The organism is Arsenicicoccus sp. UBA7492, assembly GCF_002479615.1.
In the GTDB taxonomy this organism is placed as follows: Bacteria; Actinomycetota; Actinomycetes; order Actinomycetales; family Dermatophilaceae; genus Arsenicicoccus; species Arsenicicoccus bolidensis.
In genome coordinates this window covers 76,752-162,391 of sequence record NZ_DLOE01000006.1, presented here as the reverse complement: position 1 = coordinate 162,391, position 85,640 = coordinate 76,752, and the positions used below count along the sequence as shown (strand labels likewise).

Genomic DNA, 85,640 nt, shown 5'->3' with positions numbered 1-85,640 from the left:
TCATCCGACCCTGCCGGTGGGGTGATCGACGATGGGTGTCTTCCCCGACTTCGACGGGCTCGGCGGCATCGGCGACCTCCGCGCCGTGGTCGGTGCGCTCCTGACGTTCGTCCTCATCGTCGCCGTCCTCATGCTGAGTCTGTCCGCGATCGTGTGGGCCATCGCGACGGCTCACGGCAACTACGCGGCCGCCAGCAAGGGCCGAACGGGCGTCCTTGTCGCACTCGGTGCCGCAGCGCTCGCCGGAGGTGGCGTGGCCTGGATGAACTGGCTACTCACAGTTGGATCGAGCTTGTAGCTGCAAGGTTGGCGTCATTGGTCCGAATCCTCCACGTCGGCGCTCTCTGTCTCGCACCGATCAAGCAACCGCGCGAAGTAGCTATAAGCCCCGAGGCGCTCCATTGCCTCTTGCTCAGACAGCTCGGTGCGCGTGTGCGTCGTCACGTTGCGGACCGTGAGGTTCAGACCAGTGGCCAGCGCGTTGAGGGCCTTTCCAAGCGGTTCGAGGCCACCGCGCATGCTCTTCACCGTCTTGTCGTCCGACGCTCCCGGCCAGGTGAGCTTCGGCTTGCCCGGTTCGGGTGCACCTGGTGAGAGCGTCTGCTGCCAGAAGACCGTGTCATCGACATCGTTCCGTCCGAGCCGCTCCTTCCAGTGGACCGTGAGGCCTTCGGCCGCCTCGCGCACTGCCACTCGGTACTGATGCGTCGTCCAATGTGCGGACGCACCAGCCCAGACCTCCGGGTGAAACTGCGCGGGCGCGAAGGTCGGAAGGTCAGAGTCCGTGCGCGACTCTGCATCGACGATCATTGCGTCCAGCCTGCCCTTGACATTGGCGGTCGTCGTACGAATGTCCCGAGGCGCGATCGGAGCCTTGGGAGCAGCCATGAACGACCAGTTGGAGATCGGGTCGATCGCTCCGATACCCGCAATCGCAATATAGGCACCGGTTACCGACACTGCGCTCGCTGCCAAGCCGGCTGCCTCCGCGACACCGAGTTCGAGACGTTGGACCTCGTCCTGATCCTGGCCTTCCTTAGTCCACACAGTCGGAAAGAGGCCGCGCGCCGACATGTGATCTGACTCGACCTGAGTGCTCATCCAGGCGTTGAACGCTCCCTCGAACTTCTCGACGGCGGCGCGCAATCGCTGGAGGTAGTCCACCCCGTACTGACTCACGTTCCTGGCACCTCTCGATCCGGCAAACCCGTGCGGACGAGCGACGCGCACAGACACCTCAAGGCTACGGGCGACCACCGACGAGCCAGGAGACGAGCGCGCACCTGTCGCGTGTACCCGTCTGAGATTTCGCAGGCGGGCCGCCCGTCGCCAAGGAGACCCACCGTGTTCGATCTGCTCACCACCGCCCTGTCCGCACCGCTGCTCGTGCCGATGGACATCAACATCGACCCCAACACCAACGGCCTGCCGGGGATCAACCAGCTGCGCACCATCGTCGGCGCGGTGATGACCATCGGCCTGATCCTCAGCGTCCTAGCGCTGATCGTGTCCGCGATCGTGTGGGGCTTCGGCGCGAACTCGTCGAATCCGCACCTCGCCTCGCGCGGGAAGATCGGCGTCCTCGTCTCCTGCGGCGCGGCGGTGATCTGCGGCGCGAGCGTGACGCTCATCAACTTCTTCTGGAACGTCGGCCAGTCCGTCTGACCCCGACTGTCGTCGTCGAGAGCTGGTGTTCGTGATGGGCGTGTGCGACGTTCCCGTGATCTCCTCAGTCTGCGATGCCGTCGGCGAAGGAGCCGCCTCTCTGGTCGCGGCCCCGTTCGACTGGCTCGCCCAGGCGATGGGTGCCGCCGCCGGGTGGCTGTTCGAGGCCGTCTGGTCGGTCTTCGACACCACAACCCTGGTGGATGTCACCAAGCCCGGCTATATCGCCGTCTACAACCTGCTGTTCGGCATCGCGGTCTTCGTGATGCTGATCTTCTTCTGCCTCCAACTCATCACCGGCCTGATCCGCCGCGACCCGACCGCGCTCACCCGTGCCGCCCTCGGCCTGGCGAAGTCCGTGCTCGGGTCGTTCGTGGTCATCACGCTCACTGCGCTGCTGCTGGAAGTCGTCGACCAGCTGTGCATTGGGATCGTGCAGGCCGCCGGAGAGACCACCGAGTCGATGGGCGACAAGATCGCCCTCCTCGCCGCAGGGCTGGTCGGGATCAACATCGCCGCTCCCGGCGTGGGAGCGATCATCACGATCTTCATGGCCGGCCTCGCGATCACCGCCGCTGCGATCGTCTGGCTGTCCCTCCTCGTCAGGAAAGCGCTCCTGCTGGTCGCGGTCGTGTTCGCCCCGCTCGCCTTCTCTGGTGCCTCGTGGGATGCCTCGCGGGGGTGGATCGGGAAGTGGGCGATGTTCGTCGTCGCGCTGATCTGCTCAAAGCTCGTGCTCGTCGTGATGTTCCTCGTCGCGATCACCCAGGTCTCTGCACCGATCGACGCCGACCTCGCCTCGGTCAGCGATCCCATCGCGGGGATCGTGCTCATGGCGATGGCCGCGTTCGCCCCGTACCTGACGTACAAGTTCATCGCGTTCGTCGGGTTCGACATGTACCACGCGATCGGCTCCGAGCAGGATGCCAAGAGCGCACTCAACCGCCCGATCCCTGTCCCGACCAAGCCGCAGGGCGGCGGCGACCCGAAGAAGGTGCTCGACGGAACCAGCAGCGGCGGCGGGAACACGGGCGGAAGCTCCGGTGGAGGAAGCAGCGCCCCGCCACCGCCGAAGACCCCGGCACCGGCACTCGCCGCGAGCGGCGGAGGGGCGGCAGCAAGCGGAGGCAGTGCAGCCGCAGCTGGACCCGTGGCCGCCGGGATCGTGATCGGCGCGAGTGTCGCCAAGGGCGCCGCGACCGCCGGGCCGAAGGCCGGAACCGCGCTGGGAGCCCAGGGCGAGCACGCCGCCGACGCAGCCGCGCAGACACCGCCACCGCCCGCCGCTTCACCTGCGGCACCGCTGTCGAGTCCGGCACCACGACCGCCGAGCACCGACCCTTCACCGCCGCCGAAGCAGCCCCCGCCTCCCGCGCCACGCCCACCGAAGGAGTAGACGATGAGCAGCACGAACCACGACCGTCCCACCGCGGGCGAACTCGTGCCGGTGAAGTTCTCCCGCCTCACCCGCCGTGGCGTCCTCCTCGGCCTGTCGCTGACCCAGCTCATCACGCTCGCCATCGGCGGAGCCACACTCATCGGCGCGTTCTACGCCGGCGGCGGGATGCTGCTCGCCTATACCGCCCCCATCTGGGTACTCGCCGCCGCGCTGACCTGGATACCCATCGCGGGCCGGCCCATCGTGGAGTGGCTGCCCATCGCCTGCTGGTGGCTGTGGCGCACCACCGGCGGGCAACTGCTGTACCGGCGCAGGATCGTCGTCCCGCGCCCCGTCGGAACCCTCGCGCTGCCCGGCGACATGGCGCGACTACGCGCCTACACCGACCCCGAGACCGAAGCTGGGATGATCCACGACCCCCACGCAGCCACGTTGACCGTCGTGTGCGAGGTCACCCATCCCGCGTTCGTGCTCCTCGATCCCGGCGAGCAGGAACGCCGGGTCAGCTCCTGGGGCCGCGTTCTGGCCACGGTCTGCCGCTCGGGGCGGATCGCGACGCTGCAAGTCCTCGAACGCACCCTCCCTGACTCCGGCACCGGACTGGCCGAATGGTGGGCCACCCACGGCACCCCGGACGGCTCGTGGGCCGCCGACACATACGCCGAACTCATCGACCGCGCCGGACCCGCCGGCGAACGCCACGTCACCACACTCTCGCTGTCACTGGACATGAAGACCAGCGCTCGGCAGACCAGAACCGCCGGAGGAGGGATACGCGGTGCCGCCGCCGTCCTGCGGCAAGAGATGAACACCCTCGTCGCCGCGCTCCGCTCCGCCGACCTCTCGCCGTCGGGATGGCTGACACCGGGCCAGATCGCGGTGATGCTGCGCTCGGCCTACGATCCGGCCATCGCCGCCACCCTGGAGCGCCACGGCAGGCTCGGCCAGTCACTCGCGACTGCGGGGCCGGTCGCCGTCACCGAGACCTGGGGCAGGCTACGCACCGACTCCGCCCATCACGCGGTGCTCTGGGTCAGCGAGTGGCCCCGCTCGCTGGTCTATCCGGGGTTCCTGTCACCGGTGCTGCTGTCCACCGGCATCCAGCGGTCGTTCTCGCTGATCTGCACCCCGATGCGCTCCGACCAGGCCGCACGTGACATCCGCAAGAAGAAGGTCGAGCACATCTCCGACCACGCCCAGCGCGCGAAGATCGGCCAGATCGAAGACGCCTCACAGACCGCCGAGTACCACGACGTGCTCCAGCAAGAAGCCGACCTAACCGCCGGACACGGCATCCTCCGCTACACGGGCCTCATCGCTGTCTCCGCACCCACCATCGAGGAACTCGACGCCGCCGTCGCCGCCATCGAGCAAGCCGCGATCCAAGCCTCGTGCGAGACCCGGCTGCTCGTCGGCCAGCAAGCAGCCGCGTTCACCGCCGCCGCGCTCCCGCTGTGCCGGAGGGTGTGACTTCAGTCATTCAGGCGTCTCCGCCAGATGATCCCTTCGAGTCGCCGTTCTTGAGGACCGCCCCGACGACGAGGGTCCCGATGCCCAGGACACCCACAGCAACCTTCGGCCCAGCCTCTGCTGCGGCGTTTCGCAACTGCTGCGGATCGCGCACTGCGTCTCTCCAACGAGTGCTGGTCAGCGCTTCCCGGTCGGACTCGATCGCGAATGGCATATGGAAGTCATCAATGGAGTCGCTGACGGTGTTGATCGAGTTGATTACCTTGCGTGCGGCGCGGGCATGCAGCACGACATTTTCGCGCGCGACACCACCAGCCTGATCGAGGCGAGTCATGAGGTGCCCTGTCTTCAGGACGATCTTGCTGCGCCGCTGCTGGAGTGCAGCATCGAGACCGATCCGATGTCCATCCAGCGAAGCCGGCGCCGTGTCGAAGACATGATCCAACTCCAGCACCGCATACTCGTTCTGCAACTGGAAGCATCGTGCAAGCACAGCGAGCCAGACGCCGACCTCTGCTTCAATATCCTGGGTCGCCCTTGCGAGTGCGCCCACGCCTGACTGGTCGTTGGCCTTGTCGGCGAGTGCTTCCAAGGCACGTAGTGCGTCTGCTTGGATCTCGGCGATTGTGCCCACCTCGGTCTTGACTTTGTCCCAAGCGGTTTCGCGATCCCCTCCGTGTTCGCGTATCGCCATCGCTTCTTCGATGACGAAGCTGACTCGATCCATCTTGGCGAGGACTTCGTCTCTTTGCCTACGGCGTACGTCGTCGAGCTTCCCGTCGATGGCGACGAGGAGCTGTTTCAGCTCCTGTGCCTCTTGCTGCCGAGCAAGCTGAGCCATCACTCCGGCAGCACCGGAGAGGATCGCGGGGTTCATGAGAAGAGATGCCGGACCATCCTCGATCTGAATCCACTTGCTGATGGAGCCGGGGTCGCCCAGCATCGCGTGACTGATGCCTTTGGTCTTTGTAGGCATCAGGCCGAACTCCTTGACCTGCTCGGCCGACTCCTTGGTGAGTCTCACGTACCGGCCAGCGTTCTCCGCGATGTTGGACGCCGCTTCCGCGATCTTCGACCCCGTGTCGAGCGCTGATCCGAGCCTGTCGAGAGGAAGCTCACGGGAGAAGGGCAGCAGCCCCACTGAATTAAGGAAGCGCTCGACGGCCGACGGGTTGCCGATGACAGCCAGCCCCTCGCTGCCATGGATCAACTCGATCTCATCAGCCACCTGCCGCTCCTCCTCTGTCTGCTTCCTGCCTCAAGAGTATTCGTGACCGCCGACAGCCGGGTGGGAGTCCTGCGCACCTCCAAGACACACGACGCGCCAGGAGGTCCATGATGCCCACGTTCTTCGATTCGACTGCCGATGCCGCTGAGGCATCCGAGGCGTTGCGCGGGTTGGCGCACGCGAGCCGGGGGTTCGATCAGCCCGCCGAGATGTACGGGGTGATCGGTGATCTGTCTTCGGGGATGCGCTCGCTGCGGCAGGCGCTCGACCAGATCGCTGATGTTCACGAGCGCAAGGCCGCGCACGCCTTCAACGATGACGGGAGCCACGAGGCAGGAGTGCGGGACGCGCTCGCTGCCGCGGAGGAACTGCGTCAGGCCGCGAACCTCGTCGACCGGGCGTACGACCGGCTCGCGGAAGGGTTCATCGCCGCCGGGCGGATCGCCTGGCACCCCGAGCCGACTGTCGAAGAGGCCGCGCCGTCGCGCTGGGTCAGCGTGGTCTTCCTCCAAGGCGAGGAGGCCGACCGGCCGTTGCGCATTCTCGGTGAGCTGGGCCATGTCGATGCGGTGGACTTCCTCGCGCAGTGGGACTACGGCGACGAGACCACGCAGGCCGCGCTGGAGAACGGGTACGTCTACGACGAACCCGGCGAGGGCACCAACGACCATGTGGCGCTCTCGGGCGACTACGCGCTGGTCGTCAACCCGCACGTCGGTTACGTGTCGCTGCTGCGCCGCTACACCGAACCGGAGGCAGAGCCCCAGGATGCCGAACAGGTCGCGTCCGCTCCGATGCAGGCTGGGCCGGAGCTGCTGGTCTCGTGCTCGTCGCCGGGCGCCCCAGAGCGGACCGATCTACCGACGGCGAAGCGGGACGGGTCGTGGTTCGAGCCGGCCAAGATCACGGCAGTCAAGCAGTCGCGGGGGCTGGTGCTGTGACCGAGGATCGAGCACGGCTGCACACCGCCGTTCTGGTGGCGCCGTCGAAGGAGCGGCGGAAGCTCCGCAAGCAGCGCCGCAAAGCCGAGGCCCGGCTCCACGCTGAGCAGCGAAGGACCGCGCTCGCCGCTGCGAAGGCGAAGGCTGAGGAGGAGCGTGCCGAGCGGCGCGCCACGATCTACCTACCGAAGGCCGGCGAGCCTGGCGCTGCGCAGTTGCGCACGCCGGGTCGGTTCCATCTGACGCGGCATCAGGACACGTCGGCGACGCTGGCGGGCGCGTACCCGTTTGTCGCCGAGGGCGGTCTCGGTGCCGATGGCGTGTTCGTCGGCCAAGACCTCTACTCGGGCGGCAGTTTCGTCTACGACCCGTGGGTGCTTTACGCGCGCGGCATCATCACCGCGCCCAACGTGGTGCTGGCCGGGATCGTCGGCTCCGGCAAGTCGTCGCTGGCCAAGTCGCTCTATACGCGGTCGTTGCCGTTCGGGCGGCGCGTGTACGTGCCTGGCGACCCGAAGGGCGAACACACTGCCGTCGCCAACGCGGTCGGCGGACGCGCCATCGTCCTTGGCCACGGCCTCAACACTCGCCTGAACCCACTCGATGAAGGTCACCGGCCCAGCGGCCTGTCGGATGAGCAGTGGGCCTCCACGGTTGCGGCGCGGCGGCGTGACCTGATCGGCGCACTGGCCGAGACGGTGCTCGCGCGCGGGTTGTCGCCGTTGGAGCACACCGCGATCGACATCGCCCTGACCCAGACGGTGCGGGAGAACGACGTGCCGATCCTGCCGATGGTCGTCGATCACAGTCTCGCCCCGAGCTCGGATGCCGACGGCCGGTTGGCCGAGGACGGCAGGCTCGTCGGTCACGCGCTGCGCCGTCTCGTCGCGGGCGACTTGGCCGGATTGTTCGATGGGCCTTCGACGGTCGCGTTTGATCCGTCGTTGCCGATGATCTCGCTCGATCTCTCGCGGGTCACCGAGAACTCGACCCTGATTTCGGTGTTGATGACGTGCTCGTCGGCGTGGATGGAGTCCGCGTTGCTCGATCCGAACGGTGGGCAGCGGTGGGTGATCTACGACGAGGCGTGGCGGCTCATGTCCCACCCGGCGCTGTTGCGGCGGATGGATGCGCACTGGCGACTCGCGCGGCATTACGGGATCGCGAACATGCTGATCTTCCACAAGCTCACCGATCTCGACAACGTGGGCGACCAGGGCTCCGCTATGCGTTCGCTGGCCAACTCGCTGCTGGCGAATGCAGAGACGAGGATCGTGTACCGGCAGGAGTCCGACCAGCTCGGGCCGACCGCGAAGGCTCTCGGGCTGACCGGGACCGAGCAGCAGCTCTTGCCGAACCTCGGCGTCGGACAAGGCCTGTGGCGGATCAAGGCCAGGAGCTTCGTCTGCCAACACCAACTCCACCCTGACGAACTCGCCCTATTCGACACCAGCAGCCGTGCAGCCGGGAGAAGCCCGCGAGTCTATGACATGTGAGCCGCTGGCTGCCGGTCGGCGACCCAGCTGCGCAGCATGTCTAGAGCGTCCGCGGACGGGGTGCCGGGCTCTGGCAGATAGGTCGTGATCGAAAGGCCTGGCGTGGATTGGATCGCGAGCACGTCATAGCCGATGGTCAACTCGCCGACGACAGGATGGTTCAGGCGTTTCGTGCCGCTGGTGTGCGTGCGGACGGTGTGCGCACCCCACCAGGTGCGGAACTGGTCGCTGTGCGTCGAGAGTTCCCCAACAAGGCTCATCAGGGCGCGGTCGGCGGGGTCGTGCCCGGCAAGCAGGCGCAAGGCCGAGACGGATTCGCGGGCGCTTTTCTCCCAGTCGGGGTAGAACTCCTGCGACCGCGGATCGAGGAACAGATACCTTGTGTGGTTCAACGGCGGAGCGTTCTCCGGGAACAGGTGCGGGAACAGGGCCCGACCCAGCGCGTTCGATGCGGCCGGGTCGCCGAGCCGGGTAAGGGAGATCGCGGGTACATCTCGCATCGCGTCCAGCATCCGCGCGATTCGCTCCGATACCCGTGGTGCAGGCTTGACGCGCCCTGGCCTGCGGGGGCCGGTCGCGGTGCGGGCGAGATCGAGCAGGTGCGTTGTCTCCACGTCGTCCAGGTGGAGGGCCCGGGCGAGGGCGTAGAGGACGGACTCGGAGACCCCGGCGAGGTTCCCACGCTCCATGCGCGTGTAGTACGCGGTGGAGACCCCAGCGAGTTGAGCGACCTCCTCGCGGCGCAGGCCCGGAACCCGGCGTTCTCCGCCGAAAATCGTCAGCCCGGCCTGCTCTGGGGTCAGGCGGGCACGCAACGCGGTGAGGAACTGCTGCACCTCCCGCTTATTGTCCATACCCTCAAGGTTACGACCGCACGCTGTGGGGCTGGGAGTCATGGCCGGTATCTCCCAGCCCCTGGTGGCGTGGGTGATAACAGCAGTGTCTCCCGCACCCGGCCGCCTGGTGCCTAGCGTGGACGTATGGCTACTCCCACGATCACTTTGAATAATCGCGTCATGTTGCCCGCGCTCGGGTTCGGGGTCTTTCAGACCCCGCCCGATGAGACCGCGACCGCGGTGACGGAGGCGCTGCGCGTCGGCTACCGGCACATCGACACGGCCGCCGCCTATGGCAACGAGAACGGTGTCGGCGATGCGCTTCGCGCGTCGGGCCTTGCCCGTGATGAGGTGTTCGTGGAGACGAAGCTGTGGATCAGCGACTACGGCTACGACGCAGCCTTGCACGGGTTCGAGAAGTCCGCCGCGAAGCTCGGCGTCGACCAGATCGACCTGCTCCTGCTTCACCAACCCCTGACCGAGAGCTTCGACCGCACCCTTGACGCCTACCGCGCGTTGGAGCAGCTCTACGCCGACGGCAAGGTGCGTGCGATCGGGGTCTCCAACTTCATGCCCGACAAGCTCACCCGCCTCCTGACGGAGACGGACGTGGTGCCTGCGGTGAACCAGATCGAGGTGCACCCCTACTTCCAACAGCACGAGCTGCAAGCCCTGCACGCCGAACACGGCATCCTCACCCAGGCATGGTCGCCGATCGGAGGTATCACGATCTACGGCGGCGGGCAGCAGAGCACCCTGGATAACGAAACCATCGGCGAGATCGCGCGGGTTCACGGGAAGTCCCCGGCACAGGTGATGCTGCGCTGGCATGCGCAGGAGAGCCGTTCGGCGATCCCGAAGTCGGTCAAGCCTCACCGGATCGCAGAGAACTTCGACATCTTCGACTTCGAGCTAAGCGCGGAAGAACTGGCGGCGATTGACGCCCTGGACACCGGGGTGCGCAGCGGCCCCGACCCGGACTCGATCACGATGGAGAACTACGGGATGCCCATCCCCGAAGCCTGATCCTTCGTCGGCGTTGGACTTGACGTTTGCAGGGTCGGGGTAGGCAGGCCAGAGACTGAGGCTCGGCCCCTGTTGTTTCGGCAGCGGTCTCGGAAAGCCAGCGCCGTCGGAGGTCCTGCGGCCTCTTAGGGCGCACCCCGTAGGGCGCGTGCACACCTGCCAGACATGAGCCTGCACCCAGACCATGACTCCAGCGACCTCACCCCACTCCGGGCTATCGGCCGATGAACCTCACCGGCCCGCGCCGATCCACCCCTACCGACGACGAGGCGACTGCTCCCGTCGAGCTGCCGCACGTCCTCGTCACCGTCGCCGAAGACGGCACACTCACCGCGATGGTAGATGGAGCACCGTTCCCGTCGCCGGACGGGACCGCGTGGACGCGGGCGACGTTCGGGCCGCTCATGGATGCGATCACCAAGGATCGCACCATCGCGGTCCGTGTCGAGGTGCGCGAGAGCGACGGTAGCGTCTTCACCGACATCCTCCGCACCCGCAAGCCTCGACGCGCAGTGGCACCGTCCGAGAACTCGGTGCCGGAAACTCGTCGGAGTCGTCACGCCCGACGGGTGCCGCGCTTGTCTGAGGTCACGGCTCACGGGTTCGTGCCTGGCGAGGATGTCGCCGTCGCGACGATCGTCTCCCATACCGACGCCACCGGAACCGGGGAGGCACGTGCGCTCATCGACCTCGACGACCTGCCCGCCGGAACATCGCACGAGGTGATCCTGTTCGGGCGTATCTCGGGCACGCTCGCGGTGCGGCGGCTGATATGAACCAGCGGCAGGCCGGGGGCATGGGCGACGAACTCACCAACGCCGCCCTCGTTGGCCTGGTCGGCATGTTCGGGATCGCTCTCGTCCTCCGTGCCGCTGGCAGCGTCGCCGCGTTCCTCACCGGCACACCGCAGCCCGACGTCGGCGCAGCGGCGGGGCTCGCCGTGCTGTTCAACCCCGGTGACCCTGCGACCGCGCTCGGTGCCGACGGGCTCAACCCAGTCGCTTACTGGCTCGTCAGCGCGGCACTGCTCGGCGGACTCGCTGCCGGGATCGTCTGGGTGTGGATCGTGCTGCGCCGCCACACGCGGAAGACAGAGACCGACCCGCACCGACTGGCGGGGATCGCGACCAGCCACGAGGTCAAGACCGCCGCATCCGCAAAGGCACTGCTTCACCGCGCGGCCACGCTGCGGCCCTCCTTGGACTCGCCAGCACCGCAGGATGTCGGCTACCTGCTGGGGGCGAGTCGTGGAACGAAGGTCTGGGCATCGGTCGAGGACTCGATCCTGCTGATCGGACCGCCCCGCTCCGGCAAGGGCCTGCACGTCGTCATCAACGCGATCCTCGACGCACCGGGTGCTGTGGTCACGACCAGCACGAGGCCCGACAACCTCACTGCGACCCTCCGGGCCCGACGCCGCAAGGGTGGGCCGGTCGCGGTGTTCGATCCCCAACACCTCGCCGAAGGCATCCCCGCCGGGCTGCGCTGGTCACCCATTCGCGGCTGCGATGATCCGCTGACCGCGATGATCCGCGCCAACGGCCTCGCCGCCGCCACGGGACTGTCCGCCGGAGGGGTCGAGTCCGGCGGGTTCTGGGAGGGCAAGACCCGCACCGCACTTCAGAGCCTGCTGCACGCTGCCGCGCTGGACGGCCGCCCGCCCGCCGAGCTGTTCCGGTGGACTCTTGATCCCAGCGCGGCATCGGAGGCCGTCGCGATCCTCAACTCCCACCCGAACGCGGCGATGGGCTGGGACGACTCCCTGGCCGCGATGATCGACGCTGACCCCAAGACCCGCGACAGCATCTGGCAAGGCGTCTCCCTCGCCCTCGCCGCACTCGCCGACCCCCGCGTGCTCGATGCCGTAACCCCCGGCCCGCACGAACACTTCGACCCCGAGACCTTCCTCACCGAGCAAGGCACCCTCTACCTGCTCGCCACCGGTGCCGGAGCAGGAGCCTCCGCGTCGCTGGTCGCAGCGTTCGTCGAAGACCTCATCGAAACCGCCCGACGGCTCGCCGCGCGCTCACCCGGAGCCCGGCTCGACCCGCCGCTGTTGCTCGCACTCGACGAGATCGGCAACCTGGCACCTCTGCCGTCACTGCCGACGCTCATGGCCGAAGGCGGCGGCACCGGGATCACGACGATGCCGGTCTTGCAGTCCCTCGCCCAAGCCCGTGACCGGTGGAGTGAGCACCAGGCCGGCGCGATCTGGGACGCCAGCATCGTCAAGATCATCCTCGGCGGCGCATCCAACAGCCGCGACCTCCAAGACCTCTCCACTCTCATCGGAGAGCGCGACGAGTACACCGACAGCGTGACCCTCGGCGACCACGGCACCCGCTCCAACCAGCGCTCGATCCGCCGCGTCCCGATCCTGCCGCCAGACCGCATCCGCACCCTGCCGTTCGGCACCGGCATCACGATGCTGCGCTCCGCGCCACCCATCGTCACCGACCTGCGCGCCTGGCCGACCCGGCCCGACGCCGCGCAGCTCCGCAGCGATCGCGACGAACTCGAAGCGCTGCTGCGCCACCGCCCCGCCTCCTGACGACTGGCGCTTGGGCGCCAAAGCGCACCTGCCTGACAGAGCGACCCACACGCAGTTGGTCGCCCGAGTCAGGAGGAGGCCATCATGGCCATTCACACGCAGGAATCGCTGTCAGGCTTCATCGCGTCGGAGCCGTTGCTCACCGAGACGGCCAAGGGAGACGCCAGGTTCTTCGCCCGTATCGGCAAGGAGCATTTCCGCCGCGAGGACGACGGCTCTTTCACGCAGACCGAGACGACCTACCACCACTTGGTGATGTTCGGGCGTTCCGCTGAGCATGCGCACGCGAACTTCGCGCAGGGCGACAACTTCGTCGCCGAGGGCTACACGCGGCCGGTCAGCTACGAGCGCAACGGTCAGGCGATCGAGGGCGAGGAGTTCGTTGCCAAGAAGATCGGCCATGACGCCGCGCGAACCCGCTACGAGGTGGACCGCACGCCGCGCAATGGAGTCGGCCGGGACGCAGCGGCGTACGAGCCGACGCAGCGAGCAGCGACCGCGGCGCACGCCCCGGTCTCCATGTGAGTTCGGGAGCGACAGCACCATGAACGATCAGCATGAGATGGATGAGCCGGACGTCTTCGACGGGCCGCCCCGTGTCACCAACGCGGACATGCCCGAGCCGCCTCACCCCGTGAACTGGAACCTGCTGACGGCGCACGAGCTGGAGCAGGAATGGCTCGCGCTGAACCGGTGGGTTGATTGGCTGCGTCGCACCTACGGCCTCACCGTCGCGGTGGTGCCGCCGTTCTGGCATCACCACCCGGAGATGGTTTGGGAGCTGTCGGCGCTGCACCTGCATTGGCTCGGTGCCTACGACCCCGAGCAGAACGCCTCCGCGCCGCTCGGCTGGCACCGCGACTTCGCCGACGCACGAGAGCGCCTTCGCTACTGGGTCACCGCCTGCGGTACTCGTGGAGACCGAGACCGCCCGACCCGGCAAGCTGCTTGGCCTGGTGAGGACCCGGCGCCGACGATCCAGGACTTCACCTTCACCGACCGCGACACCGAATTCGCCGAGTTCGTCATCGCGCAAGTCCGCAAGCGCCAGGAGGCCGAAGACGAGTTCTACGCCAGCCTGGACGACGACGAAGCGCCGTAGACCGATGAGCCGCTACGCCAAGAAGACCGATCGACGCCCGTATGAGGAGCGGTCGTTCTCCGTACGTGCCATCCACCGCGAACGCGCCGACCTGCACAAGCTCGCCGAGGTTCTCATCCGGCTGACGTTGCAGGAGACCGGCGAGAGCCGCGCGGCCCGCGCGGCCGATCGGGTCCCCGACACCTACCGGGCGCCGACGAATGTCCTGGCCGCCCCAGAAGCCGCCCGGTAGAATCAACCGTGCAAGCCTCGCGATGCGGGGTGTTGTGGCCTAAACCTCGCCGCTCGGCGGGCAACACGCACCGAGACCATCGGGTCTCGCCCTACAGCCTTCATCGGCTGCTCTCACGATCAACACCCCTCCCACGAACAGTTGGGAGCGCGAGGGTCGAACCGCGTGAGAGTGAGCCCCCGATGACCACCATTGCCGATGATCCGGCTGTCAGCCTCATCGACCCGCCCAAGACAATGGCTGCCGCCGTGTCGTACCTGCGGGTCTCGACCCGCGAGCAGGCCGAGAAGGGCGGGACCGACGAGGGCTTCTCGATCCCGGCCCAGCGCGAAGCGACCCGGCGCAAGGCCCAACAGCTCGGTGCCGGCATCGTTGAGGAGTTCGTCGACGCGGGAGCCTCAGCCAAGTCGTCCGACCGGCCCGAGCTGATGCGGATGATCCAGTACGTCAAGGCCAACAAGGTCGCGTACTGCATCGTTCACAAGGTCGACCGGCTCGCCAGGAACCGCGCCGACGACGTGAGCATCCACCTCGCACTCCAACAGTGCGGGGTCATGCTTGTGTCCGCGTCGGAGAACATCGACGAGACCCCTTCCGGGATGCTGCTGCACGGCATCATGTCCACCATCGCCGAGTTCTACTCTCGGAACCTCGCCACCGAGGTCGCCAAGGGCATGACCCAGAAGGCCATCGGTGGCGGCACGAACGGGCGCGCGCCCATCGGCTATCTGAACGTCCGCAAGCGCGACGAGCTCGGGCGTGAAGTCCGCACCATCGAGCTCGATCCTGAGCGGGCGCCGATCATCGAGTGGGCGTTCAAGGCGTACGCCTCAGGTAACTGGAGCGTGAGCCAGCTCCACGACGAACTCACCTCGCGGGGGCTGCGCAGCCTGCCGACGCCGAAGCGGCCGGCGAAGCCGTTGGCGGTGTCTACCATCCATCGGCTCCTGACCAACCCGTACTACAAGGGCGATGTCATCTACCGAGGCACCCGCTACAAGGGCAACCACCCGGCGCTCGTGCCTGCCGAGGTCTGGTACCAGGTCCAGTCCGTGCTCACCGCGCACCAGTGCGCCGTCGAGGCGACCCAAGTCCACGGCCACTACCTCAAAGGCACCGTCCACTGCGGCCAGTGCGGGTCCCGGCTCATCGTCTCGAACGCGAAGAACCGGCACGGCAACGTCTACCGCTACTTCGTGTGCTCGGGTCGGCACTCCAAGCGCACCGACTGCACGCGCCAGGCGATGCTCATCGAAGACGTCGAGAAGCTCGTCGAGGACTACTACACCCGCGTCCAGATCACGCCCGCCCAGCAAGACGCCCTCGCAGGGATGCTCCACCACGAGTTCGACCGACTCATGGCCGCCGAAACCGAAGAACTGGAACGACTCACCACCAACCGCGACCGGCTCGAAGGCGAGCAGGACCGTCTCATGCAGGCGCACTACGCCGACGCGATCCCGCTCTCAGTGCTCAAGCGCGAACAGGATCGGATCGTCGCCGAACTCGACCAAGTGACCCGCCGCATCGACGCCCACCACGGCGACTACGCCGACGCCCGCGCCCACCTCGGCGACGCCCTCGGCCTGCTCGCCAACTGCGCCGATATCTACACCCGCTGCGACGACACCAACCGGCGGCTGTGCAACCAGGCGTTCTTCACCAAGGTCTTCATCGACGAGGACAACGAGCTGCGCGTCGAGCACAACCGGCCCTTCGAGATGCTCCTCGATCCGCAGGTCAACGCCAACGCCCTGACCTGGGCCGCAGACGCCGACAACGCCCGAACCTCAACCAACGTTTCCGTTGGCAAGGGTTCGAGCCTTGTGCGTGGGGTGGACGTGAAGGGACTCGAACCCCTGACCTCTCGCGTGTGAAGCGAACGCTCTAACCAACTGAGCTACACGTCCAGGCGCCCGCCGTGGCGGGCAACTCCGGCATCTTATCCGGTGTCGGGGCCCAGCACGAAATCGGGTCTCAGGGCAGCAGATCGGCCAGCGGGCGCTCGACCGGGTCGGGCAGCCAGGAGGGTACGCCGGTGATCGCCATGGTCGTCAGGACGACCAGCCCGACGAACGCGGCGGTGGCGAGACCGACGGCCGCGCGCACCCACACGGCCTGGCGCATGAGCCAGTCGTTCCACCGCCGCAGGTGCCCCATCCCCCACTCGTGCAGGCGCTGGGCCCATTCGAACTCCGTGGCCCACACCAGGACGCCGAGGAAGACGATCAGCCACCCCGGGCCCGGGAACGGCACCAGGATCAGACCGACCACCACGATGACCAGACCGACGGCTCCGACAACGAGCCGATAGATGGCGTGGCTGCGCGGATCCGCCCTCAGTCGACGCCTCCACGCCCAGTCACGCTCCGTCATACCTGCGCCCCTTTTGCACGTCGATGCACGTCATTGACCCGATTGGTCCGGTCACAACCTGTGTTTTTCGCAAAGCTGGGGTTGTGCCGCCATCCGTGGGTAGTATCGCTGACAAGGTTGGTACCGAGGGTGTCCCTGCGCGTGCCGGCCGGTCCGCAGGTCTAGAAGACGGCCTGTCTTACCCCGACAACGATCGAGGTCTCTCTTTGAGCACGTCTTCTCACCACATCGTCTTCGGCCTCCCCCACGTGCGGCCCGTCGGCGACGGGGAGTCCGAGCGACTCCTAGCCACGGTTCCCGACCTCCCGCCCGAGGAGCGGCAGGCCGTCTACAACAAGGTCATCTCCGACAACCTGTCGCTGGCCAAGCGGCTCGCGAGCCGCTACCGCAACCGCGGGGAGCCCAGCGACGACCTCGAGCAGGTCGCCAACCTCGGCCTGGTCATGGCCGTCCTGCGCTACGACCCTTCGCACGGGGTCAGCCTGATCGACTTCGCGACGCCCACCATCATCGGTGAGCTGCGCAAGCACTTCCGTGACAAGTGCTGGTCGGTGCGTCCTCCGCGCCGCCTGCAGGAGCTGCGTCCGCGCGTCCGCGAGACCCAACAGGAGCTCGAGCAGAAGCTCGGCCGCGCCCCCACCTCGACCGAGGTGGCCGACGCCCTGGGCCTGACCGCGCAGGAGCTCGCCGACGTCGAGCGCGCCGCCACCGGCTACCAGCCGCTGTCGCTCGAGCACCCGACCGGCGAGGGCTCGTCCACGACCCTGGGTCACCTGATCCCGGACGACGACGACGACCTCAACAACCTGATGGACGAGATGACCGTCCACACCCTCCTGGACTGCCTGACCCCGCGTCAGCGCAAGATCATCGAGCTGCGCTACTTCTCCGAGATGACGCAGCAGGAGATCGCCGACGAGATCGGTGTCAGCCAGGTGCAGGTCTCGCGGCTGCTGTCCCAGATCCTGCGGCGCCTGCGCCACATCCTGGACATCCAGCGGATGCCGGTGCGCCCGGTCGCCTGAGCCGCAGCCCCTCTCCCGTATGTCGAAGGCCCGGTGCTCTCACGTGGTGAGGGCACCGGGCCTTCGTGACGCCAGGACGTCCCGCCAGGGTTGAGCCCCGGCGGCCACGATCAGGACCTCTGGCCCCAGACGCACGAACCCCTCGGCCGCATCGCTGCTGGCCAGAGGGGGTCTGATGTGGTGGGCGATACTGGGTTTGAACCAGTGACCTCTTCCGTGTCAAGGAAGCGCGCTACCGCTGCGCCAATCGCCCTAGGGCGAGGGGCGCGATCTCTCGCGCCCCTCGTCGGAGCGGACAACCGGGCTCGAACCGGCGACCTCAACCTTGGCAAGGTTGCGCTCTACCAACTGAGCTATGTCCGCCTGCACCACGCCGTGGTGCGCGTAGAAACGATAGCCGATGGGTGACGTGCAGCCCAAATCGAGGTTACGGGACGTCGGGCAGTCGAACGGTCAGGTCGGAGCCGGCGCTGAGGGTGATCGTGGCCTTGCCGGACAGACCCACCGCCGTGCCGGGCGCTGGGGTCTGCGCGGCCACGACATCCTTGGGGCGCAACGGATCTGGACCCGCAGCCGTCGGGGCCAGCGTGACGTCGAAGCCCGAGTCCTGCAGCACGCGCACGGCCTGGTCGCGGCCGAGCCCCCGGACGTCGGGCATCACGGCGTGGGTGCCGGCCAGCTCGGCCGGCCCGACGGGCGCGAAGCCCTGGACGGGGAGCCCCTCGTGCATGGACCGCATGGCGTCCTGCCAGATCGGTCCGGCCGCCGTGGAGCCGAAGACGGAGCCGATCCGGCGGCCGTAGAGCCGCACGCTGTTGATGGGGTACTTCTGGCCTCCACGGGGATCCCCGACCCACACCGCGGTCGCGAACTGGGGCGTGTAGCCGGCGAACCAGACGGACGCGTTGCCGTCCATGGTCCCGGTCTTGCCGGCGACCGGGCGCCCGATCGAGAGGCGCTTGCCGGTGCGGTAGGGATCGGGCCCGTCGACCGTCTCGACGAGGCCGGCGGTGACGGCGTCGGCGATGCCGGGCCGGATCTCCTGGTGGCACTGCGGGTCGGGGGCCTTGCGCGGCTTGCCGTCCGCGCCGGTGATCGACACGATCCCGACCGGCTTGCACACCCTGCCGTGGGCCGCGAAGGACGCGTAGACGGAGGCCACCTGGATCGGTGACGCGTCGTGCGTCCCCAGGGTCGTGGACCCCTCGTCCGCCCCGATCTTGTCGGCGGGCAAGGTCATCCCGAGCCGGTTGGCCATCTGGACCACCTTGGGCACGCCGACCTGCCCCTCCAGCATGACGAACCACGTGTTGGACGAGCGGGCGAGCGCCTGACCGGCCGTGAGCCGGCCCGCGTCGGCCGCCATCGAGTTGCGGTATCCCCCAGGCGGATAGCTCAGCTTGTCCGGGCGGTAGCGCGCGGGCGCGTCCTGGACGCCGTTGACGGGGAAGCCGCCCTCGAGCGCCGCGGCATACGTGATGGGTTTGAAGGTCGAGCCCGGCTGAAAGGCCGTCAGCGCCGGATAGATCTGGTTGGTCCGGCCCTGCCCCAGACCGAACGAGCGGTTCTGGGCGAACGCCACGACGTGCCCGGTGCCCGGCTGGACGACCGCGACGCCGGCGGCGAACTGGTTGTCACGCCCGAGCGCCTCGTCGGCGGATCGCTGCGCCTGGTCCGCGAGCCTCGGCTGCAGGGCGGTCCGGATCGTCAGCCCGGAGTTCATGAACCGGCGGCGCTGCGCGGGGGTGGCGCCGAACGTCGTGTCCCGCTCGAGCGAGTCCCTCACCCACTGGCAGTAGAACGGGTAGCGGCTGGCCGTGCAGCCGTTGGCGGCCTCGGACGGTTTGAGCCCCAACGGTGCTCGCTGCGCCTGGGCCGCCTCCTGCGCCGTGATGACCCCCGTGTCGCGCATGCGCGCCAGCACGACGTTGCGGCGCTTCAGCGCCTGCTCGGGGTGCACCATCGGGTTGTAGCCGTAGGGGTTCTGGACCAGACCCGCGAGCAGCGCGGCCTGGGTGAGGGTCAGTCGGGACGCCGGGACGGAGAAGAAGTGCTGCGCGGCGGTGCCGATGCCGTAGGCCCCGTCGCCGTAGTAGGCGATGTTGAGGTAGCCCTGCAGGATGTCGTCCTTGCTCATAGACCGGTTGAGCGCGGCCGCGAGCTTGGCCTCCTGCGCCTTGCGCGTGATCGTCGTCTCGGTGGCCCGGGCGCGGTCCTGCGCCGTCTCGGCGTTGTTGAGCAGGACGTTCTTGACGTACTGCTGCGTCAGGGTCGACCCGCCCTGCCTCCCCCCGTCGCCGGCGTTGTTGACCAGAGCTCGCAGGGTGCCGCGCAGGTCGACCCCACCGTGCTCGTAGAAGCGGTCGTCCTCCACCGCGACGACGGCCCGGCGCGCGATGGGCGCGATCTGCGCCAGCGGCAGCTCGACGCGGTTCTCGGAGTAGAACGTGGCGATGGTGCTGCCGTCCGCCGCGAGGATCGTGGACCGCTGCGGGACCGGCTCGATCGGCAGGGTGCTCGGCAGGGCGTCCCAGTAGTCCGCGACGCTGTTGGCCGCCGCCCCCGTCATCATCACGGCGGGCGCGACGGTGGCAGCGGTGGCGAGGCCGGAGGCCGTCGCGAGACCCACCAGCCAGGCCGTGAGGGTCCGTCGCCGCGGGGCGGGCTGCCGGCCGCCAGGCCGGTCGTCATACGGGATGGTCATCGTCAGCGCCTCGGGGTGGGACGTGGGTCGGGCGGCGGGGACGGTGACGTGGGCGACGCGGGCGGCGGGAGGTCGAGGACCGGGTCACGGGTCGGAGGGCAGCCGGGTGCCGTCGGCGACGGTTGCGCCGGATCGGTCCACGGAGGGGGCGTGACGGTCGCGCAGGCGGTGACCGCCGACGCGTACGCCGTCGCCAGGTCCTGGCGGCGCTGGGTCTCCGCGTCGTAGGCGGCGAGGGCCTGCTGGTAGCCCTCGAGCGCGAACCGGTAGGCCTCCTGCTGGGCCCGGATCGCGGCCCACGCACTCTCGACCTGCTGCGCCGCGACGGCGTAGTCGGTGTAGGCCTGCGCCTCGCCCTGGTAGCGCTGCCAGGCCTGCTCGTAGGCCTGCACCGCGGCGGGGTAGGCCGCGACGGCCGCCTGCATGGCGGTCACGGCCGCCTGCCGGCGCTGCTCCTGCGTGGCCGAGGCTGCCCGCTCGTCGTAGGTCGGGGCCGTCGTGCCCGTGAAGGCCCAGCCGCAGCCCGGCCCGCGCTCGTCGGGGGCCGGTGCGAGGTAGGACGTCTGGACCGGGTAGGGCGTCGGCGGCTGCGGCTCCGTGGGGCTGACCACCGGGTCGGGCGCCTGCTCGGACCAGTAGGGCGCCTGAGGCGGGGTCGGGGTGACCGCGGCGGGCAGAGGTGTGCCGGCGTGGGGCGAGACCAGGTCGGGCAGGGGCGAACCCTGCCCCGGCAGGTCCACCCCGCGCGCCACCTGCAGCCCCCTGAACGCGGTCCGCGCGATCAGCGGCGAGCGCGCGAAGTCGGCCGTGGTGGAGTCCTGGTCGACGCACACCGGCCCGAGCAGCTGGGTCAGCCGCCGGTCCAGGTCGGCGGCCGCGTCCTTCGGCAGCGGCAGGCCGGTGCCCGACACGGACACCACGACGTCCCCGCGGCGGAACATCACGGACTGCGTGTCCACCGCCCCCTTGGTCTGCGAAGCCCGCAGCGTCTGCACGCCGAGCCCTGAGGCCGCCGTGACTCGCGCCTCTCCCACGCACTGGCGGCGGGCGACGAGCATGGCGTCGAGCGCCGGTGCACCGGCTCCAGGGCCGTATGCCGTGGCCGTCACCGTCACGCCGGACCCGAACCCACCCGGTCCGGGCGGACGAGCCCAGGTGCGCGAGCGGGACAGCACCGGCGACACGGGGGTGTCGCAGGTCGGCGACACGGCTGGCGACACCGTGCCCGTCACCGGCGACGAGTCGACCAGACCCGCCGGCATCCCCGCCGGGACCGGCTCGAGGAGCGTGCGCAGGACGCCGGCCGCCGAAGCCGCCTCGGCCCGGGCCAGCGCGGCCCGCGTGGACGGGGGCGGTGGCGGCGCGGCGGTCGTGCGCTCGGGACGCTGGTTGGTGAAACGCAGCGAGGGATACATGGCGGTCAGCAGGAGCACCGCGCACACGCAGCCGACCAGCACTCCCAGCAGCGCGCGACCGGCATACACCCGGGCCTGTCGCTCCGGGTCCTCCGGGGACGCGCGCAACCACCGAGGCAGCCGGTCCGCACCGGCCCGCCGCGGCTGCTCGGGGCGCTCCGTGGGGTCCAGGGTGTCTCCGTCGCTCAGGTCGTGGTGCCAGGTCCCGTCACCGTACCAACGCGAGCCGGACCCGAGCCGCAACCGTGAGTCGCTCCACGTCGGCGAGCCGGACCTAGGATGGCTGCATGGTTCGACCGCCCCTCGACAGCACGCACGGAGCTGCTCGGTGAGTGACGCGACGGCTCCCACGCACGTCTCGGTGAACGACCTCGGCCACGGAGCCGCTGACCTGGAGCTCGCGCCCGGCGGCCGACCCCTCGCACCCGTCGTGGTCGTCGACCTGGGGGATCGCACGGGCGCCGAGCCCGAAGCAGTGCAGCACGCCGTCAGCCGCCTCGCCCGCGCGCACGTCCCCGTCGTCGGCTGGAGCACGGGCCCCCTCCCCCGGTCGCTGGAACCCGTGGCCAGGGCGGTGGACCTGACCCTGTGCCCGTCAGCGTCGACGTCGGCGTCGGCGTCGGCGCCACCCCCTTGGGTGGTGGCGGTGGAGGATCCCGAGGCGGCACTGGGCAGCCTCGTGGATGCCGTCCGGACCCATCCGGTCACGGCGACGATCCTGTGCCAGACCCTCCGGCTCACGTCCTCCCTGTCGGTCGCCGACGGTCTGGCCGCCGAGTCTCTGGCGTACTCCTCCCTGCTGGCCTCCGGCGACTTCCTGCGGTGGAGATCCGCCACGCCGCGACGGCCTGTCGCTGCCACCGTCGATCCCGTGCGCGTGGCTCGCCACGGTGACGTGCTGCGCGTCGTCCTCGACCGACCGGATCGCCGAAACGCCTACTCCGCCGCCATACGGGACGGCCTCGTCGAGGCACTCGACCTCGCCGCGTGGGACGAGACCATCACGGAGGTCCATCTGGCGGGGTCGGGGCCGACCTTCTGCAGCGGCGGGGACCTTGACGAGTTCGGGACCATGGACGACGTGTCCGTGGCTCACCTGATCCGCCTCCGGCAAGGGGCCGGAGCTGCGGTGGCTCGGGTCGCAGCACGTGTCACGGCACACCTGCACGGGCCGTGCATCGGCGCCGGGATCGAGGTCCCCGCGTTCGCCGGATCCGTCCTGGCCTCCCCTGGCACCACCTTTCGGCTTCCCGAGCTCCGCATGGGACTCATCCCCGGAGCGGGGGGCACCGTGAGCATCCCTCGGCGGATCGGGCGCTGGCGCACGGCATACCTAGCCCTCTCGGGAGCACCCATCGGGATCGAGACGGCCCAGGCCTGGGGCCTGGTGGACGGGCTGGACGGCCCGGTCGACCGCACCGGCTGAGCAGCCTCAGGTCGAGCCTTCCGCACGCCGCTCTGCTCGTGCCGCGCAGGCGGCCGGGGTCAGAGACACGATGGTGCGGCGCGGACCTGATTTTGTGGCGCTCTCCGCATGGACGACGATGACCGGGTGTCCGCACAGCTGCGCATCCTGGGCGACGGAGCGGCAGCCGTCCACGCCCGGCGACTCGTGCCTGCTCTCGACCCCGTGCTCGGCGCCGGGGCCACCTGTGACCTGCGCGAGTCTCCGCCCGTGGCCACGGACTGGGCGGCGTCGGGCGGCAAGAGCCTGACCGGGTTCGCCTCGGGCCCTCCCCTCGACGTGCGCGGCCACCCCGCCTCGGCCGCGCGCGCGGCACTGGCCCTGATCACCTCGCTCACGGGCGCTCTCCTGCCCGGCATCGAGCTGATCGGCGAACGCGCCACCCTGCTGGGCCTGACCCGCAACGCCCCGTTCTCCTGCGGGGGGGCCATGGGCATCCTGCCGTGCTCTGTCGGGCACGTGGCCCTGTCCCTGGCCCGTCCCACCGACGTCGAGCTCCTGCCCGCGGCCATTGAGGGGCCGGTCGGAGCCGACCCGTGGGAAGCCGTGGGTGCCTGGCTGGGGGGGCGACCCGCCGCCGACGCGGCCGCCCGCCTCCAGCTGCTCGGCATCCCTGCCTCCCCCGTGGGGGTCCTTGACTACGGCGCCGACCGGCCGTGGTTGCTGGCGTCGGGCGGCGGCGTCAGACGGTCGCGAGCGGGCACGGTCCACACCGTCGTCGACCTGACCTCCTTGTGGGCGGGTCCCCTGTGCGCGCGACTGCTTCGCGCCACCGGGCTGCGCGTGATCAAGGTCGAGAGCGACCAACGCCCAGACGGGGCCCGCCGGGGCTCTCGCGCCTTCTTCGAGCGGATGAACGCGGGGTCGGAGGAGCTCAGCCTGGACCTCACCACGGCTCGTGGCAGGTCCTCCCTCGACGAGGTCATCCGCGAGGCGGACCTGGTGATCGAGGCCTCGCGACCACGGGCGCTGGCCCACCTCGGCATCAGCGCCACGGACGTCGTGGCGTCCGGCACCACGTGGCTCTCCATCACCGCACGGGGACGCTCGTCGGACTGGGTGGGGTTCGGTGATGACGTCGCGGCGGGTGCCGGGCTGCTGGCTCGCTCCGAGCAGCCCCTCCCCGCAGGTGACGCGCTCGCCGACCCGCTGGCGGGCGTGCATGCCGCGCTGGCGGCGACCGCTGCACTGACCAGCGACCGGGCGTGGCTGCTCGACCTGTCGATGCACGACGTGGCCCGCCTGTGCACCGTCCCGGCCGGGCCCGACGTCGACAGGCAGCGAGCCTCGCCATGAGCCGGGAGCTGCTCCTTCGCGACGTCGAGGTGGAAGGTCTGCGGACGGACGTCCGCATCCTCGCGGGACAGGTGTCCGATATCGGACCATCGCTCGCCCCGCTGTCGAGCTCGCCGGAGATCGTTCACGGTCACGGCGGTGCGCTCCTGCCGGGCCTTCACGACCACCATCTCCACCTGCTGGCGATGGCTGCGGCGCACGGTTCGGTCGATCTGGGGAGAGCAGGCACGCGGTGGCCGGATGCGATCAGGGCCGCGGCCGTCGGACCCGATGGCTGGGTCAGGGTCGTGGGATACCACGAGCGGGATGACCGGGTCCTCGACCGCACGACCCTCGACGCGATACGTGCCGACGTTCCCGTGCGCGTGCAGCACCGCAGCGGCGCCCTGTGGGTGCTCAACACCCGCGCCCTCGCGAGCGTGCCGGACACGCCGGGCGTCGACGATGCGGGCGTCGAGCGCGACGCCGCCGGCAGGCCTACCGGCAGGTTCTGGCGACGGGACGAGCTGATCAGGCTCGCCGCTGCCGGGTACGCCCCGCGTGTCCTGCCCGACCTCGGCGCGGTCCAGCGGCACCTGCGCGACCTGGGCATCACCGGCGTGACGGACGCCTCCCCGGACCTCGAGGCCGACGCCCTCGACCACGTCGTCAGCCACCTGTCGTCCGGGCCGCACCGGCTACGGCTCGCGCTCCTCACCGCCGTGCCCCCGTCAGCAGGAGGCTCCTGGGCCGTCGTCGGGGCCCGCAAGCTCGTCCTCCACGACCACGCGCTCCCCACCCCCGCCGAGATCTCCGCCCGCATCCGTGACGTCCACCGACGGGGGCGGCCTGTGGCCGTCCACTCCGTGACCCGGACGTCCCTCGTCGTCGCCCTGGCCGCGCTGGACGACGCAGGCGTGCTGGAGGGCGACCGGATCGAGCACGGGGCCGTCATCCCGCCAGAGCTCGTCGAGTGGATCGCACGGCTTCACCTGCGTGTGGTCACCCAACCACGCCTCCTGCTCGAGCGCGGGGACGACTATCTCGTCGAGACCGAGCCGCAGGACCAGCCCTATCTCTACCCCTATGCCGCGCTCCTCGCTCGCGGTGTGCGCGTCACGTCCTCGAGCGACGCGCCGTACGCCGATCCCGACCCGTGGGCGGCCATGAGGGCAGCCCGCGATCGGCTCTCACGCCACGGCCTACCCGTGGGCGACGACGAGGGGGTCCCCCCCGCCGACGTGCTGCGCGGCTACCTGAGCGCGCTCGACGACCCGGGCGGACCGCCACGCCGGATCACGGTGGGAGCGCCGGCAGACCTCTGCCTGCTGCACTGCCCGCTCCGGGAGGCCCTCGTGGAGTGTGCCGCCGGAAACGTCAGCCGCACCTGGGTGGGCGGCCGGTAGACACGTGCTCAGGCGTCGACCGAAGAGGTCGACGCCTCCCTGATGGCAGTGACGACGTGGCGGCGCACCAGCTTCCCGGTCTCGGTCCGGGGCAGCTCGGACATCACATGGATGCGATCGGGAGTCTTGCTGCCGCGCAGGTGATCGCGGACGTACTCGCGCAGCCCCTCGGCATCGATGGACCGCCCCGGTCGAGGGACGACCGCTGCCTCGATCCGCTGGCCCCACTCGTCGTCGGCGATCCCCACGACCGCGCAGTCCTCGACGTCGTGGTGGCCCAGGAGGACGTTCTCGATCTCCGAGGGCGCGATGTTCTCGCCACCACGGATGATCGTGTCGTCGACCCGACCCCCGATGAACAGGTAGCCCTCCTCGTCCAGGTAACCCTTGTCGCGGGTGTCGAAGTACCCGCGGTCGTCAAGGGCCCTCCCGACCCCGGCGTACTCCGCCGACACCTGGTCGCCACGCACGCAGATGGCACCGACCTCGCCCGGCGGCAGCACCTCCCCCAGCGGGTCACGGATCTCGAGATCGACGGTCGGCAGGACGCGGCCCGTGGAGCCCAGACGTGCCCTGACCGCCGGGTCGTCGCTCGACCAGGCGATCCGGTGCTCCTCCGGCCCGAGCACCGCGACGGTCGACGAGGTCTCCGTCAGTCCGTAGGCGTTGACGAAACCGACATCCGGCCAGAGGGCCAGTGCCTGCTCGATGATCCTGGTGGGCATGGGGGCACCGCCGTACGCGAGGTTGCGCAGGCTCGGCACCGAGAGATCGCCGTCAGAGGCAACGATCCGCGCGAGCATGGTCGGAACCACCAGCGCATTCGTCACATGCTCGTCGCGGACGGTGGAGAGCCATTCGTCCGGCGTGAACTGCTCGAGGACCATGGCCCGCCGCCCGGCATACAGGTTGCTCAGCACGTTGGCGACCGCAGCGATGTGGTATGGCGGCACGCTGACGAGGGCGGCATCCTCCTCGCCCGCGCCGGCGAACTCGACCGATCCGAGGACGTAGGACACGAGGTTGTCGTGCCGGAGAAGCACCCCCTTGGGCTGCGAGGTGGTGCCGCTGGTGTAGATGATGATGGCCGGCTGGTCGGACTCCTCGGGGTCTGAACCGTCGTCGTCGCGATCCGTGGCCGAGAGCCATTCCTCCGGGGTCAAGCTCTCGATACCCACGGACTCGACGTGAGCTCGGGACACGGGGGCGGTGACCGCCACCGACCTGGGATGCTGGCTGAGGATGTGAACGAGCTGCTCGGCGCCCAGGCGATAGTTCACCGGCACCAGGGGCACACCCGCGTAGGCCGCCGAGAACATCGCAACGGGATAGGCCGGCCCGTTGACGTCGACGTAGACGAGTGCCTGCGCGCCCCGCTCGCGGAGGAACGCAGCCCCCGCGCGAGCGCGTCGCCTCAGGTCCGGGGCCGAGAAGCCGTCTGCCGTCCGACCGATGAGAGGGCGATCGCCATAGGCGTCGCAGGCCATGTCCAGCAACATCCCGAGGTGCATGTCGATGACCTCAGTCCGATGCCGGAAGTGGCTTGGCGTCCCGAAGCTTCAGGGGCTCGCCATCGATGGCGAGGGACCCCTGGCCGGACTTGGTGGCCAAGAGCTCGATGGAGTCGCCCGCATCGACATACCGCTTGCCGATGAGCGTGCCACCCAGCAGGTCGGGGTTCGGCTCCCCGCCGGGGGCCTCTCCCGCCTTCGGGTCGACCATGGGTAGACCGCCCGAGGTGAGCTCGACGTCTCCCTCGGTCGCGCGGACGACGATGACCGTCGCTCCGTCGACCGCACTCGCCAGAGTCATACCGACCGTGAGTTTCATGGCTGCCTCCTTGCAGGCCAGGCGCCCCCGGGGCGCGGATTCTCCATAAGACTATATCAGTATACCTATTGTGAGCGCGACCGTTCAGCGCCTGGAACAGGACCGGGACGTCCCTGCTCCTAGCGGCCCGTCCAGACCGGGGGTCGCTTCTCCGCGAAGGCCTGGGCACCCTCTCGCGCGTCGGAGGACTCGAACACCGGCATCATCAGCGCGTCCTGGGCGACCCAGCCGTCCGCCCAGGTCCAGTCAGCGGACTGCTTGGCGATCGCCTTGGTCGCCGCGACGGCAAGCGGCCCGTTCGCCGCGATGGTCGAGGCAAGCTCCAGGGCTGACGCGAGCGCTTCTCCCTCCGGCACCAGCCGGTTGACCAGCCCGATGCGGGCGGCCCGATCCGCGTCGATCGGGTCCCCCGTCAGGAGCAGCTCCAGGGCGAGGGCGAGGGGGATGCGTCTGGCCAGGTGCAGCGCCGCGCCCCCACCGGCAACCAGTGAGCGCTTGACCTCCGGCACACCGAAGCGAGCCGTCCCCGACGCGACGACGAGGTCGCAGGCCAGGAGCAGCTCGAAACCACCGGCGAGGGCCCACCCCTCGACCGCCCCGATGAGGGGCTTGCGCGGCGGCGTCTGCGTGATGCCGCACAGGCCACGACCCTCGATCGCGGGGGACTCGCCGGCCAGGAACGCCTTGAGATCCATCCCTGCGGAGAAGACCCCACCAGCGCCCGTGAGGACTCCGACGCGCAGGTCATCCTGCGCGTCGAGCTCGTCCACGGCCGCGGCCACGGCCACGGCCACCTCCAGGTTGAGGGCGTTCTTGGTGTCGGGGCGATTGATGGTGATGATCTGCACGCCATCTCGCGCCTCGACCAGGACCTGCTCGGACATGGGCTCTCCTTGGGTTGTGGGTCTGGGGGTCAGAGCAGCTCGAGGATGGTGGCGTTCGCCATGCCCCCGCCCTCGCACATGGTCTGCAGTCCGTAACGAACGCTGTTGTCCTTCATGTGATGAAGCATCTGGGTCATCAACCTCGCCCCCGACCCGCCCAGGGGATGACCGATCGCGATGGCACCACCGTTGGGATTGAGCCTCTGGGGATCCGCGCCGGTCTCCTTGAGCCATGCCATCGGCACCGGGGCGAAGGCCTCGTTGACCTCGAACACCCCGATGTCCTCGATGGACAGTCCCGAGCGCTCCAGAGCCTTCTGCGTGGCAGGGATCGGGCCGGAGAGCATCATCACCGGGTCGCTGCCTGCCACGACTCCGGTGTGGAACCGAGCCATCGGCTCGAGGCCGAGCTCGTCCGCGCGCTGGGCCGACATGAGCAGGAGGGCTGCCGCGCCGTCGCTGATCTGCGAGGAGTTGCCCGCATGGATGACCCCGTCCTCCTTGAACACCGTCTTGAGCCCCGAGAGCGACTCCACGGAGGTCCCGCGCCGGAGGCCCTCGTCGACCGCGAACACGGACCCGTCCGCCAGTGGAACCGTCGCGATCTGGCCCTCGAGCCGGCCGGCGTCGATGGCGTCGGCCAGCTTGGCGTGGGACGACGCAGCGAACTCGTCGACCGCTTCACGCGTCAGACCCCAGTGCTCGGCCATCATCTCGGCACCCGTGCCCTGGTTGAACTCGGAGACGCCGTACCGGTCGAGCATCGCCTGCGAGTGGCCGAACCCCAGCTCCTGGACACGGGTCGAGGAACCGATGGGGACACGGCTCATGATCTCGACGCCACCGGCGATCGCTAGGTCGTACTGACCGGACGCGATCCCCGCTGCGGCGAAGTGGACAGCCTGCTGCGACGACCCGCACTGGCGGTCCAAGGTCGTGCCCGGGACGGACTCAGGCCAACCGGCCGCCAGGACTGCGTTGCGACCGGTGTTGAGAGCCTGCATGCCCACCTGGTTGACGACACCCCAGATGACGTCGTCGACGACGGCCGGGTCGAAGTCCGTCCGGTCGCGCAGGGCCTGCAGGACATGGGCGGACAGGTCGACGGCGTGCTGGTCCGCCAGGGTGCCGTTGCGACGCCCGACCGGCGTACGGACAGCGTCGACGACAACCACATCGCGAGGGGACACGGGAACCTCCGTCTCGGCCCGTGACGGTCACGAGCGGCCCTTATAGTATAATGATTTAACCCAGTGAAGACAACCGTAGCCCGAGGAGGAACGGTGCCGGAACGCTCGCTCAGGTCGATCCTGAGTCTCGACCAGGTCGATGACAGCCTCTTCCGGAGTCTCGACACCACCGAGCGGCCTTCTCGCACCTATGGCGGGACGTTCATGGGCCAGGCCGTGATGGCTGCCGGGCGGACCGTCCCCGGGGATCGCCCCATCCACTCGGCCCACGCCCACTTCCTGAGGCCGGGCGACTCCAGCGCACCGATGACGTACGAGGTCCATCGACTGCGAGATGGCGGGGCCTACAGCACCAGACGCGTCGAGGCCGCGCAGGGCCGAGGCGTCATCTTCACCCTCACAGCGTCCTTCCACCGCGGGGACGCCACCGAGCTGAACCACCAGGGCCCGCACCTGCGCGTCCCTTCACCCGCGCAGACCCCCTCCCCCGCATCGGCCTTCGCGCACGATCCCGAGCTGCGCGAGTGGTGCCGCCACCTGAGCAGCTGGCTGGGGGTCGACCTGCGCTTCCCCGAGCCCCCGGCCCGCGCGACAGCCAGGGAGTCATCGTCGGGCGACCGCCAGAGCGTGTGGATCCGCGTGCAGGACGCCCTGGGAGATGCGCCCCTCCTGCACGCGGCGGCGCTCGCCTACTGCTCCGACCTTCTCCTGCTCTCCACCGGGCTGGCACCGCACGGCATGACCTTCGCCGGGGGCGATCTGCAGTTCGCGAGCATCGACCATGCGATCTGGTTCCACCAGTCCGTCCGGGCCGACCAGTGGTTCCTGCACGACATGCAGGCGCTCTGGAACGGGCACGGCAGATCGCTGTCTCGTGGTGACATCTTCGACGAGCGCGGCCGGCTCGCTGCGACGACGTCTCAAGAGGGTGTGATCAGACCGACATCGACGCCGCGCTGACGTGGCCGCCATGCCGCGCCTCGCGCCCCGGCCGACCGGCTCTCAGGAGGTACGGGCCGGTCGGTAGCACGCTGCCAGCAGTCCGAGCGCGGCGGCCACGCCACCGACAGCCGCTGCCAGCGCCCACCACGGTCCGGCCAGGTCGAGGCCGATCAGGTGATCCACGGACCAGCGACCGGGGCCGCCGGCAGCCAGGGCCACCGCTGCTGCCGCGACGAAGAGGACATACTCCCAGCCCCCCTTGAACACGAAGTAGCCCTTGCCTCGGTGGTCGGTTCGCATGGCCACCACCATCAGCCCGACGAAGGCCATCGCGGACAGGCCGGTCGCGAGCCCCACGATGGCGAGCAGTCCGGCACCGATCTCCGTGCCGGCCGCCACGCGGGCGTGGACCCAGGCGGGCCGCAGCCCCAGCGACTCGAACCATCCCTGCGTGCCACTCAACCCCCCGGCCCCGAACACCTTGTTCCAGCCGTGGGCGACAAGGGTGAGCCCGAGGGCGAGCCGCAGGATGAGCTGGGTCAGATCAACGTCCACGAACGACCTCCGAGCAGATGACGGCCCCCGACATCTGGAGCCTAGTAGATAACTGATTGTACTATAATGCGACCATGAGCACCATGAAGACCCATGACGTCGAATCCGTCGCGCGCCAGGCCGACTTCGTGATCGGCGTGGACCTCAACGACGTCATCGCGCTGGAGCCGGTCGAGCCGGACCTCTACCGGGCGAACTTCGTGTACGACGACGAGTACCGGCTCTACGGCGGCCAGGTCGCCGCCCAGGCCCTCGTCGCCGGGGGCCGGACCGTGAGCGACGATCGCCTCCCCCACTCCCTGCACGGCTACTTCCTGCGCAGCGGACGGTGCGACATGCCCACGGTCTTCGAGGTGCACCGTGACCGTGACGGACGCAACTACTCGGCTCGTCGCGTCGTCGCGCGCCAGGACGGGCTCGCCATCTTCACCGCAGTGATGTCCTTCGCGACCGAGGGCGCCGGGCCGGACAACCAGGTCACCGAGGCGCCCGCCGTGCCTGCCCCCGCCCTCTGCGAGCAGGTTCCGGTCCCGAGGCTGTTCGCCCACGAGTGGGGACTGCTCGAGCAGCCGACACCAGACCTGCCGTTCCCCGAGCGCTTCTGGTCACGGTGCACCAGCGACCTGGGGACAGATCCCCTCATCCATGCGGCCGCCGTCACCTACATGTCCGACGGCTCCAGCGGCCTCGGTCGCCTGCACGACGGCTCGGGTACGACCGGCGCCAGCCTTGACCACGCCGTGTGGTTCCACCAGCCGGTCCGCGCCGACCAGTGGCTGCTCAACATCATGGAGCCGGCTCGCACGGCGCACGGGCGGGGTCTGTACACGGGATCCATGTTCACCGAGGACGGCACCCTGGGCGTCAGCCTGGCTCAGCAGGCACTCTTCCGCGACATCGGTCCGGCCGACACGCAAAGGGCCTGACTGACCACAATGAGTTCACTGTTACCCGGGTAGGGTCCGCCCATGAGCACCTCCCCCCCCGCCCGGGTCGGCCATGTCGTACGAGCACCCAAGACCGCTGAGCTGATCGCCACCGACCTGCGCCGCCAGATCGTCAAGGGAGATCTCAAGCCGGGAGCGACGCTGCCCCCCGAGGTCCAGCTCATGGGCCAGTACGGCGTCTCGCGCCCCACGCTGCGCGAGGCATTCCGCATCCTGGAGACGGAGACGCTCATCAACGTCCGCCGTGGGTCAAGAGGTGGGGCACAGGTGATGAGCCCGGACAGCTCCGTGGCGGCCAGGTATGTCGGTCTCCTCCTCCAGCTACGGGCCACCACGCTGATCGACGTGTACGAAGCACGTTCTGTGGTGGAGCCCTACTGCGCACGCCTCCTCGCGCAGCGCCGCACCCCTCGCGACCTGACTGACCTGCGCCAGTGCGTCGCCGACCTGAGCGCGCTCGTGGAGGCGGGCGTCGAAGCCGTGCCCGATCCCACGCTGTGGTCCGACCTCACGTACAGCTTCCACGAGCTCATCTTCGAGAGGTGCGGCAACCAGACCCTGGCGGTGCAGTGCGAGGTGCTGGCCGACATCGTGGCCACTCACCTGCGCCAAGCCATCGCCCAGGACCTGCACACGGACCAGAAGGCATCAGCCGGCTTCCGCCGCACCATTCGTTCCTACACCAAGATGGTCACCCTCCTCGAGGCTCGTGACGCTGAGGCTGCAGAGCTGCACTGGCGCCGGCACCTGGAGGGGGCGGGACGGGAGATCTTCGCCGAGCAACGGCGGGACCGCTCGGTGGTCGACCTCTTCCACTGACGCGACCACAACGCCGGACGGTGGCTCGGCTCCCGTCGGAGCTCGCTCACCACCGTCCAGCGCAGGTCGATCAGCGAGGCCCGGTCAGCAGCCGCTGGTTGTCGTGCAGCGCCTTGCGCATGTCCTCAGCACCGAGGACCTCGAAGTCCGCCACCGCGCTGCGCGGAGTCGGCAGTCCCTCGGGGTGCGGCCAGTCCGAACCCAGCAGGATCCGGTCTGCGCCCTGGACCTCGCGGAGGACGTCGACCTTGTCCTCGTAGAAGGGCGCGATCCAGACGTGCTCCCGCAGCGACTCGATCGGATCCCGCCCGAAGAGCTGAGGGGTCTTGCCATAGGCGGCCCGGAGGCGGCGGTGCAGGTCCGGCAGCCAGGCCGAGCCCAGCTCGACGGTGGCAACCTTGAGCGCCGGGTGACGGTCGAAGAGCCCGTGACAGATCATGGCGGCCATCATGTCGAAGATCGGGCGCTCGACCCCGAGCGACAGGACCTCCGTCAGCGGCGACGACTTCAGGCCGGTGTACTTGGTCCCCTCGCCCCAGTCGGACAGGAACTTGGTGTATCCAGCGTCCCCGGCATGGATGACCACGACGGTGCCCGACTCGGCCAGCTTGGCCCAGACGCGATCGAACTGCGGGTCGGCGGGCGACGGCGGACGCCCATACTGGTTGCCGACCGGTCCGGCCTTGAGGATGACCATGCGGGCGCCGAGCGCCAGCACCCGGTCGACCTCCTCCTCGGCCTTCTGCGCATCGATCAACGTGATCATGGGTGGCGCGATGATGCGGTTGTCCCGCGCGAAGCCCCAGTCCTCGTCCAACCACCGGTTGTAGGCCGTGAAGATGGCGGCGGTCGACTCGGGATCTTCCTGCAGCATCTCCTCGATCCCCAGACCGAAGCTGGGGAGGAGCCAGGTCTGCTCGACACCCTGCTCGTCGAGCCGCTTGATCCGCTCGTCCCGGTTGCGGTACTCGGGCTGGATGCTGTGCATCCGCACCATGTCCCGCAGCTCCTTGCCCTCGACGTTCTGGGACCTGAAGTACGTCTCCAGCGACCCTGGTTCGGCCACCGGGTCGTAGGTCGGGTTGGGGACGACGGTGAGCTGTCGCCCGTTGATGAGCACCGTCTTGCGGCCACCTATGTCAGCCCAGCGAACGATGCCGCGGTACTTCGGGTCCAGGTGTCGACTCAGGCAGTCGACCGGCTCGTAGTAGTGCTGGTCCGCGTCGTAGATCGGGTAGCCCACATCCGGTGCGGCCTGACTCGTCGGCGCGGCCTGGGTCTCGATTGACATCCCGCCACTTCCTTCTTCGTTCCGCTCGTAGTATCTGACGCTTTCGTCAATAAATCCACAGTACCGCTAGTAAGGTCGAGTGTCGAGCACCTCGCAGACAGAGGCTGGGAAAACGCCCCGGTCACCGGCACCACCCGACCGGTGCGCCTGACGGATGCCGCCATAAGCGTCAAGTAGCATGGTCGAGCAGGCCCGAAGCCCCCGTCGACGTCAGGAGAACGTTTCAGTGACCGCAGCCCAGACCACCGGGGCCCACCCCAGCGAGTCCTTCGCGGACGGCGTCTCCAGCGAGGACACCTTGGGCTGGCGGGCACAACGGACGCGCGAGTCGATCCTCGAGGCGTCCCGCAAGCTCTTCCTCGAGCGTGGGTACGCCGGGACCAGGATCAACAACATCACGGACGCCTGCGGCATCTCACGCGCGGGGTTCTACACCTACTTCAAGGACAAGCGAGAGGTGTTCAACCTGCTCGGGCAGACCGCCTACGACGAGATCCTCGAGGTCATCGCCCGCTGGGACACCCTGCCCAAGACGCCTGCGCTGGCGGACATCGTGGAGTGGGTCGAGGCCTACTTCGCGTTCATGGACCGCCATGGATCCTTCATCTTCTCGTCGGCCTCGTCCGGCCCCTCCGACACCGACGTCCGCACCCTGAGCACGAGGATGCAGCTGCGCGTGTCCTTTCTGCTGGGGATGCACCTGAGGGCCCGCCAGCAGGACCCCACGAGTGCACCCGAGGCCCTCGGCCTCACGGCCCTCGCCGCGCTGGACCGCGCCTGGTTCCAGGTCACCGTCCAGGACCTCGGTGTGGCCCGTGACGACGTCATCCAAGCCCTCGCCTCGATCATCCACCGCGGCGTGGGCCAGGCGTGACGTGCCCGCCCGAACGCTCGGGCATCCGTCCGACCCGAGGCTCGAGGCCGCGCACGGCGGGGCGGGTTGCGCCCCCCACCCGCGCTGGCGATCAGAAGGCGGAACGGTGGTGGCCGCCGTCCACCGCTATGTAGTGCCCCGTGAGGTATCCAGCCAGGTCCGAGCACAGATAGGCGATGGTCGACGCGATCTCCCGGGGGTCGCCCAGACGCCCTGCTGGGACGCCGGCGGTCTCGATCAGCCAGCGCTTCCTCGCGTCCACGTCCGCGAGTCCCTCGTGCTCCGTCAGGTACCACTCGGTGGTCCGGGTGCCGATCCATCCGGGCGCAACGGTGTTGATCGTGATCCCGTGCCGCGCATACTCGTCGGCCACGCTCTTCAGCAGGCCCACGGTGGCTGGTCGAGTGGCATTGGCGACGGTGTGCGGAGGGTTCATCTGCGGCTCCTTCGCGGTCGCCGAGCCGATGTGCACGAAGCGACCCCATCCACCTTGGGCCATGGACGGGAGCACGGCATGAAGCATGTGAACCTGGCTCAGCGTGTAGGCGCGGTAGGACTCCACGAACGCCTCCCGGTTCTCGATCTCGGCGAAGAAGCCGCGCATGTGGAAGTCGGCCTGGGTCACGACGATGTCGGGTGCGCAGAAGGTGGACGTCACCGTCGAGACGGCGGACTCGATGCCCTGCTGGGTCGTCATGTCGGCCGCCACACCCAGGGCCACTCCGCCGCTCGACCTGATCTGGTCCACGGCACGATCGATGTGCTTCGGGGTGCGAGCCACGACCGCCACCCTGCTCCCCTCGGCGGCGAGCAGGCGCGCAACCTCCAGCCCGATCCCCTTGCTGCCGCCGACGACGAGGGCGGTGCGTCCAGCTATCCCGAGCTCCATGTCCCAGCTCCTTCTTCGGCGAACGACGGTTCAGGTCGAGCGGGTCGTCATCGACGGCGCACCGGGTCGGCAGACGACGGGCCATCACGCCTTCCGCGATCGTCGCGCGCTCGAGCCCGCACCCCGTCGACGATCGAGCGGGCCGTCGACGAGTCCGTGAACCCGTCGAAGCCCACCGACCGCTTGACGAAGCGCCACCCGTCCTCGTCCCGGGTCAGGTCGTCACGGTAGGTGCCCCAGTGGTCCGGCCCGCCCGGAGCCATGAAGACGAAGGTGCTGCTCGAGATCGCCGCGGCGGGGCCGTGAACCTCCACGCGCCGCCGACCGACGAGATGATAGCCGGGCAGGAGACCGCCCGCACCGGCCATCTCCCGCCCCATCGTCCTGAGGAATCCAGCGATGGCTGCAGGCCCCTCGAGAGCCAACCCCGCGACCTCCAGGGTGCCGTCATGACCGAACAGCGCCGCCAGGTCCTCGACCCGGCCAGAGTCCCCGAGGGAGGTGTACGCGGCCAGGACGCGCTCGACGTCGCTCACGTCGACGTGGGTGCTCATACGATGCCTCTCGCAGGTGTTGACGGCCACGGTTCAGGCCCGCGTCCTCTCGCGGCCACGTGGGCCGGCGGAGAGGACCTGACGCAGGTCAGCCGACGCGGGGAAATCTGAACAGCTCGCGGGCATTGGTCTCGGTGATGGCGGTGACGACGTCGTCGGGGACCGTGGCGAGCACCTCCGCCGCCCGCCTGCGGCTGTTCGGCCAGTTCGAGTCCGAGTGCGGGAAGTCGATCTCGAGCATCACCTTGTCGGCGCCGATGACGTCCAGGTTGCGAACGCCGAACTCGTCGTCGATGAAGCACCCCCACATGTGCTTGCGGAACAGGTCCGACGGGCGGGCGTCGAAGTCGATGTTGTGCATGTAGTGGCGGTGACGGTCCCACACGAAGTCGCATCGCTCGAGGATGTACGGGATCCACCCGATCCCACCCTCGGCGAGGGAGAACCTCAGGTTGGGGTGTCGTTGCAGGACGCCGGAGAAGAGCAGGTCGACGGTGCTCCACATGAGATTCGTGGCGAACAGCGCGATCGCGACGGCGAAGGGTGCGTCAGGCATCGTCATCTGACCGGGTACCGCCTGCATCGTCGAGAACGAGTAGCCGGGGACGTGCCCGCTCGACCCGAAGTGCAAGGAGACCACCATGTCCGTCTCCTCGCAGGCTGTCCAGAACGGCTCCCAGGCGTCGTTGTGAAAGCTCGGGAGGCCCAGCGGAACGGGACTGTCGGGGAAGGTGACCGTGCGCGCACCCTTGGCCGCCGCACGTCGTACCTCCTCGACGGCCAGGCCGATGTCCCACATGGGGATGATGCACATCGGGATGAGCCGGTCCGGGGCGGCCGCGCACCACTCGTCCACGTTGAAGTCGTTCCACGCCTGGACGCACAGCAGCGCGAGGTCCTTGTCAGAGGCGCGGTGGAAGATGTTGCCACCGAATCCTGGGAAGGACGGGAAGCAGAGGGCGGCCTGCACCCCGTCGGTGTCCATGTCCTTGACCCGCTCTACGGGGTCGTAGCACCCCGGAACCATCTGCTCGTAACGGAAGGGATCCAGGCCCCACTCAGCCGGCGGCTTCCCGGCGACGGCGTTGAGACCGATCGTGGGGTAGATGTTGCCGTCGTAGGCCCACTGATGCTTGCCGTCCTTCTCGATGATCCGCGGCCCGCGTTCCTTGAGCGCCTCCGGAAGCCGCTCCTGCCACACCCTCGGGTGCTCGATGAGGTGGTCGTCGACGGACACGATCTGGTGGTGGTCTTGTAGTGGCATCAGGCTCAGACTCCTTTGTCTGGTGAAGCTCTCGTATCCATACGCTACCTGTTTTTGACGACTTCGTCACCAGGTTTCGGGCCATCGGAACAGCCGTACCGCGGGTCGGCGACCCTCTCATCGCCGGCTCAGTAGAGGTTCGCGGTACCGCCTCCGTCGACGTGCAGGTTCAGACCGTTGAGGAAGTCGGCTCGAGGACTGACCAGGCAGATGACCGCGTAAGCCACGTCCTCGACGGTGCCGATGCGGTGCACCGTCTGCCCCGTGCCCTTGAGGATGTAGTCGGCCGCCTTGCTCGTGTCGTCACCCCACCCCCGGCGTTCGGCGAAGTCACGCAGGAAGTCATCGAGCCCAGGGGTGCGGATCATCCCCGGAGAGACGGCGTTGACGGTGACGCCGGACCCGGCCAACGCCTTCGAGAGCCCGAGACTCATGTTCAGCATCGCGGCCTTCGCCGTCCCGTACTCCGGCTGGGCTGCGGTCGGGATCGTCGCTGCAGCGGTGGCCATCTGGACCACCCGCCCCCAGCCACGCTCTTTCATCCCCGGAGCCAGGCAATGAATCAGCTTGGCGGCAGCCAGGACATTGCGCTGATAGCTGACCGACCACTCGTCCAAAGGCACGGAGAACCACGACTTGACCGGCCCATCGGAGGCTCCCCCGGCGTTGTTCACCAGGATGTCGATCCCGCCGAACGCCTCCGAGGCGGCGGCCGCAAGCTCGGCAGCTCCCGCCTCGGAGGCCAGGTCCGCGGTCACCACCTCCGCGGTCCCGCCCTTCGTGCGTATGCCGTCCGCGACCTCCCGGGCGCGACCCTGGTCGCGGCCGTGCACGATGACGGACGCCCCTTCCGCGGCCAGCGCACGGGCGATCCCGGCGCCGATCCCGGAGCTGCTGCCCGTGACGAGGGCACGTTTTCCAGCGAGCTCTTCAGTCATGAATTGACACTAACGTCAGACCCGGTGTGCGGCAACCTCAGGTCAGCGCGGACCGAAACGCTGCGCTCCGTCGAGACGGATGACCTCGCCGTTGAGATAGGGGTTGGCGAGCGCATGTACCACGAGCGCGCCGTATTCGGACGGCTCCCCGAGTCGCTTGGGAAAGGGCACGGCGGCCTCGAACTTGGCCAGCATCTCGGCCCCCACCGATTCCATGATGGGAGTCTTCATCGTCCCGGGAGCGATGCAGACCACCCTGATCCCGGCGGCGCTCAGGTCGCGAGCGGCCGCGAGGGTGAGCCCGACGACACCCGCCTTCGCGGCGGCATAGGAGGTCTGTCCGATCTGGCCCTCATAGGCCGCAATGCTGGCTGTGGTGACGATCGCACCACGTTCGCCGTCCTCGTTGGGCTCGGCCTGCGCCACCTCTGCGGACACGAGACGCATGACGTTGTAGGTGCCGTTGAGGTAGAGGTCGACGGTCTTGCGAAAGCCTTCCATCGGTGCCGGCCGGCCCTCGCGGTTGACGACGCGGTCGGCCACTCCGAAACCGCCGTGCGCGGTCACGGCGTACCTGAGGATGCCCAGCTCCTTCGCCGCCTCGACGGCGCCACCGACAGCATCGTCGTCGAGGACATCCGTCCTCACGTAGCGCACCGTGGCTCCGAGCTCTCGGGCCAGCGCCCCGCCCTTGTCGTCGTTCATGTCCGCGATGACGACACCGCACCCGGACTCGACAAGGGCACGAACGGTCGCCTCACCCAGGCCACCTGCACCGCCGGTGACGATTGCGACGTCTTCACTGAAATCGATCTTCACGACTGCTCTCCTTCGTTGTGGGGAACTGATTGCTGGCCGAACTGCGACCGGAGCTGGCTCTTCGCCACCTTGGACAGGCCGGTACGGGGCAGCTCGGACACGATCTCGAGCTGCTCGGGCAGCTTCTGCTTCATCAGGCCCTGCTCGCTCAGGTAGGTCGTGAGCTCGACGAGCGTGGGGGGCCTGCATCCGGGGGCGGGCGTGACCACGGCACACACGCGTTCGCCCCTCTCGGCATCGGGGAGCCCGACGACCGCCACCTCGGCGACGGACGGGTACCTGCTCAGCAGCTCCTCGATCTCCATCGGCGCGATCTTCTCCCCCTTGCGGATGATCATCTCCTTGATGCGTCCGACGACCTCGAGGTGGCCGGTGGGGTGGATTCGTCCCAGGTCTCCGGTCTGGAACCACCCGTCGTCGGTGAAGTTCTCGGCGTTCTTGGTGATGTCCGTGTAGCCCTTGCACACGGCCTCACCCCGGACCTCGACGAGTCCGTCCTCCCCCTCGGCCGCGGGATTGCCGTCGAGATCCACGAGTCTGACCTCGTTGCCTGGGATGACCATCCCGTCGGTCAGCGCCAGGATGGCGGGATCGGTGGCGGGGTCCGCGACCGCGATCATGGGCACCTCGGTCATGCCGTAGTCGTGGGCGATGATCGCGCCGAGGATCTCCTGCCCTGCCGCCACGTACTCCGGCGGAGACGGAGCACCGCCGCCTTTGAGGAGCTCCAGATCAGGCAGCAGCGGCTCCGCGGACCCCTTCTGCATGGCCATCAGGGCGGCATACATGGCGGGTGCACCCCCCGTGCTCGTCACCGCGTGCTTGCGGAACTCGGCCAGGGCCTGCGCCGGGTGGAACGACTCGAGCACCAGGACGGGGAAGCCTGCGGACAGGGACGTGATGAGGTACAGGGCTCCGCCGATGTGAGCGACGGGGAATACCATCGCCGAGACCTCGTCGGCTCGCCGACCCATGCCACCGATCCCCGCAAAGGCCGTCCCGCCGGTCAGGATCGTCCCGTCGGTATGACGAGCACCCTTGGGAACCCCGGACGAGCCGGAGGTGAAGAAGATCCACCGGACCTGGTCTCGGTCCTCCTCGGCGTCGGGCACCCGGGGCAGGGTCGACGTGTCGTCGACCTCAGGTGCCTCGAGCCCCACCGTGATCACCGTGGGCGCGGGCCCGCCGGCCGCGGCGATGTGCTGCGCCATAGCGGTGAAGTCGAACCCTCCCCACTCCCCCGGCACGATGAAGTACTCGGCGCCCACGGACTCCAGGGACACGGTGACCTCGCGCTCGCGGTAGAGAGCGATGATCGGTGCCTGCACCGCGTCCAGGCGGCGCAGGGCAGCCAGGACGAGGACGGACGAGACCCGCGTGGGAAGCTGCCAGGCGACGACGGAGCCGGGGCCGATGCCCTCGGCGGCCAAGGCCGCAGCGACTCGGTCCACCCGGGCCGCGAACTCGCCGAACGTCATCCGGGCCCCGTGCTCGTCGAGGAGGAAGAGGTCATCCCCGGCGGTCGCGGCCCGCTCGGCGACCAGGCCGCACCACGTGCGGCCCTGGACCAACCAGGTCCAGTCCGCCGCGGTGACCGTTCGTGGGTCGTGGGGGGGCCAGGACCCCAGGGTGACGTCATTGCTCATGGGCACGGCTCCGCCTCGTCGTGAACGGTCATCGGTTGAAGTAGTAACGGCTGAGGAGGGTGGCCACGCACGCCGGTTTGTCCTGTCCCTCGACCTCCACGGTGATCGTGGTCGTGAGCTGGACACCGTCGTCAGGCAGCGGGTCGACCTGATCCAGACGCATGCGTCCTCGAACGCGGGAACCGCTGGGCACTGCCGTCGGGAAGCGCACCTTGTCCAGCCCGTAGTTGATCCCCATGCGAACCCCGTCGAACCGTCTCAACGAGCTCATGAAGTGCGGGATCAGGGCCAGCGTCAAGAACCCGTGGGCGATCGTCTCGCCATAGGGACTCTCTGCTGCCCTCATGGTGTCGACGTGGATCCATTGGTGATCCTCGGTCGCGTCGGCGAACAGGTCGATGCGGGCCTGCTCCATGGCGAGCCACGCCGAGGGTCCGAGCTCGGTTCCTACGGCTGCGACGAGGTCCTCCACGCCGTGATAGACCGTGATGCCGGCTGGTGCAGTGGCAGGGTCGATGATGTCGGGCACGATGGCTCCTTTGCTCTCGTTGCTCGCGAGGGGGTCGTGGATCGGGTCAGTCCTTGCTCAGCAGGAGGGATCCTGCGACCGGGCCGCCACCGACGGCGACGACGGCGAGCTGTGGGTCGTTGAGGGCCTGGCGCTCCCCGCCCTCGCCCCAGAGCTGGACGCATGCCTCGTGCAGGAATCCCATGCCGTGCAGGCGTCCGCCGGAGAGCTGTCCGCCACTGGTGTTCATCGGCAGTGACCCGCCGAGCCCGAAGCGTTCGCCATCGCCGATGAAGTCCCCGGCGCCTCCGTGGGGGAAGAAGCCGAGGGCGTCCAGCCACTGCACGGTGAGGAAGCTGAAGCCGTCGTAGAGCTGGGCGAGGTCGAGGTCCTGGGGGCCGAACGAGGTGCGTTCCCACATGGTCGCGGCAGCGTCGTGGGCCGCCATGGTGGTGAGATCACGCCGCTGGTCCCAGGTCGCGCGCTCCAGCATCCCCGTCCCCACCGACTCCACGGTCAGCGGTGCGCGCGGCAGGTCCTTGGCGGCCTCGCGCCGCGAGACGATGACGGCTGTCGCGCCGTCGCAGGGCACGTCGCAGTCATAGAGGCAGAACGGCTCCGAGATCATGCGTGACGCAAGGTAGTCCTCCATCGTGAGGGGGTCCCGGTAGACAGCGTCAGGGTTGCGCCCGGCGTGAGAGCGTGCGTTGAGCGAGATGGCACCGAGATGCTCGCGGGTCAGCCCGAAGTCATGCATGTAGCGCTGGGCCGGCATCGCCAACCAGTTGGCCGGGGACATGGCCCCGAACGGCCCGAAGTACTCGAGGTGCCCGCTCGCCTTCGCTGACCCTGCCAAGGTGGAGGCCCGGTTGCCGCCGGCCTGGGCGGTCGACTCCCACACGGACCTGAAGACCACGACGTGACTGGCCAGGCCGAGCGTCACCGCCATGCATGCCTCGATGGCGGGGCCGATCTGCCCGGCGGTCTCGAGACCTCCCATGTACCAGGTCGCCGAGATTCCCAGCGCGTTCTGGAGCTCCATCGTCGTCGCCCCCGAGAATCCTGGGGTCCCCTCGCCACCGGGGTAGCTGGCCACGCCGTCGATGTCGTCAACGGTCAGCCCGGCGTCCTGGATGGCCCTCAGGCAGGCCTCGACGGTGAGGTCGAGCCCGGTCCGGCCGAGTCGGCGCCCCACCTGGGACTTACCTGCCCCCGTGATCACGGCCCGCCCCTCGAAGGGCCCTCCGCGGCTCATGCCGACGCTCCCTGGACTACTACCGCGGACGACGGGCGGAACAGCGGGATCCACACCGAGTCGTCGGCCTCGCCCCACCTCTCGAAGAAGACCTCGACCTCGAGGCCCACGCGCAGGTCCTCCCGGTCCACGCCCACCACGTTGCTCGTGAGCCGTACGTCTCGGTCCTCGACGAGCTCGATCATCGCGACGACATACGGAGGCGGCATGCCTGGGAGCCACGTCTGGTGGTTGATCGTGTATGCCGCGACGACGCCGCGCCCGGACGTCGGCTCGGGGGCGACATCGACGCTGCGGCAGCGGAAGCACACCGGGGCCGGGGGGTGGAAGAAGTGGCCGCACCCGCGGCACCGATTGATCAGCAGCTCGCCGCGCTCGCCACCCGTCCACAGGGGTGAGGACTCTGCGGTCGGCTGGGGCGCGAGTCGATGCTCAGGCCTGACGTAGGTATGCATGGCTCAACCCTTCTGGCTGGACAGGACGGTCACGGCCGAGACCGCGGTGGGTCCCCCGATGTTGTGGGCGAGGGCGGTGCGAACGCCGTCGACCTGGTTGGAGGCATCGCCCCGCAGCTGCTCGAAGAGCTCGACGCACTGCGCCACCCCCGTGGCGCCCGGCGGGTGGCCCTTGGCCTTGAGCCCTCCGCTGGCGTTGACCGGCCGCGCGCCCCCGACGGTCGTGGCGCCACTCGCGACGTAGGCCGCGGCGCCGAACTGCTCGGTGAAGCCGAGGTCTTCGTAGGAGATGAGCTCGACAGCGGTGAAGCAGTCGTGCACCTCGGCCAGGTCGATGTCGTCCGGACCGACGCCGGCCATGGCGTAGGCGGCCTTGGCCGCCTTCACGGTGGCCGGGAAGGTCGTCAGGTCAGCCTTGTGCTGGTGCATCACCCGGTCCAAACCCAGGCCGACGCCACGGACCCAGACAGGGGCGTCGGTGTACCTGTCGACGACGTCCTCGGCGACCAGCAGCAGGGCGGCGGCACCGTCGCTCTGTGGTGTGCAGTCGAGCAACCCGAACGGAGCCACGACCATCGGGGCCTTCAGGACCTGCTCGATGGTGATCTCGTAACGGAGCTGCGCCTTGGGATTGGGCACGGCGTGCTTGTGGTTCTTGACCGCCACCATGGCCAGGTGCTCGCGCGTGGCGGGAGACTCGTGCAGATATCTGGCCGCGTGCAGAGCGAAGTTCGCGGGGGCGACCAGGCCCACCGGGTAGTCCCACGCGACATCGCGGGTGAGCTTGGCCCACTCCCAGAAGGTGGAGCGCGACGAGGACTCGCGCACCTTGTCAGCCCCGACCACGAGGGCGACGTCGAAGGCGCCGGAGGCTACGGCGAAGGTGGCGTTGCGCACGGCGTCGTTGCCCGTGGCACACGCGTTCTCGACCCTGGTCACCGGGATGTCGAGCAGGTCGCACGAGTCGGCGAGGATCCCGGAGGGGAAGCCGTCGGTCGTTGTCAGCTCGCCGAACCAGGCGGCCTGGATGTCGGCTCGGTCCAGTCCCTTGTCGACGCTCGCGGCCATCTCGGTGACCGCCATCGGGACGAGATCCTTGATACCGAGGTCGAAATGCTCCTTGAAGGCCGTCATGCCGGCCCCGACGATCGCGACGCGTCTCATGCGCTCTCTCCTTCTGGATCGACGACACTCTCGGGCAGCAGCGCATGACCGTAGTCGGGCACGCCGGATCGGGTGTCGACCAGCCGGAGCACGAGCGTGCCCCGGTCCCCGATGTCCACGGATCCGGCAGGCGCTCCGGTCACGGTCACCAGGGTGCGCACGTCGGTGCCGTCGAGCTCGACGATGGCCAGGGAGTACGGCGTGGCACGTCCAGGCACGGGTACGTGGATGTCCACCTTGCTGTAGACCACGCCGGTCCGCGGAAGTGGCTCGAGCGACCAGCCGTCCTCCGAGCCGCATCGGGTGCAGCGCAACCGCGGTGGCATGGCCAGGTGGCCACAGGCATCACAGCGGCCTGCCTCCCATCTCACCTTGGCGTCGAAGGCCCGGTCGTATGCCGGGAGGGAGATGCCGATGTCCGGTCCGGGGGTCGCGCGCGTCCGGCTCACCTCTCGCAGCGCCGCCTCGTCGCGATGGACCGGAGGGGTGGCGGTCAGCGCAGCGGCAACGGCGCTGGCCTGCTCCGAGGCCAGGACGACATCACCCGACCGGGCGGCGGCCAGGGCAAAGACCGCGGCGCTCGCTCCAGTGGTGGGTAGGAGGGGCGCCGTGCCGGCCGAAAGCGCACCGGCGGGCTTGGCACCCAGTCCCGCGACGACATCGGGCACCTTGCCCAGGTCGAGCTCCGCGAGCGCGACCTTGGCCCCGCGCTCGAGCATCAACCGGGGATCGTCGTAGTCCCAGCGGATCCCGTCCCGGCCACGACTCGTGACGGGCAGGCTCCGCGTGACCCGGCCGAGCAGGCTGAGCGTCGCCTCGGAGGCACCATCGGGGCCGACCAGGCAGGCGCCGGCACCCGCGGGGTCGAGGTCGGCCGCGAGCACGAGCGTCCTGGGCTCCGCCCCGGAGATGACGTCGAGCACGTCGGGGGCTCCCCCGACCTGCTCGACCACCGAGACCCCCCTGGCCAGACCGAGCCCGGCCAGCAGGGCGGCTCCGTTGCCGCCCTCGACGAGGGGCAGGTCCCGCGTGACCAGGACGACCTTGGTGACGTAGTCGTCCGGCACACCCTCACCATGGAGGACGGCCCTCCCCGCCGCCACCGCGAGGGTCAGTGCGTCCTCGTCGGCACCGGCGACCCGGCGTCGGCCATCGACCCACACCGGCAGGTAGGTGCCGATCCCCTGCAGCGTGCTCATCGCGTCACCGCGGGGGACCCCAGTGCTGCCAGCCCCCCGGGGAAGGCACCGAGAGCCCGCCGGAGGCCGAGGTCGATCTCGCTCGCGTCGAAGCGCTCCCCGCTCCGCGCTCGCACAGACCTACCGCCGCTCCACGGCTCCATGGCGATGAGGGTGTTCCCGTCGATGCGGAGCACCTGCCCGGTGATCCATCCGGACGCCGCTGAGCACAGCCATGCCACGACCGGAGAGGCGTTCGCGGGGTCGAGGGGGTCCCAGCCGTCGTCGTGGCTGGTGGGGAGGTCGAGGTTGGCCATCATGCGCGTGGCCGCGATCGGCGAGATCGCGTTCGCCGTCACGCCGTAGCGGGCGCCTTCCATGGCGGTGACCTGCGTGAGGGCGATGATGCCGGCCTTGGCCGCCGAGTAGGCCGCCTGCCCGACGTTGCCGGCCAGGCCGGCGCCAGACGTGGTGTTGATGATGCGGCCCGAGACAGGACGCCCGGCCTTGTGCTCGCTGCGCCAGTGGTTGCAGGCATGGCGCGTGAGCGTGAACGTGCCCTTGAGGTGGACGTCGATGACCGCGTCCCAGTCCTGCTCCCCCAGGTTCGTGATGGTCGCGTCCCTCAGGATCCCAGCATTGTTGACGATTCCGTCGAGGCGGCCGAACCGATCGAGGGTCGAGGCCACCAGCGCCTCCATGGCCCCCCAGTCGCTGGCCGACCCCTCGCCCGACACGGCCACGCCGCCCGCTGCGGTGATGGCGTCGACGACCTCGCTGGCGGGATCCTCTCGAGAGCCCTCACCGCCCACCCCCACGCCAAGATCATTCACGACCACCGTGGCACCGCGAGACGCCAGCTCCAGGCAATGACTTCGACCGAGGCCCCGCCCACCACCGGTCACGATGACGACCCTGCCCTCGAGCAGACGTTCAGACGCCATGCCGTACTCCTTCGCTGATCGGCGGGAGACCCCCGGCACAAGATTGGGGGTACGCCAGCGAGGCTAGCCGGTTCTTGACATATTCGTCAATTGGGGTTCTGATGAAGATCTACTGCCTTCCCGGAGGACTCGAGGACCCATGGACAATCCCTTCGCTCCTGAACTGCTCGTCGAATCCCGCGGTGCCGTGCGGATCGTCACGCTCAATCGGCCCGAGCACCTCAACGCGACCAACGAAGCCCTGCACGGCGCCCTCATCAAGGTCTGGCGCCACCTCGCTGCCGACCTCGACGCCCGTGCTGTGGTCCTCACCGGTGCGGGCAAGGCCTTCAGCGCGGGGGGAGACTTCCACCACTTCGTCGAGCTGTGGGACGACCGTGAGGCGCGCCGTCGTGAGATCGACGGAGCTCGCCGACTGCTGACCGAGATCATCGACTTCCCCCTCCCGGTCGTGGCCGCGGTCAACGGCCCGGCCGTCGGGCTGGGGTGCAACCTGGCTGTGGCGAGCGACATCGTGATCATGGCGGAGTCGGCATTCATCGCCGACCCGCACGTGGGGGTGGGGCTGACCGCCGCCGACGGCGGCGCCCCCACCTGGCCGATGATGATGTCGATGCTGCGGGCGAAGGAGTACCTCCTGACCAGCGAACGGATCCCCGCCGCCAAGGCCGTGGATCTCGGGTTGGCCAACCGCATGGTCCCTGACGCTCAGCTCATGGACGCCGCACTGGCGTTCGCCGACAGACTGGCAGCGCAGCCACCGCAGGCGGTCCAGAGCACGAAGCGTGCCCTCAACATGCACATGAAGCGTGCCATCGCCGGTGTTCTGGAGTACGCGCTCCAGGAGGAGTTCGCGGCGTTCGACACCCGGGAGCACCAGGACCTGGTCAAGGCCTTCCTGGACCGGTCCGCGTCTCGAGCGGCCAAGGCCGACGCGTGAGCGACAGACCTGGTCCCTCGGCCACCCTTGCCGTCGATCCCGACGAGTACCGCGCAGCGCTCCGCGCGCACCTCGCCGCGGCGCCCGAGCTCGCTCGGTTCCGGGACCGCCAGCACGTCAGCACGGAGACGCGCATCGCCGAGGACGCTGCGCTGATGAGTGCCCTCGCCGGGGATGGCGGGTGGAACCTCTACGGCTGGCCCGAGAAGGTCGGCGGCCTGGGTGGCGACGAGCGTCACCGGGGCATCCTCTACGACGAGCTCGCTCGGTCCGGGCTGCCGGTGCCCGAGCCGCATCTGCTTCTCGAGACTCTCTGCCCTGCCATCACCGCCTTCTCACCCCACCTGGCCGCACGCTACGCACCGGCCTACCTTCGTGGCCAGGAGTGGTGGGGACAGTGCTTCTCCGAACCCGATGCCGGCAGCGACCTCGCGGCGCTGCGGACCCGCGCCAGGCGCGACGGCGACCACTACGTCGTGTCGGGGCAGAAGCTGTGGACGAGCCACGGCGCCACGGCTCGTCGACTCGTCGCCCTGGTGCGCACCGGCAGCACCGAGTCACGGCACCGTGGCCTGTCGATGATCATGATCGATGTCGACTCACCGGGCGTGACCGCCCGGCCGATCGCCCTGGCCAGCGGCGACAACGAGCTCGCCGAGATCTTCTTCGACGACGTCATCGTCCCGGCCGACCGGCTCGTGGGCGAGGAGGGCCAGGGCTGGACCGTCGCAATGTTCCTCCTGCAGTACGAACGGGCCATGTTCGCCTGGCAGAGCGCGGCGGTGGCCCTCCGCCGCCTCACCGATCTCCGCGACCTCCTCGTCGCCCGGAGCGCTCCGATCCCGGACGGTGCTCGGCGACAACTCGGGGCCACCTACCTCGACATCGTCACCCTGCGGGCCCGCAGCTCGCAGACGGTGCGGCGGCTGGCCGCCGGTGAGACCGTGGGTCCCGAGGCCAGCGTGGACAAGGTCCTGCTCGCCGCGGCCGAGCAGGGCCTCCACGACCTCGCGAGGGATCTGCTCGGACCGGACTTCCTCCTCTCCCAGGATCCCGGGCTACGGGCCTGGCGCGCCGAGTGGTGGTACAGCCGCTCCGCCACGATCCTCGGGGGCTCGGCCGAGGTGCAACGGACGATCCTGGCGGATCACGTCCTGGGCCTACCGAAGGAGCTGGCACGATGACGTCGCGCACACCCGCGCCAGGCGGGCTCGACCACGAGACCCGTGCGTCGCTCGCCGACTCGTTGACCAAGCTCTTTGCCGACAACACCTCCGGCCCGAGCGTGGGCGCCGCCCTCGACGCCCTCGGCTGGTCCGAGGTGGAGGCCGAGGACGCTGCCACGGCCACGAGCCTGCTGTTCCGGGCCCAGGGGTCGGCCTTGGCCAGCACGAACGCCCTGTCCGACAGCATGCTCCGCTTCCTCGGCGGCGGACTCCCTGCGGCCGAGCGACAGACCACGCTGCTGCTCCCCCACCCCGATGACGACGCCGCTCGCCCCGGCGCTCGGGAGAGAGTCGGTGTCCGGGGACTGCTGCTCGACACCCCGTCACCGGACGCGCTGGTCCTGGTGCCCGGGTGTCATGGAGAGCGCGTGCTGCTGCGCCCGGTCCCTGCCACCTGGATCACCGAGCGGTGCGGCCCCTCTGCCGGGTTCGATCCTGGATCGAGGTGGCTCCTGCTCGATACCGAGGACCCGGTTCCGGAGTCGGCGGACCGATCCTGGGACGCCCAGGCCGTCGACTGGACAGCGGGGCTCGCCCTTGGCCGCCTTGCCCTGTCGTCGGAGATCCTCGGTGTGTGCGACGCGGCCCTACGCACCGCCGTCCAGCACGTCACCACCAGGCATCAGTACGGTCGAGCCATCGGGTCCTTCCAAGCCGTCCGCCACCGCCTCGCGGAGGCCCACGTGGCCATCGAGTCCGCCTCCTTCCTCCTGGACGCAGCCTGGGCGGTCCTCATGAGCGAGGCCTCGCCCGAGGCTCCCACCGGGTGGGCGGCTGCCGCCGCCAAGGCGCGCGCCGGGCGTGCACAGGCCGAGGTCATGCGCACCGGCGTCCAGGTTCTCGGCGCCATGGGACTGACCATGGAGAGCCCGATGCACCGACACGTGACCCGAGCCGCCGCGCTCGACCTGCTGCTCGGAGGACAGGCCCGGCTGGAGGAGTCCCTCGGCGACTCGCTGCTCACCGGGACCGCGGCATACCCCATCGCATCTATCTGACGAGGAGCAGGACGTGACCGACCAGCCCCCAACGACAGCGCCCGACGACATGGAGGCATTCGCGCAGGAGGTTCGTGCCTTCCTGGACGTGGCAGCGCCCAGACGACCCGAGACCACGCAGCTCGCATGGGGCGAGGGCGAGGACCTGATCACCTACTTCGGGGATGCCGGTCGAGAGGAGAACGCACAAGAGGTCACCGCCGCGCGGGACTGGCAGCAGACGAGGTACGCCGCGGGACTGGGCTGGATCACCGGCCCTGCAGCGTTCGGAGGCCGAGGCCTGACGCCGGTGCACGACCTGGTCTACGACGCCATCGAGGCGGAGTACGAGGTGCCGGACACCGGGGTGCTCTCGCTCATCGGTCTCGGGATGATCGGACCGACGATCCTGGCGCACGGCACCGAGGCGGCCAAGGCTGAGTACCTTCCGCGCCTGTACGCCGGAGAGATCATCGCCTGCCAGCTGTTCAGCGAGCCGTCGGCCGGTTCGGACCTCGCCAACGTGTCGACCCGAGCTGTCCGTGACGGCGACGAGTGGGTCATCAACGGTCAGAAGGTCTGGACCTCCGTGGCACAGCATGCCCAGGTCGGTCTGGCCCTCTGCCGCACCAACCCCGACCAGCCCAAGCACAAGGGCATCACCGCGCTGCTCGTGGACATGGCATCGCCGGGGGTGGACGTCCGACCCCTGCGCCAGATGAGTGGCGGCGCCGAGTTCAACGAGGTGTTCCTCACCGACGTGAGGGTCCCGGACTCCCATCGGCTCGGAGAGGTCGACGGCGGTTGGCGAGTCGCACTGACCACGTTGCTGAACGAGCGAGCCAGCGTGGGGTCGGAAGGGGCCGGGCCCGCGGCCCGGGCGGTGTCGTTGCCCTTCCTGAGCGCGCTCCTGCGCGAGCACGGCCTGTCGGAGGACTCCGCGTCGCGACGCCGACTGGCCGAGCTCACCGCCGACCAGATGGCGACGTCCTACCTCAACCGGCAGGCGCTCGACCATCTCATCTCCGGTGGAGAGCCCGGACCCGAGGCCTCGGTCTCCAAGCTGATGTACTCCCAGAACATCACCCGTGCGACACACTTCGCAGCCGAGGTGGTCGGTCCACGGCTGATCGCGGACACGGGCGCGTGGGGAGCCTTCTCGTGGAACGAGCTGTTGCTGTCCACACCTGCCCTGCGCATCCTCGGCGGCACGGAGGACATCATGAAGAACATCCTCGGCGAGCGGGTCCTCGGCCTCCCGAAGGAACCGAGCAGCGACTCGACCACTCCCTATCGGGACCAGCGCACGTCACGGAGCGGATCATGACCGGGACCACAGCCGACGAACGAGCCGACCTGCGCAGGAGCGTCGGCGATCTCCTCGACCGGCTCGCCGACGAACCCGGCCGGCGAGTCGCGATGGACAGCGAGCTGGGCCACGATCCGAGGCTGTGGTCACGGCTCGCAGAGCTCGGGGCCTTCTCGCTCACCGTTCCCGAGGGCCTGGGAGGCGCCGGCTACGGCGCCGTCGAGCAGTCGGTCGTCCTCGAGGAGCTGGGTCGCACCCTGGCCCCCACCCCATTCCTCGGCACGGTCGTCCTGGCCGGGTCAGCGCTGATCCACAGCTCCGACGCGGTCGCCCGGGAATGTCTGGCGGGCATCGTGGACGGGACCACGCTGGCCGCCCTGGCGCTGGTCGAGGGTGACGGTCGCTGGCGGACCACGGACTTCGAGACACGAGCGGTGCCGAACGACGACCACTGGGAGCTCACCGGGGTCAAGACCCTCGTCATCGACGGGGCCGCCGCCGACGTCCTCGTCGTGGCGGCGCAGGCTCCCGAGGGCCCGTCCCTCTTCCTCTTGACGGAGACCGATGGGGTCGAGCGGACGCCGTTGCGCACCTTGGACCTCACCCGGAGGGTGGCCTCCCTCCGCCTCGACCGGGCTCGCGCCCGGCTCATCGGGACACAGGGTGGCGCGGAGCCGGTGCTCGACGCGGTCCTCGACGCAGCGATGGTCGCCCTGGCCGCCGAGCAGGTCGGCGCAGCACGTGCCTGCCTCGACGCCAGCGTGGCCTACGCCAAGGACCGGGTCCAGTTCGGCCGCCAGATCGGCTCGTTCCAGGCCGTCAAGCACCGGTGCGCCGACATGTACTCCAGGGTGCAGCTGGCGGGCGCAGCTGCCATCGAGGCGGCCCACGCCGCCGACAGCGAGCCCGACCGTGCCCCGGCCGATGTCTCGGCGGCCGTCGCCCACCTGGTCTGCTCCGAGGCCGCGATGATGACCGCGACCGAGAACATCCACGTGCACGGTGGCATCGGGTTCACCTGGGAACATCCGGCCCACCTCTACTTCCGGCGCGCCAAGTCGTCCCAGCTGCTGCTCGGGGGACCCGGAGTCACCGCGGAACGGCTGCTCTCGCGGCTGGGGGTGTGACCATGTCGGGGATCAACGTCGCACCGTCGCTGGTCGCGGCGGTCCGCGCCACCGTCTCGCGGGCGCCCGGCGCCGAGGCGGTCGTCGACCTCGCCGGGGGTCACCGATTCACCTACGCCGACCTGTGGCAGGCGTCGAGCGAAGTTGCCGGAGGACTCGTGGACCGAGGGGTTCGACCGGGTGACCGGGTGGCTGTGGCCCTGCCGAACGGAGCCCCCTGGACCCTGGCCTTTCTCGGGACGCTGCTCGCGAGCGGCGTCCCCGTCCCTCTCAATCCGCGACTCACGGGCCCGGAGCGCGCCCACATCATCGCCGACAGCGGCGCCCGGATCGTCATCGACCGGGAACTACCGAGGGGGCGAGCGACAGAGGTCGACGACGCCGACCCCGAGTCCCTCGCCGCGCTCTTCTACACCAGCGGAACGACCGGGGCACCCAAGGGAGCGATGCTCTCGCACCGAGCGCTGCTGTCATCTGCGGAGCAGGTGCGGCTGGCCTATCGACTCGCTCCCACCGACGGCCTTCGCTCACTCGTCGCCGCTCCGCTGTTTCACGTCCTGGCGTGCGGCATGCAGTGGATCCCCGCGCTGGTGAGCGGCGGCAGCGTCGCCATCATGCCGGCCTTCGAGGTGGGTGCGTGGGTCGATGCCATCAGGGAGGAGCGGGTCGAGGTCCTCAACGGTGTTCCGGCGATGTTCTGGCAGGCGCTGCGGCACCCGGACTTCGTCGGCCTCGATGTCAGCGGGGTGCGCATCGTGAGCTACGGAGCCGCGCCGACGCCCCCTGCCCAGGCGCAGGCGCTCCGCGAGGCCTTCCCCAACGCCCGGCTGGCCCCCGGCTACGGTCTCACCGAGGCGCCGTGCGTGACCGGACTCCAGGATGACGACGCCCTCGCCCACTCCGGGTCGGTCGGCACTGCCGTGGCCGGCACCGAGCTGCGGCTGCTCGGGCCGCAGGCGGAGGCGGGCATCGGTCAGCTGATCCTGCGGGGACCCCAGGTCATGTCCGGCTACTGGGGCCGCCCCGATGACACCGCGAGAGTGATGGTCGACGGCTGGTTGCACACCGGCGACATCGTCCGGATCGACCCGCAGGGCCGCGTCCACCTGCTCGACCGACGCACGGACATGATCAACCGGGGCGGGGAGAACGTCTACAGCGTGGAGGTGGAGGCCGCGCTGGCCGCCTACCCCGCCGTGGGCGAGTCAGCGGTGGTGGCGGTGCCCGACGAGCGGCTGGGGGGCCGGGTCGGCGCCTGCGTCGTCCCCCGATCCGGCATGAGCTTCGATGCGTCGGAGCTGGTACGCGTCGCCCGCGAGTCCCTCGCCGCGTTCAAGGTACCCGAGCTCCTGTGCCTGCGCTCGGACCCCTTGCCACGCAATCCCGCCGGCAAGGTAGACAAGGCCGCCGTCAGGTCGCAGTCGGTCTGGACGCCGATCCACCCCTAGCGCGGAGGTCTGTCCCGCAGGCCGCCAGCACCCTGGCGTCATCACGAGCCGGCGAGGAAGCCGCGTGGCGCCGGCACGTCGAGGACCGAGGCGAATCCTGGCGCGGCAGCGCTCAGCCGAGGGATGAAGTTCACGGCTCGAGCGGCATTGAGGCCCGCAGCGGGATCAGCGCCGCTCGAGCCCGGGTGGATCGCCAGCTGGCAACGGATCGCCGGATCGCCATGGATCTCGACCGTCCAGCTGGGTTCTTCGTGAGACATTCGCCACACCGCGCCCAGGCCGAGCACCACCGTCTGCTCGTTGACCACGTGCAGGAAGGGCACACCGGCGTCGGTGGTGCTCGTGAAGGTCCAACGGACCCCGGCGACGGTGCCGGCCGGGACGTCGAGCCCGCTTGCCGGGAGCACGACGCCGACCGGCGTCACGGCGTACTCCTTGCCGCTGATGATCGTCTCGCCGAGCCCCCTTGCTGAGGTACTCGCGCAGCTGCAGCGCTGACGGGTAGTCAGCGACATGGTTGCGCTGAGTCGCCTCGAGACGCTGGATGTTGCCGGTGTAGCCGCTCAGGAAGAGCGGCAGCACGTCACTGATCAGACCGGGGATGTTGCCTCCGCTGGCCAGGCTGGAGGCGCCCTGGGCGCACGCCGTCAGCAGGTAGTCGTCCTCGCTCAGGGGAATGGGGAAGCCAGCCATCCCGATGTAGACGTTCACCCCCGACCGGAGGAAGCGGGCGACGACCTCGCGGTCCCACACCACGCCGTGCCACAACGCGCAGTCGGGGGATGCGGCCAGCACGTCGTCCACGCGGGTGGTCGCGACCACACCACACGCAGGAGCTCCCGCGATGTCACCGGCGTCGAGCCCATGCTTGGCCTCGTCCTGCACCAGGACGCCGACCAGCTCGTGCTCGGGGTGCGACAGGAGCAGGCGGATCACCTGGGAGCCCACGCTCCCCGTGTAGCAGACAGCGACCTTCATGACACCTCCATCTCACGTAGGGGCGTGCGTCAGCGCGGCAGCCGCAGGACCTGCTGGGCCAGGATGTTCTTCATGACCTCCGTCGTCCCCCCGGCGATCGTCGTGGCGCGAGAACCCAGGGCGCCCGTCCGTGCGCCCTGACCCTCGTCACCCGCCAGCGCCAGCGGACCGGCCACCGAGAGCCGGGTGTCTGCGATCTGCTGGGCGACCCGTGACCAGACCAGCTTGATCACCGAGTGTTCCGGGCCGGGCGCACCTCGGCGAGCGATGGTTCCGAGCGCGCGTCGGCCGAGGAGTCCGAGGGTCCGAGCGTCGACGAGCCGGTCCAGGAGCGCCAGGCGCGCGCTGTCGGAGATCTCACGACCATCCAGCTCGGCGAAGACGTCCTCGACCTCTTGCTCGAGTCGACTGGCCATCATGATGACCCCGGCTCGTTCGAACGCCAGGGTTGTCATCGTGACCATCCATCCCTCGTCCAGCGGACCGAGCAGGGCCGACCAGGGGACACGCACCTCGTCGAAGAACATCTCCGCGAAGCCCCCCTCCCCCGTGATCTGGGTGATCGGTCGGCGGGTGATCCCCGGGGTGTCAAGAGGAACGAGGAGAGCGGAGATGCCCTTGTGGGCCGGAGCATCCGGGTTCGTGCGGACAAGGAGCAGGCAGTGAGTCGCCTCCATGCCCTCGGAGGTCCAGACCTTCTGGCCGTCGATCACAAACTCCCGACCGTCCCCCTCACCCTCGATCCTGGCCCGGGTCCGCAACGACGCGAGGTCACTTCCCGAGCTCGGCTCGGAGAACCCCTGGCACCAGATCTCCTCGGTCGACTGGATGCGCGCCAGGTGCTCCTGCTGCTCGGGCGTCCCGAACCGCATCAGGGTCGGGGCCACGTTGTTGAGGCCTAGCACACCCGCAAAGGTGACCGGTGCGCGCCGGCTCCCGAGAACCCTGTCGTACTCCACCTGGTCGACGATGCCGAGGCCCTTGCCCCCGTGCTCGCGAGGCCAGTGAGGCGCGATCCAGCCGGCCTGGTGGAGCCGTTGCTGCCACGCGAGGCGCGAGGGATAGTCGTCGGTGGGGTGCTCTGCCCGGTGCGCGGGGAGCGCCTCGTCGACGAGCGCGGCGAAGTCGGCCAGGGAAGTGGACACCGCTCCCCCGGCATCCTGCCGTCCGCTACCGAAGGGCTGGGCATCCCGTCCGGCGGCCGGACCACCGAAGAGGCCCTGGGCCGCACAGGCCCGTCGGTAGTACAGGTGAGCCTCGTGCTCCCACGTGTAGCCGATGCCCCCCAGCACCTGGATGTAGGAGTTCCCGGACGTCACAGCAGCTGGCACGACGGTGGCCAGCACCAGACCTGCCGCCTCCTCGACGGCCTCGACATCGATGACATCGCTGTCGAGCAGATCGCCGAGGTGTCGCACGGTGGCCCGAGAGAGCTCGACGCCGGCCAGGACGTCGGCCAGCCGGTGCTTGATCCCCTGGAACGATCCGATCGGTTGCCCGAACTGATGGCGCTCCATGGCATAGGCCACCGAGGACTCGAGGCAGTGGCCCTGGATCCCGGTGAGCTCGGCGCCCAGCGCGACGATGGCGCTCGCCCGACCCCGACGAACGGCCGCCTCGGCAGCGTCACCCGTAGCCAGCACGGTGCCGCGAGCCGACCTCAGCCTGACGCGCGACACCGCTCGCGTCAGATCCAGCGACTCCAGCGCGGTCGACTGCACGCCCTCGCCGGCCGACACGGTCAGCAGCATCGGTCCTTCATCGCTGGAGGCAAGGACGAGAAGCTCGTCCCAGCTCGTTCCCACGACCGCACCGAGCTCGCCGTCGACGACAAGGCTGTCACCGTGACGGACCGCAGACACTCCGGACAGTCCTTCGGCCGTCCACGAGATCGTCGGCACGACGGCCCCCTCGCAGATCGCCGCCAAGAGCGACTCCGACTCGACACCGCCCTGGCCGACAAGTGCGCCCAGCGCGCCGGCCACAGCGATCATGGGGGTCGGCGCCACGCTCCCCCCCAAGACCTCCCCTGCCACCGCTAGGTCGGACCAGGTGCCGCCGGACCCTCCCTGCGCCTCGGGGACGGGGAGACCTGCCAGCCCGAGCGCAGCGAGGGACGGCCACAGGGACCTGTCGTCCGGTGCTTCCCGCCTAGCCGGGTCGAGCAACGCCGACATGCTCCAGTCACGGGCGAGCATTCCGCTCACAGCCTCGACCAGGGCCGCCTGGTCCTCGGTGTCCGCGACGCCAACTTGATTGATGCTCATGGCTTCCTCCGTCGTTCTGGCGAGATGGGGGTGGTCGTCACAGGTCCCACAAGGAGCGGACCGCCCGTGACCTTTCGTGCCGGTCGAGTCCGCGCAGGTCGGCGCATCCTCGCTCGGTGACGAGGACATCGACGTCGTGGCTGGGTGTGCTGACCGGGGCCGAGAGCCGGTCGACGAGTGTGGGCCTGCCCTGATGCTCCGACGTCACCGCGACGACGCTCAGCCCCCCTACAGATCGGGTGGCTGCCACGGCATAGTCGGGATGGCCGCCCACTCCGCCGACGCTGGCGCCCGGGAATCCTTCGACATTGACCTGGCCCTGCTCGTCGACCTCCAACGCGGTGTTCACGGCCACCAGCGGGGTGCCGGTCGAGAGCCTGGTGGCATCGTGGGTGTGCTCCAACGGGTGGAGCAGGGATCGCCCGTCGGCCCATTCGACGAGTCGCGGCCCACCGGCCAGATAGGTGGCAACGGCTTCGCCGACGAGCAGCCCCCGCTCATCCAGGTCGACGACCGCCTCAGGGAGCAGCCCGGAGTCGAGCGCCACCGGCGCACGCACGGCGTCGAGGACGGCGGTGCCGAGCGCGCCGGGACCCACCTGCAGCCGCGCCCCTTGCGGGAGGAGATCCACCACCCGCTCTGCGATCGCCCGGTGGCTGTCGCTGGGTGTTGCGAAAGAGAGGTTCAGGGGAGGGTCCGTGGACTCGCTCACGACGAGCACCTGATCCGCGGGCAGCGGCGGGCCGACGGCGCACCTCGGTCGGTTGGTGTTCACCACGGCCGCGATCGTCGCCCCGCCGGCGATGGCGGCCGGCAACCAGGAGACCTCGGTCCCGAGCGTCAGGCTCCCCGAAGGGCCGGGCACAGCCGTGACCACGACCACGTCTGGGCGCCAGGGTCCCGCGAGGAGTGCAGGGACGGCGGACAGACGCACGGCCGGAGCATGCACGACGCCAGCGTCGATCGGGCGACGAAGTCCCCACCCACCCATGGTCGTCCGAACGTCTGCATAGGCCGTGGGATCGAGTCCGTCGTGCGGCTGAGGCAGCCATCCCAGCAGCAACCGGACGTCGCCTACCTCGCGTGAAGCTGCGGCCAGGTCCGGGAGGATCGCGCCCGGCATACCGATCCCATCACCGACGGCGACGCGGACACCTGGCCACAGGATGTCCGACCACGCACTCGTGCGGTGAGTCATGCCCGCGGCTCACGCGGTAGCCCGAGGATCCGCTCACCGAGGATGTTCCGTTGGATCTCGGTCGTGCCCCCGAGGATGGTCTGGGCGTGCGCGACGAGCATCCGGTCCACGAGCGGCTCGTCGTGCTCCGAGGCGAGGGCGTCCAGCCCGAGCGCCTCCATCCCGAGATCCCCGATGGCCTGGTACGTGTGCGTACTGATCATCTTGAGCACGGAGAAGGCGGGCCCCCCCGGGGGGGCGCCCTCGGCGATCGCCCGCTCCCACGTGGATCGCAGCAACCACACGCCGAGCCACGCGTCCACGACCTCGAGCCTGAGATGGTCGTCGAGCCGGCCGCGCTGCCCGGCCTCGGTCACGATCTCCTCCAGTGCCTTGAGCATGCCCACGGCGTTGGCCCCGAGAGAGAGCCGCTCCCGACCGAGCGTCGCGGTGGCCACGGCCCAGCCCGCACCCTCCTCGCCGAGGAGCGCGTCGGTCGACAGGTGCAGTCCGTCGAAGAACACCTCGTTGAACTTGCTCTCACCGTTCATCTGCTGGAGCGGGCGGACCGTGATGCCGTCGGCGTCCATCGGGACCACGAAGGCCGAGAGCCCGCCGTGGCCAGGCCCGCCGCTTCGCGCGAGGAGCAGACCGTACTGGGCGTCCGCCGCCCCACTGGTCCACACCTTCTGCCCGTCGATCACCCAGCCGTCGGCGACCGCGACCGCCTTGGTTCGCACAGCGGCGAGGTCGGACCCGGCGCCCGGCTCCGAGAAGAGCTGGCACCACAGGTGCTCACCGGTGCGGATCGGTTCGAGCAGGCTCTCCTTCTGGGCCGAGGAGCCGAAGGCCATGAGAACCGGGCCGGCCAGGTCCGGACCCACGAGATGGAACTGTCGCGGGACGTCGGCCAAGGCGCACTCCTCGGCGAAGGCGGCCTGCTCGGCCACCGACGCCTCACGTCCACCGTGCTCGGCTGGCCAGTGCAGGCAGGCGTATCCAGCCTCGGCGAGCATGCCCTGCCAGGCTCGCCCGGCGTCGATGTCGTCGGGGGTCGGTGTCGGACCGTAGTCGTGCAGGCCGGCGGGTCGGGGTGCGCCTGCCAGCCACGCACGAACCTCGGCCCGAAAGCTCTCAGGCGTCGTCACGGGTCACCTCACGTCGACAGGATCGTCACGGCTGCCGTGCCCGGCATGCCGTAGAGCTGGGCGTAGCCGACCTTGGCGTCGGCGACCTGGCGATCGGCGCAGCGGCCCCGGAGCTGATTGGCGATCTCATAGACCTGACGCAGGCCGGAGGCACCCACGGGCTCCCCGTTGGCCATCAGCCCCCCGTCGGTGTTGATCGGCAGGCGCCCCCCGATGTCGGTGGCATGCTCGGCGAGCAGCTTCTCCTGCTCCCCGTCGGCACAGAACCCGTTCTCGGCCATGTGGATGAGCTCCGACCCGGCGTCGGTGTCCTGCAGCTGGATCACGTCGACGTCCTCCGGCGAGACTCCTGCCTCCTCGTAGGCCTGCCGAGAGGCGAAGATGGTCGGGCTCGGCGTGTCCTCCAACGACAGCGACGGGCTCATCAGCTCCAGCGCTCCGTCGCGGCGAGACACGAGCTGGCTCGCCCGCAGGAAGATGGGCGTGTCGGTGTACTTGTGCGCGACGTCTGCCCGGCACAGGACCGCTGCGGCAGCTCCCTCGTCGGGGCCGCAGTACATGTACTGCCGCAAGGGATAGTTGAGGTACTGCGACGCGAGGATCTCGTCCTCCGACATCGGCGAACGACGCCAGGCCTTGTCGTTGAGCGACCCGTTGCGGAAGTTCTTGGCCGCCACCTTGGCCAGGGCTGCCTCACTGATCCCGTGGTCGTGCATGTAGCGATTGATCTTCATGCCGAAGAAGTGGGTGGTCAGGAACATCCCCGCCTGGCCGTACCAGAGAGGCAGGCCCGACACCGATGGGTCTCCGGCGAAGGCACCGCGGGGGTGCTTGTCCAGACCGACGGCCACCGTGAGGTCCTTGCCAAGCCTGATGGCATTCGCTGCCTGCCCGAGAACGGTTGCGCCAGAGGCACATCCCGTGAACGTCGACCGGGCGGGGATGCCCGTCATGCCGAGCAGACCGGTGATCGCCTCGGGGTTCTTGACCTCCATGCTGGAGGCCCAGATCTCTTGGACGTCTCCCCATGCCACCCCGGCGTCGTCCAAGGCCTCGATCACGGCGTCCTCCCCCATCTCGAGGGCAGACTTGACGCCGTGTCGTCCGAAGGGGTGCAGGCCGACCCCGATGATGGCGATGTCGGGGTCGCTCATGACGAGAGCTCCTGTCCGACGGGGGCGAAGGCGTAGATCATCGTGGTGTTGCCGTCCTTGTCCTTGCCGAGCGGGATGATGACCAGCTCCATCTCCTGCCCGATCTGCAGCTTGGTCGCGTCGGGCTCCGTGAGGCGGGCCTCGACGCGCAGGGCGTTCGGCAGCTCGACGTAACCCACCGTGAAGGCCTCGAAGGTCTCGTCCGTGTCATCACCGGCGTAGGGCGGTGAGGTGGGCCGGAACTGCTGGGTCGTGAAGGTCCACAGCCTCCCGCGACGGGGGAGCTCGACCTGCTCGAGGGCCTCTCTCGCGCCCCCGACAAGTCGATGAGGGCGATACGGAAAGGTCAACGAGCCATCAGTGGCACGACCCGCAAGGAGCGCGGGCTCCGTCGAGGGCCAGGTGAACAGGCCTTCGGCCAAGGGGACTTCGGTCATCGAGACGCTCCTTCGACAGTGCGGGCCAAGGCCGCTGCGGTGGTGCCGGGGGTGTCGAGCAGGAGTGGCAGGCGGGCGCTGACACCGGCACGATGCTGGGCAGGAGTGCCGAGCAGGGCGGCCGATCCACGAGACCGCTTGACGTGCAGGTGGGCCGAGCCCTCGTACGTGTAGCCGATGCCTCCATGGACCTGCACGTTGTCCGAGGCTGCCTTCACATAGGCAGCCCCGCAGATCGCAGCGGCGGCCTCCGCATAGAGGTCGGCGTCGGGGGTGTGCCCATCGATGGCTCGCGCCGTTGCCCAGGTCGCCGACCGACACTGCTCGACGGCGACCAGGACGTCGGCGAGCTTGTGCTTGACCGCCTGGAACGACCCGATGGCGCGACCGAACTGGACGCGCTGCCCGGCGTACGCCACTCCCTGGTCGAGGGCGGCGCCCGCCCCACCCGTCTGCTCGGCGGCAAGAGCGAGCAGGGCGGCCGGCCTCGAGCTCCCCAGGACGGACGCTGCCTGGTCCGGTCCTCCGATCATGCGCGCCGACGCGGCATCGAGCGAGAGCCCACACACCCGCCGGGTCAGGTCCGAGGTTGCCCTGGCCTGCACGTCCACCCCGGCTGCGCGCAGGTCCACGGCGAACAGCGCGGTCCCCTCGCTGTGCTGGGCGGGCACCAGGGCCAGGTCCGCGACCTGCGCGTCCACGACGTGCGCCACCCGGCCGGTCAGGCGCCACCCGCTCCCCTGCCCGGTCGCCCGCAAGCGGCAGGCGCTCAGGGGATCAGCACCCAGCAGGGCGGCCGTCGCGATGGTGTCGCCGGACAGGATCCCCGGGAGGATGTCCCTCTCGGCCTCGGCGTCACCGCTGGCCACCAGTGCCGGAACGGCCAGGCCCATGGCAGACAACGCCGGCACGCATGCGAGGGAGCGGCCCAGCTCCTCGAGCACGACGCGGCCGGCCGCCCACCCGGCACCCGCTCCTCCACCGTCTTCCGGGACGGTCAGGGCGGGGAGTGCGAAGTCGCTGACGAGCGTGCGCCAGAGATCGAGATCTGCTCCTGACGGGCTCGCCATGGTGCGCCGGACCGCTTCCTCGGAGGAGCGGCGCTCCAGCACCGACCGCAAGGAGGACCGCAGGTCGGCCAGGTCACTCTCGGACAGATCGGTCACGGTGTCACCTTAGGCGCCTCGACGATCGTTGTCAACGAAAACGTCAAGTTCATAGATTCTCGTCATATCCGCTGTCCGACAGGTCTTTTCAAAAACGTGATACCGCATGGAACGCCACTGTTGGCGATATCGTCATACCGGTGTCAAGGGTCGACGGACCTCTGAGCGCGGGCGCGCGACGAGCTCGACGACCGTGCCGTCCGGGTCGTTGAGGAAGAGGACGGTGTAACCACCGGTGGGTGTGTCTTCCATCGGGATGAACACCGGCGCCGGCGTGCCGGGGTCGAGTGCCTTCAGCGCGCCGGCGGCCACCTCGACGTCCTCCACCGCCAGTGCGATGCGGTACAGGCCGCGTTGGTTGGCGCGGCTGGGGGAGGCCGCGAGGTCGGGGTGCTCCTCGAGCTCGAGGGAGAAGGTGGGGTCCTCGGGAAGGACGATCGAGGCGGTTCCCTGACGCCGATGGCCGACGGCGAAACCGATCCCTTCGTACCAGTCCAGGGATCGGTCCAGATCGGTCACCCGCAACCGCTCGTAGGCCAGGGCGGGCCCCGCGTCCGCGACGGAGCCGACCCCGACCTCGACCACCTCCACCCGCACACCGTCGGGGTCGGTGAGGACAGCCCCGTGCAGCGTGCGACCACGGACGGTCAGATCCTCGAGCACGAGAGGACCGAGGGGCGCCAGGCTCAGGACAGCGCGCTGGAGATCCGGCACCCGGTATCCGAGGGCGGTGAAGCCCGCTCGGTGGTGCGACCCGGCGGCTCGGGTCGCCGGGTCCGACCAGCGCACGAGCTCCAGCGCCGGCGCGGCGCGCGGCCCACGCTCGTCCCAGACGAAGGCGGTGACGCTCGAGGTGCGGGCTCCCAGCCCCATCATCGTCGCGTCCTGGTCGACGCCCACCGACCGGAACCTCGGTGCGCGGCCGGCGACGACCTCGTAGAACGTCTCCGCGGCATCGAGATCAACGGTGTTGAGGTTGCAGTGCATAGCAGCGTGCGCATGCTGGGGCGCCGCCTGTCGAGCCTGTCGCTCAGACATCATGCCTCCGGAAGGAACCAGCTCGGTGACAGCTCTTCGTCGGCCGCACCGAGACGGTAGGGCGCCAGATCCATCCCGGCGGCGGTCAATACCTCGTCGTCGGTGAACAGCTGGCCGGTGCAGTCGCGCGGTGCCCTCCGCAGGATCTCCACCGCGGCATCCGCCATGACCCTGGGGCTGCGAGACCGGTTCGACGCGACGTCGTCGCCGAGGATGGTGCGGATCGCCTCGGTCGCGACGGAGGCGCTCGGCCACAGGGAGTTCGCGGCGACGGGCGACGCGGCGAACTCCTGAGCCAGCCCGAGCGTCATGAGACTCATCGCATACTTCGAGACTGTGTATGCCGTGTGCGGGCCCAACCACCTCGGCTCCAGCGTCAACGGCGGTGAGATGGTGAGGACGTGCGCGTGCTCCGACGCCGTCAGGTGTGGCACGGCCGCCCGCGTGAGGGCGAAGGCCCCACGAGCATTGATGTCGTGGATCAGGTCGTAGCGCTTCATCGAGATGGCGGCCGTGGTCGTGGTGTCGAACGCCGCGGCGTTGTTCACGACGATGTCGAGGCCGCCGTACTCGCCGACGGCGGCGGCCACCACGGCATCGATCGTCTGGTCGTCGCGAAGATCCCCGACGAACGGGAGCGCGCGGCCGCCCGTTGCTCGAATCCCCGCCGCGACGGCATCCACGGTCCCCTCGAGGCGACCCGGCGACCCTGCGCCAGACCTGGCAAGGAGCACGACGTTGACGCCCAGGGCGCCCAGCGCGACGGCGATGGCCGCCCCGATGCCGCGGCTGGCCCCACTGATGACGGCCGTGCGGCCCGAGAGCAGGGAGACGTCCCTGCTCTCGGGCTTGGGACCCCGGTTGGAGGGCTCGGTCACAGAACGGCGCCGCTCGTCTTCAAGGTGATGATGCGGTCCCAGTCCAGACCCAGCTCCTGGAGGATCTGGTCCGTGTGCTCGCCGTGGTCGGGCGCCGGGCGGGAGGCGTTGGGCCGTTCGTCGAACTGCACCGGCGAGTCGACGACCACGAACTCGTTGCCGTTGTTGTCCGTCATGCGTGGGAGGTAGCCGTTGGCTAGGGCCTGCGGGTCGCTGTGGATGTCCAGCGCCGACTGAACGACGTCCCAGACTCCGTCGAAGTCTGCGTACTTCTCCTGCCAGTACGCCAGCGGGTGCTGAGAGAAGGCCTCGCGGATCTCGGCGATGCACTCCTTGCGGTGGACGAACCGCACGCGCTGGTCGGTGAAACGCTCGTCGGTGATGAGATCCTCGCGGCCCATCCGCGTGCAGAAGTCGGACCAGAAGCGGTCCGCCTGCAGCAGGACGAAGACCAGGTGGCGACCGTCGCTCGTCGGAAAGAATCCCACACCGGGGTTCGGCGACTCGTCCAGCTGGAACCGGGGGACGTTCTGGCCGGTGACCCCTGCGCCGACGATGTCCGGAGCCAGCTGCCACATCGCCATGTTGAGCAGCGAGACGTCGACGACGGACGTCTCGCCGGTGCGCTCCCGCTTGAACAACGCGCCGACGATGCCCGACGCGATGGCGAAGCCGGCCACCACGTCACCGAAGGCAGGCCGCTGGACAGGCGGGTACGCGCCCTCGTCCGAGGACGTGTAGGCGTCGGCGATGCCGCCCCTGGAGAAGAAGGCGGCGAGGTCGAAGCCGCCCCGGTCGGCCTGCTCCCCCTTGGAGCCGTATCCGTGTCCACGCGCGTAGACGATCCGAGGGTTGCGCGCGCGGATGTCGTCGATGTCGACACCCAGTCGCTTCCGGCTGTCCGGGAGGAGGTTCGTCACGAAGACGTCGGCCTGCTCGACGAGCTTCATGAGCACCTCAAGCCCGTCCGGGTTCGAGACGTCGATGGCGGCGCTGCGCTTGCCACGGTTGGGCTGCTCGATGAAGTGGTTGACATCACCGGCACCAGTGACCATGCCGGAGTTGATGAGCCCCCGCTGGGGATCACCCGTCTCAGGATGTTCGACCTTGATCACGTCCGCACCCCAGTCGGCGAGCACGGCGCCGGCCGAGGGGACGAAGGTCCAGGCAGCTAGCTCGATCACCTTGATGCCGGACAGGATCTGCTGAGCGTCGTTGCTCATGGGTGCACCTCGTTCATCGATACGGCGGGGTGGCCAGTAAATCTGAATCTGACGCTATTGCCAAGCACCTGGCGCCACCCGTGTCCTGATCCGGTTGCCGACCGGGGAGGGCGCAGCTTACGGTTAGTTGACAGGATCGTCACCCAAACGTCGGAGTGCTCATGTCGTGCGATCGTCGGCCCGGACCCTCCCTCGGAGCCACCACCTCCGCCAACGCCCTGCACCACGGGCACCGCGCGGCATACGTCCACGGCCCCCGCATCCGCACCCATCGCGAGCTGCTCGAACGATCGACCGCCGTGACCGTGGCGCTCGCCGACGCCGGCGTCCGGCACCAGGATCGGGTGGCGCTCCTGGCCAAGAACAGCATCGAGTTCGGCGAGGTCCTGTCGATGGCGCACGTCAGCGGCATCGTGGTGGCTACGGTCAACTACCGACTGTCCCCCGCGGAGATCGTCGAGACCCTGCGTGCCGCAGACCCTGTCGCGCTCTTCTGCGGTGCCGAGCACCTCGCGCTCCTCCCCCGGATCCGCGCTGAGCTGCCCGGTCTCGAGCTCGTCGTGGCCCTCGACGGGCAGGTGCCCGACGGCGTCGGCGTCACGCGATACGAGGACTTTCTCCGGCCAGGGCTCGGACGTGAGCTGCCCTTCGCCGCGACCGCCGACGACGTCGCCTTCCTCATCTTCACCAGCGGCACGACCGGCACGCCCAAGGGATGCATCCTGGGGCACCGAGAGCTCCGGCTGCTGGCCAAGGAGATGGCGCACCAGATGCGGAGCGGCTGCGACGATCTCGGGCTGCTCGTCATGCCGCTCTTCCACATCGGCGCCATGGCCATCGCACTGGGCCTGCACGTTCACGGCGGCACGGCCGTCCTGACGGACGCCTTCGACCCAGAGCGGTATGCCGACTGGTGCCGTGAGGGTTCAGTGACGGTCATGCACCTGGCTCCGACCATGCTGCGAGCTGTTCTCGACGCGGGCGCCACACCCGCAGACCTCGCCACGGTCCGCACGGTCGTCTACTCGGCCGCCCCCATGGACCTGCCCACCCTGCGTGCCGCCATGGCCGCCATGCCCCGGGCGGGATTCCTGAACCTCTACGGCCAGACCGAGACCATCACCTCGGGCCTGCCCCGCGAGCTTCACTCCACGTCGGAGGACGCCCAGACCCACCGCCGACTCTCCAGCGTCGGGATCCCGTTCTCAGAGTCCGAGGTCCGTCTCCTAGGGCCCCACGGCGCCGACGTGGCCCAAGGTGAGGCGGGCGAGATCACCGTGCGCACCGAGGCCATGTTCCGCGGCTACTGGCGAGACCCGGTCACCACGGACGAACGCGTCCGGGAGGGCTGGTTCCTGACCGGTGACGTCGGTCGGTTCGACGAAGAGGGCCTGCTGCACATCGTGGACCGCATCAAGGATGTCGTGATCTCCGGCGGCGAGAACATCTACTGCCCCGAGGTCGAGCGGGCCGTCGAGTCCCATCCCGAGGTGGCCGCCTGCGCGGTGATCGGCGTGCCTGACGATCGCTGGGGGGAGGCAGTCTGCGCGGTCGTCGTGCCGCACGTGGGGGCCGACGCACTCACGGCGGACGCGGTCCGCGACCACGTCCGAGCGAGACTCGCCGGCTACAAGGTGCCCAAGCACGTGAGGTTCACCGACGTCCTGCCGACCCTGGTCACCGGCAAGGTGGACAAGAAGGCGCTCAGAGCGCAGTCGACCTGACCGACGCAGGCCGACGCAGGTGCGGCGGAGGTCCTGAGTCGCTGAGCCGCTGAGCCGGCGCACGGTGCGCCTGGGACCGACTCGTCAGGTGTTGCGCCGAGGGGTGCCCCGGTAACCGAAGAACTTCTCGAAGTTGTCGTCGTTGATGCGGCTGCGACTGTTGCGCTCCGCTGCGTCGACCAAGGCGTCCAGGCGACGCCGTGCTCCCGACGCATCCCCTCCTGTCGCCTCGAGCTCTGCGACCAGGGCGCGCTGAGTGCGCACCTCCTCGTGGATGCGGACCTTGACCTCCCCATAGGTCAGCAGGTCGTGGTCGTCCTCGTCCTCACGCTCCGGCATGGGTCCGTCGAAGGTGTTGCTCATGGCGGTCGGCTCCTCTCACCACATTGGCGATCTCGTCAGAACTGTAGTCGTGAGTCGCCCCGTTTGACCAGAACCATTCGCGGACAAAACGCACGTCGCTGGGGTGACAGTTTCGTCAACTGGGGATATCGTCGGAGGAGCGAGCACCGTCCAGGGAGCAAGGGAGCTTCGAATGCCGCTTCAGGAACAGCACCAGATCATCTCGGTCGACGACCACCTCATCGAGCACCCTCGGGTGTGGCAGGACCGACTGTCCAAGGCCGACCAGGAGAAGGGGCCGCGGATCGTCGAGAAGGACGGCAAGCACCTCTGGCACTACGACGGCCTGGTCGCACCCACCATCGGCCTGAACGCCGTGGCAGGGAAGCCCGTCGAGGAGTGGGGAATGGACCCCGTCCGCTACGAGGACATGATCCCCGGGTGCTACGACCCGATCGAGCGGCTCAAGGACATGGATGCCGACGGGGTCGAGGCCACCTTGGCCTTCCCGTCCTTCCCGGGTTTCGGCGGTGGCGTCTTCCACCGGGCCCCCGACAAGGACCTCGCGCTCAAGTGCGTGAAGGCCTGGAACGACTTCAACGTCGAGGAGTGGTGCGCCACCGACCCCGCCCGGCTGATCCCCATGGCGATCCTGCCGACGTGGGACGTCGAGCTGTGCGCGGCCGAGGTTCGTCGCGCCGCCGCCATGGGTAGTCGCACGGTGACCTTCCCCGACAGCCCGGTGCCGCTGGGGCTGCCCAGCTTCCACAACGCGTACTGGAACCCGCTGTGGGAAGCGTGCTCGGAGACGGAGATGCCCATCTCCTTGCACTTCGGCTCCAGCGCCTACGTGCCCGGCTTCTCGTTCATGAAGACCGAGGCCACCAACAACATGGCCCTGCCGGAGGCGCCGTTCGCCGTCGCCATCACACTCTTCTCGTCCAACTTGATGTGGTCGGCGGTCGACCTCATGTTCTCCGGCATCCTCCAGAAGTATCCGAAGCTGCAGTTCTCCCTCGCCGAGGGTGGGATCGGCTGGATCCCCTACATCCTCGAGCGTGCTGATTTCGTGTGGTCCCGGCACCGCTACTACATGAAGAACATCGACTTCGACACACCGCCGTCCGAGCTCTTCCGCAAGCACTTCTGGGGCTGCTTCATCGACGACGAGTTCGGCGTCGAGAACCGCCACAAGGTCGGGGTCGACCGGATCATGCTCGAGATCGACTACCCGCACTCCGACTCGAACTGGCCGAACAGCCGCAAGCGCGCTGCCGAGGTCTTGGCCGACGTGCCCGACGACGAGGTCGCGAAGATCACCGAGACGAACGCCCGCACCATGCTGCACTTCCCCCGGGTCGGCTGAGCTCTCCCACCACTTCGGCCCGGTCCGTTGGCGCCCGCTGCGGACCGGGCCGAACTCACGCGCATCAGCACCACCTCGCACCCGTCACGAAAGCAGGTCCGAACGCGCATGCCACGTGCCATGAAGCCGACCGGGTGGTTCCAGGTGGCCTGGTCCTCGGACCTAGCCACCGGTCAGATCGTGCCGCTCTCCTACTTCGGCAGCGAGCTGGTCGCCTTCCGGGGTCGCGACGGCAGGGTGAACGTGCTCGACGCCCACTGCCAGCACCTGGGCGCCAACCTCAGCCGCGGTTGTATCGTCGACCAGGGCATCCAGTGCCCCTTCCACGGCTGGGTCTGGGACGGGAACGGGCGCAACGTCGAGATTCCCTACGAGGCCAGGCCCAATCGTGTGCGACGGGTCCGCAGCTGGCCGGTCACCGAGCGCAACGACAGCATCTACGTCTGGCACGACGTGGCGTCGCGCCCACCCCAGTGGGAGGTACCCGAGGCATTCAGCACCCTGGGGCAGATCTTCGAGGCGGCGGACTACTACCCGCTGACGGACGCGGCCCGAGTGCGTCACCCCGGGATCCACGTCCATCCGCAGGTGATCGCGGAGAACGCCGTCGACCCTCACCACTTCCGGTTCGTCCACCACACGCCCCACAGCCCCGTCGTCCTGCGAGAGGCCCAGGAGGCGGAGGAGTGGCGCGCCAAGGTGGGGTTCGGCCGTCGGTGGGCCGATGCGGTTGACATGCCCGACGAGACGTCGAGCACCATCGAGATCGTGTGGTCCGGTCTGGGAACGTCCTTCAGCGGCGAGCACACCCGGGACGGGCTCCGCGTGATCGCCATCTGCGCCACCCCCGTCGACGCCACGACCTCCGACATCTTCGGGACGTACTGGATCTCGTCCGAGCACGGGAACGGCGACGAGCGACTCGGGCAGGCGAAGCTGGCCCTCCCCGACGACATCGCCGTGTGGGACACGCAGAGATACCTGGATCCTCCCGGCCTCTCGCCCTCGGAGGCCGCAGGTTTCCGCAAGCTGCGGACGTGGGCCGGCGGCTTCTATCCCGAAGCGGCAGAGCCGGCGGTGGCTACATGACACGGTCAGATCCCGACTCGGGGGTGTCGCAGGGCAGCCCGGCTCCGCGATCTGCCCGGCTGACCGTGCGGCAGGTCGTCCCCGAGACCGTTGACGCCGTCAGCCTCGTCTTCGACCGACCCGCCGACCCGCGGTTTACCCACCGGGCTGGGCAGTTCCTGACGCTGCGCCTGCCGAGCGGCCGCACAGGCTCGGTGGCCCGCTGCTACTCGTTGTCCAGCGCACCGCACGACCAGGAGCTGGCCGTGACGGTGAAGCGGACCCCTGGTGGCCTCGGCTCGAACTGGGTGTGCGACAACCTGACGCCTGGAGACACCATCGAGGTGCTGCCGCCCTCCGGCACCTTCGTGCCCGCCTCCGTGGACGACGACCTGCTCCTCGTCGGCGCGGGCAGCGGAATCACCCCCCTGATGTCGATCCTGCGGACGGCGCTCGAGCGCGGGACCGCGTCGGTGATCCTGTTCTACGCCAATCGCGACCAGGGTTCCGTGATCTTCGCTGATCCCCTCCGGGAGCTGACCGCTCGACATCCCGATCGACTTACCGTGATCCACTGGTTCAGCTCCGTCCAGGGACTGCCCACCGCGGCAGGGCTCCGCGATCTCCTCGAGCCCTACGGTGGCCACGACGCCTTCGTCTGTGGCCCCGAGCCGTTCATGGACACGGCCCATGCTGCGCTCGACGAGATCGGGCTGCCTCGCGACCGCATCCACACCGAGCGGTTCACCTCCCTGAGCGGGGACCCGTTCGACGAGCCCGAGGTCGATCGCGCGTCCGCCTCTCGCGATGAGGTCGACACATCTGGCCTGACCGTCTCCCTCGACGGGCAGACCCATTCGCTCGGGTGGCCCCGCTCCCTGTCCCTGGTCGACCTCCTCGTGGCTCACGACATCGACGTCCCCTACTCGTGCCGCGAGGGCGAGTGCGGATCATGCGTGTGCACCCTCGTCGATGGCTCCGTGGAGATGGCTCGTTGCGACACCCTCGATCCCGCCGACGTCGCCGACGGCTACATCCTCGGCTGTCAGTCCCGTCCCACCTCTGACCACGTGGTCATCGAGTTCTGACCGGGCGGCAGTCAGGGACCACGGACGGGCCCCTCCGACCTTGACGGGGCGGGCGACAGCAACTACATTCTTGACGAAAGCGTCAAATCACTCGCCACGAATCCAAGGAGCCGATGACCATGCCTGACGCAGTCATCCTCAGCGCTGTCCGCACCCCGATCGGGGTGGCCTTCAAGGGTTCCCTGGTGAACACTCCGGCGGAGGCGCTCGCCCAGCTCGTCGTGACCGAGGCGCTGGAGCGCTCCGGCCTGTCGGCTGCTGACGTGGACGACGTGGTCCTGGCCGAGTCGATGTATGGCGGCGGGGACCTGGCTCGCCACGCGGCCGTGGCCGCCGGCATGCCCCAGGTGCCGGGCCAGGCCGTCAACAGGCACTGCGCGGCCAGCCTCACCGCCATCGCCAACGCGGCCGGCAGCATCCGCTCCGGCATGGACAAGGTGGTCATCGCCGGTGGGGTGCAGTCGACCTCCCTGATGCCGCAGCTCACCTGGCGGGTGCCTGGCACGCAGGACACGGTCCAGGCGATGCCACCCACCTTCCCCTACACCGAGGACGTCAACGACGACGTCTCGATCAACGTGGGGTGGAACACCGCTCAGGAGGTGGGCCTGTCCCGCGAGGAGGTCGACGCCTGGGCAGCGCGCTCCCACCAGCGCGCCGTCGAGGCGATCGACAACGGCACGTTCCGCGACGAGGTCGTGCCGGTGCAGGTCCAGGGCCCAGACGGACTCCCCTTCACCTTCTCCACCGATGAAGGTCCCCGCCGTGGCAGCTCGGTGGACAAGCTCGCCACCCTCAAGCCGCTGCACCCTGAGATCGAGGGCTTCAGCGTGACGGCGGGCAACGCCAGCGGCATCAACGACGCGGCGGCCGCGATCGTCCTGGGGGACGCCGATCTGGCGGCCGCGCAGGGGCTCACCCCCCTCGGCACCGTGCGCGCCTGGGCCTCCATCGGGGTCGAGCCGGCCCGCACGGGTATGGGTGCCGTCGAGGTGATTCCCCTGGTGCTCGAGCGGGCCGGCCTCACGGTTGCAGACGTCGATCTCTGGGAGATCAACGAGGCCTTCGCCTCCGTCCCTCTCGCCGCCTGCCGCCTCTTGGACATCGACGAGGACAGGGTCAACATCTTCGGCAGCGGTTGCAGCCTCGGACACCCCGTCGCCGCCACGGGTGCTCGCATGATCACCACCCTCACGCACGAGCTGCGTCGCCGGGGGGGCGGCACCGGCGTCGCTGCCATGTGCGCGGGGGGCGGCCAGGGCGGCGCTGTCGTCGTCGAGGTCCCCGCTCCATGACCGAGCCGGTCCGGGTCGAACGGGACGGCCACGTCGAGACCTGGACGCTCAACCGTCCGCAGATCCGCAACCCGATCTCCGACGATGACATGATCGACGCCCTGGTGGCCTGTGCAGATCGGGCCAACGCTGACCGTGCGCTCCGCGCCGTGGTGCTGACCGGGGAGGGCAGCGCCTTCTCCGCGGGCGCCAACCTCAGCCAGGTCCGTAGCGACGAGGTCCCGTTCGGGGGGCCGCTCAGCCACGCTCGAGACGGTTACCGGCACGGCATACAGCGCATCCCGCTCGCTCTGCACGGGTGCGAGGTGCCGCTGATCGCCGCGGTCAACGGGCCGGCCATCGGCGCCGGCCTGGACCTCGCTCTGATGTGCGACGTCCGCATCGCCGCCGAGACCGCGACCTTCGCCGAGAGCTTCGTCCGCGTGGGGCTCATCCCCGGCGACGGAGGCGCGTGGCTCCTCCCCCGCGCCATAGGCATCGCCCGGGCCGCGGAGCTGACCCTCACCGGCGCCACGATCGACGCCTCCACGGCCCTCGAGTGGGGTCTGGTGTCTCGCGTGGTGCCCTCGAGCGAGCTGCTCGCCACGTCCCGGTCCGTCGCGGACCTGATCGCGGCCAACCCGCCGACGACCGTGAGGATGGCCAAGCGCCTGCTGCGGGAGCAGGGGCAGCAGACGCTGGCGGCTCACCTCGAGCTGGCCGCGGCACTACAACCTCTGGCCCAACGATCGGCGGACCACACCGAGGCCGTGGACGCGCTGCTGGGCAGACGCCCGCCGATGTTCACCGGGAAGTGATGACATGACCCAGACCCTTGTCCCACCGGGTGTCTCCGCGACAGCGGAGCTGACAGCCCTCCGGCACGAGGTGCGCGGATTCCTCGACGAGCAGCGGTTGGCCGGACGGTTCCGTCCAGGGATCGATGCGTGGATCACGGGGTGGGATCCTGGGTTCTCCCGCCAGCTGGCGTCCCGCGGATGGGTGGGCATGACGATCCCCACGGAGTACGGCGGGCACGGACGGACGTTCGTGGAACGGCTCGTCGTCACCGAGGAGCTGCTCGCGGCCGGGGCTCCCGTCGCCGCCCACTGGGTAGCCGACCGCCAGGCAGCCCCCAGCCTGCTCCGGTTCGGGAGCGAGGAGCAGAAACGGTTCTACCTCCCGCGGATCGCCGCGGGTGAGTGCTTCTTCGCGATCGGGATGAGCGAGCCAGACTCCGGCTCCGACCTCGCGAGCGTCCGCACCCGAGCCCGTCAGGTCGACGGGGGCTGGCGCGTCACGGGCACCAAGGTATGGACCTCGGGAGCCCACGCCTCCGAGGCGTTCTTCGTGCTCGCACGCACCAGCCCGCTCGACCCTGCACAGCGGCACCACGGCCTCAGCCAGCTCATCGTCGATCTGGGCTCCGACGGCCTGCAGGTCAGGCCGATCGTCTCCATGACCGGCGAGCACCACTTCAACGAGGTTCATCTCGAGGACGTCTTCGTCCCGGACGCACGGGTCCTCGGCGACATCGGGGCGGGGTGGCACCAGGTGACCTCCGAGCTCGCCTACGAGCGCAGCGGCCCTGAGCGCTTCCTCTGCGCGTTCCCGCTGTACGAGGTTCAGGTGGCGCGTGCCGCGACAGCCCCGGAGCAGTCGGCGGACCTGTCCGTCGGCCGATCGTTCGCTCGGCTGCGCGGGCTGCACCACATGTCGATGGCGGTGAACGCGGCCGTCGAGCGCGGTGACAAGGCCGACACCGCCGCTGCGGTCGTCAAGGTGCTGGGGACGACCTTCGAGGGCGACCTCATCGAGCAGGTGCACCTGTCCGGCGGTGTCGACCCCGACGATCCGCTCCTGGGCGCAGGCCTGCTCCAAAGACCAGGGTTCACCCTGCGTGGTGGCACCAACGAGGTCCTTCGGGGCGTCATTGCACGAGGACTGGGGCTGCGATGAGCTCGATTCCGCGACAGGCCGATCCAGAGCTGGTGGGCCTGCTGGACGAGGTGCTCCGCGAGCATCGACCAGGACCCGACCATGACGTGTCCGGCCTCGATCGCACGCGGTGGAACCTGCTCGAGGGGCTGGGCCTGACCCTCCTGACCAGCGCCGAGGCGCGAGGCGGCTCGGGCGGCTCCTGGCACGACGCCGCGGCGCTGCACGAGGGGACGGCCGCGCACGGGATACACCTGCCCCTGGCCGAGCACGACCTGCTGGCCTCCTGGGCACTCGAGTCAGCGAGCCTGCCCCCTCTCCCTGGGATCGCCACCGTGGCCCTGCTCGACGGGTCAGGGGAGGCACGCGCCGTGCCCTGGGCCTCTCAGGCCGAGCACATCGTGCTGATCCACTCCGAGGCACACCACGGCGCTTCGGTGGAGGCCGTGCTTCCGGGCGAGGTGGAGATCGAGACGGGGACCAACCTCGCAGGTCTCCCGCGGGACACCGTGCGAGCCGGAGCCCCGGGGCCGACGGCCGTCGCCGTGTCCACAGACGTCGTCGCGGCGCTTCGTCATCGGGCCGCCCTCGTACGCGCCATACAGATGTGCGGAGCCATGGACGCAGCCGTCGCGGCCACCGTGCGGCACGTCGGCGAGCGCGTTCAGTTCGGTCGGTCCCTGGCGCAGTTCCAGGCTGTGCAGCACCGACTGGCCGACGCTGCAGCCGAGGCGGCGCTGGCCCGAGCCGCCACCTGGGCCGCCCTCGACGAGGCGGTCGAGACCGATTTCACCGGTGAGGGGCTGCCCGTATCCATCGCCGTGGCTCGATCCTGCGCCGGCCAGGCCGGCTCGGCCGTGGTCAGGGCGGCCCACCAGCTGCATGGCGCGATCGGCACCACGTGGGAGCACTCCTTGCGCCAGCTGACGATGCCGATCCTCGCCTGGACCAATGAGTACGGCACCGTCGCAGAGTCCGAGGACACGGTGACGCGCGCGGTCCTGGCCACCGGTGGTCACGTCTGGCCGCTCGTGACCCAGAGCTGAGTCTGCCTCGCTCCCCTCAGGGGCGCGGCTGGCCCACGACCGTCGCGACGAACGAGCGGTCCACGAACGTGGACTCGGGCATCGGGCGCTTGGCCTTGAGGGTCTTGGTCTCGATGTACAGCTCTTCGAGCCTGGTGGCAGCACCGACAGGAATATCCCAGTTGTACACCTGCCCGGGGACGGCCCTGAGCACGTCGACAGGAGTCTTCAGTCGTTCACTCAGCTTGTTCATGAACCCCGTGTCCTTCTGCCACTTCTCGTCACGCAAGTACGTGTTCGTCGTGCGGACATAGGCTCGGGTGAGCGCCAAGGCGACGTCAGATTTTTGACGACTCCTTGACCCGCCAGCGTCAGGTTGAAGCGCGGTTGGCAGGGGCCTCAGGCGCGGTGCTGTCGCTCCTCGAAGGCTCGTACGCGAGCCTTGTGGTCCTCGGAGAGGAGCAGGACGGTGTTCGCTACCCGGTCGAAGTCACGAGCGGTCCCGCGGTCGACCGACGCCGCCGTATCCACCGCGAGCTTGGCCAGCCCGACAGCATCGCCGGGGAGGTCGACGAGCTTGCGCATGAACGCGTCGACCTCCTCGTCGAAGGAATCCTCCGGGTGGACGGCGTGAACCAGGCCGATGGCCAGAGCCCGGTCGGCGTCGACGACCTCACCGGCCATGGTCAGCCACTTGGCCCAGTGAGGGCCGATCAGTCGGGTCACCCGACTGATCCCCCCCGACCCAGGGATGACGCCGAGGTTGGGCACCTCGGGCAACGCGAAGGTCGCCCGAGGTGTGGCCAGACGGAAGTCGCAGGACGAGCTCAGCTCGAGCCCCACCCCCCAGCACGGACCCTGGACGGCGACGACGACAGGCTTCTCGATCGCCTCCAGCTCGTCGAAGAGCAGATGAAGCCGGCGATAGCTACGACGAAGCCGACGGGTGTCGCGCCCATCGGTGTCGTCGCGGCCCGCCATCGTCTCGCCGATGTCCATGCCTGCGGAGAAGAACCTGCCCTCTGCCCTGATGAGGAGCGCCCGAAGGTCGTCGCGATCTCCGAGGTCCACTGCAGCCGATCGAAGCGCGTCGACCATCTCCTGGCTGACCGCGTTGAGCTTGGCATCCCTGGTGAAGGCGACCGTGAGGACCCCCTCCCGCTCGGTGCGGCGGAAGTCCGCGCCCTGGGATGAGAGGCGTTCACCCATGACGCGCCTCGGCGAGCTCAGCGTCGCCCTGAGGCGAGACCAGCAGCTGCTCCAGGTTGCGGAACACCAGGTTCGGCACGATGGCGAACGCCTGGTCCTCGACCAGCCGCAGCCTCGGCAGGCGCGAGACCAGCACTTCGAGCATGACCTTCATCTCGAGACGCGCGAGCGGCGCACCGAGGCACAGATGCACGCCCTTGCCGAAGGAGAGATGGGCCCTGGCGTCCTCCCGGGTGACGTCGAACACGTCCGGGTCGGGAAAGCGTGCCTCGTCGCGGTGCGCGGAAGCCAGGGTGAGCATGATGCCCGACCCGGCGGGAATGGTCACCCCGCCGATCTCGACATCCTCGAGGGCGATCCGGCGGTGTCCGAGGATGGGCGGGTCGTAGCGCAGCATCTCCTCGACCGCGCCTGGAATCAGGTCGGGATCGCCGACAAGGGCCGCCCACTGGTCCTGGTGACCCAGCAGGTACCGCATGCCACCACCAATGGCGGCGGTCGTGCTGTCATGACCGGCGAGAGCGAGCGCATAGACGATGCGGACCACGTCCAGGCGCGACATCTCCTCGTCCGGACGGCCGGCGGCATACGCCAGGAGCTCGGTCGTCATGTCGTCACCGGGCTGTCGCTCCCGCAAAGACACGTGGTCCTCGCAGTAGGTCCAGAACGCCAGGTTGGTCCGGGCGACGGCGACCTGCTCGTCCTCCGGGAGCCGACCATAGGTGAGCTGGACCCGACCCCGGCACCATCCCTTGACCATGTCCCAGTCCTGCTCGGGGAAACCCAGCAGGGAGAAGCCGGCATATCCCGGCAGAGGAACGGCCAGCCCACTCATGAGGTCAGCGACGGGCTCCGTGGAGAGCGCGGCGACGAGCTCCTCGGTGATCGAGCGCAGAACGGGTTCCATGGCAGCGACCCTGCGCGGCGTCAACCCCTTGAGGACGGCCTTGCGCATGAAGCCGTGGCGAGGGGGGTCAGCGTTGTTCAAGGTCGGCACGAGCGGTATCGCGCGCATGACTTCCTTGGCCGCCTCGCACGGCTGCCAGATGGGAGAGGAGGCATTCCCGGCGCTGTACGTACCCCGCGTGAGAAAGACTCGCTCGGCATCCGAGTACCTGGTGACGAAGTAGAGATCGACCTCGGGGACGTAGAACACCGGGGTCTCGCGCCGTTGCTGCGTCAGGTAGTCGAAAGGGACGCTGAGGAAGTCGGGGTCCATCAGGTCGACGTCATGAGCGACCGGGCAACGGCCAGTCCCCCCGGTCACGAGTCCGACTCCAGGGCGGTCGTGATCCGGTGCTTGAGCTCGATCTCGTCGAGCACCGAGGTGCCCTTGGCCCGAGCCCGGTCCTTGGCGTCCACCCACCGCTTCAGCGCCACGGCTGCTTCCGCCCCCTGGTTGTTCCAGTCGGGGTCGAGCGGTGTGGTGATCTCGAGCCGGATCCCGTTGATCGGGTCGTAGAAGTAGATGCTGTAGATGATGCCGTGGTTGACCGGCCCGACGACGTCGATGCCCTGGGCCGTGATGTGCGCGTGCCAGCGGTCGACGTCCTCGACCGACTCGGTGTGCAGCGCCAGGTGGTCGAAGGTGTCGTACGCCGGGTGGCTCGGCTTGGCCCGCGGCGGCAGCTCGGGGGCCTCGAAGAAGGCCAGCGTCGACCCGTCCCGCATCCGGAAGAAGATGTGGAAGTAGGGGAAGGGCTCGCCGGTGGAGGGCACGCGGTCGTCCATGACGGCCTGCACGAAGTCCATCTGCATCACCCGGGTGTAGAAGTCGACGGTGTCCTCGGCGCACGGCGTCACGTACGCCAGGTGGTTCAACATCGTCGGGGTGGTGGGCACGAGGGCTGGTGCCGAGGTGGCGACCGAGGTATGGGTGCTCATGGGTCTCTCCTTGCTCGTGGATGGATCGTTGGTGGGGCCGGTGGATCAGTCAGTGGAGGAGTCGGTCGTGCCGGACTCGGCGGCGATATCGATGACGACCCGGCCACGAATTCGGCCGGCGAGGATGTCCTCGGCCAGGGCGGGGACGGCGGAGAAGGGCTCCACGCGGGAGATCTCGGCCAGCGCGGGTGCCGGCAGGTCGGTCCCGAGACGTCGCCAAGCTTCGATCCGCACGGGCATGGGGGCCATGACCGAGTCGACACCGAGGAGGTTCACGCCGCGCAGGATGAAGGGCAGGATCGTCGTGGGCAGGTCGTTGCCGCTGGCGAGGCCGCACGCCGCCACCGACCCGCCATAGCGGATCTGGCTCAGGACGTTGGCCAGGGTCACTCCCGCGACCGTGTCCACCGCCGCCGCCCACCGCTCCGCCTGCAGGGGTTTGCCGGGCTCGGCGAGCTGGGCCCGGTCCACGATGGCCGCAGCACCGAGGGCACTCAGGTAGTCATGGGTCTCGCTGCGGCCGGTCACGGCCTCGACCTCGTAGCCCAGCTTGGCCAGGATGGCGACGGCCACGCTCCCGACACCACCCCCCGCTCCGGTGACCACCACGGGTCCGCCTCCTGGCACCACCCCGGCCTCCTCCAGCCGCAGGATGCACATCATCGCCGTCAGGCCCGCCGTCCCGATCCCCATCGCCTGCTCGGCCGTGAGCGTCTCGGGACGACGCACGAGCCATCCGGACTGCACCCGCTGACGAGCGGTGTAGGCCCCCTGCTCCGTCTCCGAGAGACCGTGCCCGGTGACGATCACGTCGTCACCGACCGACCAGTCGGGACTGTCGGAGGCCGCCACGGTGCCCGCCAGGTCGATGCCGCACACCATGGGGAGGCGGCGCGCGATCCGGCCCTTGCCGGTCACCGCCAGCCCGTCCTTGAAGTTCAACGACGAGTGGCTGATCTCCACGGTGACGTCGCCCGGGGGGAGGTCGGCCTCGGTCAGCTCCACGAGCGCGGCCGGGCCAGGCTCGCGGATCACATAGGCGGGCCAGCGTCGTGCAGGCTCGGTGCTGTTCATGCATGCTCCTTGGTGGGACGTGAGAGAGGCTGAGTGGTGCTGGGGCGACGGTCATCGACACGCGCGCCGCGCACCGTGTCGATGATGGCGGCGGCGTCGTCGAGGTCGGGCGCCACGTCACCGCGCCACGCGACGTGGCCATCCGGGCGCACGAGAACCAGCGCGCGCGAGTAGGCCCTCGCGACACTCGGTTCATCGATGTGGATGACCGTCAGAGGCACTCCCCCGGAGGCCGCGGCCACGACGAGTGCCCTGGCGTCGGGCGGCCTGGGCCCCAGCCTGAGCAGCACGAAACCCTCGCCGAACAGGTCCAGGGTCGACCGGCCGTCCTCGAGGTAAGCATGGGGGGCCCGGTGACCGGGGCGGTCGGTGGAGACGAACGTGCTCACCTCGTCCGGAGGTTCGGGTGTGCCGTCCGGCACGACGATGGGCGACCCCTCGTAGCGGAAGCCGAGGCCGACCCCCTGAGAGTTGAACTCGCCGTGCAGGGAGGTCACGAGCCGGTCCCCCACGGTGCGGCGGGCTGCATCGGCCTCGGCTCCCGATGCCAGGATCTGCGAGTAGTCGAGCGGCTCGACCCACTGCTCGTAGTTCCTGCTCGACAGCGTGCTGTTGCGAACGGCGACCGGCCGCCGCTCCTGCGTGTAGGCGTGCAGGAGCCCGGGACCACCCCATCCCTCGAGGCAGGCAGCCAGCATCCAACCGAGGTCGGAGACGTCGCCGAGGCCTGTGTTGAGGCCGTGACCGCCGGTGGGGGATGTGGTGTGGGCAGCGTCGCCGGCGAGCAGGACCCGCCCGTGGTCGAAGGTCCTGGCAGCGCACTGGCTCCGGCGCCAGGGCACCACCCCGAGGATGCGGAACGGGATCTCGTCGCTCCCGAGCGCCCGACGCACCTGGGCTGCTGCATCGATCGTGTCCAGGTCCGGCGCCTCGGAGAAGCCCAGCAGCGTGAACCTCCAGATCCGGTCGTAGTCCATCGACGTCGCGTTGGACCACGCGCCGTCTGGGCCCAGGAAGAGAAATCGTTCGGCCTTGCCATGAGAGTGGTGGCGCTCGAGCTCGTCGATCTCGACGACGACGGTCACGGAGTGGTCCAGCGTGCGTCCCTCGAAGGGGATGTGCATCAGCCGACGAACCGTGCTGCCGGCCCCGTCGCAGCCGACGAGGTAGTCAGCCCGAAGGCGCTCGTGGCGTCCGTCACCATCCACCACCTCGGCCACGACGTGGTCACCCAGGTCGACCACGTCGACCAAGCGGGTCTCGTGACGCAGGTCGACCAGACCGGTGGCCGTCGCTGCCGCCGCCAGCAGGGGGTCCAGGACGAACTGCGGGCACTTGCGCAGGATCTCAGGGCTGCCGGGCGACTCGCAGCGTTCGGCGGCCGAGGGCATCGCCGAGCGCCCCACGAGGTGGCCGCCGACGAGGCTGGTGAGGTAGACCGTGTCTCTGGGGTACTCGTCGTCACAACCCCAGCCGACGATCTGGTCTCGCAGTCCCCACCGGCGCATCAGCTCCATGGTTCGCTCGTTGAGGGTTCCCGCCTTGGCCGGCATCAGCGCGGACTGGGCCGTCCCCCGCTCGAGGACGACGGATCGGACCCCTCGCTGGGCGAGGTCCAGGGCCAGGGCCAGGCCGACAGGACCGGCGCCGACGACGAGGACGGGAGGACTGGTGCGGACGTCGGTCGTCATGAGCAGTGCTCCGCCGACGCCGCGGGACTCTCCAGCCGGGCGATGACCTCGGACGAGACACCCGCCTCGCGCAGCACCTCGACCGTGTGCTGCCCCAGCGAGGGGGCCGGTCGCGGGGCCGGGAAGCTCACGTCGGGCCAGCGGCTCGGGATGGCCATCTCACGCACCAGACCCTCGGTGGGATGCTCGGCCAGACGGAAGAAGCCGACCCTCTCCAGGTGCTCGTCGTAGATGGCCGACTCCAGGCTGTGGACCGGAGCAGCCGGGATGTCCGCCGCGTCGAACCGGGCGAGCCACTCCTGCGTCGTGCCCGTCGCCACCGCCTCCCCCACCTCGCGGTAGAGCGCCTCGGAGTGCTCGGTGCGGCTGCGCAGGGTCGCCACCCTGGGGTCCGTCGAGAACTCCTCGGAACGGCCCACGAGGTCGAAGAAGGAGCGCCAGTGTGCGTCGGTGTACACGATCGCCGTGATGTAGCCGTCCAGGGTCCGATAGGGGTGCCGAGCCGGGTTGAGCGTCCGTTGGTAGCCGGGCGGCCCGATCGGCGGCTCGAAGGTATGACCACCCATGTGATCGCCCAGGGTGAACTGCGCCATCGTCTCGTACATGGGGATGTCGATCTGCTGGCCGACCCCCGTCGAGGCGCGCTGGTGCACGGCGGCGAGCAGGGCGACGGCGGCGTGCAGCCCCACGGCACGGTCGTTGAAGGCCAGGGGCACGAAGTGCGGGTGGTCGGACCCGGTGCGAACGAGCATGTCGGGCACCGCGGTGAGCGACTGGATGAGATCGTCGTATGCCGGCCGGCCGGCGTACGGTCCGTCCTCCCCGAACCCGGTGAGCCCCACCCAGATCAAGCGGGCGTTCCGGGCTGACAGCGTGGCGTAGTCGATCCCCAGGCGGGCGAGGCCAGCGGGACGGACGTTGCTGATGAAGGCGTCGCACGAGTCGGCGAGCGTCAGGAAGGCGTCGCGACCGTCGGGCTCCCGCAGGTCCAGCACCACGGATCGCTTGTTGCGGTTCAGGTGCAGGAAGGTCGTGCCCATGTCGGGGTTGCGCATGGGCGGGATCTGCCGCGTCGTGTCCCCCGCCGGGGTCTCGACCTTGATCACGTCCGCGCCGTAGTCGGCGAGGACCTGGGTGGCGTAGGGGCCCATGACCACATTGGTCAGGTCGAGGATGCGTAGGCCGTCCAACGGAGTCGTCATGAGGTCTGCTCCCCTCCACCGTCACCAGCGACACTGTCCAACCAGCTCCCCCGCACCTGCTGCGCCGTCGCGGTCCTCAGGCCCCGCACCCCCTGGGCGGTGACGATGTCCTCGAACCGGCGACCGTCCGGAGCCGTGGCTGCGTGGCTCGCCGACTTGGTCAGGACGTCGACCGCGCGCCCCGCGACACGTCCCGCCGCCCTGCCGGCCGACTCCACCGCGGCGTCGATGGCGCGCTTGTTCAGCCGGAGCGAGGTGGGGGGCATCGTCGCGATGCGCTGCGCCAGGTCTAGAGCCCTTGTCAGGAGCATCTCGCGGGGGATCACGGCGAGAGCAAGACCGCACTCCACCGCCTGCTGGGCGCCGATCGTCTCCCCGGTGAAGATCAGGAACTTCGCCCAGGAGGCGCCGACCACGGCAGCCAGCTCGGCGCCGCCGGGATGTCCGAACCGGCCCTCGGGCAGGCCGAAGCGGGCATCGTCGCCAGCCAGCACGAGATCGGCCTGGACGATCATGCCGAGACCCGCGCCCAAGCAGCTGCCCTGGACCGCCACGACGACCGGCTTGCTCACCGCACGGACGCGAGCGTGGAAGTCGTCCACCTGGGTGACGAGCCAGAGGTCTCCGTCGATCCCCTCGGGCAGGGCCGCGCCGGTGAGGTCCCCGCCTCCGCAGAAGGCGTCCCCCTCGGCATGCAGGAGGATGCAGCCCACCGCGTCATCATGGTCTGCCACGAGCAGCGCCTGGAGGATCTCGGTGCGGCTGGACCCAGGACCTACGCCGAGCACGTTGCGTCTCTCGGGACGTGCCAGGACGATCTGGGCCACACCGGAGGCCACGGCGTACCGCACATGCTCGAACGTCCCCGGTAGTTCCATGGGCTTCACTCCTGCTCGGACGACCCTCGACGGGACGCGCCCGCCCAGCTGCTTCCCTCGAACCTAGGTCCGCGCAACGCATTAGTCCAACTGATATTATTGATTCAGCAGATCAACATCCCTGATGATTCGAGGGCGGATGCGGTTCACCTTGCGCCAGCTCGAGGTCTTCGACGCCGTGGCTCGCCATGGCAGCGTGACCCGAGCGGCCGACGAGCTGCACCTCACGCAGTCCGCGACCAGCATGGCGATCCACGCGCTCGAGAAGGCGTTGGGCCGCACCCTGTTCCGGCGAGAGGGGCGTTCGCTCCAGCTCACCGAGCAGGGCCGCGCGCTCCAGCCGCGAGCCCGATCGATGCTGACGTCCGCCGGCGAGCTCGACCGAGAGGTCGCCGCGGACTCCGCTCGGGAGTCCCTTCTCGTCGGCGCGAGCCCCACTGTCGCCGACCACCTTCTCGGGGAGGTCCTGCTCTCCTTCATGGGCATGCACCCCCGGGTGCACGTGACCGTTGCGGCCCTCCCCTCTTTGGCGGTCATCGAGCGGATGGAGGAGATGTCCCTGGACGTGGGCCTGATCGAGATGGTGACCGCCCGTGGATCGTTGGCGCAGCAGCGATGGTTCAACGATCGTTTCGCCATCGTGTGCGCGCCTGGCCACCGGCTGACGGCATCGGCAGCGCTCAGTGCCACGGATCTAGCCAGCGAGTCATGGTGCCTCCAACCGCGGTTCTCCGACTCCCGCCGCCAGTTCACCTACGCCTTGTTGAGCCTGCTCGAGACCATCGACATCACTCTCGAGAGCGACAGCATCTCGCTCATCAAGGCCGCGGTGGCCGGAGGGGTCCTCCTGAGCTGCCTCCCACGGCCCAGCGTCGCACGTGAGCTCGAGTGCGGCAGCCTCGCCGAGCTCACGGTCTCCAACCTGGACCTGAAGATGCCCTTCAGCATCCTGACGCGCAGAGGCGTCCAGCTCTCCGCAGCCCAGTCGGACTTCGTCGCCTGCGCACTCGACCGGGCTCCGGCGACCCGGTGAGGCGACGGGTCAGAGCATGTCGTGGCGCCCCAGCCAGTCCGCCATGAACCTGGCGACGTCGCGCACGAGATCAGGCCGTCCCTCGAAGTAGTGCGTCCCGCCCGGGACGTCGATCCGCTCCCAGTCCGTGTGCACGATGGCATCGGTGATCTGCCTGGTGTGGGAGGGCATGACCGTCGGGTCCGCCGTGCCGAGCACGACCAGGATCGGCGCCGCGATCTCTGAGAAGTTCTGCACACCGGCATTGGTGTGCTCCAGGCTCCACTGGCTCAGCCATGAACGAAGCGTCGTGAAGTGGGCCAGCGACGCGGGTAGGTAGTTCGCCGTCTGCGGAGGACCCCACAAGGTGACCCCCAGGTCACGGTCGTTCGGGTCGATCGCGGGATCGAGAAACCTCAGGTCGGCGGTCGTCCCGTGCACGACGAAGGGCAGGTCCGTGAGGCCGTCCCCACGACGCGCCAGACCCTCGACCTGGCCCAGGACCCACGCGGTGATCCGCTCGACGCGAGCCGTCTGGGCCGCACGGTAGGCGGCGATGAAGTGCTCCGGGTAGGCCGGACCGTTGGCCGGGTCGAACATGTCCAGGGACGGTGTGCGGACGAACGGCTTCGCCTCGTCCACGATGGCCGGGTCGATCCACTCAGCTCGCAGCAACGCGCGACTGGGGTGGGCGTTCAGCAGGATCAGGGCGTCGGCCGCCACCAGGCCGGATGTGGTGAGGTCGGGCCCTCCTCCCCCGGGAGCCTGGCGGATGGTGGGCCGCTCGGCCTGCGACTGGTAGAGGGGGGCGAGTCCCCCTCCCCCCGAGTTGCCGAGGACCACCACCTTGTCGTAGTCCGCCCGCAGCCGGGCCACGGTCGCACTCACGTCGAGGACACAGTTCTCCAGGAGTAGCGCGCTGTCATTGCCGATGTACCTCGTGGTCATGCCGACCGCCGCCACTCCCGACCGCGCAAGATCATCGAGCAGGTAGTGCCCGAGGAAGTTCGCGGTCGGGTGGCAGAGCACGACCGCCGTGCGCGGCTTCGACCCCTTGACGCGCACCTCACGAGCCCAGACCCGACCCGAGATGCGAGCGACGCCGGAGTAGATGTCCACGGCCCCCGACGCGTCCATGGGAACCGGGATCAGGCGTTCCTCGAGATCGGCCTGCACGTGGCACCTCCGGTCGAACCGTCGCGGTTGCGGATGAACGCATCCTCCCGCAGTGAGAGCTAACTGTCAACAGTTTACATTTGCTCGTGTGCTGCGGCTACTCGATCCCCAGGCCGGACGGCCGGACGGCTACTCGGAAGGGTTCGGTGAGGACGAGCACCTCGTCCCCGCGCGCCGAGGCCCGCTCGACCAGGTCGACGACGCCGGACGTATCGGTGGTCAGCGCGAACGCCGTCAAGGACGGGGCCAACGGGTCGACGAACCACACAGCAGGTATGCCGGCCGAGGCGTACGCCCGCATGTTGGCCGTCACCACCGCACGTCGGGATCGGTCGAGGACCTCGACCACGAGCTCCGGCAGCCCGTGCGGGTGACCCCCGCCAACCACGACGAGGTCGGGCCGGACCACGGTGGTGGGACCGAGGACCACCTCGGCGTCCACGAGGACCTGACCGTCACCGGCGGGCGTCGCCCGGTCGAGCAGGGTCGACAGGCGGGACACGGCGAGCTCCTGCCAGCGCCCCCTGGGCGGCGAGATGGTGATCGCTCCTGCGACGAGCTCACAGCGATGAGCGGGCCACTGCCCGCGGGCATGCTGCAGCTGAGCCACGTCGATCTGCGCGCTCACGACCCGCCTC

The 85,640-nt window shown here is 69.3% G+C and carries 82 protein-coding genes, 3 tRNA genes and 3 pseudogenes (1 of these 88 only partly in view); 37 read left to right on the top strand and 51 right to left on the bottom strand.

Annotated features, from left to right (window positions below):
- The first annotated feature begins 31 nt into the window (after positions 1-31).
- Positions 32-298: a DUF6112 family protein gene (locus tag B4E97_RS01680; RefSeq protein WP_286958457.1), complete on the top strand. Its 267-nt coding sequence runs from the start codon at positions 32-34 to the stop codon at positions 296-298.
- Between the two features lie 14 nt (positions 299-312).
- Here the strand turns inward: B4E97_RS01680 and B4E97_RS01675 are convergent, their stop codons facing one another.
- Positions 313-1,179 (bottom strand): TIGR02391 family protein, encoded by an 867-nt coding sequence (locus tag B4E97_RS01675; RefSeq protein WP_286958456.1) that lies wholly within the window; start codon positions 1,177-1,179, stop codon positions 313-315.
- A gap of 165 nt (positions 1,180-1,344) precedes the next feature.
- On the opposite strand from B4E97_RS01675, the gene B4E97_RS01670 reads away from it, so the two are divergent.
- The 3 genes from B4E97_RS01670 to B4E97_RS01660 are packed head-to-tail and all read left to right on the top strand — an operon-like array spanning position 1,345 to position 4,534.
- The gene (locus B4E97_RS01670; RefSeq protein ID WP_286958455.1) at positions 1,345-1,665 is read left to right on the top strand and encodes a DUF6112 family protein; all 321 of its coding nucleotides are present in this window, start codon (positions 1,345-1,347) and stop codon (positions 1,663-1,665) included.
- 34 nt (positions 1,666-1,699) lie between these two features.
- Positions 1,700-3,061 (top strand): conjugal transfer protein TrbL, encoded by a 1,362-nt coding sequence (locus B4E97_RS01665; RefSeq protein WP_286958462.1) that lies wholly within the window; start codon positions 1,700-1,702, stop codon positions 3,059-3,061.
- A 3-nt stretch (positions 3,062-3,064) separates the two neighbouring features.
- The gene (locus B4E97_RS01660; RefSeq protein ID WP_286958454.1) at positions 3,065-4,534 is read left to right on the top strand and encodes a PrgI family protein; all 1,470 of its coding nucleotides are present in this window, start codon (positions 3,065-3,067) and stop codon (positions 4,532-4,534) included.
- 10 nt (positions 4,535-4,544) lie between these two features.
- Here B4E97_RS01660 and B4E97_RS01655 read toward each other — a convergent pair whose 3' ends face one another.
- Positions 4,545-5,762 (bottom strand): hypothetical protein, encoded by a 1,218-nt coding sequence (locus B4E97_RS01655; protein ID WP_286958453.1) that lies wholly within the window; start codon positions 5,760-5,762, stop codon positions 4,545-4,547.
- 110 nt (positions 5,763-5,872) lie between these two features.
- On the opposite strand from B4E97_RS01655, the gene B4E97_RS01650 reads away from it, so the two are divergent.
- Together B4E97_RS01650 and B4E97_RS01645 are read left to right on the top strand one after the other, a co-directional pair.
- Positions 5,873-6,703, top strand: a complete 831-nt coding sequence (locus B4E97_RS01650; RefSeq protein ID WP_286958452.1) for a hypothetical protein — start codon at positions 5,873-5,875, stop codon at positions 6,701-6,703.
- Complete coding sequence (locus tag B4E97_RS01645; RefSeq protein ID WP_286958451.1) at positions 6,700-8,199, top strand: ATP-binding protein; 1,500 nt, start codon at positions 6,700-6,702, stop codon at positions 8,197-8,199. The genes B4E97_RS01650 and B4E97_RS01645 overlap by 4 nt, the downstream gene beginning before the upstream one ends.
- Here the strand turns inward: B4E97_RS01645 and B4E97_RS01640 are convergent.
- Complete coding sequence (locus B4E97_RS01640; RefSeq protein WP_286958450.1) at positions 8,187-9,035, bottom strand: helix-turn-helix domain-containing protein; 849 nt, start codon at positions 9,033-9,035, stop codon at positions 8,187-8,189. The genes B4E97_RS01645 and B4E97_RS01640 overlap by 13 nt on opposite strands.
- A gap of 144 nt (positions 9,036-9,179) precedes the next feature.
- Here B4E97_RS01640 and B4E97_RS01635 point away from each other — a divergent pair, with 144 nt between their 5' ends.
- The 7 genes and pseudogenes from B4E97_RS01635 to B4E97_RS01605 form a co-directional block, all read left to right on the top strand.
- Entirely contained in the window at positions 9,180-10,061 is an 882-nt protein-coding gene (locus B4E97_RS01635) for an aldo/keto reductase (protein ID WP_044636307.1), read from the top strand.
- A 224-nt stretch (positions 10,062-10,285) separates the two neighbouring features.
- Entirely contained in the window at positions 10,286-10,837 is a 552-nt protein-coding gene (locus tag B4E97_RS01630; RefSeq protein WP_044636308.1) for a hypothetical protein, read from the top strand.
- Positions 10,834-12,612 (top strand): type IV secretory system conjugative DNA transfer family protein, encoded by a 1,779-nt coding sequence (locus tag B4E97_RS01625; RefSeq protein ID WP_286958449.1) that lies wholly within the window; start codon positions 10,834-10,836, stop codon positions 12,610-12,612. The genes B4E97_RS01630 and B4E97_RS01625 overlap by 4 nt, the downstream gene beginning before the upstream one ends.
- A gap of 84 nt (positions 12,613-12,696) precedes the next feature.
- On the top strand, positions 12,697-13,137 hold the full coding sequence (locus tag B4E97_RS01620) for a single-stranded DNA-binding protein (protein WP_044636310.1): 441 nt from the start codon (positions 12,697-12,699) through the stop codon (positions 13,135-13,137).
- A gap of 37 nt (positions 13,138-13,174) precedes the next feature.
- On the top strand, positions 13,175-13,714 hold the full coding sequence (locus B4E97_RS01615; protein ID WP_106299085.1) for a hypothetical protein: 540 nt from the start codon (positions 13,175-13,177) through the stop codon (positions 13,712-13,714).
- Positions 13,715-13,718: 4 nt separating this feature from the next.
- Positions 13,719-13,946: a hypothetical protein gene (locus B4E97_RS01610; RefSeq protein ID WP_044636312.1), complete on the top strand. Its 228-nt coding sequence runs from the start codon at positions 13,719-13,721 to the stop codon at positions 13,944-13,946.
- A 182-nt stretch (positions 13,947-14,128) separates the two neighbouring features.
- Positions 14,129-15,169, top strand: a pseudogene (locus B4E97_RS01605) (recombinase family protein); the annotation flags it as partial.
- A 243-nt stretch (positions 15,170-15,412) separates the two neighbouring features.
- On the opposite strand, the gene B4E97_RS01600 reads toward B4E97_RS01605, so the two are convergent.
- The 3 genes from B4E97_RS01600 to B4E97_RS01590 form a co-directional block, all read right to left on the bottom strand.
- Positions 15,413-15,652: a hypothetical protein gene (locus B4E97_RS01600; RefSeq protein WP_232004094.1), complete on the bottom strand. Its 240-nt coding sequence runs from the start codon at positions 15,650-15,652 to the stop codon at positions 15,413-15,415.
- A 130-nt stretch (positions 15,653-15,782) separates the two neighbouring features.
- A tRNA-Val gene (locus B4E97_RS01595) sits at positions 15,783-15,856 on the bottom strand.
- Positions 15,857-15,923: 67 nt separating this feature from the next.
- Positions 15,924-16,322, bottom strand: a complete 399-nt coding sequence (locus B4E97_RS01590; protein ID WP_019286011.1) for a TIGR02611 family protein — start codon at positions 16,320-16,322, stop codon at positions 15,924-15,926.
- A 206-nt stretch (positions 16,323-16,528) separates the two neighbouring features.
- Here B4E97_RS01590 and B4E97_RS01585 point away from each other — a divergent pair, with 206 nt between their 5' ends.
- A complete protein-coding gene (locus B4E97_RS01585) occupies positions 16,529-17,347 on the top strand; it encodes a SigB/SigF/SigG family RNA polymerase sigma factor (protein WP_286958447.1) in 819 nt (272 codons plus the stop codon).
- 178 nt (positions 17,348-17,525) lie between these two features.
- Here B4E97_RS01585 and B4E97_RS01580 read toward each other — a convergent pair.
- The 4 genes from B4E97_RS01580 to B4E97_RS01565 all read right to left on the bottom strand — a co-directional run bounded on the left by B4E97_RS01580 (position 17,526) and on the right by B4E97_RS01565 (position 21,709).
- Positions 17,526-17,600 (bottom strand) — tRNA-Val (locus B4E97_RS01580).
- Positions 17,601-17,637: 37 nt separating this feature from the next.
- Positions 17,638-17,710 (bottom strand) — tRNA-Gly (locus tag B4E97_RS01575).
- Between the two features lie 64 nt (positions 17,711-17,774).
- Complete coding sequence (locus B4E97_RS01570) at positions 17,775-20,051, bottom strand: transglycosylase domain-containing protein (RefSeq protein WP_286958445.1); 2,277 nt, start codon at positions 20,049-20,051, stop codon at positions 17,775-17,777.
- A 2-nt stretch (positions 20,052-20,053) separates the two neighbouring features.
- A complete protein-coding gene (locus B4E97_RS01565; protein ID WP_286958444.1) occupies positions 20,054-21,709 on the bottom strand; it encodes a hypothetical protein in 1,656 nt (551 codons plus the stop codon).
- Positions 21,710-21,794: 85 nt separating this feature from the next.
- Here B4E97_RS01565 and B4E97_RS01560 point away from each other — a divergent pair, with 85 nt between their 5' ends.
- The 3 genes from B4E97_RS01560 to B4E97_RS01550 all read left to right on the top strand — a co-directional run bounded on the left by B4E97_RS01560 (position 21,795) and on the right by B4E97_RS01550 (position 25,612).
- Complete coding sequence (locus B4E97_RS01560; protein WP_286958443.1) at positions 21,795-22,892, top strand: enoyl-CoA hydratase/isomerase family protein; 1,098 nt, start codon at positions 21,795-21,797, stop codon at positions 22,890-22,892.
- Between the two features lie 126 nt (positions 22,893-23,018).
- Positions 23,019-24,227, top strand: a complete 1,209-nt coding sequence (locus B4E97_RS01555; RefSeq protein WP_286958442.1) for a CoA transferase — start codon at positions 23,019-23,021, stop codon at positions 24,225-24,227.
- On the top strand, positions 24,224-25,612 hold the full coding sequence (locus B4E97_RS01550; RefSeq protein ID WP_286958440.1) for an amidohydrolase family protein: 1,389 nt from the start codon (positions 24,224-24,226) through the stop codon (positions 25,610-25,612). Before B4E97_RS01555 ends, B4E97_RS01550 begins: the two co-directional genes overlap by 4 nt.
- 8 nt (positions 25,613-25,620) lie before the next feature.
- On the opposite strand, the gene B4E97_RS01545 is transcribed toward B4E97_RS01550, so the two are convergent.
- From B4E97_RS01545 to B4E97_RS01530, 4 genes are all read right to left on the bottom strand, one after another.
- The gene (locus B4E97_RS01545; protein ID WP_286958439.1) at positions 25,621-27,123 is read right to left on the bottom strand and encodes a class I adenylate-forming enzyme family protein; all 1,503 of its coding nucleotides are present in this window, start codon (positions 27,121-27,123) and stop codon (positions 25,621-25,623) included.
- A gap of 10 nt (positions 27,124-27,133) precedes the next feature.
- A complete protein-coding gene (locus tag B4E97_RS01540; RefSeq protein ID WP_286958438.1) occupies positions 27,134-27,442 on the bottom strand; it encodes a hypothetical protein in 309 nt (102 codons plus the stop codon).
- A gap of 119 nt (positions 27,443-27,561) precedes the next feature.
- On the bottom strand, positions 27,562-28,326 hold the full coding sequence (locus B4E97_RS01535; protein WP_286958436.1) for a crotonase/enoyl-CoA hydratase family protein: 765 nt from the start codon (positions 28,324-28,326) through the stop codon (positions 27,562-27,564).
- Between the two features lie 29 nt (positions 28,327-28,355).
- Positions 28,356-29,516 (bottom strand): thiolase family protein, encoded by a 1,161-nt coding sequence (locus tag B4E97_RS01530; RefSeq protein ID WP_286958435.1) that lies wholly within the window; start codon positions 29,514-29,516, stop codon positions 28,356-28,358.
- A gap of 93 nt (positions 29,517-29,609) precedes the next feature.
- Here B4E97_RS01530 and B4E97_RS01525 point away from each other — a divergent pair, with 93 nt between their 5' ends.
- Positions 29,610-30,476 (top strand): acyl-CoA thioesterase, encoded by an 867-nt coding sequence (locus B4E97_RS01525; RefSeq protein ID WP_286958434.1) that lies wholly within the window; start codon positions 29,610-29,612, stop codon positions 30,474-30,476.
- Positions 30,477-30,518: 42 nt separating this feature from the next.
- Here B4E97_RS01525 and B4E97_RS01520 read toward each other — a convergent pair whose 3' ends face one another.
- Positions 30,519-31,013, bottom strand: a complete 495-nt coding sequence (locus B4E97_RS01520) for a DoxX family protein (RefSeq protein WP_286958433.1) — start codon at positions 31,011-31,013, stop codon at positions 30,519-30,521.
- A gap of 74 nt (positions 31,014-31,087) precedes the next feature.
- Between B4E97_RS01520 and B4E97_RS01515 the strand changes: the two genes are divergently transcribed.
- The gene (locus B4E97_RS01515) at positions 31,088-31,939 is read left to right on the top strand and encodes an acyl-CoA thioesterase (RefSeq protein ID WP_286958431.1); all 852 of its coding nucleotides are present in this window, start codon (positions 31,088-31,090) and stop codon (positions 31,937-31,939) included.
- Between the two features lie 42 nt (positions 31,940-31,981).
- Positions 31,982-32,779: a FadR/GntR family transcriptional regulator gene (locus B4E97_RS01510; protein ID WP_286958430.1), complete on the top strand. Its 798-nt coding sequence runs from the start codon at positions 31,982-31,984 to the stop codon at positions 32,777-32,779.
- A 70-nt stretch (positions 32,780-32,849) separates the two neighbouring features.
- Here B4E97_RS01510 and B4E97_RS01505 read toward each other — a convergent pair whose 3' ends face one another.
- Positions 32,850-34,070 carry an amidohydrolase family protein gene (locus tag B4E97_RS01505; RefSeq protein WP_286958429.1) on the bottom strand — a complete coding sequence of 407 codons (1,221 nt, stop codon included), beginning with the start codon at positions 34,068-34,070 and terminating at the stop codon, positions 32,850-32,852.
- A gap of 226 nt (positions 34,071-34,296) precedes the next feature.
- Between B4E97_RS01505 and B4E97_RS01500 the strand changes: the two genes are divergently transcribed.
- Positions 34,297-34,944, top strand: a complete 648-nt coding sequence (locus B4E97_RS01500; protein ID WP_286958428.1) for a TetR/AcrR family transcriptional regulator — start codon at positions 34,297-34,299, stop codon at positions 34,942-34,944.
- A 91-nt stretch (positions 34,945-35,035) separates the two neighbouring features.
- Here the strand turns inward: B4E97_RS01500 and B4E97_RS01495 are convergent, their stop codons facing one another.
- From B4E97_RS01495 to B4E97_RS01440, 12 genes are all read right to left on the bottom strand, one after another.
- Positions 35,036-35,833, bottom strand: coding sequence for an SDR family oxidoreductase (locus tag B4E97_RS01495; protein ID WP_286958426.1), 798 nt, complete (start codon positions 35,831-35,833; stop codon positions 35,036-35,038).
- Between the two features lie 47 nt (positions 35,834-35,880).
- On the bottom strand, positions 35,881-36,387 hold the full coding sequence (locus tag B4E97_RS01490; RefSeq protein ID WP_286958425.1) for a nuclear transport factor 2 family protein: 507 nt from the start codon (positions 36,385-36,387) through the stop codon (positions 35,881-35,883).
- 88 nt (positions 36,388-36,475) lie between these two features.
- A complete protein-coding gene (locus tag B4E97_RS01485) occupies positions 36,476-37,651 on the bottom strand; it encodes an amidohydrolase family protein (protein ID WP_286958424.1) in 1,176 nt (391 codons plus the stop codon).
- 128 nt (positions 37,652-37,779) lie between these two features.
- Entirely contained in the window at positions 37,780-38,589 is an 810-nt protein-coding gene (locus tag B4E97_RS01480; RefSeq protein WP_286958423.1) for an SDR family NAD(P)-dependent oxidoreductase, read from the bottom strand.
- A gap of 42 nt (positions 38,590-38,631) precedes the next feature.
- Complete coding sequence (locus B4E97_RS01475) at positions 38,632-39,408, bottom strand: SDR family NAD(P)-dependent oxidoreductase (RefSeq protein ID WP_286958421.1); 777 nt, start codon at positions 39,406-39,408, stop codon at positions 38,632-38,634.
- The gene (locus tag B4E97_RS01470; protein ID WP_286958420.1) at positions 39,405-41,054 is read right to left on the bottom strand and encodes an AMP-binding protein; all 1,650 of its coding nucleotides are present in this window, start codon (positions 41,052-41,054) and stop codon (positions 39,405-39,407) included. Before B4E97_RS01470 ends, B4E97_RS01475 begins: the two co-directional genes overlap by 4 nt.
- A gap of 28 nt (positions 41,055-41,082) precedes the next feature.
- On the bottom strand, positions 41,083-41,583 hold the full coding sequence (locus B4E97_RS01465; RefSeq protein WP_286958419.1) for a MaoC family dehydratase: 501 nt from the start codon (positions 41,581-41,583) through the stop codon (positions 41,083-41,085).
- A gap of 46 nt (positions 41,584-41,629) precedes the next feature.
- The gene (locus tag B4E97_RS01460) at positions 41,630-42,817 is read right to left on the bottom strand and encodes a thiolase family protein (RefSeq protein ID WP_286958418.1); all 1,188 of its coding nucleotides are present in this window, start codon (positions 42,815-42,817) and stop codon (positions 41,630-41,632) included.
- Complete coding sequence (locus tag B4E97_RS01455; RefSeq protein ID WP_286958417.1) at positions 42,814-43,272, bottom strand: Zn-ribbon domain-containing OB-fold protein; 459 nt, start codon at positions 43,270-43,272, stop codon at positions 42,814-42,816. The genes B4E97_RS01460 and B4E97_RS01455 overlap by 4 nt, the downstream gene beginning before the upstream one ends.
- Before the next feature lie 3 nt (positions 43,273-43,275).
- Entirely contained in the window at positions 43,276-44,436 is a 1,161-nt protein-coding gene (locus B4E97_RS01450; protein WP_286958416.1) for a thiolase C-terminal domain-containing protein, read from the bottom strand.
- A complete protein-coding gene (locus B4E97_RS01445) occupies positions 44,433-45,635 on the bottom strand; it encodes a Zn-ribbon domain-containing OB-fold protein (protein WP_286958414.1) in 1,203 nt (400 codons plus the stop codon). Before B4E97_RS01445 ends, B4E97_RS01450 begins: the two co-directional genes overlap by 4 nt.
- Positions 45,632-46,558: an SDR family NAD(P)-dependent oxidoreductase gene (locus tag B4E97_RS01440; RefSeq protein ID WP_286958413.1), complete on the bottom strand. Its 927-nt coding sequence runs from the start codon at positions 46,556-46,558 to the stop codon at positions 45,632-45,634. Before B4E97_RS01440 ends, B4E97_RS01445 begins: the two co-directional genes overlap by 4 nt.
- 139 nt (positions 46,559-46,697) lie before the next feature.
- On the opposite strand from B4E97_RS01440, the gene B4E97_RS01435 reads away from it, so the two are divergent.
- The 7 genes and pseudogenes from B4E97_RS01435 (at position 46,698) to B4E97_RS01410 (ending at position 53,585) form a co-directional block, all read left to right on the top strand.
- Positions 46,698-47,498, top strand: coding sequence for an enoyl-CoA hydratase/isomerase family protein (locus B4E97_RS01435; RefSeq protein ID WP_286958411.1), 801 nt, complete (start codon positions 46,698-46,700; stop codon positions 47,496-47,498).
- Positions 47,495-48,682: an acyl-CoA dehydrogenase family protein gene (locus tag B4E97_RS01430; protein ID WP_286958409.1), complete on the top strand. Its 1,188-nt coding sequence runs from the start codon at positions 47,495-47,497 to the stop codon at positions 48,680-48,682. The genes B4E97_RS01435 and B4E97_RS01430 overlap by 4 nt, the downstream gene beginning before the upstream one ends.
- Entirely contained in the window at positions 48,679-49,722 is a 1,044-nt protein-coding gene (locus B4E97_RS01425; RefSeq protein ID WP_286958408.1) for an acyl-CoA dehydrogenase family protein, read from the top strand. Before B4E97_RS01430 ends, B4E97_RS01425 begins: the two co-directional genes overlap by 4 nt.
- A gap of 49 nt (positions 49,723-49,771) precedes the next feature.
- Positions 49,772-50,404, top strand: a pseudogene (locus B4E97_RS19080) (acyl-CoA dehydrogenase family protein); the annotation flags it as partial.
- A gap of 57 nt (positions 50,405-50,461) precedes the next feature.
- Positions 50,462-51,028, top strand: coding sequence for an acyl-CoA dehydrogenase family protein (locus B4E97_RS19075; RefSeq protein WP_376780922.1), 567 nt, complete (start codon positions 50,462-50,464; stop codon positions 51,026-51,028).
- Positions 51,025-52,137 (top strand): acyl-CoA dehydrogenase family protein, encoded by a 1,113-nt coding sequence (locus B4E97_RS01415; RefSeq protein ID WP_286958406.1) that lies wholly within the window; start codon positions 51,025-51,027, stop codon positions 52,135-52,137. Before B4E97_RS19075 ends, B4E97_RS01415 begins: the two co-directional genes overlap by 4 nt.
- Positions 52,138-52,139: 2 nt before the next feature.
- On the top strand, positions 52,140-53,585 hold the full coding sequence (locus tag B4E97_RS01410) for a class I adenylate-forming enzyme family protein (protein WP_286958405.1): 1,446 nt from the start codon (positions 52,140-52,142) through the stop codon (positions 53,583-53,585).
- Between the two features lie 41 nt (positions 53,586-53,626).
- On the opposite strand, the gene B4E97_RS01405 is transcribed toward B4E97_RS01410, so the two are convergent.
- The 11 genes and pseudogenes from B4E97_RS01405 to B4E97_RS01360 all read right to left on the bottom strand — a co-directional run bounded on the left by B4E97_RS01405 (position 53,627) and on the right by B4E97_RS01360 (position 65,051).
- Complete coding sequence (locus tag B4E97_RS01405; protein ID WP_286958403.1) at positions 53,627-54,100, bottom strand: hypothetical protein; 474 nt, start codon at positions 54,098-54,100, stop codon at positions 53,627-53,629.
- Positions 54,101-54,365: 265 nt separating this feature from the next.
- A pseudogene (locus tag B4E97_RS19070) lies at positions 54,366-54,563 on the bottom strand (hypothetical protein); the annotation flags it as partial.
- Between the two features lie 29 nt (positions 54,564-54,592).
- A complete protein-coding gene (locus tag B4E97_RS01400; protein WP_286958402.1) occupies positions 54,593-56,830 on the bottom strand; it encodes an acyl-CoA dehydrogenase in 2,238 nt (745 codons plus the stop codon).
- 37 nt (positions 56,831-56,867) lie between these two features.
- Entirely contained in the window at positions 56,868-57,647 is a 780-nt protein-coding gene (locus B4E97_RS01395) for an acetyl-CoA hydrolase/transferase C-terminal domain-containing protein (protein WP_286958401.1), read from the bottom strand.
- 377 nt (positions 57,648-58,024) lie between these two features.
- Positions 58,025-59,155, bottom strand: a complete 1,131-nt coding sequence (locus B4E97_RS01390; RefSeq protein ID WP_286958400.1) for an acyl-CoA dehydrogenase family protein — start codon at positions 59,153-59,155, stop codon at positions 58,025-58,027.
- 8 nt (positions 59,156-59,163) lie between these two features.
- Positions 59,164-60,309 carry a thiolase family protein gene (locus B4E97_RS01385; protein WP_286958399.1) on the bottom strand — a complete coding sequence of 382 codons (1,146 nt, stop codon included), beginning with the start codon at positions 60,307-60,309 and terminating at the stop codon, positions 59,164-59,166.
- Entirely contained in the window at positions 60,306-60,746 is a 441-nt protein-coding gene (locus tag B4E97_RS01380; RefSeq protein WP_286958398.1) for a Zn-ribbon domain-containing OB-fold protein, read from the bottom strand. The genes B4E97_RS01385 and B4E97_RS01380 overlap by 4 nt, the downstream gene beginning before the upstream one ends.
- Entirely contained in the window at positions 60,743-61,912 is a 1,170-nt protein-coding gene (locus B4E97_RS01375) for an acyl-CoA dehydrogenase family protein (protein ID WP_286958397.1), read from the bottom strand. Before B4E97_RS01375 ends, B4E97_RS01380 begins: the two co-directional genes overlap by 4 nt.
- 132 nt (positions 61,913-62,044) lie before the next feature.
- Complete coding sequence (locus tag B4E97_RS01370) at positions 62,045-62,899, bottom strand: VOC family protein (protein WP_286958396.1); 855 nt, start codon at positions 62,897-62,899, stop codon at positions 62,045-62,047.
- 50 nt (positions 62,900-62,949) lie between these two features.
- On the bottom strand, positions 62,950-63,828 hold the full coding sequence (locus tag B4E97_RS01365; RefSeq protein ID WP_286958395.1) for an SDR family oxidoreductase: 879 nt from the start codon (positions 63,826-63,828) through the stop codon (positions 62,950-62,952).
- Complete coding sequence (locus tag B4E97_RS01360) at positions 63,825-65,051, bottom strand: CaiB/BaiF CoA transferase family protein (protein ID WP_286958394.1); 1,227 nt, start codon at positions 65,049-65,051, stop codon at positions 63,825-63,827. Before B4E97_RS01360 ends, B4E97_RS01365 begins: the two co-directional genes overlap by 4 nt.
- A 161-nt stretch (positions 65,052-65,212) precedes the next feature.
- Between B4E97_RS01360 and B4E97_RS01355 the strand changes: the two genes are divergently transcribed.
- A complete protein-coding gene (locus tag B4E97_RS01355; protein WP_286958393.1) occupies positions 65,213-66,775 on the top strand; it encodes a class I adenylate-forming enzyme family protein in 1,563 nt (520 codons plus the stop codon).
- 84 nt (positions 66,776-66,859) lie between these two features.
- Here the strand turns inward: B4E97_RS01355 and B4E97_RS01350 are convergent, their stop codons facing one another.
- Entirely contained in the window at positions 66,860-67,138 is a 279-nt protein-coding gene (locus B4E97_RS01350) for an acyl-CoA synthase (protein WP_286958392.1), read from the bottom strand.
- A 172-nt stretch (positions 67,139-67,310) separates the two neighbouring features.
- Between B4E97_RS01350 and B4E97_RS01345 the strand changes: the two genes are divergently transcribed.
- The 7 genes from B4E97_RS01345 to B4E97_RS01315 all read left to right on the top strand — a co-directional run bounded on the left by B4E97_RS01345 (position 67,311) and on the right by B4E97_RS01315 (position 74,897).
- Positions 67,311-68,483: an amidohydrolase family protein gene (locus B4E97_RS01345; RefSeq protein WP_286958390.1), complete on the top strand. Its 1,173-nt coding sequence runs from the start codon at positions 67,311-67,313 to the stop codon at positions 68,481-68,483.
- A 120-nt stretch (positions 68,484-68,603) separates the two neighbouring features.
- Positions 68,604-69,572: a Rieske 2Fe-2S domain-containing protein gene (locus B4E97_RS01340; RefSeq protein WP_286958389.1), complete on the top strand. Its 969-nt coding sequence runs from the start codon at positions 68,604-68,606 to the stop codon at positions 69,570-69,572.
- Positions 69,569-70,639 (top strand): ferredoxin--NADP reductase, encoded by a 1,071-nt coding sequence (locus B4E97_RS01335; RefSeq protein ID WP_286958388.1) that lies wholly within the window; start codon positions 69,569-69,571, stop codon positions 70,637-70,639. Before B4E97_RS01340 ends, B4E97_RS01335 begins: the two co-directional genes overlap by 4 nt.
- Positions 70,640-70,758: 119 nt before the next feature.
- Entirely contained in the window at positions 70,759-71,934 is a 1,176-nt protein-coding gene (locus tag B4E97_RS01330; RefSeq protein ID WP_286958387.1) for a thiolase family protein, read from the top strand.
- A complete protein-coding gene (locus tag B4E97_RS01325) occupies positions 71,931-72,731 on the top strand; it encodes a crotonase/enoyl-CoA hydratase family protein (RefSeq protein WP_286958386.1) in 801 nt (266 codons plus the stop codon). The genes B4E97_RS01330 and B4E97_RS01325 overlap by 4 nt, the downstream gene beginning before the upstream one ends.
- 4 nt (positions 72,732-72,735) lie before the next feature.
- Positions 72,736-73,872 (top strand): acyl-CoA dehydrogenase family protein, encoded by a 1,137-nt coding sequence (locus tag B4E97_RS01320; protein WP_286958385.1) that lies wholly within the window; start codon positions 72,736-72,738, stop codon positions 73,870-73,872.
- A complete protein-coding gene (locus B4E97_RS01315) occupies positions 73,869-74,897 on the top strand; it encodes an acyl-CoA dehydrogenase family protein (RefSeq protein ID WP_286958384.1) in 1,029 nt (342 codons plus the stop codon). The genes B4E97_RS01320 and B4E97_RS01315 overlap by 4 nt, the downstream gene beginning before the upstream one ends.
- Positions 74,898-74,913: 16 nt before the next feature.
- Here B4E97_RS01315 and B4E97_RS01310 read toward each other — a convergent pair whose 3' ends face one another.
- The 8 genes from B4E97_RS01310 to B4E97_RS01275 form a co-directional block, all read right to left on the bottom strand.
- Positions 74,914-75,129 carry a hypothetical protein gene (locus tag B4E97_RS01310; RefSeq protein WP_286958383.1) on the bottom strand — a complete coding sequence of 72 codons (216 nt, stop codon included), beginning with the start codon at positions 75,127-75,129 and terminating at the stop codon, positions 74,914-74,916.
- 146 nt (positions 75,130-75,275) lie between these two features.
- Entirely contained in the window at positions 75,276-76,085 is an 810-nt protein-coding gene (locus B4E97_RS01305) for an enoyl-CoA hydratase/isomerase family protein (protein ID WP_286958382.1), read from the bottom strand.
- Positions 76,078-77,352: a cytochrome P450 gene (locus B4E97_RS01300; RefSeq protein ID WP_286958380.1), complete on the bottom strand. Its 1,275-nt coding sequence runs from the start codon at positions 77,350-77,352 to the stop codon at positions 76,078-76,080. The genes B4E97_RS01305 and B4E97_RS01300 overlap by 8 nt, the downstream gene beginning before the upstream one ends.
- Complete coding sequence (locus B4E97_RS01295; RefSeq protein WP_286958379.1) at positions 77,349-77,969, bottom strand: VOC family protein; 621 nt, start codon at positions 77,967-77,969, stop codon at positions 77,349-77,351. The genes B4E97_RS01300 and B4E97_RS01295 overlap by 4 nt, the downstream gene beginning before the upstream one ends.
- A gap of 45 nt (positions 77,970-78,014) precedes the next feature.
- A complete protein-coding gene (locus tag B4E97_RS01290; RefSeq protein ID WP_286958378.1) occupies positions 78,015-79,043 on the bottom strand; it encodes an MDR family oxidoreductase in 1,029 nt (342 codons plus the stop codon).
- Positions 79,040-80,734: an FAD-dependent monooxygenase gene (locus B4E97_RS01285; RefSeq protein ID WP_286958377.1), complete on the bottom strand. Its 1,695-nt coding sequence runs from the start codon at positions 80,732-80,734 to the stop codon at positions 79,040-79,042. Before B4E97_RS01285 ends, B4E97_RS01290 begins: the two co-directional genes overlap by 4 nt.
- Positions 80,731-81,936, bottom strand: coding sequence for a CaiB/BaiF CoA transferase family protein (locus B4E97_RS01280; protein ID WP_286958376.1), 1,206 nt, complete (start codon positions 81,934-81,936; stop codon positions 80,731-80,733). Before B4E97_RS01280 ends, B4E97_RS01285 begins: the two co-directional genes overlap by 4 nt.
- The gene (locus tag B4E97_RS01275) at positions 81,933-82,814 is read right to left on the bottom strand and encodes an enoyl-CoA hydratase/isomerase family protein (RefSeq protein ID WP_286958374.1); all 882 of its coding nucleotides are present in this window, start codon (positions 82,812-82,814) and stop codon (positions 81,933-81,935) included. The genes B4E97_RS01280 and B4E97_RS01275 overlap by 4 nt, the downstream gene beginning before the upstream one ends.
- A 139-nt stretch (positions 82,815-82,953) precedes the next feature.
- Here B4E97_RS01275 and B4E97_RS01270 point away from each other — a divergent pair, with 139 nt between their 5' ends.
- Positions 82,954-83,847 (top strand): LysR family transcriptional regulator, encoded by an 894-nt coding sequence (locus B4E97_RS01270; RefSeq protein ID WP_286958373.1) that lies wholly within the window; start codon positions 82,954-82,956, stop codon positions 83,845-83,847.
- 9 nt (positions 83,848-83,856) lie between these two features.
- Here B4E97_RS01270 and B4E97_RS01265 read toward each other — a convergent pair whose 3' ends face one another.
- From B4E97_RS01265 to B4E97_RS01255, 3 genes are all read right to left on the bottom strand, one after another.
- Entirely contained in the window at positions 83,857-85,002 is a 1,146-nt protein-coding gene (locus B4E97_RS01265; RefSeq protein WP_286958372.1) for an alpha/beta hydrolase, read from the bottom strand.
- 97 nt (positions 85,003-85,099) lie between these two features.
- The gene (locus B4E97_RS01260) at positions 85,100-85,630 is read right to left on the bottom strand and encodes a Uma2 family endonuclease (RefSeq protein WP_286958371.1); all 531 of its coding nucleotides are present in this window, start codon (positions 85,628-85,630) and stop codon (positions 85,100-85,102) included.
- Positions 85,627-85,640: the final stretch of a phosphotransferase family protein gene (locus tag B4E97_RS01255; RefSeq protein WP_286958370.1), read on the bottom strand. The gene runs 1,111 nt beyond the window's last position; the window shows 14 of its 1,125 coding nt (coding positions 1,112-1,125); its start codon lies beyond the right edge, outside the window; it ends in the stop codon at positions 85,627-85,629. Before B4E97_RS01255 ends, B4E97_RS01260 begins: the two co-directional genes overlap by 4 nt.

Coding starts and splice junctions, on each gene's coding strand:
- B4E97_RS01680 (WP_286958457.1), top strand. CDS start 32: ATGGGTGTCTTCCCCGACTTCGACGGGCTCGGCGGCATCGGCGACCTC.
- B4E97_RS01665 (WP_286958462.1), top strand. CDS start 1,700: ATGGGCGTGTGCGACGTTCCCGTGATCTCCTCAGTCTGCGATGCCGTC.
- B4E97_RS01660 (WP_286958454.1), top strand. CDS start 3,065: ATGAGCAGCACGAACCACGACCGTCCCACCGCGGGCGAACTCGTGCCG.
- B4E97_RS01650 (WP_286958452.1), top strand. CDS start 5,873: ATGCCCACGTTCTTCGATTCGACTGCCGATGCCGCTGAGGCATCCGAG.
- B4E97_RS01635 (WP_044636307.1), top strand. CDS start 9,180: ATGGCTACTCCCACGATCACTTTGAATAATCGCGTCATGTTGCCCGCG.
- B4E97_RS01630 (WP_044636308.1), top strand. CDS start 10,286: ATGAACCTCACCGGCCCGCGCCGATCCACCCCTACCGACGACGAGGCG.
- B4E97_RS01625 (WP_286958449.1), top strand. CDS start 10,834: ATGAACCAGCGGCAGGCCGGGGGCATGGGCGACGAACTCACCAACGCC.
- B4E97_RS01620 (WP_044636310.1), top strand. CDS start 12,697: ATGGCCATTCACACGCAGGAATCGCTGTCAGGCTTCATCGCGTCGGAG.
- B4E97_RS01615 (WP_106299085.1), top strand. CDS start 13,175: ATGGATGAGCCGGACGTCTTCGACGGGCCGCCCCGTGTCACCAACGCG.
- B4E97_RS01610 (WP_044636312.1), top strand. CDS start 13,719: ATGAGCCGCTACGCCAAGAAGACCGATCGACGCCCGTATGAGGAGCGG.
- B4E97_RS01590 (WP_019286011.1), bottom strand. CDS start 16,322: ATGACGGAGCGTGACTGGGCGTGGAGGCGTCGACTGAGGGCGGATCCG.
- B4E97_RS01570 (WP_286958445.1), bottom strand. CDS start 20,051: ATGACCATCCCGTATGACGACCGGCCTGGCGGCCGGCAGCCCGCCCCG.
- B4E97_RS01550 (WP_286958440.1), top strand. CDS start 24,224: ATGAGCCGGGAGCTGCTCCTTCGCGACGTCGAGGTGGAAGGTCTGCGG.
- B4E97_RS01545 (WP_286958439.1), bottom strand. CDS start 27,123: ATGCACCTCGGGATGTTGCTGGACATGGCCTGCGACGCCTATGGCGAT.
- B4E97_RS01540 (WP_286958438.1), bottom strand. CDS start 27,442: ATGAAACTCACGGTCGGTATGACTCTGGCGAGTGCGGTCGACGGAGCG.
- B4E97_RS01535 (WP_286958436.1), bottom strand. CDS start 28,326: ATGTCCGAGCAGGTCCTGGTCGAGGCGCGAGATGGCGTGCAGATCATC.
- B4E97_RS01515 (WP_286958431.1), top strand. CDS start 31,088: ATGAGCACCATGAAGACCCATGACGTCGAATCCGTCGCGCGCCAGGCC.
- B4E97_RS01510 (WP_286958430.1), top strand. CDS start 31,982: ATGAGCACCTCCCCCCCCGCCCGGGTCGGCCATGTCGTACGAGCACCC.
- B4E97_RS01505 (WP_286958429.1), bottom strand. CDS start 34,070: ATGTCAATCGAGACCCAGGCCGCGCCGACGAGTCAGGCCGCACCGGAT.
- B4E97_RS01495 (WP_286958426.1), bottom strand. CDS start 35,833: ATGGAGCTCGGGATAGCTGGACGCACCGCCCTCGTCGTCGGCGGCAGC.
- B4E97_RS01490 (WP_286958425.1), bottom strand. CDS start 36,387: ATGAGCACCCACGTCGACGTGAGCGACGTCGAGCGCGTCCTGGCCGCG.
- B4E97_RS01485 (WP_286958424.1), bottom strand. CDS start 37,651: ATGCCACTACAAGACCACCACCAGATCGTGTCCGTCGACGACCACCTC.
- B4E97_RS01480 (WP_286958423.1), bottom strand. CDS start 38,589: ATGACTGAAGAGCTCGCTGGAAAACGTGCCCTCGTCACGGGCAGCAGC.
- B4E97_RS01470 (WP_286958420.1), bottom strand. CDS start 41,054: ATGAGCAATGACGTCACCCTGGGGTCCTGGCCCCCCCACGACCCACGA.
- B4E97_RS01460 (WP_286958418.1), bottom strand. CDS start 42,817: ATGAGCCGCGGAGGGCCCTTCGAGGGGCGGGCCGTGATCACGGGGGCA.
- B4E97_RS01455 (WP_286958417.1), bottom strand. CDS start 43,272: ATGCATACCTACGTCAGGCCTGAGCATCGACTCGCGCCCCAGCCGACC.
- B4E97_RS01450 (WP_286958416.1), bottom strand. CDS start 44,436: ATGAGACGCGTCGCGATCGTCGGGGCCGGCATGACGGCCTTCAAGGAG.
- B4E97_RS01445 (WP_286958414.1), bottom strand. CDS start 45,635: ATGAGCACGCTGCAGGGGATCGGCACCTACCTGCCGGTGTGGGTCGAT.
- B4E97_RS01440 (WP_286958413.1), bottom strand. CDS start 46,558: ATGGCGTCTGAACGTCTGCTCGAGGGCAGGGTCGTCATCGTGACCGGT.
- B4E97_RS01435 (WP_286958411.1), top strand. CDS start 46,698: ATGGACAATCCCTTCGCTCCTGAACTGCTCGTCGAATCCCGCGGTGCC.
- B4E97_RS01425 (WP_286958408.1), top strand. CDS start 48,679: ATGACGTCGCGCACACCCGCGCCAGGCGGGCTCGACCACGAGACCCGT.
- B4E97_RS01415 (WP_286958406.1), top strand. CDS start 51,025: ATGACCGGGACCACAGCCGACGAACGAGCCGACCTGCGCAGGAGCGTC.
- B4E97_RS01410 (WP_286958405.1), top strand. CDS start 52,140: ATGTCGGGGATCAACGTCGCACCGTCGCTGGTCGCGGCGGTCCGCGCC.
- B4E97_RS01405 (WP_286958403.1), bottom strand. CDS start 54,100: ATGTCGCTGACTACCCGTCAGCGCTGCAGCTGCGCGAGTACCTCAGCA.
- B4E97_RS01400 (WP_286958402.1), bottom strand. CDS start 56,830: ATGAGCATCAATCAAGTTGGCGTCGCGGACACCGAGGACCAGGCGGCC.
- B4E97_RS01385 (WP_286958399.1), bottom strand. CDS start 60,309: ATGAGCGACCCCGACATCGCCATCATCGGGGTCGGCCTGCACCCCTTC.
- B4E97_RS01380 (WP_286958398.1), bottom strand. CDS start 60,746: ATGACCGAAGTCCCCTTGGCCGAAGGCCTGTTCACCTGGCCCTCGACG.
- B4E97_RS01370 (WP_286958396.1), bottom strand. CDS start 62,899: ATGCACTGCAACCTCAACACCGTTGATCTCGATGCCGCGGAGACGTTC.
- B4E97_RS01360 (WP_286958394.1), bottom strand. CDS start 65,051: ATGAGCAACGACGCTCAGCAGATCCTGTCCGGCATCAAGGTGATCGAG.
- B4E97_RS01355 (WP_286958393.1), top strand. CDS start 65,213: ATGTCGTGCGATCGTCGGCCCGGACCCTCCCTCGGAGCCACCACCTCC.
- B4E97_RS01350 (WP_286958392.1), bottom strand. CDS start 67,138: ATGAGCAACACCTTCGACGGACCCATGCCGGAGCGTGAGGACGAGGAC.
- B4E97_RS01345 (WP_286958390.1), top strand. CDS start 67,311: ATGCCGCTTCAGGAACAGCACCAGATCATCTCGGTCGACGACCACCTC.
- B4E97_RS01340 (WP_286958389.1), top strand. CDS start 68,604: ATGAAGCCGACCGGGTGGTTCCAGGTGGCCTGGTCCTCGGACCTAGCC.
- B4E97_RS01335 (WP_286958388.1), top strand. CDS start 69,569: ATGACACGGTCAGATCCCGACTCGGGGGTGTCGCAGGGCAGCCCGGCT.
- B4E97_RS01330 (WP_286958387.1), top strand. CDS start 70,759: ATGCCTGACGCAGTCATCCTCAGCGCTGTCCGCACCCCGATCGGGGTG.
- B4E97_RS01325 (WP_286958386.1), top strand. CDS start 71,931: ATGACCGAGCCGGTCCGGGTCGAACGGGACGGCCACGTCGAGACCTGG.
- B4E97_RS01320 (WP_286958385.1), top strand. CDS start 72,736: ATGACCCAGACCCTTGTCCCACCGGGTGTCTCCGCGACAGCGGAGCTG.
- B4E97_RS01315 (WP_286958384.1), top strand. CDS start 73,869: ATGAGCTCGATTCCGCGACAGGCCGATCCAGAGCTGGTGGGCCTGCTG.
- B4E97_RS01310 (WP_286958383.1), bottom strand. CDS start 75,129: ATGAACAAGCTGAGTGAACGACTGAAGACTCCTGTCGACGTGCTCAGG.
- B4E97_RS01305 (WP_286958382.1), bottom strand. CDS start 76,085: ATGGGTGAACGCCTCTCATCCCAGGGCGCGGACTTCCGCCGCACCGAG.
- B4E97_RS01295 (WP_286958379.1), bottom strand. CDS start 77,969: ATGAGCACCCATACCTCGGTCGCCACCTCGGCACCAGCCCTCGTGCCC.
- B4E97_RS01290 (WP_286958378.1), bottom strand. CDS start 79,043: ATGAACAGCACCGAGCCTGCACGACGCTGGCCCGCCTATGTGATCCGC.
- B4E97_RS01285 (WP_286958377.1), bottom strand. CDS start 80,734: ATGACGACCGACGTCCGCACCAGTCCTCCCGTCCTCGTCGTCGGCGCC.
- B4E97_RS01280 (WP_286958376.1), bottom strand. CDS start 81,936: ATGACGACTCCGTTGGACGGCCTACGCATCCTCGACCTGACCAATGTG.
- B4E97_RS01275 (WP_286958374.1), bottom strand. CDS start 82,814: ATGGAACTACCGGGGACGTTCGAGCATGTGCGGTACGCCGTGGCCTCC.
- B4E97_RS01270 (WP_286958373.1), top strand. CDS start 82,954: ATGCGGTTCACCTTGCGCCAGCTCGAGGTCTTCGACGCCGTGGCTCGC.